Here is a 113,232-nt window from a genome sequence, read left to right on the forward strand (position 1 = left end):
CTCTTCTGCGTCGGTCCAGAACGCGAGTTTTTTGAATGCGCTCATCGGCTTATTCCGCTGCAACTTGACGGGGCGCAAGCGCGCGCTCAAGCCAGGCTGCATACCAGTCGACAAACTGCGTCACGCCGCTTTCCTGCCCGGGCGAATAGGGGCCAGGGATATAGGCCGGCGATAAGATTCCCAGCTGGTTGTTTTCGACAATCTCGCGGTCTTCGTCATTGGTAGCGATCCAGACCTCGGTCAGGCGCTTGAGGTTGTAATCCACACCTTCGACCGCGTCCTTGTGCACAAGCCAGGTGGTGGTGACTTCGGTTTCAGTGGCGCTGATCGGCAACACCCGGAAGGTGAGGGAGTGGTCCGGCAGGAAGTGGTTCCAGGTAGAGGGATAATGGAACACGAGTAGCGAACCGGCGTCGGGCGGCGCAACCCGGCCAAGGTTCTTGGTGACGGCCGCCTTGCCGTCCATCGTATAGCTCATGGCCTTTTCCTGAAGCGGCATACGCGCCAGGCGGTACTGCCCGTCTCCGGCGAGTTGGAACTGCGCCGGCGCACCGGCGGCCGAGCAACGGTCGAAATGCGCCTGGAGCTTCGCCGATACCCTTCCATCAGCCTGAACGCCGGCGACTTCGGGATCGAGCGGGAAGGAGCGGCACAGCGCCGGATGATTGCTGCTGCAGTGATAACATTCGCGGTTGTTCTCCCACACCAGCTTCCAGTTGCCTTTTTCGATGATGGTCGACGTGTACGCGACCTTAGAATCCCTAAGGTCGTGGACTTCGAGATATGGCTGAGCCATCTGGGCGAAAGCCTCGAAATCAGGTGGAGTGGTGGACAGGCAGATGTAGATCAAGCCGTCGAGATTGCGAAGATTGACGGGCTTGAGACCATGTTTTGACGCATCGAATGCTGGGCCCATGTCATTCGCCCAGATCAACCTACCGTCAAGTTCGTACGTCCACTGGTGATAGGGGCAAACCAGCTTGGCCACCTGGCCTTCGCGTGCCTTGCAGATCAGCGACCCGCGATGACGGCACGAATTGTGAAAGGCGCGGATTTCGCCGTCGCGGTCTCGGACGACGATCACTTCATAGGTACCCACGCGCATCGTTACATAGCTCCCAGCTTTCGCAAGCTGGCACGCCGGGGCCGCGTAGAGCCATTCCTGGTAGAAGATGTGCTCGAGGTCGAGCTGGTAAATCGTCGGCGATGTGTAAAATGGCTGCTCAAGGGCATAGCCCGAGACGCGGCGCGCTAGCAATTCCTGGATCGAGGGGGAAGGGGTGTTCATGCGGAAATTCCATAGATGGCAGACCTATTTGGAATGAAATTCTCGGGCTTGAACGCCTTTTGCGCAACAGCAGTAATTTTCAGCACGAGTTAGTTCAGCTAATGTCTTCCACGCCGCGAGCTCCTATGAGCCAAGCGGTTACAAAGGGGTTTGATGCCAAGACCGTACGATCTCTCCTCGGTGACCGCACTTATCTGCTTCGAGGCGGCCGCCCGAAATGCAAGTTTCAAGAAGGCCGCTCAGGAATTGAACGTGACACCCGCGGCTATCAGCCACCAAATCAAGGCGCTTGAGGGTGACTTGGGATGTAGCCTGTTCCTGCGCAGGAGCCGCGGTGTTGAGTTGACCGAGAAAGGGGCGTTCTTGTTCCTTGCGGTGCAACGCGGGCTTGAGACGATTTCCGACGCCGTTAGTCACACGCGCGATCGGCCGGAAGCCGCAGACGTGACCATCCGGATAACGACGGCCGTCAGTTCGCTTTGGCTTACACCGAAGATTTCAACCTTCTGGAAAAGCCATCCCACCATCACTGTCTCACAGATCGTGAGCGACGTGCCTAGAGCAGCCATCCGTTGCGATCTAAGTATTCAATACGGAGATGCGCAGGAGAATCTCGAAGAGTGTCACAAACTCTTTCACGATCGCATCGTGGCGCTGGGAACGCCAAAATTCGCCGCTGAGCATGGCATTAGCCGAGTTGAGGATCTGCTCAAGGCACCTTTGATTCATACGAATAACGAGGAAACCGACTGGGAGAACTGGCCGGACTGGTTTCAAGCGCTTGGACACACCATCCCAAAGGGCCGCAGGTTTTCAGTCAACAACTACATGATTGCCCTCCAGGCCGCTCAGGATGATATCGGGGCGGTGTTGGGATGGGATGGATTGGTCAAAAGTCTGATGGATCAGGGACGGCTGGTCGCACTTGTGCCCGACAATATTCCATCGCCCAGGGCATTTTATCTGAAAATCCATCCCAGGGCAGGCCCGAAAGCCCGGCTCTTCGCGGAATGGCTCGTAAAGAGCACATAGCGGTTTACCAAAATGTTTCTGCGCGGGACCGAGACAGGCTAACGCGAAGGGGTGCCGTCCGCTCGTAATTGCTTTGACTGATAATACTCCCGAGGCTGCCGAGCCCACAAAGGGTTGGGCTCGCGCTGGTTGAGCTAAACGTCCGCGTGGCAGACTTGCATGTCGCATTCGGCATGTTCAGTTCCGTTTTGTGTAAGGCTCGGTCGCCAACGAGTGTCAGTGTGCTGCCATTCGGGGATTTGACATGAGCAACATCGCAACGTCAGGCAGAACAAGATCAGGAGGTCGTGCAGCGCGACAAATCCTTCGTACAACCCCCGACTTTCAAATGCTGCCCGGTTTGACCCGTGGCATCCCCGTCTGTGAGGTTATGGATGGATCCCAAGTCGAGAAGATCGACAATGCCTCCATGCACATCCTCGAAAACATCGGCGTGCTTTTTCGCGATCCGATCGCGCTGGAGGACTGGAAACGCGCCGGCGCCAAGGTCGAGGGGGAGATGGTCTACCTCGACCGTGGATTGGTGCGTGAACTCATTTCCACAATCCCGTCGGATTTCATCTACCACGCGAGAAATCCCGCCAACAATGTCCGTCTCGGCGGACGGCATTCGGTCTTTGTCCCGATGACGGGCGCTCCCTATCTGCGCGACCTGGATGATGTTCGGCGCAATCCTATGCTTGAAGACCTGGCGATGTTCCACAAGCTGAGCCACATGATGCCCGCACTGCATTCGTCGGCACATCACATCGTGGAACCTTATGATCATCCGATCAGCCAGCGGCATCTTCGCATTACCTATTCCTCGATGAAACATTCCGACAAGATGTTCATGGGGATGACGACGAGCGCCAAGAACGCCGAAGATGTGATGGATATGTGTGCGATCCTCTTCGGCGAAGATTTCATGGAAACGCATCCCGTCACTACCGGCAACTGCAACGGAAATTCCCCGCTGGTCTGGGATGAGGTCATGCTGGGTGCAATGCGGGCGTTCTGCCGGCGCAATCAGCCGGTGCTGTGCTCTCCGTTCGTGCTCGGCGGCGCCAACACGCCAGCCTCCGTGCCTGCGACCGTCGCACAGCTTAACGCCGAGGCACTCTCGGCGCTGGCGTACACCCAAGTCATCCGCAAGGGGACGCCGGCGATCTATGGCCACTACCTGTCGACCGTCAGCATGAAATCCGGCGCCCCGATGGCAGGCACGCCCGAGATTTCCCTAATGAACTTCATGATAGGGCAAATGGCGCGCCATTATAACCTGCCATGGCGCACATCGAGCCATCTCGGTGGGGCCAAGACCTTCGATGCGCAAGCCGGCTATGAAAGCGCAACGACGATGTCGGCGGTCTTGCATTCCGGCGCGAACTACATCTGGCATTCTGCGGGTTGGAATGAGGCCGGGATGCACTGCTCGGTCGCAAAATTCGTCGTAGACGCGGAGCAATGCGCCATGGCCTATCGAATGGCCGAGGGACCTAAATGGGACGATTTCGATCAGGCGCTAGCCGCGATTCCGGATGTCGGACCGGGTGGACACTATCTGGGCCATCCTCACACATTGGAGAATTTTCAAAAAGCGTACTTCATGCCCGAACTCTTTGACAACAACTCGGTCGAGCAATGGCAGGCGGAAGGCGCCCTCGACACCACGAAACGCGCCCTGAACCACGCCCGCAGGCTGCTGTCGGAGTACCAAGAACCCAAGCTCGATGAGGCCAAGGACGAGGCGCTGCGGGACTACATCGCTCGTCGTGAGGAGGAAATTCCGGCAGCCGATGAACTCAATCAAAGCTACTAGTTTTCTGATGGCTGGCGAGAGTCAGCGTTGAAACGACAATGGAAGAGCGGCTGAACTGTTGCTCATGAAGAAGGGGAAGGCTGTGATGAAGGGTAAAGTAGCGTTGGTGACCGGCGCGGCGGGCGGTATAGGGTCGGCGGTTGTGCGAGCCCTTCGTGCGCGGGGTGTGAAAGTCGCGGTCGCCGATCGAGACGTCTCGGCGGTCGAAGCCGACGCCCATTTTCCGGGCGACCTCTGCGACGCCGCCTATTCGGGCGCACTTCCAGAAGCGGTCGCCAAAGCCCTCGGTGGCCTTGATATCGTCGTCAACAACGCAGGTGTCATCACGCGCGGCAAAGTCACTGAAACGACTGACGCAGACTGGTTGCTGTCCCTAGGGGTCAATGTCGAGGCGCCGTTCCGCATCAGCCGAGCCGCGATACCGCTCATGGGCAAAGCCGGCGGAGGCGCGATCGTCAACATCTCTTCCTGCTGGGGCGTACGACCCGGCCCCAACCACGCGGTCTATTGCATGACGAAGGCGGCCATCGCATCGTTGACGCAATGCATGGCAATCGATCACGCGCCGCAGGGCATCCGGATCAACGCCGTTTGCCCCAATGAAGTGAACACGCCGATGTTGCGCACCGGCTTTTCGATACGCGGCCTTGACCCAGATACAGCAGTTGGAGAGCTAAACAAAACCGTACCGATTGGCCGCATCGCCGAACCGGAAGACATTGCCGATGTGGTGGTCTTCCTCGCATCCAACGAGTCGCGCTACGTCTGCGGCGCGCTTGTTGAAGTGAACGGAGCGAAGTTCTGATTATGGGCCGCTTCACCGGAAAGGTGGCGCTCGTCACCGGCGGGCGCAGCGGGATCGGTCGCGCCATTGCGCTTCGCCTGCGAGAGGACGGCGCGCGTGTGTTCACCGCACAGCGAGGCGATCATGCCGAGTTTGAAGCGATGACGGCCGACTTCGCCGACGGCGGAGCCCCTGAGGCAATTGTCGACGATGTCGTCGGTCGCGCCGGGCGCCTCGACGTGCTGGTCAACAATGCCGGCATTATGCAGGAAGCCCGCGTCGAAGACATGTCGCTCGCCGACTGGGAGCGAACCTTGCGCATCAATCTGACCGCGCCGTTTCTGCTGATCAAGGCAGCCCTGCCGCACCTTCGTGCCGTGAAGGGTAGCATCGTCAACGTTGGCTCGATCGAAGGTCTCGGCTCCAACCCGAAGCACGCCGCTTACTGCGCTTCGAAGGCTGGTCTGCATGGGCTGACCCGTGCCGTGGCGGTCGATCACGGCGGGGAAGGCATTCGTTGCAATGCAGTCGCGCCGGGCTGGATAGACACCGACCTCAATGTTGATTTCATCGACAGCATGCCCGACCCGGTCGCCTTTCGCCGCGACATCGCCCGAATTCATCCCGTCGGGCGCACCGGCAAGCCGGAAGAGGTTGCAGCCTTGGTTGCCTGGCTGGCCTCCGAAGAGGCGGCTTTTGTTACTGGACAAGTCTGGACCGTGGACGGCGGCCGGATGGCGAAGCTCAGTCTACCACAGTGACTAGCGGGCGCCGAGCGTTGCGCCGCCGTCGATGACGATGTTTTCCATGGTTATGTGGCGGCTACGGCTCGAAAGCAGGAAAAGGACGAGATCGCAAACGTCATCCACCTCGGCCATGCGGCCGAGCGGGATGCCAAGGCGGTAGCGTGTCGGGTCACCCTTCAAGACGCCTTCTCGACTGCCTGTTGTCGTCTGAAAATGTTGCTGCATTTCGGTGTTCGTCGAGCCCGGCGACACGATGTTGCAGCGAACGTCATACTCGGCCAGCTCCAATCCAAGACACTTCATCGCATGGATGATGCCGGCCTTCGAGGCCGGGTAGGAGCCGAGCCCCATGCGCGCCGAAGTGCCTGAATTCGACCCCAATGTTACGATGCTGCCCGCATGTCGCGATGCCATATGCCGCGCGACCGGAAGCGTGATTTCCAGTGTGGAGATCAGGTTGAGATCGATAACCCGACGCAGGCTTTCAGGGTCGCAATGCAGCAGACTGCCTGTCTCCAGCATACCGGCGGCATTCACCAGCCCGATGATATTGGGATCGGTATCGATCCAGGTCGCCAGTCGAGCGCCAAAGGCTCGCGCGTCGCGAAGATCAAGAGCTTCGGCAACCAACCCGGGTGCGGCGTCGCCCACACCCGCGGTGAGCGCCTCAAGTTTCTCTTGAGACCGTCCTACCGCGATCACTCTTTTGCCCTGGCGCAAGGCTGCCAGAGCGATCGCCTTGCCGATACCCTGGGTCGCGCCGGTGACAATGATCGTGCCTGTTCTCTGCATCGGATTGGTTTTATTCATCGCGCGCTTTCCATTCCTTCCAACGCAGCAAGAAGTTGGCGCCAATCTGGCGAAACGGTTGCGGTGGCAGTTTCCTAGGCCGCGCTTGGGCCGTAAAATAGTCCGTCACAATGCTGGTCTGTCCGCAGGCCAGTTCGGCTGCGCCAATGCCGGTCAAGGTCCCGCGCGTCGTTCCAAGACCGTTCTGGACGCAGCCGGAATAGACGCCGTCGTCGACCTGGCGCATCACGGCAACGCCGTTGAGCGTCAAGCATAGGTGTCCGGACCACGCATACTCCATGGTCATGCCCGCGAGGCTCGGGAAGCGCTGATCAAATTTGCGCTGCATGACTCTGGCGGCGCGCTGGAGGTCGGCTTGCGTCGCCTCGCAGTTCGGCCTCAGCACTGCGCAGGTGCGTGTCACGACTCGGTTTCCGCCCTGGCCGAGGTCGATGCGACGCACGGTGGTGCCCATGGGATCGGAAGGTGTAACCCCCCAGCGTGGCTGGCCGCCGAGGCTTTTGAGCGCTTCAGCATCCAGTTCGGGTGTCATCACGGCGAACAGAAATATCTGCATTAGCCGGTCTTGCTCGAAACCGAAGCTTTCCAGATGTCCGTTGACGGTCAGGATCACACGCGGGGTGCTCACCGAGCCGGTTGGCGCAATCACGCGCCAGCATCCGCTCTCGCGCACGAAGCCAGTGACCGGGCTGTCCTCGAAGATGGTGACGCCTTTGCTCACGAGACCAGCACCGAGACCGCGGACGTATCCGGCCGGCTGCAGCATCACCGTACCGGGCGTGTAAAGCCCGGAAACGTAATGCGACGAGCCGGTGACCTCACGCATGGCCCGTTCGCCGAGCAGTTCGCTCGGCTCGCCGAGCTTTGTCAGGTGGCTGGCGTAGCTCCTGTTGTGTTCATCTGCAGCGGCGCTCGCTGCACCGTTGATCTTGCCAGCTGGGTCAAAGAAGTTCCGGTCTATGCCGTATTCTTCGACGGCATCGCGTGCATAGGCGATGGCGTGGCGATTGAGCCCGATCATTGCGCGGTCGTCGCCGTCGCCGGAATAATTGTCAGACTGCACTTCGTGCGGCAGGTCGATCATGAATCCTGAATTACGCCCGGTGCCCCCTTCGGCCAGTCGCCCGGCTTCGAGAACAGTGATACGCGCTCCCGGCTGCAATTCTGTCAGCCGCCTTGCCGCTGACAGGCCGGCGAAACCACCGCCGATGATGACGAAATCGGCGGTGCTGTCGCCCTCAATTCGCGGGAGCGACACCTGTTGTCCAAGGATGGCGTTCCAGGCCGCCGGTCCTAGACGTACCGGCAAGCGCCGCGCGGAGTATGAGCTCAATCCACAGCCTCATCGGCGTCGTCGGCAAGGTCGACCCAGATGGTCTTGATGCGAGTGTACTGGTCGTGCGCGTGAATGCCATTGTCACGGCCACCGAAGCCAGACGACTTGAAGCCCCCGAAGGGTGTCGTGATGTCGCCTTCGCCGAATGAGTTGACAGTCACGGTGCCTGCTCGAATGGCGCGGGCGCCGCGCAACGCGCGCTTGACGTTGCTGGTGAAGATCGATGCAGCAAGGCCGTATTCCGTGTCGTTGGCCAGCGCGATCGCCTCCTCGAAGCTGCCAACCGTGAGTACCGAAAGTACCGGGCCGAACACCTCCTCGCGAACGATCTTGGAGTTCGTGTCTGTGACGTCGATGATTGTGGGTTCGACAAAGCCGTCCTTGGCCTTGCCGCCGAGAAGCACTTTTTGCCCCTTCTCAAAATAGGAACACACCTTATCGAAATGCGCCTTCGAGACTAACGCGCCGACGCGATTTTCCGGATTGAGCGGATCGCCCATCGGCCATTCCCGCGCGTGCGCCACCACCCGTTTCATCAACTCGTCTTTGATGCCGCGCTGGACGATAAGACGTGAGGCCGCGCTACAGTTTTCGCCCATGTTCCAGAACGCGCCGTTGACAATGTGGGCGGCGACACGGTCGAGATTCTCGGCATCGTCGAGAACCACGGCTGGATTTTTGCCACCCATCTCGAGGGTCACCTCCTTGAGATTGGAGTCGGCCGAATATTGAGGGAATCGCCGTCCTGTCGCGGTCGAGCCGGTGAAGGACACCATGTCTACATCCATATGGCGTCCGAGAGGTTCACCAACTTCGGCGCCGCCACCTGGCAGCACATTAAATACACCCGCGGGGACGCCCGCTTCCATCGCGAATTCGGCAATTCGCAGTGCGGTCAGCGTCGTTTCCTTGGCCGGCTTGACGATGACGGAATTGCCTGCCGCAAGTGCCGGACCGATCTTCCACGCCAGCATCAGCAGTGGGAAATTCCAGGGCAGGACGAGGCCCACGACGCCGATCGGCTCCCGAACGATCATTGCAATATGGTTGTCGGAGGTTGGAGACACCTGATCGTAGATCTTGTCGATAAGCTCCGCATGCCACTGCAAGCAGTGGATCGTCTCGGGCACGTCGACGTTCTCGCAGTCATAGATTGTCTTGCCGCTGTCGAGGCTTTCGAGAACCGCGAGTTCGCGGGCGTTGCGCTTTATAAGCTTGGCCATGCGGAGCAGAATCTGCTTGCGTGCTGTCGGATGCAGGCGCGACCAGCGACCGTCCTCAAAGGCGTCTCGTGCTTTCTGGACGGCGAAGTCCACGTCCTCGGCGGCGCATGCCGCGACCTTGCCAAGGACTTTTCCAGTCGCTGGATTGGTCGTATCGAAGGTTTTTCCGGAGATCGCGGGCCGAAAGCTGCCGTCTATGAAGGCCTGGGTCGGGAACTCGATCTTGGCGGCAAGCGCTGCATATTCTTCGTGTGTGAGAAGATTGCCCATTTTCATGCCTCCGCCTGGATTTTCGAGATCGTCCGCTTCAGTACCTGGACGACCTGTTCGAGCTCGCGCATATCATCCCTGTTCAGCGCCCGCAGGGGCGGCCTGGGGGGGCCGGCCTTGAAGCCGGCCATCTCGCAGCCATACTTGATGCACTGAATGAACTTGCCGCCTTGTTCAAGCACGCGCATCAGCGGCATCATGGCCGACATAATGCGTCGGCCCTTGGCAAAGTCACCATCGATTGCGCAAGCCTTGTAAAGCGCGATGTGTTCTTTCGGCAAAAAGTTAGAGCCGCCGCAGACCCAGCTGCGCGCGCCCCATGCGAAGAATTCAAGCGCCTGGTCGTCCATCCCGCACGACATCTGAATATGCGGATAGTCTCGCGCCAGAAGATGGACGCGGTTGATGTCGCCGGAACTTTCCTTGATGGCGCAGAAATTCCGGCTTCGCCCCACCCTGTCGAGAAACTCTTCGCCCATGTTGATGCCCATGCGGCCGGGATAGTTGTAGAGCATGATCGGAAGGTCGGCCGCGCGGTCGATGGCAAGCGCATTCAAGGCATTCTCGCGTTCCGTTGGGACCGAATAGGGAGGCGAGCCGATCAGGATGGCAGAGGCGCCGATGCTCGCTGCGGTGTCGGCCATCGTGATCGAATCGGGTAAGCGGATCGCGCCGGTGCCGATGATCAGTTCTACCCGATCTCCGATGACCTCCTTGGTAAGCTTGGCCATCTCGATCCGTTCATCCATGGTCTGGGCGTAGTATTCGCCTGTCGATCCGCCATTGATGATGCCTTGGACACCAGATTCGATCAGATGCTCGACCATCATGACAAAACTATCCCGATCAATCGAACCGTCGTCGTGATGCGGAGTGATGACAGGTGTGTAAATACCCTCGAACTTCATAATTCCCTCACTTTCACTCGGCGACGGGTGCGCGACCCAAAGGAATCTGGATGCTGGGCACGCGGACAAAACTCTCGATTTCTGTTCGAGACAATTCCCAGTGCGCAATCGCTAGGGCGGCGGAGCCGTCAGAATCGGCAGCCTCGATCAACTCGATGAATTCATCGTGCTGGTCGGCGGCTATGGCGCGCTGCGCTGCCAGTGCCGGATTGCGCGGATTGTAGAAGGTCATGCCAATGCGGGTGTGGTCGATCAGCAGCCGCCGCAGGCTTGGTATCAGAAAATCATTGTCAGCCATCTCGCCAATAACCGCATGGAAGCGTTCGTTCATAAGGGCTCTACCTGCGGTGTCTCCATCGCGGATGGCGGCACGAAAGAGCAACTGGATATCCTTCAGTCGCATCACTTGTGCCGGCTTGGCATTCTCCGCAGCCAGCCGCGAAACAGCCGAATAGATCATCGGTGCGGCAACGAAGAAGTTGCGCAACGTCTTGTGCGTCATCGGGGCAACTTGAGCTCCGCGATTTTCGTGCAAGACGAGATAACCTTCTCCGGCCAGCTGGCGCAGCACTTCGCGAAGCGGCGGACGCGAGATTGAATAGGCATCGGCCAGTTGCGTCTCGTCGACGTAAAGACCGGGTTCCAGGTCTTGGGTCAAAATTCGCCGCCGGAGCGCATCCAGGCAGATCGCTTTCCTACTCCGATTGTCCTCTTCCATAGCCCCCGCTCCCGATCGCCTCGACGCGAACCTTAGTGAAGGTTCTTTGTAGCGGTATAAAATACATATTGTCTACAGCTTCGTTTTGTGTTTTTTAGCGCAGGTAAGATCGCCAAGACGGGCGACTGGGAACTGGGGCCGATCATCCTGCTGCGATTCCAACTGGCGAGCGTTTGCCACGTTGTGATCATGAAATTGCAGCATTCTAACGCTCTATACAAGCAATCTGAAGTGCGCCAAAATATATATGAGAGCATGCTTATCGAATTGCTACATTCACATCACTACAGAGGAGAATAAAGTGAAGAATATACTTCCTTTAACGGTCGTCATCGCTGCAACATGTTTTGCTGGGTCAGCTTATGCAGATTGTGGCGATGTTTCATTGGGTGAGTTTAGCTGGCAGTCCAGCCAGGCCATGACGAATGTCGATCAGGCGATCTTGCAGACAGGCTATGGCTGCAACGCGACCGTCGTGGCCGGTGATACCGTCCCGACCATCACCGCTATGATTGAAAAGGGCCAACCGGATATAGCCTCTGAGGCGACACCGAGTCTGCTTGGAGCAGTCTACACGGATGGGGAGAAGGAAGGCCGGATCAGCCAGGTTGGCACGGCAATCAGCGACGGTCAGGTTTCGGGTTGGTACATTCCGGAATACTTCGCCAAGGCGCATGCGGACATTAAGACAGTCGAGGATGCCATGAAGCATCCAGAACTGTTTCCCTCAAGCGAGGACTCGTCGAAGGGCGCTGTCATCCAGGGCCCGCAAGGCTGGGGCGACACCGTTGTCACCGCTCAGCTCTTCAAGGCTCTGAATAACCCCAACTTCGTCATGGTGCCGACCGGATCGGCCGCTGCTCTCGATGGTGCCATTTCGAAGGCATATGAGCAGAAGCAGGGCTTTATCACCCAATACTGGGCGCCTACCTCCCTTCTCGTCAAATACCCAATGGTGCGCCTCGAGATGGCACACGATGAAGCTGAATGGGCACGCTGCACCTCCAAGCAGGACTGCCCAGACCCGAAGCCGAACTATTGGAAGCAGGCCGAGATGGTCACGTTGGCAAGCAAGTCGTTTTCGGATCGCGCCGATGCGGCTGTCAAAGACTACTTGGCCAAGCGCAGCTGGAACCAGGCAGAAGTTAGCAAGGTGATGGCTTGGATGACCGATAACCAGGCAAACGGTGCCGATGGTGCCAAGTGGTTCCTGAAGAACATGCCGGAAGTTTGGGAGAAGTGGGTTCCCGCCGAGGTCGCAGCGAAGGTCAAGGCCGCTCTCTAAAACCTGAGACTACCGGAAGGCCCCGGCGACTCCGGGGCCTCCCGGATCGCAGGCCGTCGTCCAATGGACCAAAATGCCCTTTGCCCGTGCGATGGACAAGGCGGAATTTAAATTCGCCGCCGCCGATCCGGCATGCACGGTTTCGGCGCAAGGTGGCGCAGAAGGGGGAATAGATATGGATTGGCTGTTCAAGTTCCCTCAGGTAAGTCCCGAGGCTCTTCTCGCTATCAAGCGCGGCATTGACGGTTCTCTCAAAGCGCTGACTCGCCTGTATGGCCAGTCTATCGAGAACTCTTTCTATCCACTGCAGCGTATGCTGACTTTCTTTGAGAACGTCATGACAGGTGCGCCGTGGCCGCTCATCATTCTGGTGCTCGCCGGCATCGCTTGGTTTGCGTCCCATAACAGGAGCGTGGTCGCGGGAGTGGTCGGCACGCTGATCGCTATCGGTCTCCTGGGCCTCTGGCACGATGCTATGCTGACGATCTCGCTTGTTTTCGCCGCGACGATCTTCTCCATCGGTATCGGCATTCCCCTGGGCATCATGATGAACCGCTTGGAGCGTTTCGGCGGTGTCCTTAAGACACTCCTCGACGTCATGCAGACCATGCCGCCCTTCGTTTACCTCATTCCCGTTGTCATGCTGCTCGGCATCGGCCGCGTGCCCGGTTTCATTGCCGTCGTTATCTATGCCATCCCGCCGATCATCCGCCTCACCGACCTTGGCATCCGGCTTGTCGATAAGGAAGTGCTCGAGGCGGCCGACGCCTATGGCTGCTCACGCTCCCAGAAGCTTTGGAAGGTTCAGTTTCCACTCGCGATGCCCACGATCATGGCCGGTATCAACCAGACCATCATGATGGCGCTGGGTATGGTGGTCATCGCCTCTATGATCGGCGTGCAAGGCCTTGGACTCAACGTGCTTCAGGCCATCGCCAACCAGTATTTCACACAGGGAATATTCAATGGCTTCGCTATTGTCGGCATCGCCATCATTTTCGACAGGATCAGCCAGGCATATGGTCAGCGGCTGCAGAAGCACCGAGGCGGCGCGGCATGAGCAGCAACGAAACTTCGATCGAGATTCGTGATCTCTATAAGATATTCGGGCCTTCGCCTCGGCAGTACGTCGATTCGATTAAGAACGGTCTGACGAAGACCGAACTGAGCAAAGTCCATGGGCATATTCTGGGCCTGAACAATATCAATATCTCGATGCCGGGAGGTAAGATCCAGGTTGTCATGGGCCTTTCGGGGTCCGGGAAGTCGACTCTGATCCGCCACGTCAACCGGTTGATCGAACCAACCTCCGGTTCCATACTTGTTAACGGGCGCAACGTCCTGGACATGCCGGAAACGGAGCTGCGTGAGTTTCGGCGCAACCATACTGCCATGGTTTTCCAGCGGTTTGGCCTGCTGCCGCACCGCAGCGTCATCGACAACGTGACGTTCGGGCTGGAAGTGCGCGGGATGGAAAAGGCCAAAAGCCGCGAGATCGGCATGCGCTGGATCGAACGGGTCGGTCTCAATGGGTTTGAAGCGCGCTATCCCAATGAGTTGTCGGGCGGTATGCAGCAGCGGGTCGGACTCGCTCGCGCCCTGAGCAACGACGCCTCCATTCTGCTGATGGATGAAGCCTACTCGGCTCTTGATCCGCTGATCCGAACCGACATGCAGAAGATGTTGCTGGAACTGCAAAAGGAATTGAAAAAGACCGTGGTGTTCATAACTCACGACCTCGACGAGGCACTTCGGCTTGGCGATTCGATCGCGATTCTACGTGACGGGGAGATCATCCAACAAGGTGACAGCCAGCGTATTCTAATCCACCCCGCCGACGACTACATCAAGCGTTTCATCAAGGATGTGAACCGCGCGCGTTACCTGAAGGTTGACGCGGTGATGGAGGCGCTCGGACAATCCGACACCGGTTCAATGCCAAAGTTGAAGTCCGGTACCACGCTCGAGGTCGCCGCCGGAGAACTGACGAGTTCATCCTTCGATACGGCTATCATCATTGATGACCGTGATCGCCCTATCGGAGCGGTTTCCCTACGCCTGATCACGGCGGCCATCTCATCGGAAGGCGAGGCGGAGGTGAAATGATCGGGATCCGCCATCCGATTGTCGGGGGCAATACGTCAAACAATAAGCTCGGGAAGCTATCCGACCACGCCTTTACCGGCAGGGAGACAAGAGCTTCAGCCGGCACAAAGCAGCACACTCGGCAAGCCAGGATCGAGCAGCCTGACTACAATCTTGTGCGTCAAAAGTCCCTCGAACCAGGCTTGGCACGATCGCAGACGCCCCAACGTTTTTTGTTCGCTTTGGTTGATGACTTCACGCATTTCGCGTTTTCATGCGCGAGCGAGCCGCTTCGTCTCGCCAATCTTGTGAGCGGAAAGCAACTCTACACATGGTCGCTTGCCTCGGCGGACGGAGCATCAGCTAGAAGCTCCAACGGTTTCGAGACCAAGGTGCATCACAGGTTCGATAGGCTTCCGGCATGTGACATGCTGTTCGTGCTCTCTGGAATAGACATGCAGCACAAAGATATCCGCCTGCTGGTCTCGGCAGTAAGACGGGAGCGCGCCCGCGGCGTGCAAATCGGGGCCTTGTGCTCGGGTGCACACATCCTGGCCCGGGCCGGCCTTCTGGACGGTGCGCGCGCCGCAATCCATTGGGAGTACCATGACAGTTTCCGCCAGGAATTTCCCCAAGTAGACTTGGTCCGCAGCGTATTCGTCGCGGACGAAAGGTGCATCACCGCGTCAGGCGGCACTGCTGCCACAGATTTGATGCTTCACCTGATTGAGAGGAAGCATGGTCGAGATCTCTCGATCGCCGTGGCCGAGCAGATGGTTTACAGCGGCGTTCGCACCGCCAACTCTGTACAGGGCTTCTCGCTACAGGCGCGCAGCGGCATCCGAAGCAGGCATTTAATCGAGGCAATTCAGATCATGCGCGAGCGAATCGAGGAACCGCCGTCTGCCGCTGAGATCGCCCGCCGCATCGGAATCACGCCTAGGCAAGTGCAGCGTCTCTTCGAGAGGTACCTCCAAACGACACCCAAGAAGTATTTCTTGGAAATCCGGCTCGAGCGCGCGCGACATTTGATCCTGCAGACGGAAACCGCTGTTACGGAAGTTGCCTTCGCTTGCGGGTTTGCGAGCCACGGTCATTTTTCCAGGCTGTACAAAGCCACCTATGGGGAATCGCCGTTTGCGCACAGGCAGGGAGGGCGGCTTGTCCGTCGTCAGGAATGGCCGACAACGCGCAGCCGGGAAGTATCTGAAGAGTCCAGTCGGCACGGCCTCCAAAGGCAGTTTTCCGGTATCTGATCAGCTTGCTCCACAGCAACCAAACTTGGCGTGGCTCGCTAGAAGATTCCGACGCTCGACATCTGTAGGCCAGAGAGGGAGATTTGCACGTGAGCATCGAAGCGCGCATAGGCATCATTGGCGGCAATGGCTGGCTCGGGAGCGCCATAGCGCAAGCAGCTGTTTCAAGCGGGTCGATTGATCCGACCCGCTTGACGTTATCTGGACGATCAGATCGCCGCGTGGACATTCCGGGTGCAAAGTGGACCCATGACAACAAAAATTTGGTCGAACGTTCAGACGTAGTAGTTCTTTCGGTCCGCCCAGATCAATTTCCAGGAGTGCTCATTGATGCCCGCGGCAAGCTGGTGGTGTCCGTAATGGCCGGTATTTCGGCGCAGACGATTGCTGACGGCACGAATACGCACGAGATCGTCCGGTCCATTCCCAATGCTGCCGCCGCGATCCGCCGGTCCTTTACCCCGTGGTTTGCAACGGCTTCGGTCTCGGCTGAAAACAAGCGCGTGGTCCACCAGCTGTTTGAGGCTTGCGGGGAGTCCGCCGAGGTACCGCTTGAATTCCACGTCGACTATTGTGCGGGTATGACAGGCACCGGTGCGGCTTTTCCAGCTCTGCTTGCCGAAGCGCTCGTAGCACATGCCGTCAGCCAAGGGCTTCCGCCCGATTTTGCCAAACGCGCCGCCAAGGGTTTGGTGGCCGGTGCCAGCCAGCTGTTTGCTAGCGGCGATGTCGACCCGGCAGACATCGTCAAAGAAATGATCGACTATCGCGGCCTCACCGCCGCGGCGTTGCAAGCCATGCTGGATGGAGGGTTCAACCATGTCGTGGCAAGCGGACTGGAGGCCGCCGCCGCTAAGGCTGCGACAATCATTCGTAATTGAAGCACGAGGAGAAATCAGGATTTGGAAAGCCGATCGACATTGCTGGAAACGTTTGTGGCGGCCCTCGATGAGGCGTTTGCAGTTGCCCCCATGGAGGCGGAAGCGGAAGCCTCAGTCGCCCGAATTTTTGAAGCACTTCGCGTAGCGGGCACAAGCGGCACCGTACAAGGCACGCGAATCCCGGTTTGCCGGCATCTTGGAAATGCCTATTCCTTTGGGCGGTCAGGATCAGCGCAGCTCGCTCGCGTCACGGATGCATTTGCTGCGTTAGAGCCAAATCTGAAATGGGCTGTGCGGCCAGCAAGTGGGCCTTTTGCCAGCGAGAACTGGTCGACTGGTCACGCAAACTCGATGATCATCGGGCAAGGAGGTCTCGAGCAACGCAAGGACGTCGCCGTCGGCGCTTCGCTGCTCGCCCCCGATGTTCGATACCCTGATCACAATCACGGGCCCGAAGAAGTGTACCTCATCTTGTCACCAGGCCGTTTCCAGCACGGCAATTCGGGTTGGTTCGAGCCGGGTGTCGGTGGGACACTCTACAACGAACCGAACATCCGGCACGCTATGGCCTCAGACAACGCTCCATTGCTGGCTTTCTGGTGCCTATGGGTCGGCAGCCAGCCCCCTGCTGACCTTGGCAGACCGGTTAAGTCGTCGGAATAGAGATACTTATCGCGTGACCAAGAGATTTGCATTTTTGCTGGTTCGGGATTTCACGCTTTCGCCCCTCTCGCTGTTCATCGACACACTGCGCCTGGCAGGCGATGAAGGGGACAGGAGCCGTCGGGTCGAATTCGACTGGCAGATCATCGGCGATCATGGCCTGCCGATCAGGGCGAGTTGCGGCGTCGAATTGCTCCCTGGCAAAACCTCGGGCAGACCCGAGGATTTCGACAACATTGTCGTGGTCGGGGGCCTTCTCGACAAAAGCCGCGGACTAAGCTCCGATGGTGAGCAGTTTCTTCTTCGCGCTGCCGAGAAGAAAATACCGTTGACCGCGCTCTGCACGGGAAGTTTCGTCCTTGCCCGATATGGCTTGCTGGATGGATACAAAGCAACCGTAAGCTGGTTCCATATCACAAATTTTCGGACGTCATTTCCCCAAGTCAACGCAAACGCCGACAGTCTTTATTCGGTCGATCGTGATCGCGCGACCTGCGCTGGAGGTACGGGCGCGGCCGATCTGGCAGGTTTCTTCGTTTCCCAATTGATCGGCCAGAAGGCCGCGGAGAAGGCGGCCAAGATCCTCGTCCTTGACCGTATCCGCAGCACCCGCGATGTCCAACCACTTGGCGATCTATTTCCAAATGCATCGAGCCGGGTGGTAAGACGAGCTTTGCTGTTGATGGAGAGCAATCTGGAAGAGAAAATGTCTGTCACAGACATAGCCGGTCGGGTCGGTTGCTCCCGGCGGCAATTGGAAAGGCTCTTTGCGGCTGAACTCGAGCTGAGCCCGATGGCGTCCTACCTGGCCCTGAGGGTGCACTGCTCTAAATCCTTGCTTGAAAATAGCGATCTGCAGATTGGCGAAATCGCGTCCAAGTGTGGCTTCACGAACGCCGGACATTTCAGTCGCGTTTTCCGCCAGCACACCGGCGTTAGGCCGACCACGATCAGGAGCGGCTGATTTGTTGCCTGCTTTGACAGAGGCCGTGAGTAACCGTGACGGGCCAAGCACAAGACCGCCCGTGCGGCTGGCTTAGGGCACCTCGTGAGGCGCCTGGAGAACGGCGGCGTGACTGTCTCGGTCGTGCCGACAAGCGGGATACCCATAGTCAATCCGCCATCAAGGGTTCGATCGTCGCCTGTCATGGGGTTGGTCGTCGAAGAGCAGGAGGGTGATGCTTCGGCCGCCAAACTCACCGACATCGAAACCAGACCTGGAGACAGCGGCTCAACTGATCAATGCAGCGTCGAAAGGACACCTCGTGAGCTTCTCGTACCCGTCCTCGGTTATCAGGACCTGCTCTTCGAGTTTTACGCCTTCACGGCCCCCGACGGCACCAATGTAAGCCTCTACGCACAATGTCATGCCTGGCTCGAGGATGTAGTCGAACGCTCCCGGAATGAAATCTTGAGGGTAATAGATCGCAGGATATTCGTCACACAGCCCGATACCATGCATCATGACCCCGTATCGTTGATCTACGAATTCTTCAGGTAGTTTGTGGCCGCGCTGGGTGAGCTCAGTGAAGGCGATGCCTGGCCGCAAAAGTTCCATGTTGGTCGTTATGTGCTCAAGAGCTATGGCGTGAAGTCTGCGTTGTTCATCGCTGGGGCGCCCATCACCGCAAAACCAGGTTCGCGAAAAGTCTGCGCACATACCATATGGTCCCACCATATCGGTATCGAAGGCAACCAGATCTCCTGCCGCTATCCTTCGGGGTCCTGCTTCCTGCATCCAGGGATTTGTCCTCGGGCCAGAAGTGAGTATTCGTGTCTCGATCCATTCGCCTCCGCGCGCGATGTTTTCTGCATGGAGAACTGACCACAATTCGGTTTCTGCAATACCTGGTCGCAAAAGCTGGCGCATTTTCGCAACCGCGATTTCGCACGTTGCCAGGGAGCAGCGCATGGCATTGATCTCGTCGATACCCTTTACAGCCCTTGCATGCTCCATGAGTTGCATACCGTTGCAGATCTCGATGCCGGCGGCGTCCAGTGCGCGCAAGCCGGGGATCTCGATCTTATCGACTGCAAGGCGGCGGTTCTTGCCCCCATGCGTTCGCAACAACTCATCAATTTGCCCTGCAAAACTTTTGGCAACGGCTTCCTCCTGATCGCCAGCCGCGAAATAGTAGAAGCCCGCACCGTCCATGCGAATCTCGTTCACCAATAGCAGATGCTCCGAAAGGTGCCCGCAGTGATGGAGGTCCCAAAGAACAACGTAGCCATCTGCTGAAACAAAAACGGCCCGTGACGGATTGTGCGTGATCCAAAGATGCATGTTCGAGGAGTCAGTTGCATATCGGATGTTCAATGGATCGAAGCATAGCACGCCGGCGTAGTCCCGCTTGCGTAGCTGGCTCACGATCCGTTGGAGGCGCGTGCTTCTCATCCGATCGAGGGTGGGAGCCGAGAGACCCAATGCAGCCCACTCGGCAAACGCGATGTCCGTCGGTCCTATTTCGACACGATCATTGTCGTCGATGCTCCCATCAGGCCTTCGCGCGATCTCTCCCCTAGTGGGATCGATTTTATGACTGATGATCGAAAACGAGGACATGTTGGCGAAGTCTCTTGGGTTCGGCAAAGAATGCCTGTGCCTCTGTTCTGCGGGTATCGGCAGTATGGGTACTCAGTTGCGGACGTTGTGCTTGCGCTTCATGAAATCCTTGGCCGTCTCGACCGCTACCGCCGCGTCGCGGCAATAGGCATCGGCGCCGACGGCCTTGCCGAATTCCTCGTTGAGCGGCGCGCCGCCAACCAGGACGACATAGTCGTCGCGAATGCCCTTTTCCTTCATCGTGTCGATGACGACCTTCATGTAGGGCATGGTCGTGGTCAGCAGCGCCGACATGCCGATGATGTCGGGCTGGTGCTCTTCAATCGCTGCCATGTATTTCTCGACCGCATTGTTGATGCCGAGGTCGATGACGTCGAAGCCGGCGCCCTCCATCATCATGCCGACGAGGTTCTTGCCGATGTCGTGGATGTCGCCCTTGACGGTGCCGATCACCATCTTGCCCTGCTTGGGCGCGCCGGTGGCGGCGAGCAGCGGCCGCAGGATGAACATGCCGGCTTTCATCGCGTTGGCGGAGAGCAGCACTTCGGGAACGAACAGGATGCCGTCGCGAAAATCCTCGCCGACGATGCGCATGCCTTCGACCAGCGCCTCGGTCAGCACCTTGTAGGGCACCCAGCCGCGCTCGAGCAGGATGTTGGTGCCTTCCTCGATCTCTTCCTTCAACCCGTCATAGAGGTCGTCGTGCATCTGCTGCACCAACTCGTCGTCGGAAAGCTCGGAAAGGATGATCTCGTCGTCGGCCATGTCGGGTCGCCTCACGCATAGTTCAAAGGAGGTCGGCACCCCATGCTCGATGGCGCACCGACCAGGCTTCCGGTTGGAGCCTTGGGAGTCTGCTAGGCTGCCAGCCAGACTTTCTGCAAATCCATCTGGAAAGTCTGATGGATTGCATAATTCTGAACTTTTTTGTTCATGTGACCAAAGAGGCTTTGCCAGAACGGCTGGATGATGACCCCAGAATCCTGCAGCACGTCTTCGATGTCCTGCATCAGTTCCTTCCGCTTGGCGGCGTCGCTGACCGAGAACGCCTTTTTGAGCTTGGCATCGAAGTCGGCGTTTGCGTACGCAGTCTCATTCCACGCCTCGCCAGTGCGATAAGCCAGCGCCAGGACCTGCACCCCGAGCGGTCGCATGTACCAAACGGTCAGCGAATAGGGATACTTCGCCCAGTCGTTCCAGAAAGTCGAACCCGGAAGCACCGTGCGCTTGACCTTGATGCCGGCCTCTCGAAGCTGCGCCGCAATGGCGTCACCGGTGTTTTTCTGCCAGTCTTCGTCGATCGAAATTAGTTCATGCTCGAAGTCGGCATGTCCGGATTCAGCAATGAGTTTCTTCGCGCCCTCGACGTCCCGGCTCTTCTTGGGCAAGGCATAATATTCCGGATGGATCGGCGCGACGTGATGGTTTTCGCCGACCGTTCCCCGTCCTGCATAGCCGAGTTGAAGGATGGTGTTGTTGTCGACCGCCATCTGCAGCGCATTACGGACCTTCTTGTCGTCGTAGGGTTTGTTGGCCGTGTTGGTGCGGCACACCAGCGTCGTTGCGGTGGCGACCTCCGATTTGACCACGTCCATCTTGTCCAGAATGTCGATGAAGTCAGCCGGTGTCTCCATATTCACATCGATCTCACCGGAGTCGAAGGCTGCCACCGTTGCCTGGAAGTCGGTGCCATAATCGATGAATTGCACTCCATCCAGCAGAGCTTCGCCGCCCCACCATTTGCCATTCTCCCGCCGCTTGACTTCAGCCTTGCTGCCGACCGCGTAGGATACCAGTTCGAAGGCGCCCGTTCCGATCGGCTTTGCGACCGGGTCGGCGCCGCCGGCATCGAAACTGCGATGGACGATCAGTCCAGGGTAGTCGGTGAAATTCGCGATGATGGCGATGTCCGGGTCGCTCAGCTTGAGCTTGACGGTATGGTCATCGACCTTGACGATCGCTCCATCTCTCGCCTTGCCGGTCTTGGTATCGATCAGTCCCCCGACGCGCGCGGCCATCGAATTGCCGGAGACGCCCTTCTCGCACCAGCGGGTGATGTTGAGGACTACGTCATCGGCGTCGAAAGCGTCGCCATTGTTCCAGGTCACGCCCTTCCGGACATGGAAGACATATTCGGTGGCATCCTCATTGACCTCCCAGCTTTCCAGCAGGACAGGTTCAAATGTGAATTCATGTGTGTAGCGAACCAGCGGTTCGAGCCAGCAGCGAGAAATGTTGGCAAGTTCAACCCAGTCATAGGTACGTGGGTCTTTCTGCGCCTTGACCGGCATGGACACGCGCAGAGTCCCGCCCTTCTTCGGCTCGGCCGCGCGTGCGGGCTGCGGCAATGCCACGCCGATCAAGCCGTAGGCCATCGCAGCCGAGGCGCCGAACGTGCTTGCAAGCGCGAGAAACTCGCGCCGGTCCATTTGTCCGGCTTTGACGTCGCTCGCCATCTTTTCGATGGCAGCCGGAACGTGATTCCCATTGCTTCTGAACAGTCCCATTTTCTTCTCCCTTGCTAGTGTTTCCCGGATATTGATCGCGTGGGTTCTTGGGCGGATGCCTAGGCGAGGCTTGGCGAGATTTCCTCCTGGCGATGCGCCACGAATGCATCGAGTTCCTCGCGCACGGCTGGATCCATCTGCGGCTGCTCGTAACTCGCGATGATCGATGTCGCTTTCTCACGGCAGCGCTGCGCCATATCCTTGGAGCCTTTGACCTTCCACTGCTCATAGCTGAGGTAATCGAGGATCTCAGGCGCGAAGAATGCGTCCTTAAAGCGCTTGAGCGTGAAGGAATCTCCGAGATAGTGGCCGCCGGGGCCGATGCGCCGCACTGCCTCGAGAGCGTCGTCGAAATGCTCGAACGAAATCCCCCGCGCGTATTTTTCGATCAGCAGGTTCTGTTCGGCATCGGCGACAAACTTCGCCATGCAGCATACGAGGCCGGCCTCATCCCAGCCGCCCGCGTGCATCATCAGGTTCGCGCCTGCGCTCGCCCCCGACATGTAAGCGATCGCCGACTCGTAGCCGGACTGAGCATCAAAGGTCTTGGCGGATGACTGGGATGCAGTCGTTCGCCACGGCAGACCATACCGCCTTGCCAGTTGGCCGATGACGGCGTTGATCAGAGTGACTTCGGGCATGCCGGACATCGGGGCGCCGCTGCGCATCGACACCGAGACTGAATATTGCCCATAGATCATTTTGGCGCCGGGCCTGACCAACTGGGTGTAGGCGAGGGCTGCCAGCGCCTCGGCGTTCAACTGGGCGATTGTGGCCGGGATGTCGGCGGGAGTGTTTGCGGCACCGAGCACAAAAGGCGACAGCAGGACGACCTGGTTCGCTTCGACGAAAGCGCGGAGCCCTTCCAGCATGGTCGAATCCCAAACCAGCGGTGAGTTTCCCGATACGTGCCCCATCATCACCGCGTTCTGGTCCATAAAAGCCGTGCCATGGACGATCTGCCCCATGGCGACCGAGTCCTCGGCTCGCTGTCTCCCGGTCGTCAGACCGAAGAAGGGCATGTTGGTTTCCACCAGGCTCGAATGGTTGATGTGCAAATGGCGCCATGGAACAGCGATGTCGGTCGGCTCACAGGTGAACCCGCCGGCGATATGGAACCCCGGCAGCATCTGGGTCAGCCGGTTCATGTTCCGCAGATCCTCGATCGTGGATGCGCGTCGCACACCCTGAAGGTCACGGACGTTTGGCGCGCCTTGCATGGCGCCGAAGGTCATTGTGTCCGGCGCGATCTCGAAACGCTGTGACGGATCGCGAGATGTCATCTCAAAACGGGATGGCGCCTTGGAGATCAGATGCATCAGCATCTCGCCATCGAGGCGCACACGCTGGCCTTGGACGTCGGCGCCAGCCTCCTTCCATTGCCGGATCGCCGTTTCATCGCGGAATTCGATTCCGATCTCGCGCAAGATCGCCAACGAAGCCTGGTGAATGCGCTCAAGCTGCTCAGCCGTGACGGCCTCCACAGGCCGAATGCCGTACTTGATGGTCGAGACGCGAGGCCTCTTCTCTGCTTCCCGGGCGGCTACGACCGACGCGCGTCCTCCGCGGCGCCGGATTGCGGGAGTATCAGTGTCCAACATCGCGTTTTCCCAGAGGGGCGCAAAAGGTCCCCGTCAAAAGAGCCTTCTTCGGTCCGCGTAAGGAACGCGGCCCTGCTCATTGACTTTGATGATAGGGTTCGGCGAACGCCCTGAGGACTCGCAAAAGGTTTCGCTGGCGTTAAACTCAGTTTATACCTGGGTCGACGGCGCAGGTGCCGGTTACCTGGTAAGGATAGCCGACGCGGCGGGGTCAGGAACCGGGGCGCGACGCCGGTAGCCGGTCTAAGGGCGCAATTCCTTCGACTGAGCGAGGAACCAGTCCACAAGAACCTTGCACTTCTTGTTTTTGCCGGCATCTTCATTTGACAAGAGGAAGAAGGCGCGGTCGGTCTTGATCTCGGTCGCGATGGGCCGAACCAGCTGGCGGTTGTTGAGCAGGTGTTGGGCGGTCAGGGACCATCCCAATGCGATTCCTTCGCCTGCAAGAGCTGCTTGAAGCGTCAGCTGATAGTCATTGAATACAATGTTAGGCTTTGTCTCGTTGGCATCTCCGCCTGCAAGCGCGACCCATTCCGGCCAGCTCATTCGCTTGCGAAAAGCATCGGACGAATGAATGAGCTGGTGTCGAACCAATTCATCGACGCTCTTTGGAGCGGCATGTGCCAGAAGATATGCGGGGGAGCAGACGGGAAAAATGATCTCGTCGCATACGAACCAACTATTCGTACTGTCAAAATCCCGTGGGCGCACCCATACGGTGACGTCCACTTCGTGATCGGGCTCGATATCCCGATCGGTGGCGACAACCTTGATCATAACGTCCGGATGTTCTTCCTGGAAATGATAGAGTTGAGGCGCAAGCCAATGTGCGGCTAGGGATGTCGACGCAGCAAAAGTGATGTATTTCTTTCCGCGATCGGAGATGGTCTCAAGCCTCTGTTCCAGACGGCGGAAACTGGTGCGCACCTCATCGTAGAGCTGCCGGCCAGCCTCCGTCAGCTGCACGCCTCGATTATCACGGGCAAAGAGCGCGGTCCCGCAATGCTTCTCGAACGACTTGATCGAGTGCGAGACGCTCGGTTGCGTCACGTTGAGCTCGCTGGCTGCGCTTTTGAAACTCAGGGTTCGGGCAGCCGCTTCGAAGACAAAAAGCGAATGCGTCGAAGGCACCAGGCTACGAAGCTTTGACATGAAGCAGTTCTATATCAGACGCCATCTTTTCCGTCTACGAGATGCCCGCCAACTGGTCTATTCGAACAGGGAAACAATGCGACCGCGGATTGTTGCCAAGCCTTCGTCATCGGTCGCCTGAACCCAGCGAGTTGGCAGTGAATTCGTTCAACCAAACGATGACGAAAGAGCGCAAAGTCGTTCAGCCACCCCATCCCGAACCGACTATGTCCGGTTGGTACACTACGTCAGGGCCGGAGTTGGCGCTGCTACCTCAAGAAGGCGACGTTGCATGTGACTGCCTGGTGATTGGCGGCGGCTGGATGGGGCTGCACGCGGCCCGTCGATTTGCCGAACTCAACCCGCAGTCTTCGGTTGTCTTGGTAGATGCCGGCCGCATTGGCAACAATGCATCCGGACGGTGCATGGGTTTCGTCATCGATCTCGCGCACAATCCCCGGAAGCGCGATTTCGTCGAAGACATCAAAGGGAACAAGGAAGAGTTGTTCGTTAACCTGGACGGGATCGCCTACATCCGAAGCGCTGTCGAAGAGCATGGGGTCGATTGCGACTGGGACGCGCAGGGAAAATACCACAGCGCGGCCACCGCTCACGGCGTGGAGGACCTGCACCGCTTTTCGGCGGCGCTGGATAAGCTTGGCCAGAACTACAGCTGGGTGGAGACCCCCGAAATTCAGGCGATCACCGGCAGCAAGCACTACATCAAAGCCTTGCATCATCCCGGCACCGTCTTGGTCCAGCCTGCGAAATATCTCCAGAATGCGACAAGAAGCCTGCCCGCGAACGTCACCGTTCACGAAAACACCCCCATCGTGGCGGTGCAGTTCGGGGCACCGAAGCACGTCTGCGAGACCCCCACCGGAACTATCAGGGCGTCGAAGGTCATCATTTGCGCGTCAGGCTATCTGACCAAGTTCGGTTTCTTCGACAACCGCGCCATACCGCTGTACACATTTGCGAGCATGACACGACAGCTCACCGAGAGCGAGCTTTCGCAGGTGGGGAACAAGAGAGCTTACGGACTTATCCCAGCCAACAGCTTCGGCACGACGGTTCGTCGCACGATCGACAACCGGCTTTTCCTTCGCAACGTCTATTCCTATGCGACGGACTTCAAGACCACCACGCAGGACGTGATGAAGGCTCGGGTGCAGCAGCAGATCGCATTCGATCGGCGGTGGCCGGAGCTCTCGTCGATGGGATTCGAGGCCAGTTGGGGTGGCCTTCTTACTCTCGCGCAAAATGGCGGAATGGTCTTCGGCGAGTTGGCGGAGAAGGTCTACGGCGCCGCATTCTGCAACGGTACAGGCGTCGCGCGAGGAGCTGCCTTCGGCAAGGCCATAGCCGACCTGGCGTCAGGGCGATCGTCGCCGGTAGTCGACATCCTCAAGACTCGCGCAAGTCCCAGCAAGCCGTATCCCAGGCCTGTCACAGCGATGGGCGTTCGAATCGTAACCGCGGTCCGTTTCCGACAGGCCGGAGCTGAAGTCTAGATACAACGAGAGAGATCATGGCGGACCTGAAGGGCATAAATCTGGCAATGCAGACACCGTTCGATGAGAATGGTGCGATCAACTATTCGATTTTCGAGGATCTGATCGACAAGTACGTCGCCGCAGGTGTTCACGGGCTGGTGCTTGGCTCAGGGACCGGGCAACATCCCTATCTTACCGAGGCCGAGTGCAACCGCCTCTACGAAGTAGGCGCAAAGCGAATAGCTGGTCGCTGCAACGTCATTTGCCAGACCTCCGCTTTGAATATGGACGAAGTCATCAGAAGGTCGCGTCACGCGGAGTCCGTCGGCGCCGACGCATTGATGGTGCTGCCACCCTACCTGGAGGGTCCGAGTGATGAGCAGGGAATCTTCGACTTCTACAAAGCGGTCGATGCCGAACTGGGTATCGACCTGGTCGGCTACAACATCCCACAGGCCACCGGCATTTCGGTTTCACCACAGCTGTTTGAGCGCCTGAGCCAGTTGAAGAACTTCAACTACATCAAGGACAGTGCAGGGGACTTTACTGTCCATCAGGAATACCTGCAGACAAGCGGCACGGTCCTCAATGGCTGCGACACCACCACACTCTACGCGTTGATGGCCGGGGCACGCGGCGTCATATGGGGCGGTGCGAATTACATGCCTTCTGAAGCGGTCGAGCTATATAGATTGGTGGACCGCAATGAGTACGAACAGGCGCTAGCGCTCTGGCAGCGCATGTTGCCCTCGTTGCTCTTTATCTGGAGGTCGCCCTATACGCCGTCGGTGCTTCGAGCGGCGCAACTGCGCGGCTACGGGACAGGAAATGTTCGCAGCCCATTAAGAAAGCTATCGGCAGATCAGGAAGCGCAGCTTCGCCGTTCGCTTGAACCGTTGGGCGTCTAGAGCGAAGAGAGGCGAGGGCTTCGTGAGAATCGTTCATGTTGGTGCGAGTGGCGTGATCGGCAAGGCCGTGTCGGCCGAACTCGGCAGACGGCATGATGTCATCGCTGTCGGCCGAAGCACCGGCGATTTCCGGGTCGATATCGACGATCCCTCGAGCATAAGTCGAATGTTCAGCCAGATCGGCGAGTTCGATGCCCTGGTATGCACAGCGGGCACGGTTCATTTCGCCCCGCTCGCGGAGTTCACCATTGAGCAGTATGCAATCGGCTTGCAAAGCAAACTTATGGGGCAGGTGAACCTTGTCAGACTTGGACTTAAATTCCTTCGCGAGGAAGGATCGTTCACGTTGACCTCCGGTCCAACGAACGACGATCCGATACCGCTTGGGACATCGTCCGCGATCGTCAACGGCGCGCTCGAGGGATTTGTCCGAAGTGCTGCAATTGAGCTTCGGCAAGATCGTCGGATCAATCTGGTGGGTCCGACTATGCTCGAGGAGTCCTCTGCACTCTACGGTCCTTACTTCCGGGGTTCGAAGGCCGTCGCGACGAACGACGTGGTGCTTGGTTACGTCAAATGTGTCGAAGGCAAGCAAACAGGATGCGTTTACAGGATTGGATGGTCACGAGATCGCTGACCCGAATGTGGCACAACGGGCAGATCTGCGAGCTGGCGCAGGGAAATACTCTGGATATGAAGACCTCGGCCCGCTTGTTGCATTGGGCACGTTTGAGCGGCGACACATCGATCACCACTCTAGAGCGCCCCCGTATTTTCACAGAGCCATTCAGCCAGATCGCTATGCTCGTCTACCCGGACTGTCACCTTGCCGACGATAACCGCAGAACAATGACCGGAACCATTACCGCGATTGGTGTACGTCTACGAAACGCAATCCGCTGCGTCGGGAGAGGCAATAGCGTTTCCGGATCGAACTGATTGAGATGCTTTCATGCCGGAATTCGTGCACCGCGTTGCAAGCCACACTGTGCATGAACGTCTGCTTCCGGACTGCAAACATCCCGAAAGCCGGAACGTCCGCCCTCAGCCCAGATCAGTCATTGCCAACGCAAGCGTTGCAAGATCGGTGCCCCAATCTTTCGGCTAGCCGCACTGGCCTTTGTCGCCGATTCATGCTACAGGCGTGCTACGATACGATGAAAATAGATAAACAGAATCAATGCTTAAGGCGATCGTGCGCTGCTTCTCTTCGGGCGCGCCATTTCCGCCGAAACTGTGATTTCCTGCGATCCGCTAGCCGGTCTTGGCCTCACATATGAAGAGCAGGTCGCGGAACACGTTGCCGAGCACCGCCTCATTCGAGTGCTGGAGAACTGGACGCCGCCTCCGGGCTTCTTCATTTATTACCCCAGTCGTCAGCCTGACTGCGCTATAAACTCGCTGCGATGTCTTGAAATGGCCGGTACGCGGGGACTGTTATCTGGGCGCGGCGACGCAGAACGCTCGCTCGCGCCGCTGCGCAGCAGGCTCACTTTTCTTCCGCTTTCCCGGTCAGGGCCCAATCGGCCTCGCCCCAGCCAGATACCGCTCATTGTCGAACGGCTCGGCGTGGGTGCTGTCCGGGCTCCACATGTGGCGGTGGGTCTCCGTCAGATTGCCGAGATAGACATGCAGTGCGCCTGAGCGGGCGATGCCGGTGTTGGCCACCGCATGCACGGTATCAGGGGTCATGTGCACCACCGCGGGCGCCGCGATGTCGTGGCGTTCCGGCGCATCGATCTCGCTGCCGTCGACGGGATAGATGAAGTTGGTCTCGCTACCCTTGTAGATGCCGATCAGCGCATCCATCAGATGGTTGTGCGGCGGGCACCGCAGGCCGGGCGACAGCGTGATGTGGTAGATGGTCAAGTCAGGGCTGGCATGCAGCAGCACCTCATCGTCGTCTTCCTCATGCGCGAGCACGCCTGATGCATGGAAGCGGTCGGTGTGTTCGCGCAGCACCGCCTTGACCCGTTCGATGGCATGAGCACCTTTGGCTGCGTTGACGATACCGGCGGTTACGGCGTAGAGAGGCGAGTTGGCGGCAAGAGACATTTGTCGTCATCTCCATTGGGAAGCTCAACCAATACAGCTGAGATGCTCAGGCTAGCGAATGCCGACAGACCCGTCAACCGGATGGTCGAAACGGGCAAGCAGACTACGCGGGCAGACCAAACGGGCAGACCAAACGGGCAGGCAGATATGGCTCTTCCGAAATCAGTGTCACCGTCCGCCGTCAAGGCGCCGTCGACCGCCGACATATTGCGCAGCGAGGAAGCTTATGAGCAGCTGAAGAGCGACATCGTCGCCTGCGTCCTGCAACCCGGCGAAAGCCTGACCGAAAAGCAGATCGGCGACCGCTACCAGATCAGGAAGGCGACGATCCGCTCGGCTTTGGCCCGCCTGACGCAGGAAGGGCTGATCAAGAGCGAGCCGCGCCGCGGTTATGTCATCGCACCGCTTAGCCTGCGCGACGTCAACGAGATCTTCGACCTCCGCAGCCTGATCGAACCGGAAGTGTTCCGGGTGGCCGCGGCAAACCTCACCGAACGCGGGCTCGACGACATCAGGCTGGCGGCGCAGAAGGTGCTGAAGCCGGAGACGCTGCGCAGCCATGTCGCCTTTCTGGCGGCCGACCGCGCCTTTCGCCTGGCCCTGGCTGAACTCTCCGGCAATCTGCGGCTGGTTCGCCTGCTCGACCAAACGCTCGACCAGTCGGAGCGTGTCCTCCATCTCGGCTTCAAATCGCGCGACTTCACGCAAGCGATCATCGGCCAGCAGAAGGAGTTGGTGCTTGCCTGCGAGCTGGCCGAGGTCTCGGCCATCGCAAAGCTTGCCCGCTCGCAGTGCCTGTCGCTCAAGAAGCAGGTGCTCGAGACCTTGCTCGCCGGCTCCAAGCTGCAGGACGCCAATTTGCAAAGCTTCGCCTGAGGCGCGAAGCCTGCGCTCTCTGGCCGATGCTTACCCGTCGATGAAGCGGATGTCCGCATCGGCAAGGCAATAGGGCGCGTAGCGGAAATCGCGGATATGGCTGACCTTTCCATCCTGCCAGTCGACCAGCATGAAGCCGCGCACGGCGTCATCTCCCGCTTGCGGGTTGCGGATCAGGATGGCCGGCCTGCCGTCGACGAAGCCGAGCGACAGCGCCCAATCCTGGACACGGTCGTAATTGCCGAAATAGTTGGAAACCTGCGCTTTGCCGCGCATGCGGGTGCGGTTGACGACTTCAAGCTGGATATCCTCGGCGATCAACGCGCGCACGGCGTCGAAGTCGCGCGCGTTGAACAGGTCGACATAGCGGCGCAGGCGCCGCTCGTCGTTGATGTCGAGTTTTGGGGCAGGCGCTTGCTCCTCCTGTGAGGCCAGCAGGCGCAGCTGCGACCGCCCGCGATGCAGCGCCGCCTTGGTCGCGGCCAGTGTCGCGCCGGACACTTCGCAGGTTTCGTGCAGGCTGAGGCCAAGCACGTCGACAAGGATCACGGCGCTGCGCTGCACTGTTGCCAGCTGCATGAAGCTTCGCAGGCTGGCGGCGGTGGCGAGCCTCGCATCGGCGCTGGCGGAGGGGTCTTCGATCGTCGTCATGTCGGTCTCGCTCATGCGCGCCTGCTCCCGCTGGCGCCGGCGCAGATGATCCTGCGCGGCATTGTGGGCTATGCGGAACAGCCATTGCTCCGGACGCTCGACGGCGGCGTCGCCGTCGATGGCCTGCAGTGCCTTGATCAGTGTCTCCTGGACGATGTCCTCGCCATCGATTACCGAGCCGGCCATGCGGGCGCAGTAGCGGTGCAGCTTCGGTCGCAAGGAGCCGAGCATCGCCTCCAGGGCAACGCGGTCGAGTTTTGCTGTGTTCATCCTGTCCGTTCCCAAAATGCCGGTCTTTGCATTCAAGCCGGCACGACCTCGCCGGCCAGCATACGATAATTGCCGACGATCTTTGCCGGCGATCTGGCAAGCGGCGTCGAGCGGCGTCCGGCATGATCGGCGCTGAAGGCCTTGAAGGCTGCGAGCCCGGTCAGGCCGTCGCCATCCTGGCTGACAAGATGGATGAACTCGCCATTCTCCAGTTCCAGGACGAGGTAGCGCACGGATTGCGGATTCGTGTCGTCGAGTGCCTCGAACACCTGTGCAACCAGCATACGGTTCTCGGCGATGCTTTCGTCCTTCACGCCGTAGCGGATGAGATTGTAGCCCATTGTCGTCTCCTGTTTTCAAGTCTGCATCGAGAAGACGTTTCGCGGCCTCGAAAAGATTCGTCGCCCGGCGAATCTTTTCGATCGTCCGGATCGTCTTTCCCGTGGACGGCTGCGCGGCAGCCATCGAGGAGCAGGAGAGACCCATCATGCACATCCAGTTTGCCGAATTGCCGGTGTTCGACCAGGACCGCGCCAAGGCCTTCTACACCGGACATCTTGCTTGCCAGGTGGCGGAGGACCAGCTGATGGGCGACAGCGGCTGGCGCTGGATCGAGCTGACATTTCCCGGCGCCGTCACCAATTTGCATTTCGTCAAACGCCCCGATGACACGCCGGGCACTGAGCCCGTGCTGGTGCTCGTTGATGGCGATGTCGAGGCAACGGTCGCGGGCCTGAAGGCGCGCGGCGTCGAAATCATCACCGAGCCGCAGGAAGCGCCTTGGCAGCGGGGCCGCACGGTCGCCGAATTCCGCGACAGCGAGGGCAACCGCATGGTTGTGACCGGCAAATGATCGGACCCGGCGCAAAGCCGAACTTTGACATGAGAACAACAGGAGAGATGGACATGACCCCCCAAACGTCGACGCTGAAAGTACCGGGCGCGGCCTCTATTATGAGATGCGCGGTTCCGGCCCCGTACTGTTGATAATCCCCGGCGGACCGCAGGACGCCGGCGTCTTCGCCGATGTCGCGGGCCACCTCGCCGACCGCTACACGGTGGTCGCCTATGATCCGCGCGGGAATTCGCGCAGCACCTTCGACGGAGAGCCGCAAGAGCAGGACCTCGATGTCCATGGCGACGATGCCGCGCGATTGATCGAGGCGCTTGGCGCCGGACCGGCCTATGTGTTCGGCACCAGCGGCGGCGCCCAGATCGGGCTCAACCTCGCCGCCCGCCATCCCGGCCGGGTTCGTGCGCTGGTGGCGCATGAGCCGCCCAGCATGATGCTGCTCGACGACCCGTCGCCGTCACTGGCCGGCATGCGCGACCTGCACGACACCTATCGCAGCCAGGGCGTCGAGGCGGCGATGCAGAAATTCTTCAGCGAGAACAGCCTGTCGGAAGGGCCGGGTCAGGATGAAGCCGGGCCGCAGGACGGACCGCCTTCGTTCGAACCGTCGCCCGAGGAGGCCGAGACCTTTGCCAGGGTCAGCGGCAATTTCGAATACTGGCTGGCGCATGGCGTCATGCCGCTGTCGCTCTACCGTCCCGATATCGAGGCGCTGCGCGGCCGCCCGGTCGTGGTCGGCATCGGCGAAGAGTCCATCGGCCAGCCGATCGACGGCATGGGCAAGGCGCTGGCCGACAGGCTCGGCAGCAAGCGCGCCGCCTTCCCCGGCGACCATATGGGCTTTGCGCCCTATCCCGACCGCTTCGCCGAGACCTTGCACCTGACGCTCAGAGGCGCGTGAGATCGTCAGTCCAATAGGAAAGGAGCGTCCGCATGCACAATGCGGACGCCCTTCTCCCATGAAATTACCGGCTAAGATTGCTGTATCAGACGGCCTCCCAGCCTTCCTTGCCACCGGCGCGGAAGATGGCGTCAATGACCTTCTGGTTGAGTACGGACTCCTCCAGCGTGAAGACACGCTCCTTGCCGCCCTGTGCCGCCCTGGCAAACGTCTCGACCTCGCGCCGGTACTGTTGCGTGCCGGGAAAGCGGAACACCTGCGCCTCCGTATGGTTCTGGTTGTGCAATTCGATGCGGTGATGGTCGTAGAGCCCGGCATTGAATGGCGAGAACACCTCGATGAAACCCTTCTCGCCGTGGAACACCATCACCTGCCGCGCCGCCATCTGCGTCGACAGATAGAAGGACAGTTCGAAATCGCCGAAATCGGCGCGGATCGAGGAATAGATGTCGGTGCCGAATTTCTTGTCGCGCTCGATCGTCGCCTGCACGCGCAGCGGCTCCTTGCCGCTCGAAAACCGCGTCGACACCGTCGGATAGACGCCGATATCAGGCAGCGCGCCGCCGCCGAGATCGAGCTGGTTGCGCATGTTGGTGGGATCGACATTGTAATAGGAGAAGGCGCCCTGCACATGGCGCAGCCGGCCGATGGCGCCATCGGCGATGAGATCGCGCACCTTGATCCATTGCGGGTGGTAGATGACCATGAAGGCCTCGCAGACCAGCACCTTCTTCTGGTCGCGCAGCTTGATCAGCGGCGCGATGTCCTTGGCGTCGAGCGCCAGCGGCTTCTCCACCAGCACATGTTTTCCCGCTTCGATGGCCTTGGCCGTCCATTCGACATGCTGCGAGGTCGGCAGCGGGATGTAGACGCCGTCGACGTCTTTCGAAGCGAGAAGCTCCTCATACGAACCAAAGGCATGCCTGGCGCCGAACCGCTCGCCCAGGGCCTCGGCCTTCGACAGGTCGCGGCTGGCGATCGCGGACAAAACGCCATTCTCGGCCTCGACGATTGCCGGCAACAATTGCTCGCGGCCGATCTTGGCCGTCGACAAAACACCCCATCGGAACATCAGGCTTCTCCTATCGATTTACAGGCGAGGAGGTTTGCCCGAAATTGCGGGAAAAGCCAATGCGGATCGCTGGTCCTGCTAGCCTCGCTTGCCCGTCAGCGTCATGTCGAAATTGACGATATTCGAATAGATCGGCGTGCCGACATCCATGCCGTACCGGGAGCGCAGCACCTTGCCGGTGACGTGGAATTTAATGACGCCGCCCTTCAGCCCGCCGAGCTCGGCAGTGAACTTTTCCGCAAACGTCTTGCCGCGCGCCGTCAGCCGGCCGCTGACCAGCGCCGTGGTGTCGCTGGTTCGGGTTACGCTGGTCGAGCGGAACTGGATTTCGGGGCTGTTGGCCACGTCGAACACCGCATCGGAGCGCAGGAAGGCGTCGATGCGGCCCTGGCCGGTGCCGACGCTTTCGGGATAGATGGTGAAGTTGACCGCGGAACGGCCGACATCGCTGTTGTCGATGCGGATGGAGCCCTTGAAGCGGCCAAAGGCGCCGTCGAGGCCGCCGCCACCGACCTTGCCGATGGAGAAGCGAATGCTGGAGCTGGCCGGGTTGACCGTGTAGCTGCCGGCGGCGTCGCCGAGGTCCACAGCGGCGGAGACAGGCATGGCAAGGCAAGCGGCAACAGCCGCCAATCCGAAGATGCGCGCATACATGGGTTTTGTCCTTCTGGGGCAGGCGAAGTGTTGCGCCCTCACTCCAATGAACGAATGCGCGGCGCGCCCTATTCCATGTCCTGATCTGACGAAGGCGTGATCATGCGCGTGAGCACGCTGTCGTGGAGCCAGAAATGATGCCGCAGTGCCGCCAGTGCATGCAGCGCGACCAAGGCAATGCCGGCATAGGCGAGATACCAGTGTGCTACCGCCCAGAAGTTTTCCGCCGCATCGGACACGCCGAGCGGCAGGTTCGGCATCACGAACAGGTTGAACGGCATGCTGGGTATCTCCAGCATCGACACCGAAACCAGTGCCCAGCCGGACAGCGGCACCGCGAGCTGGAAGCCATAAAGCGCCAGATGCGCCAGCGGCGCCGTCCGACGCTCCAGGCCTCCGACCGAGGCCGGCAAGGCCGGGGCCGTATTGCCGAGCCGCCAGGCAATGCGCAGGATGAGGAGGCCGAGCAGCAGGAAGCCGAAGGATTTGTGCAGCTGGATCAGCTCGAAGGCGGTGCGCTGGCTGGTCAACCGCACCATGATGAAGCCGAGCATGAACTGGCCGATGAACAGGATGCCGATCAGCCAGTGGAGGACGATCGCCGCCCAGCCGTAGCGGGTTGAGTTGTTGGTGATGAATGCCGGCATGGCTGGTGAACGAATGGCAGCTGGGCTTTCTTCCACCCTCCCCCTTGTGGGGAGGTGGCTAAGCACCGACCTTGAACAAATCAACAAACGCCCGCAGCGCCGGGCGCATCTGGCGGCGGCTGGGGTAGTAGACGAAGAAACCGTCGAAGGGCGGACACCAGTCTTCCAGCACGCGGATCAAGCGACCGTCGGCGAGCGGCGCGCGCACATAATCGTCGAAGACGAAGGCGAGCCCAGCGCCGTCGACCGCCGCCTGGGCGATCAGATGGTCTTCGTCGAGGATCAGCGGACCTTGCGCCGCGATCTCGATCTCTTCGCCATCCTTCTCGAATTCCCAGCGGTAAAGAATGCCGCTGGAAAAACGGAAGCGGATGCAGCGGTGGTCGGCAAGATCGCGCGGATGGCGGGGTCTTGGCATGGTCGCGAAATAGGATGGCGCGCCGACCACGGCGCCGCGAAGGTCCGGTCCGATGCGCACCGCGATCATGTCGCGCTGCAGGCTCTCACCGAGCCGCACGCCGGCATCGAAGCCGCCTTCGACGACGTCGGTGAAGCGATCCTCGATGACGATTTCCAGGACGATGTCGGGATAGGCCGCGGCAAAGCCGCCGAGCCTGGGCGTCAATGCCAGGTGGGCCGCGGTGCGCGGCACGGTCAGCCGCAGGTTGCCGGCCGGCCGGTCGCGCGCCTCGATCGCCGTTTCCAGCGCCAGATCGATCTCGGACAGCGCCGGCCGCAGCCGTTCGAGCAGCTGCGCGCCCTCCTCCGTTGGTGCCACGCTGCGGGTGCTGCGCGCCAAAAGCCGCACGCCCAGCCGCGCCTCCAGGCTGGACACGGCATGGCTAACTGCCGAGGGCGCGATGGCCAGTTCGCGCGCCGCGCCGCGAAAACTACCGCATTGGGCGACTGTTGCCAGTACAGCGAGTTGAGAAAGATGCGCTCGGTTCATTACTCTATTTTATAGAACAGCCCGTGCGAATGACAGCCAATTATCGAACGTAAAGCTAGGCGCTATCTCTGTTTCATCGCAACAAGGAGATGCGCCATGAAAACCCGCAAACTTGGTACTGAACTCGAAGTCTTCCCCGTCGGCCTCGGCTGCATGGGCATGAGCTTCGCATATGGCGGTCAGGCCGAGGCGGATGCAATCGCCACGCTGCGCCGCGCTGTCGAGATCGGCGTGACGTTTTTCGACACCGCCGAAGTCTATGGTCCCTTTGAGAACGAGATCCTTCTCGGCAAGGCGTTGAAGCCGGTGCGCGACAGGGTGACGATCGCCACCAAATTCGGCTTCAAGATTTCCGAGGAAGGCTCAGGCCTCGAACGCATGGTCGGCGTCGATAGCCGCCCGGAGCACGTCAAGGCGGTGGCCGAAGCCTCGCTGAAGCGGCTCGATACCGATGTTATCGACCTCTACTACCAGCACCGCGTCGATCCCGGCGTGCCGATAGAGGACACGGTCGGTGCCATGGCCGAGCTGGTGCGCGATGGCAAGGTGCGGGCGCTGGGCCTGTCGGAGGTCAGTGCCGCCACCATCCGCCGGGCGCACGCCGTGCATCCGATCGCTGCCGTGCAGAGTGAGTACTCGCTTTGGAGCCGCGACCCCGAAGACGAAGTGTTCGATGTCTGCCGCGAACTCGGCATTCGTCCCCTACAGCCCGCTCGGTCGCGGCCTGCTCACCGGCACCATCGCCAAGCCCGAGGCCCTCAGCGACGACGATTGGCGCCGCACCTTGCCGCGTTTCCAGGCCGACGCCATGGCGGCAAACGCCAAGGTCGTTGCGACGCTGGAAAAGCTGGCGGTGGAAAAAGGCGTCACATCGGCGCAGCTGGCGCTGGCTTGGGTGCTGCACCAGGGCGACTTCATCGTGCCGATCCCCGGCGCAAGAAAGATACGCCATCTCGAGCAGAACACGGCGGCGGTCGGGATCGAGCTGAGCGCGGCCGAGGTGGCGGCGATTGGCGACGCACTGTCGCCGGATAAGGTGGTTGGCAAGCGCTATACGGAGGAACTGTTGGCGCTGGTGAATGGGTGAACAAGCGGGGGAGCTTGGCGCCCTGAGAAGTCGGCGCGCGGCACCCCCCTCTGTCCTGCCGGACATCTCCCCCGCAAGGGGGGAGATCGGCTGTCGTCGCTGTTTTCGCCAATCACCAACGTTGCAGAAAGTGCGCCAACGATGAAGCTGCCAATCTCCCTCCTTGCGGGGGAGATGGCCGGCAGGCCAGAGGGGGGTGCCTCGCGCCGCCATTTCGTATTACCAAGGCACCACCGTAATCTCCGGCCAGCACGCCTTCGCCCTCGCCCCCTTGGCCTCATGCGTGCGCCTGTTATCCATCAGCCGGTTGGGCGTGATGCGAAACGCGAAGAGGTCATCCAGCCCGAACGGCGCCACGACCTCAAGCTGCCCATCGGCATCGTATCGCACCCCGACCGCATGCGTCTTCGAGGCGAAATAGCTCACCGACTCGCTGGAACTCGTATAGCGCGGGCAGGGCTGGCCGAATTTCTGCGGATACCACAGATGCACCCGTGCCTGGTTGCGCACCTCGGCCGGCAGAGCCAGCCCCTCGAAATGCTGCGCGGCTCGACGGATGACCGCGTCCTCGGCCTCGTAGGACAGGTCGCTGTCATCGAAGTAGAAGAGATCGACATCCTTGATGCCGTAGCCCGGCGGCTTGCCGGTCAGGTGGTTCCAGACGCTGTTGTAGAGCGCGCCGGACACCACCAGCCAGTCCGGCAACGCCAGCGTGCGGGCCCGCTCCAGCGCGTCGCTGACGAGCGCATCCGCCAACACCATGGCGAGAAACGCTTCGCGCTGGGCTTCGAACGGCAGACCGGAATAGCGCAGATGGTCCATCGCCCTTTGGAGAGCGATTCGCAACTGCCGGCAATCCTCAGAAGCAATTCCAGGAAAAGTGTGTAGCGGTTTTACTGGGAAGCGCGCCGCGCTTTCCCTAAGACGCGCTTTCCCTAAGAATTGCCTGAAGTCGAAATACGTAGGGCGGCGTTAGCCGCTCTACGTTCTCAGCATGCCGCCCGTTTGCTTGCCAACATTGTCGACGATGCGCTTGGCCAGCGCCTCGAAATCCTCGTCGGTGAGCGTCTTTTCAACCGGCTGGATAGATACTTCGATGGCAACCGACTTCTTGGCGGTCCCGAGAGATGCCCCCTCGAACACATCGAACACCGAAACGCCGGTGACCAGCTTCTTGTCGGCGGCGAGCGCCGCGCGCACCAGCGCGCCGGCCTCCACCGTCTTGTCGACGACGAAAGCAAAGTCGCGCTTCACCGCCTGGAAGGCGGACAGCTCCAGCTTTGGCTTGGTTTTCGTCGGCTTGGCCTTCGGCTCGGGCACGGCGTCGATATAGACCTCGAAACCGCAGATCGGTCCGGAAACGTCCAACCCCTCCAGCGTCTTCGGGTGGAACTCGCCGAAGGTGCCGAGCACTGTCTTCGGGCCGAGCTTGATCGTGCCGGAGCGGCCGGGATGATACCAGGCCGGACCGCCTGGCTCGATCTGCAGCCTGTCGACCGGCGCGCCGCAGGCTTCCAGCGCTGCAATCGCGTCGGCTTTGGCGTCGAACACGCCGACCGGACCGGAATTGCCGGCCCAACTGCGGCCGGAACCGTCGAGCTTGGCGGTGCCGCGGCGCACACCGGCGGCAACGCGCCGCTGCTGGTCGGGGCCGTCGCCCTCATAGGTACCGGAGACCTCGAACAGCGCGACATCGCCGATCCCCTTGTCGGCATTGCGCTGCGCGGCGACGATCAGGCCGGGCAACAACGAGGGCCGCATATCGGACATGTCGGCTGCAATCGGATTAGCGAGCTTCAGCGCCGTCTGGCCGCCGCCGAACAGTTCGGCGTGTTTGGCCGGGATGAACGACCAGGTGAGAACCTCCAGCATGCCCCGCACGGCGAGCGAGCGCTTGGCAATGCGGGTGCGCACCTGCAGCGTCGTCAGGATCTTGGAATTGACCGCGTCATGAGCGCCGAGCGGCTGCGGCGCGATGTTGTCGACGCCGTGAATGCGCATGACTTCCTCGACCAGGTCGGCTTTGCCATCGACATCGGGCCGCCAGGACGGCACCGCCACATCGACGATGTCGTCCGAGCCCTGCGGCTCGAAGCCGAGGCGCGAAAGGATGTCGAGGCTTTCCGCCTTCGGCACTTCGGTGCCGGTCAGCCGCTTTACTTCCGAGATCGGGAAGGAAACGATCTTAGGCTTGTAGCCGGCATAGCCAATGACCTCGGTTTCCGTCGGCTCGCCGCCGCAGAACTCCAGCACAAGCTTTGTCGCCAGCTCGACGCCGGGCACCATGAATTCTGGGTCGACGCCACGCTCGAAACGGTAACGGGCATCGGTGATGATGCCGAGCGTACGGCCAGTGCGGGCCGTGGTGATCGGATCCCAAAGAGCGGATTCGATCAGCACGTCCGTGGTGCTCTCGTCGCAGCCGGAATGCTCGCCGCCCATGACACCGGCGATCGATTCGACGCCATTATCATCGGCGATCACGCACATCTGCGGCGTCAGCGTGTATTCGCGCCCGTCGAGCGCCAGCACCTTCTCGCCGTCGCGTGCGCGGCGCACGACGAGATTGCCGGCGACCTTCTTGGCATCGAACACATGCAGCGGCCGGCCACGGTCGAAGGTGACGTAGTTGGTGATGTCGACCAGCGCGCTGATCGGGCGCAAGCCGATGGCGATCAGCCTTTGCTGCAGCCATTTCGGCGACGGCCCGTTCTTCACGCCTTTCACCAGGCGCAGCGCGAAACCGGGGCAGAGCTCCGGCGCCTCGATGGTCACCTTGACCGGCGTTTCACCTTTGCCAGGGACCGCTTCGACCGGCGCGGTCTTGAGCCGGCCAAGCCCGCTTGCCGCCAGGTCCCGGGCGACGCCGTAAATGCTGGTCGCATCCGGCCGGTTCGGCGTCAGATTGATCTCGATCACCGGATCGTCGAGATGCGCGTAAGCCGCGAAGCTGGTGCCGACAGGCGCATCGGCCGGCAGGTCGATAATGCCATTGTGCTCATCCGACAGCTCCAGCTCGCGCTCGGAACACATCATGCCATGGCTCTCGACGCCGCGGATCTTGCCGACGGTCAGCGTCACGTCGATACCGGGCACATAGGCGCCGGGCGCGGCGAAGGCGCCGATCAGGCCGGCGCGGGCATTCGGCGCACCGCACACCACCTGGACAGGGGCTGCGCCATTGCCGGTGTCGACGGTCAGCACCCGCAGCCGGTCGGCGTCGGGATGCTGCACCGCCGTCAGCACCTTGGCGATGACGAACGGCTTCAGGCCGGCCTTGTCGTCGACATGCTCGACTTCGAGGCCGATCGAGGTCAGCCTCTCGACGATCTCGTCGAGCGTGGCGTCGGTGTCGAGATGATCCTTGAGCCAGGAAAGGGTGAGTTTCATCACTATGTTCCGTTTTGTCTGTACCCGCCCGGACCTTGTCCATCGGGTCTGGGCACGCTTGTCTTCAAATGGCGCGGCAAGTCGTCGGGCATATGCACGAAGGGCAGCTGCTCGCGCACATAGGCATGGTGCGTCGGCCGGAAATAAGCCGGCATGTCCATGGCGCCCAGCATGAAATAGATGTGGTCTTCCAGCCGCTCGTCGACATAGGCGATAGGCGAGCCGCAAATGCCGCAGAACGAGCGTGTAACCGGGCCGTTCTCGTACATCTTCAGTGCCTTGCCGGTGAAAGCCACCTGCTCGGTAAGGAAGCCGACAAAGGCCGACACCGGCGCGCCGCTGGCGCGCCGGCAATCGCCGCAATGGCAATAGCTGACATGGTGCGGTTCGACCGAGGCCTCGAACCGTACCGCGCCGCAGCGGCAGCCACCGGCGTGCGGCGCCGTCATGCGGAAAGACCTCCGAACAGCGTCGGCATGTCGAGCGGCCGGAAACCGTAATGCGACAGCCAGCGGACATCGGCGTCGAAGAAGGCGCGCAGGTCCGGCATGCCGTATTTCAGCATGGCGATGCGGTCGATTCCCATGCCCCAGGCAAAGCCCTGATATTCGTCGGGATCGAGCCCGCCGGCGCGCAGCACATTGGGGTGGACCATGCCGCAGCCGAGGATCTCCATCCAGTCGGAGCCTTCGCCGAAGCGCACTTCGCCGGGCCGCGAGCGGTCGCATTGGATGTCGACCTCGAGGCTTGGCTCGGTGAACGGGAAGAACGACGGCCGGAAGCGCATCTTGACCTGCGGCACCTCGAAGAAAGCCTTGCAGAATTCTTCCAGCACCCACTTCATGTTGGCGACATTGGCCGATTTGTCGATCACCAGCCCCTCGACCTGATGGAACATCGGCGAGTGGGTAGCGTCGGAATCCTGCCGGTAGGTCTTGCCGGGAATGACGATGCGGATCGGCGGCTTCTGCTTCTCCATGGTGCGGATCTGTACCGGCGAGGTGTGCGTGCGCAACAGCTTGCGCTCGCCCTTTTCGTCCGGCTGGAAAAAGAAGGTATCGTGCATCTCGCGCGCCGGATGCCCTTCGGGGAAATTCAGCGCGGTGAAATTGTAATAGTCGCTCTCGACATCGGGACCTTCTGCGATGGCAAAGCCGAGATCGCCGAAGATCGCCGCGATCTCGTCGATGACCTGGCTGATCGGATGGATGCGGCCGCGCTCGGCCGGCGATTGCCGCACCGGCAGCGTCACGTCGACCGTCTCGGCGGCAAGGCGCGCCGTGACCGCCACATCCTTCAGCTCGGCCTTGCGTGTCGTCAGCGCTTCAGTGACGCGGTTCTTCAGGCCGTTGATCGCGGGGCCCTTGACCTGGCGCTCCTCGGCGCTCATCGCGCCCAGTGTCTTCAGCAATTCCGAGATCGACCCCTTTTTGCCGAGAGCCGCGACGCGCACGGCTTCGATAGCAGCCTCATCGGCGGCCGACGCGACGTCGGCCATCAGGGAGTTTTCGAGAGTATCCAAGCCGGTAGCTATGTCGTTCACGGTCAAACTCGCTGTGTTGGGAGTCAACTTTGAGGTGAAAGTCACTTTCAAGTTGAAAGTTCAGCCATAAGAAAAACCCGCGCCAGCCGTGCCAGCGCGGGTTCCCCAATCAGAATTGCGAATGCTGGGAAGCGCTGGGCTCGGAGCCCGATCCCGAAAAGTTGCAGACCTTTCGGAAAGATCGCGCTCCTCGCTAAATTTCCCTGAGCATGATGTTGTCCAAAAAGTCAGCAACTTTTTGGCATCATGCTCTAGGCGACAGCGCTTTCAAAAGCATTCGGGGTGGTGTTCTTCAGATATTCGAGCGCGACCTTGGCCTTGGCCACGAGTGCGGCGAACGCCTGCGGTTCATGGATGGCCATGTCGGACAGGATCTTGCGATCGATCTCGATACCGGACTTGTTGAGGCCGTCGATGAAGCGGCCATAGCTCAGGCCATGCTCGTGCGTCGCGGCGTTGATGCGCTGGATCCACAGCGCGCGGAACGAGCGCTTGCGGTTCTTGCGGTCGCGATACGCGTACTGCATCGACTTTTCGACCGCCTGCTTGGCGATGCGAATGGTGTTCTTGCGGCGGCCGTAGAAGCCTTTCGCGGCTTTCAGGACCTTCTTGTGCTTGGCGTGCGAGGTGACGCCTCTTTTTACGCGTGCCATGTCATGATCTCCTTAAACGCTGTTCCTGAAACCGAATGCTCAGAGGCCGTTCGGCAGAAAATTCTTGATGACCTTCTTGCCATCCGGTTCAGCCAGAACCATCGTGCCGCGGGCATTTCGAATGAACTTGTTGGAACGCTTGATCATGCCGTGACGCTTGCCGGCCGCAGCCGACAGGACTTTACCCGTACCTGTGATCTTGAACCGCTTCTTGGCGGCCGATTTGGTCTTCATCTTGGGCATTTTGCTACTCCGTATTGGTGGCGCACAATCGCGCTTCTTGTTCGCTTCGGGCGGACCAAAAGCCCGAAAAGCAAATGAAACCGCCACGGCATGCCCTGCCGGGCGGTTTTCTTGGAACGGCGGTCCTATACGTCAAAGCGGGCTGGCGCGCAACACCCGAGCGGCTGCGACGCTCTGTCCGCGATCAGGGCAGCCTGAACAGCACCGGCAGAATGCCCGATTGCTGGGCGCCATCGATGGTCTCGAACACCGGCAACGCCACCAGAAACACCAGCCCGTCGAGCAAGGTGGTCAGCAAGAGGCGCGGCTTGAAGCTGCCGGTGTCGCCTTCCTGGTAGAGCGACAGCTGGGGGAAGAAACGCGGCACCCGCGCCAGATAGGCTGTGTAGGGCGCGCCGAGAACCTCCTTGAGATACCTTTCCTCGCGCAGGATGACGATGTGGAAGGCGCCGGCGCACAAAAGCGCAAACAGGACGATGCCGGAGAACGAGCCGATCTGCGCCCCGACGCCGGCGGCGGCAACGGTCGAGAACACGTAGAGAGGATTGCGGGTGATCGAATAGGGGCCGCCGGTGACCACTTCGGAGGATTTGCGCCCCCCGATATAGAGTGTCGACCACAAGCGGCCGACGACGCCAAGGAAGATCAGCAGCACGCCGACCATCTCGATCGTTTCATGCACCGGGGTATCGGGCGGGAAGGTCGACTGGCCGAACAGCAGTGCCGCAAACAGCACCACCACCAGCACCGCAAGCACCATGCGACGCATGTGCTGGTAGCCGCCCAGCTCCTTGATGGGCGCAGGGTTGATTTCATTGGCCATGTCGGGAATCCGATTGTCGAGAAGCTTTGCCGGCGATCGCGGCGTCTGGACAGGAGAATCGGCGTCCCGCCGATCGCCGGGACGCCATGAGACAGGATTCAGGCGGATTTAGAGCGCAACGCCCGAACTGATCTAGCGCGGCGCCAGCACCATCATCATCTGGCGGCCTTCCAGCTTCGGCTCGGCTTCGACCTTGGCGATGGTAGCCGTCTCCTCGCGCACCTTGTTCAGGAGCTGCATGCCGAGTTCCATATGCGCCATCTCGCGGCCGCGGAAGCGCAGCGTCAGCTTGACCTTGTCACCTTCCTCGAAGAAGCGCCGCACGGCCTTCATCTTGGTTTCGTAGTCATGGCTGTCGATGTTCGGGCGCATCTTGATCTCCTTGATCTCGATGACCTTCTGGTTCTTGCGCGCCTCGGCCGCCTTCTTCTGGTTGGCGTATTTCAATTTGCCGAGATCGAGAATTTTGACGACAGGCGGCACTGCATTGGGCGAGATCTCGACCAGATCGAGCCCTGCCTCTTCGGCGAGCAGCAATGCGTCGTTGATGGAAATATCGCCGCGGTTCTGGCCATCGGCGTCGATCAGCTGGACCCGGGGAACCCGGATATCACGGTTTGAGCGCGGGCCATCCTTGGTGGGCGCCGCTGCTTTGAAAGGTCTGCGAATGGTCGTGGTCTCCTTGGCCGTTTCGTTCAGGGTTTCAATCTAGAATGTTCAGGACGCGCCAATGTGGTGAGCGCGCGGGCGGAGTCAATAGCACAGCGCTGACAGAAAATCACCCTGATCGCAGGCCTGCACCAAACAAAGGATGTCGCGAGCACTTTCCGCCTCGCCTGTGCCTGTGTCAAAAGACCAGCGAGTAAAATCAGGCTCCCACAATCAGGTCCCCAGAACCAGGATTGATCCACAGCCATGACCGCGACCACCCCAACCCTGCTGGATGTCGACGGCATCGATATCGCGGTTCGCCATTCCTCGGGCGCAACGCCCGGCGTCGTCTGGCTCGGCGGCTACAAATCCGACATGCTGGGCACGAAGGCGCAAACGCTGTCGGATTGGGCGGCCAGGGAAGGCCGCGCATATCTGCGCCACGACTATTCCGGCCATGGCGAATCCGGCGGCGCCTTTGCCGACGGTACTATCTCGAAATGGCTTGGCGAGAGCCTCGCCGCCTTCCGGCATTTCACCGAGGGCAAGCAAATCCTGGTCGGCTCGTCGATGGGCGCCTGGATCGCGCTGCGCATGGTGCAGGAGCTGCGCAAGGCGGGCGACAGCAATGTGGTTGGCCTGGTGCTGCTCGCGCCGGCGCCGGATTTCACCGCCGAGCTGGTCGAGCCGGCTCTGACGGAGGCACAGAGGCGCGAACTTCGGGAGAAAGGCTTTTTCGAAGAACCTTCGGACTATTCCGCCGAGCCTTACATCTACACAAGCGCGCTGATCGAGGACGGCAGAGCGAACCGGGTCATGATCGGGCCGATCGATACCCATTGCCCGGTCCACATCCTGCAGGGCTTGGCCGATGCCGACGTGCCGGCAAGCCATGCGCTGAAGCTGGTCTCGCTGCTGCCAGCCGACGACGTCACTTTGTCGCTCATTCCCGACGGCGACCACCGCCTGTCGCGGCCGCAGGATCTCGACATGCTGCTGAGGGCGGTGGCCGACATGGTTCGGCGGGCGGGGTAGGCAAGAATGCGCATTTCCATCCCGATATCCGCCTTTGTCGCGGCAATCGTCGGCTTCGGCGGCACGCTGGCCGTCGTCATTGCCGCCGCCAAGGCGGTTGGCGCCACGCAAGCCGAAACCGCGAGCTGGGTGACGGCAGTGTGCGTGGCGATGGCGATCGAATGCCTGTGGCTGTCCTGGCGCACGAAAATGCCCATCATCACCGCCTGGTCGACACCAGGCCTGGCGCTGATGGCGGCATCGAGCGGCTTTACCATGGCCGATGCGGTCGGCGCCTTCATCGTCACCGGCTTGATGTTGATCGCCACCGGCCTGTTCAAGCCGCTGACCCAGCTTATATCAAGGATACCGACGTCGGTCGCGTCCGGCATGCTGGCCGGCATCGTCGTCACCTTCGCGCTCAATGCCGTCAAGACCATTCCGGTCGACCCCTGGCTGATCCTGCCGCTGATCGCGGCCTTCTTCGTCATTCGCCTGTTCAACCCGGCGCTGTCGGTGCTGGCGGTGCTGATCGGCGGCGGCATCGCCGCCTTCCTGACAGGCCGCGTCGGCGGACTGCCGGCGCCGGAACTGTCGACGCTGACGCTGATTGCTCCGCATTTCAGCGCCGCAGCTGTCATCGGCCTGGCGCTGCCGCTCTACCTCGTCACCATGGCGTCGCAGAACCTGTCGGGTCTCGCCGTCTTGCGCGCCGCCGGCTATCACCCCGAACCCGGCCCGCTGATCGGCGTCACCGGCCTGTTCTCGCTGCTGTCGGCGCCGTTTGGCGGCTCGACCACCAATCTGGCCGCGATCTCTGCGGCGATCTGCACCGGGCCGGACGTCCATCCCGACCCGGCCGAGCGCTGGAAGACCGGACCCTTCTATGCACTTGCCTATTTGATTTTCGCGGTTTTCGGCGCCTCGCTGGTGGCGATCTTCGCAGTGCTGCCGCAGAGCCTGATCGTTCTGGTCGCCGGCCTGGCGCTGATGGGATCGCTCGCCAACGCGCTGTCGATCGCGCTCAAGGACGAGGACCAGCGCATGGCGGCTACTGTCACCTTCGTTGTCACCGCGTCGGGGCTGACTTTGTTCGGCGTTGGCGCCGCCTTCTGGGGCCTGGTCGCCGGCCTCCTTGTGCTTTTCCTCGAAGCGCTCAAAAAGCGATAATCATTTCAGGCTGTTGTCCGGTTTTGGCGGGCGTTGTCTTGAATCGCCGTTTTTCTCATCCCATTTCGAATCCACGCAGCCGCTCTTGGCTGTCTCCAACCGAAGGAATGGGAGAAAATGAACACATCCGCATTGATCCGCCCGGCCTGGACGCCGGCGACCATCGCGTTGATGGTGATCGGCTTCATGGTGTTCTGGCCGCTTGGCTTCGCCATGCTCGCCTACATCATCTGGGGCGACCGGCTTGACGGCTTCAAGCGCGACGTCAACCGCGCCACGGACGGCATCTTCGCCGGCTGCCGCCGCGGTTCCGACAAGGCCGCGCGCTGGGGCCACGGTTCGGCCCGCACCGGCAATGTCGCTTTCGACGACTGGCGCGAGAAGGAACTCGAACGCCTCGCCGAAGAGCGTCGCAAGCTCGACGAGATGCTGAGCGAGTTCGATGAGTACGCCCGCGAATTGCGCCGCGCCAAGGACCAGGACGAGTTCGACCGCTTCATGGCCAACCGCAACAAGTCGACGGCGCCTGCGAAAACAGGCTCGGCCGAAACGGCCAAGCCCGCGACCCCCAAGCGCAAGGGCCCGAACCTGCTTGACGACTGAGGCTGCGCGCATGACCCCGAAAATCGGAACCGATTTTCGGAAAGGTTCATGCGCCGAATTAGAGTGCTACAGCGTCCTGTGCGCGTCAGAGACGCGCGGCGCTGTAAGACAGGCCTTGGCATGATGGACGGCGTCGCGCGAGCGGCGCCGTTTCTTTTTTGTTCTGGTCGTTTTCCTCGAATCGCGTATCGTTCAGCCATGTCCTTCGGCTTTTTCCGCAACCTGACCAAACCAAAACCCTCGCCTGTCGAAGAGCGAGAGCACGTCGTTGCCGGCCGCACACTGCCGCTCAGGATCGTCGAGAGCGCCCGCGCACGGCGGCTGACGCTTCGCATCGATTCGGGCGGCCAGGGGCTGCGCATCACCGTGCCGCCGGGCCTGCGCCGCGGCGAGGTGGAGAAATTCCTTCACCGCCACCAGGGCTGGCTGGAGCAGCGTCTGGCCAAGGTCCCGACACGGCCGCAAGTGCGCCCCGGCATCAAGATCCCGATACGCGGCGTCGCGCATCGCATCGTCCACGAACCGTCGAAACGCGGCACCGTCACCGTGTCGCGCGACGAGCGCGGTCCGCTGCTGATCGTCCATGGCGAGCGCATACATTTGCCGCGCCGCATCGCCGATTTCCTCAAGCGCGAGGCCAAGAAGGACATCGAGAAGCTGGTGGTCAAGCATACCGAAGCCATCGGCAAGCGCGCCAAGGCGATCCGCTTCAAGGACACGTCGAGCCGCTGGGGCTCCTGCACTTCCGACGGCAATTTGTCCTTCTCATGGCGCATCATGATGGCGCCGACGCCGGTGATAAACTACCTGGTCGCGCATGAAGTGGCGCATCTCAAGGAGATGAACCACGGCCCGAAATTCTGGAAACTGTGCGAGCAGCTCTGCCCCGACACCGACCGCTGCAAGGACTGGCTGAAGAGGAATGGTGGGGCGTTGCAGGCGATTGTGTTCGATTAGCCTGCGCCAGCGCCGCGCTCAATCATCATTGGCCGCATTAAGCTCTTCAGGCCGCAGCCCTTCGTCGCCATGGCGCGGCCATGGCAGGAAATTCTGCTCGAACGCATCGCTGCCGAAATAATCCAGGACCCGGTGCGCTTCTGCCCCGTCGAAGGCGGCCTTTTGCATCAGATGCGCGATGACGTCGCGCGCTTGCGCGATCTTCTGCCTGAGTTCGGCTATGCTCTGGTCGGCCATTCGTCTGCTCCGCCTTGCTTCTCCCATCAATAGGTAGCGCCTTTGGCGTTGCCGGCAAACAGCATGCTTTTTCTCGACTCTTGGCCGGTTTCGTGCCAAGCCCCGCGCCATGGCGCTCGATATCAAGATCTGTGGATTGAAGACCGATGAGGCAATGGCCGCGGCATTGGCCGGCGGCGCCAGCCATGTCGGCTTCATCTTCTTTGCTAAAAGCCCGCGCTATGTCGAGCCTGCGGCAGCCGGCCGCCTGCGCGAGGCGGCAATCGGCAAGGCCAGGGCGGTCGCCGTGACCGTCGATGCCGATGACGCGTTCCTGGATGAGATCGTCGCCAAAATGCGCCCCGACATCCTGCAGTTGCACGGCACGGAGACGCCCGAGCGGGTGGCAGAGGTGAAAGCTCGCTACGGCCTGCCTGTCATGAAGGTGTTCTCCGTCAGTGAGGTAGCCGATCTCGAGCGGCTAAAGCCGTTCATCGGCGTTGCCGATCGCTTCATGTTCGATGCCAAGCCACCAAAGGGCTCGCAACTTCCGGGCGGCAATGGCGTCGCCTTTGACTGGCGCATCCTGGCCGGCCTTGACGCCGGGCTCGATTACATGCTTTCCGGTGGGCTCAACGCCGCCAATATCGGCGACGCCCTGATATCAGCCAATCCGCCCGCGATAGACATTTCGTCGGGGGTGGAAAGCGGCCCGGGCGTCAAGGATCCGGCGCTGATCGAGCAGTTTTTCCGGGCCGTCAGGGCCGCGCGCGACGACCGCGCTGCCTGAGGCACTTCTTTCGAACCCGAGCATGTTCCGGAGAAGTGGGAACCGGTTTTCCGATAAGACATGCTCAGAACCAAGACCAGGAGATCGGCGATGAACAAGCCGGCGACACCCAATTCCTTCCGCACGGGACCCGACGAACAGGGCATGTTCGGCATCTTCGGGGGCCGCTTCGTGGCCGAGACGCTGATGCCGCTGATCCTCGACCTCGAGCGGCACTGGAACGAGGTCAAGAACGATCCGGACTTCAAGGCCGAGTTGACCAATCTGTCGACCCACTATGCCGGGCGGCCGTCAAAGCTGTATTTCGCCGAAGGCCTGACCAAGCATCTTCGTGAGGTTTCCTCGGCGAAGGGCCTCGGGGGCGGCGCCAAAGTCTACTTCAAGCGCGAGGATTTGAACCACACCGGTTCGCACAAGATCAACAACTGCCTCGGCCAGATCCTGCTGGCCAAGCGCATGGGCAAGAAGCGCATCATCGCCGAGACGGGCGCTGGTCAACACGGCGTTGCCGCGGCCACGGTCGCGGCGCGCTTCGGCTTTCCCTGCGTCGTTTACATGGGCGCCACCGATGTCGCCCGCCAAAGCCCCAACGTCTTCCGCATGAAGCTGCTCGGCGCCGAAGTGCGGCCGGTGACCGCCGGTCACGGCACGCTGAAGGACGCCATGAACGAAGCGTTGCGCGACTGGGTCACCAATGTCGAGGACACTTATTATCTGATCGGCACCGCCGCAGGTCCGCATCCCTATCCGGAGCTGGTGCGCGACTTCCAGTCGGTGATCGGCATCGAGGCGCGCGCCCAGATCCTCGAACAGGAAGGCCGGCTACCCGACACCATCATCGCCGCTGTCGGCGGCGGCTCGAACGCCATCGGCCTGTTCCATCCGTTCCTGGATGACAAAGAAGTCCGCATCATCGGCATCGAAGCCGGCGGCCGCGGCCTTGACGGCATCGAGCATTGCGCCTCGATGAATGCCGGCGCGCCCGGCGTGCTGCACGGCAACCGCACCTATCTCCTGCAGAACGCCGACGGCCAGATCCTCGACGGCCATTCGATCTCAGCCGGCCTCGACTATCCCGGCGTCGGCCCCGAACATTCCTGGCTGCGCGATTCCGGCCGCGTCGAATATGTGCCGATCCTCGACGACGAGGCGCTGGAAGCCTTCAAGCTGACGACACGCGTCGAAGGCATCATCCCGGCGCTGGAATCCGCGCACGCCATCGCGCATGCGGTCAAGATCGTGCCGGATATGGACAAGGACCAGATCGTCATCGTCAACCTGTCGGGACGCGGCGACAAGGATGTGCACACAGTGGCCTCGATGCTGGGCATGGAGATCTGATCATGGTGACCCGCATCGACCGCCGCATGGCAAAACTGAAAGCCGAGGGCCGCCCGGCGCTCGTCACCTATTTCATGAGCGGCGACCCCGACTATGACACCGCTTTGTCGATCATGAAGGCGCTGCCCAAGGCCGGCGCCGACATCATTGAAATGGGCATGCCGTTTTCCGATCCGATGGCCGATGGACCGGCGATCCAGGCCGCTGGCCTGCGGGCGCTGAAAGGTGGCCAGACCCTGGTCAAGACGCTGAAGACGGCGGCTGATTTCCGCGCCACCGACAATGAAACGCCGATCGTGCTGATGGGCTACTACAACCCGATCTACATCTACGGTGTCGATCGCTTCCTCAAGGACGCCATCGCCAGCGGCATTGACGGGCTGATCGTCGTCGACCTGCCACCGGAGATGGACGAAGAACTCTGCATTCCGGCGCTGAAGGCCGGCATCAACTTCATCCGCTTGGCAACGCCGACCACCGACGACAAGCGCCTGCCCAAGGTGCTGCAGAATACGTCGGGCTTCGTCTATTACGTGTCGATGACCGGCATCACCGGCTCGGCTTTGGCCGACACCGGCAAGGTTGCCGCCGCGGTCAAGCGCATCAAGGGCCACACCAACTTGCCAGTCTGCGTCGGCTTCGGCGTCAAGACCGCCGAGCAGGCGCGCATTATCGGCGCCAATGCCGATGGCGTCGTCGTCGGCACCGCGATCGTCAACGCGGTCGCCAATGTGTTAGGACCGAAGGGCGAGAAGACCGCCGACCCGGCCGAGGCCGTCGCCACCCTGGTCAGCGGACTGTCTCAGGGCGTGCGTTCGGCCCGCCTTGCTGCTGCCGAATAGTTTCCCTACTTAGGTCTTGTGCAAGTCGTTATCCCAAAACCGGTTCCCACTTTTGGGCGACATGCACGAGCCAACTCTTCGTCAGGACAGGAGCCGAAGCGATGAACTGGATCACCAATTACGTTCGCCCGAGGATCAATTCGATGCTCGGCCGGCGCACCGACATGCCCGAGAATCTCTGGATCAAGGATCCCGAGACCGGCGAGATGGTGTTTCACAAGGACCTGGAATCCAACCAGTTCGTCATCCCGTCATCGGGCCATCACATGAAGATTTCGGCCAAGGAACGGCTGAAATTCTTCCTCGACGACGGCAAATACGAGCAGCTTGAAAACCCCAAGGTCATGCAGGACCCGCTCAAGTTCCGCGACGAGAAGCGCTACACGGACCGGCTGAAGGACGCCAAGGCCAAGACCGGCCTGGAAGACGCCATCATCAACGCGCTGGGCACGGTCAAAGGCCTGCCGGTTGTGGTGACGGTGCAGGATTTCGCCTTCATGGGCGGCTCGCTCGGCATGGCCGCGGGTGACGCCATTGTGCACGGTTTCGAGGTCGCCTTGCAGCGCAAGCGGCCGCTGATCCTGTTTGCCGCCTCCGGTGGCGCGCGCATGCAGGAAGGCATTCTGTCCCTGATGCAGTTACCGCGCACCACGATCGGCGTCGACCGGCTGAAGGAAGCCGGCCTGCCATACATCGTCGTCTTGACCAACCCGACCACCGGCGGCGTTACCGCCTCCTACGCCATGCTGGGAGACGTCCACATTGCCGAGCCCGGCGCGCTGATCGGCTTTGCCGGCCCGCGCGTCATCGAGCAGACCATCCGGGAGAAACTGCCGGACGGTTTCCAGCGCTCCGAATATCTGATGGAGCACGGCATGGTCGATATGGTGGTGTCGCGGCTGGAACTGCGCGAGACGATTTCACGGCTGTTGAAAATCCTGCTCAAACTGCCGCAGGAGCAAAAGCCGCTGGAGCCGGAAATCCTGCCGCCGTCGGTCATCCCGACGGAAGCCCGCCCGCAGGCCTGACGCGACATTTCTGGCCGCAAACCGCGATTGCGTGCACCTGCGCGCATGCGTAGGATTCGCTCATGACAACGCTTGCCGCAGATCGTGAAATCGAAGCCCTGATGGCGCTGCATCCGAAAGGCTTCGACCTTTCGCTCGACCGCATCACAAGGCTGCTCGAACGCCTCGGCAATCCGCAGGAGCGGCTGCCGCCGGTCGTCCATATCGCCGGCACCAACGGCAAGGGCTCGTGCGCGGCCTTTTCGCGCGCGCTGCTCGAAGCCGGCGGCCACCTTGTCCATGTCCACACTTCGCCGCATCTGGTGAACTGGGCCGAGCGCTACCGACTGGCGGCCGAGGGCGGCGGCCGGCTGGTCGACGACGAGACCTTCGCCGAGGCCATCGCCCGCGTCGCCCGGGCCAATCAAGGCCAGAAGATCACCGTCTTCGAAATCCTAACCGCCGTCACCTTCATCCTGTTTTCCGAACATCCGGCTGCCGCCGCCATCATCGAGGTCGGCCTTGGCGGCCGCTTCGACGCCACCAATGTCGTTGCCCGGCCGGCGGTGTCGGTGATCATGCCGGTGTCGATGGATCACGAAGCCTATCTCGGCGACCGGGTCGAACTGATCGCCGCCGAAAAGGCCGGCATCATGAAGCGCGGCTGCCCGGTGGTCATCGGCGCGCAGGAGAGCGAGACGGCGCTGCAAGTGCTGATCGAAACCGCCGAGCGGCTGGATTGCCCGACCTTCGTCTACGGCCAGGATTTTCTCGCCTTCGAGGAGAACGGCCGCATGGTCTATCAGGACGAGGACGGCCTGATGGACCTGCCGCCGCCGCGCCTGCCCGGGCGCCACCAGTTCGCCAATGCGGCGGCGGCGATTGCCGCGGTCAAGGCCGCCGGCTTCGAGATCAGCCATCGCGCCGCTGAAAAGGCGATGGCAAAAGTCGCATGGCCGGGCCGCATGCAGAAATTGGCACAGGGCCGGCTGGCGGACCTCGCTCCCAAGGGCGCCGACATCTGGCTCGATGGCGGTCACAATCCGGGCGCCGGCGTGGTGGTGGCGGAAGCCTTGGCCGAGCAGGAGGAAAAGAACCCGCGGCCGCTGTTTTTGATTGCCGGCATGATCAACACCAAGGACCAGAGCGGCTATTTCCGCGCCTTCAAGGGCCTGGTCCGCCATGTCTACACCGTGCCGGTGAGCATGAGCGACGCCGGTGTGCCGAATGACGAACTGGCGATCCGGGCGACCGAGGCCGGCCTCACCGCCGAGCCGGTCAGCTCCGTCGCCAGCGCGCTGATGCTGCTGCGCGACACCTGGGACGGCCCGGCGCCGCGCATCCTGATCGGTGGTTCGCTGTATCTCGCCGGTGCGGTGCTGGCCGAAAACGGCACGCCACCGACCTGAATCCACACTTTCGCGAGGGAGCCGGTGATGATCAAGGTGAAGCAACTCGCCCATGTCTGCATCTTCGCGCATGATCTGGAAGCGACGCGGGCCTTCTACCGCGACGTGCTCGGCCTCGACACGCAGTTCAACTTCCTGCGCGACGGAAAGGTGTTCGGCTTCTACCTCAATTGCGGCGATCGCAGCCATGTCGAGGTGTTCCAGAAGGACGGCACCAGCTATAGCGAGCTCAACCAGATCAACCATTTCTGCCTTGAGGTGGAAAACATCGATGCGGCGATCGCCCACATCAAGTCGAAAGGCATTGATATCACGGCCAAGAAGCATGCCTGCGACGACACGTTTCAGGCCTGGATCCGCGACCCCAACGGCGTGAAGATCGAGCTGTTCGAATACACCGCAAAAAGCGCGCAATTCACCGGCGGGGATCGCATCGCCGACTGGTAGTATTTTGGCCCGGGGAATCTATCGGGCGGTTGCCCCTCGGGCAGAAGCCCCGATATGCTTGGCGAAGCATGGAGGCAAGCTCGAATGGTTGTGAAGTGTCTTGTTACCGTCGACAACGACCCGCCGGAGGAGCTGATATTTGAATATGCTCCGCGGGTCGGCGATCATGTGATATTACCGGGAGCCATCGAGCCACCGCACCCAATTGTTCGAGTGGCCCACAGACCGACGCGCCCCAATGATGCATCCGGCCAGCCCAGTGTCGCGTATTTCGTAAGCCGAGAGACGTTTCTCTATCGTGTGTATACGGGTGCTATAGAGGGATATGGGCAGGTCCTGAAGCCCGCGACCGGACGGAAGCCCGGCAAGCCTAGGCAGGCCAAAAAAACCGTGGCTCAAACTAAATAGACATCGGCGGCCGCGGCACCAGTCTGAGGCCTATTTCAGCTCGATCTCGATGAAGGCGTATTCGCCGTCATTGGCGCTGATGACGTCGTGCTCGACGCCTTCCTTGCGGAAGTAGGGCGCGCCCTTCTTCATTTCAGCAAAACTCTCGCCGTCCTTGGTCACCAGCTTCACCTTGCCGTCCATCAGCGGCACCACGACGTAGTCATGGCGATGCCGGTGCCAGCCGGTGTTGTCGCCGGGCTGGAAGCGGTATTCGGTGACGATGACGCGCTCATTGTCGATGAAGACGGTGGCCTTGGCGGATCCGGTCATTCTGTTTCTCCCTGTCCTGCCTCAAGCAGATGACATGGAGTGCGCCGATGCGAGGGCCAGAGGCGGCCGGGCGATGACGCCAAAGAAAAAGCCCGGCGCGAGGGCCGGGCTTCGATCTCGGGAACTAATGCAGGTCGCCCAAAAGTGGTCCCGGTTTTGGGAGGACGACATGCATCAAAACAAAGCCAGATCAGGCGAGGCTGCCATTGATCCAGTGCGACAGCGCGGTCTTCGGCGCGGCGCCGACCTTCATGTCGGCGACTTCGCCGCCCTTGAAGATCATCAGCGTCGGGATCGAGCGCACGCCGAACTGGGCGGCAAGCTCGGGGTTCTCGTCGATGTTCAGCTTGGCGATCTTGATCTTGTCGCCGAGTTCGTTGGCGATCTCTTCCAGCGACGGACCGATCATCTTGCAGGGGCCGCACCATTCGGCCCAGAAATCCACGACGACGGGCTGCGAGGCGTTGAGCACATCGGCCTGGAAATTGCTCTTGTCGACCTTGACGGTGGCCATGCGAAATCCTTTCGAAATTCATCTCGCACCAAATGTGGTGGTTGAGCAGCCCTTCTTCAAGCAGAACTTGTGTCACGCTCCCGTGAGTCGGGCAAGGGCGTCATCCATCGCCTGCGCCGGCAGTTCGATCAGCCTCGGCGCCTCGGTAAACAGCAGCGCCGCCGTCACTGCGCGGCCGGGGTAAAGCGGCTTGAGCAGCGCGCGGTAGAGCGCCAGCTGCAGTATATAGGCCGGCGGCACCTGGGCCAGACTCGCAGGCGCCGGCCGGTTGGTCTTGTAGTCGACGATCGATACGCGCTCGGGCGTCACCGCCAGCCGGTCGATCTTGCCCGAGATCGAGCGCAGTCTGCCTTTGACTTCGAGGCTGCCCATGACCGCGACTTCAGCGCGTGACGAGGACGAAAACAGCCCGGCAAAACGCGAATCTCTGAGGATCGCCATCACCGAAGCCAGCGCCTTGTTGCGCTCGGCCTCCGGCCAGTCGGCGCCGGCTCGAATGAGATACTGCGCCGCCGCGCCTTGCCGTTCGTCTTCGGCAAAACCGGGCAGCATCTGCAGCAGCTTGTGCAGCGCCAGCCCGCGCATCACCGCAAAGCCCGGCTCCGCCTCGCTGTCCAGCACCGGCGAGCGGGTATCGACGACCGCCTCCTTGCCCTCGTCGATCAGCGCCGAAGCGCCAGAGGGCGATAGCGGGCGCGGCAGTTCTTCATAAGGCGGCAAAGGGCGAAACAGGTTTGCCGGCAAGAACGGCAAAAGCGGTTGCGGCAGCCGCGCCTCGTCGGCGGCTGCCAGCGCCACCGGCGGCAGCTTGGTCATGACGAAACGATGCACCGGCTCGCTGCTGGCGGGATGATGGCGCTCGGTGCTTTCGGGTGCACCTGTCAGCGCGCGGCTGACGATCGAATGCCAGGTGCCGGTGCTGGGCTGACGCTTGCCGTGATAGCCGCAGACGATCAGCCGGTCCTCGGCGCGTGTCATGCCGACATAGAGCAGCCGGCGGTATTCGTCGTCGGCAAGCTCCCGCGCCCTGGCCGAGGCTGCCTTTGAGAAGCCGTTGGCGACATCGGCGGCTGAGCGCCAGAGATAGCCCTTGCCGTCGAAATTGCGGCCCGAAGCGTCGAACGGCATGAGCCGCGGCAGATGCTGGTCGCTGAACGGCGCCGAACCGCCATCGACCAGGAAGACAACAGGCGCTTCCAGGCCCTTGGCGGCATGCACGGTCATGACGCGGACCTCGTCGCGCAACTGGTCCATCTCGCGCTTGATCTCCGGACCGGTGTTCTCCAGCGTCGCCAGAAAGGCTTCCAGCCCCGGCAGTCCGGTGCGTTCCTCGGCCAGGCAGAAACTCAGGAATTCGTCGAGGATGTCGCCGGCTTCCGGTCCAAGCCGGGCGATCATCTTCTTGCGCAGGCCGTCGCGCGCCAGCACCCCGGCGTAGAATTCGAACACCGGCCGGAACGCCGCCTCGTTGGCCCAGCCGTCGAGCCGGGCAACGACATCGGTCAGCGCGGTATTGTCGCCAGCATGCTGGCGTAGTGAGGCGATCAGCGATGTTCCGGCTGGCCGTCCGGCGCCAAGCGTAAAAAGCGTCTCCTCCGACACGTCGAAAACCGGGCTGCGCAGCACGGCGGCGAGCGACAGGTCATCCTGCGGCTGGATGAGGAAATGGCCGAGTGCGATCAGGTCCTTGACCGCGATGTGGCCGGGCAGGCTCAGCCGGTCGGCGCCGGCGACGGGAATATCGCGGTCCTTCAGCGCGCGCGACAGCGCATGGACGAAGCGGTCGCGCTTGCGCACCAGCACAAGAATGTCGCCGGCCCTCAGCCTGCGTCCCTTGCCCTCGATGATCTCGCGGTCCTTGAGCCAGGTCTGGATGGTCGCAGCCACGTGCTCGGCCACCCGCACCGCCGGCGCGCTGGCATGATTGACCGGCAACGTCCAGTCGTCGGGCTCCTCGACGGCGTCAGCGCCGAGCGACGGCCAGACCTCGACATAGCCAGGCGCGTCGTTGCGGATCGCCTTATGGTCGAGCGGATCGGGGTCATGGCTGATGCCGCGCCGCACGCCCGGATCGGCAAAGACGCGGTCGACGGCGGCAAGCACGTCGTCGGTCGACCGGAACGACCAGGTCAGTTTCAGGTCGGCAAACGAAGCATTGGCGGCGTTCACGCGTCCGGAAAACAAGAGCCGGCTGTCGGCGAAGGAATCCGGCGCGGCACCCTGAAAGGAATAGATCGACTGCTTTTCGTCGCCGACGGCGAACACCGTGCGATTGGTCGTGCCGCGCTGGCCGTGGCCGGCAAAGAACTCCTCCGCCAGCCGCTTCACCACCTCCCATTGGTCGGGGCTGGTGTCCTGCGCCTCGTCCAGCAGGATGTGGTCGATACCCTGGTCGAGCTTGTACTGCACCCAGGGTCCGGCATCCGGCCGCGCCAGAAGGTTGACCGTGCGGGTGATGAGGTCGTTGAAGTCGAGAAAGCCGCGGCTGCGCTTCAGGCGCTCGTACCGCACGATCAGCCAGTCGGCTATGGTCAACGCCGCGACCGTGCCTTCCAGCATCCGGAACAGCGCCAGCCGGTCGGAGACCTCTGTTATCGCCTTGACGGCCGCCAGATAGCGCTCGGGAAGGTCGGGCAGCCGGCCGAGCAGCGCCTTCTTGAACAACTTTGAGGGATCATAGGGGTCGCCATCGGCCTTGAGAAAGGCTTTGCCGAGCATCTGCAGCCGGCGGGTCGGGTCCGTCTCGGCAAAGGCCAAGCGGGCATAGGGCAAGAGATTGTTGAGCACAGTGCGGGCGTCGGCGGCCTCGGCGGCACTGGCGAACACTGCAAAGAAGTCCAGCAGGAAACCCGGCAGCGGCCATACCGATGCCGCTATGTCTTCGGCGTTCTGCCCGGGGCGAAAATGGAATTCGTCGAACAGGGCCCGAAAGCCGGCGCCGTCGCGCCGGACCGCATCGATGAAGCCGCGTAAGCCGTCGCGCTTGCGCACGATTTCGGCGAGCAGCGCGTCGAGCCCGTGTTCGCCGCCGCGCTCCAGCACGGTGGCAAAGGCCTCGGCCAGTCCGGTGTCTCCGGCTGACGTGCCCGAAATCATGTCGCGTCGCGCCGCGGCGAACAGCGAGGCCTCCATCTGCGGATCGAGCATTTCGAAATGCGCCGGGATGTTTGCCTCCAGCGGGAACTGGTGCAACACCGATTCGCAAAAGGCGTGGATGGTCTGGATTTTCAGCCCGCCCGGCGTTTCCAGCCCTTCGGCAAACAGCCGGCGCGCCCGCCGCATCGTGTCGCGGTCGGGCCGGCGGCCGTCCACCGCCTCAATCTTTGTGGCAAGCTCGGCATCGCCGAGCGCTGTCCATTCCGACAGGGTCGAGAACACGCGGTTCGACATGTTGGCGGCGGCCGCCCGCGTATAGGTCAGGCACAGGATCTTCGACGGATCGGTGCCGTTGAGCAGCAGCCGGACGACGCGCTGGGCCAGCACATGCGTCTTGCCCGAGCCGGCATTGGCGGACACCCAGGCCGAGTTCTTCGGGTCGGAGGCGCGCGCTTGGCTGGCGGCGGTTTCGCTAGGGACGGGATAGGCTTTTTTCATGCCTCCCCCGCCTCGTCATCGCTGTCGCCGCCTGCCGACCATTCGAGCACGCGTGCCAGATGGTCGTAATCGCCATCGCTCTCGCCCTCGCGAAACGGCAGCGCCCGCGACAGGTAGCCGGTCGTTGGATCGGCATAATGGACCAGCAGTTTTTCCAGCCGCGCCCAGGCCTCCTCGGCGAGGTCTTCGGCGGTCCGGGGCTGGCGGTTGTAGTCGAGGATGGATTCCTCGAACACTTCGCCATTCGGCTTCAGCCGCACGAATGCAAGCTGCGAGGGTTCGCGCGCGCCAAGCCCCTTGAAGGCGCCGCGCCGGAGCAGCGCCCCTTCGAGCGCCAGCTGTGGCGCCAGCAGCGTGTGCGCCTGCGCCTTGGATGGCGAGGAGCCGGTCTTGTAATCGAGAATGTCGGCCATGCCACCGGCCAAAAGGTCGACGCGGTCGGCATAGCCGGACAGCGTCACACCGGTACGGCCGACAGCCGTCTTTTCGGCGCGCTCCTCGGCATGCCGCCGGGCGACGGCAGGGGCGCGGCCGCGCTCCCATTCGATGATGTTGGCGGCGAGCTTTTCGAAGCGCGGCCACCACACCGCCTCGACATCGGCGGGTAGGGCAATGTCGGCAAAGCACCTGCGGCCAGCCGAGATGAGTCTCTCCAGAGCTTCCGGCGCGCGCGGGTCGGCAACCTCTGTCGAGAACAGATGCAGGATGTCATGAAACAGCGTGCCGCGCTCGGCCGCACCGGGATCGCGGATCACCGGTTCGAGCGGCAGAAGGCTCAGAATACGCTTGGCATAGACCGCATAGGGGTCGCGTCGCAACGTCTCGATCGCGGTCACCGAGAAGTGGGTGGGCCGCATGCTCAGCGGCGGTTTCGGCTGCGGTCGCGGCGCGAAATGTTGCCGCTCGCCGGCATCGAGCGCGCGCGCCCAGGCAACCAATTCGTCGCCGCGCCCGCGCAATGCGGCCGCCGGATCTTTGCCGATGAAGGTGAGGATGCGCTGCAACCAGCGCGACGGCACCGCCGGTGCGTCGCCGGCTCGGGCGGAGCGCGTCAGCACCACCTTTTTCGCCCCCATCGCCATCTGGAAGTCGTGGGCGGCAAGGCCGATACGGCGCTCCGGCGGCTCGAGATCGATGCCGGTCTTCATCAACCGCGACATGAAGCGATCGCTTTCCGGCTTGCGTGGCCACACGCCCTCGTTCAGCCCGCTAATGACCAGCGTGTCGACATTCTGCAGCCGCGCTTCCAGCGCCCCCCAAATGGCGATGTTGCGGTCGGTGCCTTGCCCGGGCTTGACCATTTCCGGTGCTATCAGCGCGTCCATCACACCAGGCCATTCGTCGGCCGGGAAGTCGAACGACGCCGAGGCGGCGACCACACCGCGCAGCAGCTCGGCGAGTTTCTCGCCGGCGTCGCCGGCATAAAATTCAGCCAGGCTGCCCTCCGCCGTGCGGCCGAGATTTTCCAGCGCGGCGACGCTCGCTCTGGTCAACGCGACGAGATCGGCGTTCTCTTCACCGCGAAAGGCGGTCAGCGGCGCCAGTGCCGTCACAAGCCGGCTCAGCATATCGCGGGCATCGTCGATGCCGCGCCCGCTCAGGCGCGAAAACCAGAAGGGCTGGCGCTTGTCCCCGCTCAGCCCGGCGAGACGCTCCTCGAACAGTGCTGGCAAAGAGGCGATGTCGGGGCGTCCGGTGCCGCCGCGCAGCGCCACGAGTTCGATGAGCTCGGCGGCATGGCGCACGCCGGTGCGCTCAAGTCCGAGCCCGAGCAGCGGATGCTTGAGCAGCGACAAAAGGCCGACGGGATCGCCGGGCCGGAATACCGCTTGAAGTGTGAGCCGCAGCAGGCTGGCGGCAGGCGTGTTGGCGAGCGGCGTGCCGCCGGAATCGTCGGCGATCACGCCGAAGCGCAACAGCTCGGCCGAGACGCGCCGCGCCAGCCCGCGGTCGCCGGTAACGAGCGCTGCCCTTAGTCCCGGCTGTTCCACGGCGGTTTTCAGCGCGATGGCGATCGCCGCCGCCTCGTCGCGTTCGCTGGCGGCTTCGACCAGCGTCACGTCGGCGAAGGCCTCGGCGATGTCTACGGCGTTGAAGCGTATGCGGGTCTCGGCCCATAATTCCGTGGTCTCGGCCGGCCGCAGCGCCTCGCCGACAAGGGCCGCGCGGAGCGCCAGTGCGGGCTCGGCGGAGACCACTTCCTCGACATCGCCACGCAGCACGCCAATCTTGCCGATCAGCTTGGCCATGCCGTATTGCGGGTGGCCAAGCAGTGCCGGCCGCGCACCGGGCGCCCCAATCGCGGCAAAAGACGGTTCGTCCAGCGTCCCATCGAGCCCGGGCAGCACCACGGCGCCGTTGGGCAGGCTGGCGACCGTGGCAAGCAGTTCGGCCGTGGCGGGAATAGAGCCCGTCGAGCCGGCGGCGATCACCGGGCCTTTGGGCGGGTTGCGTTCCAGCCGCTTCGCCTCGCGCCGGATCAGCGCATTGCGGTGCGCGGCCGGGTTGGAGCGGTCGCGCTCCTCCAGCAATTTCGGCCAGGCCTCGGTGACGATACGGAGGAAATCGAGCGTCACAAGCCACCATCCGGCAAGATTGCCGGTGACCAGATCGGCAAGCCTGGTCCAGTCCGTGCCTTCGGTTTCGATCTCGTCCATCAGCCGGGCGAGGTCACGCGCTAGCCAGATCGCATCGGCGGCGGAGGCCGGCACGACGATCTCTTCGTTGAACATATCAAGGACATGCGCCGGCAAGGTGCGCTTCCAGGCCCGCACCAGCGGCGCCAGCAGCAGCAGGCGTTCGATGGCTGCGATCGGCGGCGCCATTTCAAGCTCGGTCGGCGTGCCGGCGTCGAAGGCGGCTTCGTCCTCGTCGAACTCTCCGAGCGGGCGGATGACCGGCAGGATCGCCGAACGGCGGCTCCCTCCCGGTCCCGAAAGCGCGTCGACAAAAGCGCCGCGCAGCGCACGGGCCGCGCGCCGTGTCGGCACATAGATGGTGACATCAGCCAGCGCCAGCGGATCGCCGTCGAACCGGAAGCCGGGCACCAGCCGTCCGGCCAGCAAGGCCTCGGCCAGAGTCGGCAGGAATGGCGCTCCGGGCGGGATCGAAAGAACGCGGCGCGCGCCGCTCATACCACCTTCGCGAGAGCGTCGGCGACCGCCGCTTCCGCCTGCGGAATGGCGTCGGGCGTCCCGACGGTGATCCAGCTTCCGCGCATCTGCATGCCGAACAGACGGCCAGAGGCTATTGCCTTGTCGAAATAGGTGTTGAGCGAATGCGCCCCGGCCGGCGCATCCCTGAAGATGGCGGGATTGACGATTGCCGCTCCGGCATAGATCAACCCGGCCGGATCGCCTTTCGAGCGCCGCAGGCCGCCATCCGGCGCCATCAGGAAATCCGTGCCGACACCGTGTCCGGTGGCCGAGTCGAGATCGGTAAGCATCAGCAGAATATCCATTTTCGCGCCGTCCCATGCAAGGGCAAGGCGCTCGAGGCTGGGCTGGCCGCTGTCGATCCAGAACGTATCGGCGTTGATGATGTAGAAGGGGTCGCTGCCCAGCAGCGGCAATGCCTTGACGATGCCACCCGCCGAATTCAGCAGTGCGTCGCGCTCGTCGGAAATGACGATCTTTGGCGCCCGCCTGTGGGCGATATGGGCGACGATCTGGTCCGGCAGATAGTGCACGTTGACGATGGCTTTCTCGACGCCGGCCGCTTCGAGACTGTCCAGCCCCCAGTCGAGCAAGGTCCTGCCGGCGATCCGCACCAGCGGCTTCGGCATGGTGTCGGTGATCGGCCGCATGCGCTTGCCAAGACCAGCCGCCAGCACCATCGCTGTGGTCAAGGTCACGGGAGCCGTTCCTCCAGCAGGCCATGTGCCATGTAAAACTCCTTCAGCTGAGCCAGCGCCGGGTGCGCCAGCGCCCGCCTGAGATAACCGCGGATGCGCGGCAGGTGTCGGAGATAATAGGGCTTGCCGTCGCGCTTTTCGAGCCGCACGAAAATGCCGAGGATCTTTGAATTGCGCTGCGCCGCCATGATCGCATAGGCCTCACGGAAAGCGAGCTCGTCGAAGCCGATGGCGGCGTGGCGCGCAGCGACATAGGCGTCCACGGTCCGCTGCTCGATATCGGGCGAAACGGTGACGCGGGCATCCATGGCCAGCGACGCAACGTCATAGGCCGCAGGACCCATCAGCGCGTCCTGGACGTCGACGATGCCGAGGCGGTCGTGGCCTTTGCGGTCACCGCGCCAGATGATGTTGGGCGAATGGAAGTCGCGCAGCATCAGCGTGTATTCCTGTGTGTCCAGCCGATCGAGAACCGCGTTCCATTCCCTGTGATAGCCGGCGCGTAAAGCCTCGCTTGCCGGGCTGCCGGTCACCATCGGCACATACCAATCGACCAAGAGATCGGCTTCGATCAGCATGGCGTCGCGATCGAACGGCGGCACCTCGTGGAAGACGCCCGGCACGGCCTCCATGCGCTGCGGCCAGGTCTTCCCATGCATCATGGCCAGCAATTCGGCCGCTGCCGCGTAGCGCTCGGCCACCGGCTCATCATTGCCGTCGAGAAAACCTTCCGAGCCCAGATGCTCCAGCAGCAGAAAGCCCCGTTCGAGATCCTCGGCATGGATTTTTGGGACACTGACACCTTGCGCCAGCAGCGCCTTGTCGATGGCGACGAAAGCGGTGACCGACTGCGCCGTGTGGGCGATCACGGCATAGGGCTTGCCGTCGCGCACCGGCGGCCCCAGCACCAGCCGCGGCGAATTCATCAGCACGCGCGGCGCAAGGCCGGCGAGCGAAACAATCTCGTAAGAGCGCGCCGAGGCGTCGCCGACGAAATGGCGCCGCGCGGCGTCGCCCCAACCGGCCGTTTTGAGGAAATCGCGCATCGCCAGCGATCGCGCCACGCGTTCGAAGGCAACGCCTTGGCCCGATAGTTTCGCCAATCGTCCTTCGTCCTGATGGACGAGTTCGATCCAGATCGACGTTCTCGGAAGAGCGGCCTCCGCCCGTTCCGGCCACTCGACAAGGGCAGCGCCCTGCAGCAGCGCCTCGTCGAAACCCAGCTCGTCCATCTCGCCGGCCGAGGACAGGCGATAGAGATCGAAATGGTGCACGGGGATGCGCGTGTCGTAGCTTTGCACCAAGGTGAAGGTAGGGCTCGGCACATCGAGGCCGGCATCATCGGCCAGCGCCCTGATCAGGGCCCGCGCCAGCGTCGACTTGCCGGCGCCGAGATCGCCCTTGAGCGCCAGCACGTCGCCCGGCCGCAGCGCCATGGCCAGGTCTTCGCCGAGCCTTGCGGTCGCAGCCTCGTCGGCGAGAAAACGCTCCAGCACAACAACAGTCATCGAGCGCGCTACTCGGCCGCGGCGCGGATGCCCGACGGTGCATCGGGGAAGGTGCAGATGACGGTGGTGCCCTTGTCCTTGCCGGTCTCGATGCGCACGCTGCCGCCGTGCAGCTCGACAAAGCTCTTGACGATCGACAGGCCTAAGCCCGCACCGCGCCGGCGCCCGCCATTGGTGCGCGGCTCGAAGCGGCGGAACACCGAATCGAGCAGGTCCGGCGGCATGCCGGGGCCGTTGTCATGGACGGAGAATTCCACACCTTGCTCCAAATGCCGGCAGGCAAGCGTGATAGTGCTCGCCTCCGGCGCGTAATTGGCGGCGTTGCTGAGCAGATTGTAGAGGATCTGGCGAACCCGGGTCTCGTCGCCGTGAAAACTCTTCGGCGCCGCAGCGGCGTCGATCCGGAGCTTGATCGAATGCTCTTGCAGCCGGTCGGCGACCAGTTCGGCCGCGGCCTCGATGGTGCGCTCGACGCTTACTTCCGAAATGTCGAGCTGCATGATGCCGGCGTCGACGGTGGCGAGGTCGAGTATATCGTTGACGATGGTGAGCAGCACCGAGGATGACGAGCCGACATGCTCGACATATTCGCGCTGCTTTGGGCTGAGCGGCCCGGTCGCCGGCAGCGACAGAAGCTCGGTGAAGCCGATGATGTTGGTCAGCGGCGAGCGCAGCTCGTAGGAGACGTGCTGCACGAACTCGTTCTTCAGCTGGTCGGATTTCTGCAGCGCTTCGTTCTTGTCCTTCAGCGCGCGCTCGACATTGACGCTGTCGGTGACGTCCACAAAGGTCATCATCACCTGGCCGTTGGGCAGCGGGATGACGGCGTAGCTGAGCACGGTGCCGTTCTTCAGTTCGGTCTGGCCATGGCGGTCGCGGCGCTCGTCGTCGAAACCGGTGATGGCGGCGACGAACCCGCCCCACGGGCTGTCGACGGCGCGCTGGTCGCTGAGATCGCGGATCGCCGAGACATGGACGTTGGGCTTGATCACATCCTGGCTAAGTCCCCACAGCGCGACAAAGGCCGGGTTCGACAGGCGCAGCCGCCCATCGGGACCGAACACCGCGACGCCTTCGGCCAGATTGTCGAGCGTTTCGCCCTGGACCCGCACCGCCGTCTGGTAGCGGCTTTCCAGGTCCATCTTCTCGGTCAGGTTCTCAAACACCCAGGTCACGCCGCCCTTCGGCTGGGGGTTGGCGACCACGCGGATGGTCTTGCCGTCGGGCAAATGCCACCAATGCTCTTGCGATTCCACCGCGCGGTAGGCGCCAAGCAGGCCTTCTTTCCAACGCCGCCATTCCGGCTGCTCGGCGATCTTGCCTTCGCTGCGCAGCCGGTCGAGCAGCAGCGCATTGTCGGGCGCGCTGTGCAGGAAGCCCGGGTCCAGCCCCCACAGTTTCTGGAACGCCTGGTTGAAGAAGCGCAACTTCTCGTTGGCATCGAAGATCGCCACCGCCGTGTTGAGCTGGTCGAGCGTGTCGGCATGGCTGCGCACCGTGCGCTCATATTCGCCGCGAATGGTTTCGGTGGCGCTGGTGTCGCAGGCAAGGCCGGCCGAGCCGTCCGCACCGGCGAAGTCGGTGACGGCGAACACGCGGCGGTCGCCCTCGATCACTGTCGACAGCGTTTGTTCGAAGATTGGGCGCGATTTGTGCTGCGCGGCGATCTGTTCGCGCGCTTGGGCGCCGAGGAATTCCTTGGCTTCGCGCACGGCGGTCTCGGCGTTCGGTGCCTCGACCGCTCCGGCATAGGCACGGTTGACCCATTTCAGCCGCCCGTCGGTGGCGCGCAGCCAGGCCGGCATCGGCAAGGCGTCGAGCAGGCCGATCATGGTCTCGTAGTCGGCGGCCAGACGCTGGTTCTCGATCTTCAGCCTGGCTTGGCTCCTCTGAGTTTCCGACAGCGAGACGAAGCGCACCAGCACATGCGCGGCGCTCTTGCGGCCATGCACTTCAAGCGGCGCCCCGGCCTGCGATTCGATCACGAGATCAAAGGGTTTCGCTTTCTCGCGCAGACCAGCGACGGCATTTTCGAGCGCCGCCGCCGAGCGCGGCATCAGCCAGCGGCCGAAGGCGAGGAAGGCTGCACGGTCGTCCGGCGCACCGCTTTCCAGCGGCAGCGTGCCGATGAGCTCCGGCTTCTTGTTCTCCGACGCCCAGACGATGACGCGCTGGTCACGCAGATTGAGCAGCGCCTCGGAGCGCTGCAGCGCCGCATTGATGTCGGCAATGCGGGCTCTGAGTTCGACATTCTGCGCCGAGGTGCGGGCTCTTTCGCGGATCAGGAAGATGGCCGAGACCAGTGCCGCGCCCATGACGCCGACGAACATGGCGAGCTGGATGACTTCGACCGCGCTGACCGACAGTCCGGCCTTCTGCGCAATGGCCGGCTCGGCATGGGCGGCAAACGAGGTGAGCGGGCCGGCAAGAGCTGAGGTGGCAAGAAAGCCGGCGGTGCGGGCGCCGACGCGCCTCTTCAGGCCACCGCCTGTCGTGACGGAGCCAGTGCTATCGGAATCGTCATGGCCGCCGGAAACGGCCGATCCCGCGCGAGGCGGGTTTTCCCCCGGCATGTCTTGGTCCTCTTCGCCGCCTGAATGCAAGACCGCCCAGATCAGGATCACGTTTGGTAGAAACGCCCTTCTGACCTAACTCTCTCTTGAAGAGCATGATCTTTTCCGAAAACCGCTTCCCACTTTTCGCTGACGCGGTCCTTCGGTTCGAATCATGCTCTCGATGCGTACGCCGGCCCTCGTCCCCGGCCCACGAATCAGCACAATAGCGCGTGCTGGAATCGGCGTGAAGAATCATCCGCGCAAAAAAGAAGCCGGGCGAAAAGTCAATCGCCCGGCTTCAATATCTAGTGATAAATGCCGCTTCTGTTAATAGCGGTAGTGTTCCGGCTTGAACGGACCCTGCGGGGTCACGCCGATATAGGCGGCCTGTTCGCCGGACAGTTCGGTCAGGCGGGCTCCGAGCTTGTCGAGATGCAGACGCGCCACCTTCTCGTCGAGGTGCTTGGGCAGCACATAGACCTGGTTCTGGTACTGGCCGGGCTTGGTGTAGAGTTCGATCTGCGCCAGCACCTGATTGGTGAACGAGGCCGACATCACGAAGCTCGGATGACCGGTCGCGTTGCCGAGGTTGAGCAGGCGCCCCTCGGACAGCAGGATCATCCGCTTGCCGTCCGGGAAGGTTATCATGTCGACCTGCGGCTTGACGTTGGTCCATTGCAGGTTGCGCAGCGACGCGACCTGGATCTCATTGTCGAAGTGGCCGATATTGCCGACGATCACCATGTCCTTCATCGAGCGCATGTGGTCGAGGGTGACGACATCCTTGTTGCCGGTGGTGGTGATGACGATGTCGGCGGTTGGTGCGGCATCTTCCAGCGTGACGACTTCAAAGCCGTCCATCGCCGCCTGCAGCGCGCAGATCGGATCGACTTCCGTGACCTTGACGCGGGCGCCGGCGCCCTTGAGCGAAGCCGACGAGCCCTTGCCGACGTCGCCATAGCCGCAGACGACCGCAACCTTGCCGGCCATCATGGTGTCGGTGCCGCGGCGGATGCCGTCGACCAGCGATTCCTTGCAGCCATATTTGTTGTCGAACTTCGACTTGGTGACCGAGTCGTTGACGTTGATCGCCGGGAACGGCAGCAGACCCTTCTTCTGCAGCTGGTATAGCCGGTTGACACCCGTGGTCGTCTCTTCGGTGACGCCGCGAATGGCTTCCTTCTGCTTGGTGAAGAAGCCGGGCGAGGCCTTCAGGCGCTTCTTGACCTGGGCGTAGAAGTATTCCTCTTCCTCGCTCTGCGGGTTGGACAGCACGTCCTCGCCGGCTTCGGCGCGGGCGCCGATCAGTATGTACATGGTGGCGTCGCCGCCATCATCGAGGATCATGTTGGAGAGGCCGCCATCGGCCCACTGGAAGATCCTGTCGGTATAGTCCCAGTACTCCTCGAGCGACTCGCCCTTGACGGCGAACACCGGGATACCGGCCTCGGCGATGGCCGCGGCCGCATGGTCCTGGGTCGAGAAGATGTTGCACGAGGCCCAGCGGATATCGGCGCCAAGCGCCTTCAGCGTCTCGATCAGCACCGCCGTCTGGATGGTCATGTGCAGCGAGCCGGTGATGCGCGCACCTTTCAACGGCTTCTTGTCGCCGAATTCTTCGCGGCAGGCCATCAGGCCCGGCATTTCGGTTTCGGCGATATCGAGTTCCTTGCGGCCCCAGCCGGCAAGCGAGATGTCGGCAACCACATAGTCCTTGCTACCTGTCATGGCAGTGCTCCGGTGCGATTTGTCTTCAGAATGCGCCTGCGCCACACGGCGCGTCGAAGGGCGCGGAATGCCGGCCTGACTAGCAGATCGCCGCCAAGACGACAATGGGATATAAAGAAATCTTTATGCGCGCATGTGTTTGCGGAGCATGATCCCGAAAAGTGGAAGCCGGTTTCGGACAAGATCATGCTCAAACAAAAAAGAGCTTCAGCACTCTTCGCCGAAGCGCGAGGCGACCAGCTGCTCCAGCGCGTCCATCGCCGCTGCGGCTTCAGCGCCGCTGGCTGTGACGCGGATCGAATAACCGGGGCTCGCCGCCAGCATCATCAGCCCCATGATCGAGGTGCCGCCGACCTTGAGACCATCCTTCTCGACATGGACGGTGGCGTCGAAGCCGCTGGCGACCTGGACGAACTTCGCCGAGGCGCGCGCATGCAGGCCGCGCTGGTTGACGATCGGGAACTCGCGCACGATCTCACCGGGCGACAGCGCGTTCATTTGCTGCTCAGCAGCTGACTTGCGACGTTGATGTATTTGCGCCCCGCGGCCTGCGCCTCGTCGAGCGCGGTCGCCATGTTGTCGCCCTTGCGGATCGACGACAGCTTGATCAGCATCGGCAGGTTCATGCCGGCGATGACCTCGGTGCGACCGGATTCCATCACCGAAATGGCGAGATTGGAAGGCGTGCCGCCGAACATATCGGTCAGAACGATGACCCCGGTCCCGGTGTCGACGCGGCCCACGGCGTCGACGATATCGCGCCTACGCTGCTCCATATCGTCATCGGCGCCGATTGCCACGGTTTCGAAATTGTCTTGTGGCCCCACGACATGTTCCACGGCATGGCGGAACTCGGCGGCCAGTTGACCGTGCGTTACAAGCACGAGTCCGATCATTCTATGGTGGCTCCCGTCATCGCCGCTTCACAGGCGCTTTTTATGCTCGCCGGCCATCCCAGGCGGCGGGAGCGCTATCTTGTCGACGCGCGGCGCGTTGACAAGCCCAAAATTGCGTCGGCCATGGCCAATTTGACGCATTGCAGCAAAAAACCGGCGGCGGATCATACGAAAGGCGCAATCTCCAGCCGCGCCATTACCGCCGGCAAAGCCGCAGTGACGTTGCGCTGAACGAGGTCGATGCGCGGCACCACACAGCCGGCAATGGTCGCGCTCGACTCTTCCTGGAAACGCTCCACAGCGTTTGCGGCAACCAGCTGGATCGTAAGGTCGATGACCCCCGCAGGTTGGAACAAAAGCGGCTTCGGACCAAGTCCGGGCACCTCTGTGAGGCCGGCGATGCTGGCGGGCGCATGGCAGACCAGCCGCCCGAAACGCGCCGCGACAAACAGCTGGTCGTCGCCGATCAGCCGCGCAAACAGCCCGAGCCGGCTGAAATGGTCGATGAGCGCCAGCGCCAGCGTTGTCTTGCCCGAGCCGGACGGCCCGGTGATCAGGACGCCCCGCTCGCCAATCAGGATTGCGGTGGCATGGATGTTCTCGGGTTCCGCGGTGGGATCGGGCATGCGCAGCCGCGATCAGCCTTCGGCCGGCAGCGTAACGACGAAGCGCGCGCCCTTGATGTCGCCGGGCTTGGTGCCGGGGATGTTCTCGGCGGTCAGCGTGCCGCCATGGGCTTCGACGATCTGCCTGGATATCGACAGGCCAAGCCCTGAATTCTGGCCGAACGCCTCGCCGGCCGGGCGGTCGGTGTAGAAGCGCTCGAAGATGCGGTCGATGGCGTCGGCGCGGATTCCGGGGCCGTTGTCGTCGACGGTGACGATGTTGACCTTGCCCGCGCGTGCCAGGGAAATGGCGATGTGACCGTGGTCCTCCGGCACGAAGGAGCGGGCATTCTCGATCAGATTGGTGATGACCTGGCCGATCCTGAGATCATGGCCGGTGACGAAATAGCCTTTGACGCCTTGCGGCAGCTTGGCGGCCTTGAATTCGATCTCGACAGCCTTTTTGTTGCGCGTCGCTTCGCGCGACACGGCGACGAGATCGGTGATGAATTTCTTCAAATCGACCGTGGCGGCATCCTCACGCGCCAGTTCGGCGTCTAGGCGCGAGGCATCGGAAATGTCGGTGATCAGCCGGTCGAGACGCCGGACATCGTGCTGGATGATCTCCATCAGCCTGCCGCGTGAATTGTCGTTCTTGGCAAGCGGCAAGGTCTCCACCGCGCTGCGCAGCGAGGTCAGCGGGTTCTTCAGCTCGTGCGAGACATCGGCGGCGAAGCTTTCGATCGCCTCGATGCGGGCATAGAGCGCATTGGTCATGTCGCGCACCGCGACCGACAAATTGCCGATCTCGTCCTGGCGGTCGGAAAAGTCGGGGATCTCCTCGCGGCTCTTGACGCCGCGCCGCACCCGCACTGCCGCCGCCGATAGGCGGCGCAGCGGATTGGCGATGGTGGATGCGAGCAGCATCGACAGGATGGCGGTGACCAGGGCGGCGATGCCGAACACGCGCAAAATAGCCTTGCGTTCGGCGGCGACGATCTTGTCGATGTCGCCGCCTTCCGTCGACAGCATCAGCACGCCGAGGACGGCACGGAAGCGCTGGATCGGCACCGCCACCGAAACGATCTGCTCGCCCTGTTCGCTCACCCGCACGATCGTCGATGGACTGCCGGTCAGCGCCTTGACCACTTCCGGGAAGGCCGCACCGTTGCCGCCGGGCTGCTCATGGTAGACGGGCAGGTCCTTGTTGCGGAAGAAGTCGAAGACGAATTTCTGCACGCGCTCCAGCATATCCGGCTGCTCGTCCTCGACCGGCGGCAGGTCGTAGCGCAGGATTTGGCCGCGCGAATAGAGATGGCGCGAATCGAGCAGCAGATTGGCGTCGCGGTCATAGATGCGGGCCCGGGTGCGCGTCGGCGAAATCAGCCGCCGCAGCACCGGCGCCACGCGCTCGGGATTGATCGGGAAATCCAGATTGTCGAGCTGGTCGGAGCCCGGCCCCAGGCTTTCGCCGGCCTGCAGTTCAAGCAGTTTTTCTGGATCGATGCTGATCGAATCGGTCTCGACCGTCGCCGACGCGGCAATGGCGCCGGCGATGATCTCGCCCTGCGTCATCAGGCTTTCGACGCGGGCGTCGATCAGCCCGTCGCGGAAGGTGTTGAGATAGAGGATGCCGGTGACCAGCACGGCTAGGCCGGCCAGGTTGAGGAACAGGATGCGCCGGGTCAGGCTGGAAAAGATGTGGTGGCCGAGGAAGCGGCGCATCGGCACCGTCAACCTCGACAGGAATGCGGGCAGAATCCGCGACCGCCTGACAGCGCTCGTTCGTCTGCTCCGCTGTACATCCACTGCCATCGAATAGCAGCTCCCGCCTAGTCTTTGGTTTTATGCATGTCGTCGTCCCAAAAACCGCGACCACTTTTGGGCGACATGCATCAACTCAAGCTTCGCGGAACCGGTATCCGACTCCGTAAAGGGTTTCGATCATTTCGAAGTCGTCATCGACGGCCTTGAACTTCTTGCGCAGCCGCTTGATGTGGCTATCGATGGTGCGGTCGTCGACATAGACCTGCTCATCATAGGCGGAATCCATCAGCGCATCACGGCTTTTTACCACGCCGGGGCGCTGCGCCAACGAGTGCAGGATGAGAAATTCGGTGACCGTCAGCGTCACCGGCTCGCCCTTCCAGGTGCAGGTATGGCGTTCCTGGTCCATGACGAGCTGGCCGCGTTCCAGCGAACGGGCCTGCTGGCTGGGCGCCTTTGCCGCAGCTTCGCGGGCGCTGGCGCGGCGCAGCACGGCGCGCACCCGCTCGACCAGCAGGCGCTGCGAGAACGGTTTGCGGATGAAATCGTCGGCGCCCATCTTGAGGCCGAAAAGCTCATCGATCTCATCGTCCTTCGAGGTCAGGAAGATCACCGGCAGGTCGGACTTCTGCCGCATCCGGCGCAACAGCTCCATGCCGTCCATGCGCGGCATCTTGATGTCGAGGATGGCGAGATTCGGCGGCCGCGCCGCCAGGCCTTCCAGCGCCGACGCACCATCCGTGTAGGTCTCGACGCGATACCCCTCGGACTCGAGGGCGATCGACACCGATGTCAGAATGTTGCGGTCGTCATCGACAAGCGCGATTGTTGCCATTTCAAGCGGCTCCCTCATGAGCTGTCCCTTCTGTCTTAGAGAAGGGGCTTTTGCAGGACAAATTAGGTACAAAATGTGGCACAGGCTCCACCCGCTGTCGCGGACGGCTTGCCGGCGGCCCCATCGGAACCTCTACACGGGGTTGGACGAACACTGTGTGCCAATCCTTTGGGCAACCACCGTGATTTTTTGCACATATAAACGATTTAAACAACTTTCAAAATTTTTAAATCGATTAATGATTTGATATCATTCGAGTTTTCTGGTTCTCACCGTCTCAGCCCCTAACGCGGGCTCGCCGGAAACGCGCCGGCAAAGTGCGGCGAATCCAGAAGAAGGGACCCTTGATGTCGGAAGTCGGCAAACGCAATTCTGCTTGCGCGATCGATCGTATCGGCCTGAAAACCACCGGCACGGTGCATTATAATTTTGGTGCGGCCGCCCTTTATGAGGCAGCGATCCGTCGTGGCGAGGCCCGGTTGACCGCCGGCGGCGCGCTGCTTGCCGAGACCGGCCAGCACACTGGCCGCTCGCCCAAGGACAAGTTTGTCGTCCGCGATGGCGCCACCGAGCCCCATGTCTGGTGGGACAACAACAAGGCGATTTCGGCGGGCCAGTTCGAAATGCTGCTCGCCGATTTCCTTGTCCACGCCGCGAATAGCGATCTCTATGTGCAGGACCTCGTCGGCGGCGCCGATGCCGAGCTGAAGCTGCCGACGCGGGTCATCACCGAATTCGCCTGGCACTCGCTGTTCATCCGCAATCTTTTGATCCGCCCGCAGGCCGCCGAGCTCGAGGATTTCGTGCCGGAGATGACGATCATCGACCTGCCGTCCTTCCGCGCCGATCCGGCCCGCCACGGCAGCCGCACCGAAACGGTGATTGCGGTCGATCTCACCCGCAAGATCGTGCTCATCGGCGGCACTTCCTATGCCGGCGAGATGAAGAAATCGGTGTTCACCATGCTCAACTATCTGCTGCCGGAAAAGGGCGTCATGCCGATGCACTGCTCGGCCAATGAGGGTCCGGGCGGCGACGCAGCGATCTTCTTCGGGCTTTCCGGGACGGGCAAGACGACGCTGTCGGCCGATCCGTCACGTACGCTCATCGGCGACGACGAGCACGGCTGGGGACCGCACGGCATCTTCAACTTCGAAGGCGGCTGCTACGCCAAGACGATCCGGCTGTCGGCCGAGGCCGAGCCGGAGATTTTCGCCACCACGCAGCGTTTCGGCACGGTGCTGGAAAATGTCGTGCTCGACGCCGACCGCGTGCCGGACTTCAACGACGGCCGGCTCACCGAAAACACGCGCTGCGCCTATCCGCTGGATTTCATCCCCAATGCCTCGAAGAGCGGACGGGCCAGCCACCCGAAAAACATCATCATGCTGACCGCCGATGCCTTCGGCATCATGCCGCCGATCGCACGGCTGACCCCGGCGCAGGCGATGTACCACTTCCTCTCCGGCTACACCGCCAAGGTGGCCGGCACCGAGAAGGGCGTTACCGAGCCGGAAGCGACGTTCTCGACCTGCTTCGGCGCCCCGTTCATGCCGCGCCACCCCAAGGAATACGGCAATCTGCTGCGCGAGCTGATCGCCCGCCACGGCGCCGATTGCTGGCTGGTCAACACCGGCTGGACCGGCGGCGCCTACGGCACCGGCAAGCGCATGCCGATCAAGGCGACGCGCGCCTTGCTGGCCGCAGCGCTTGACGGTTCGCTGAAGGCGTCCGGTTTCCGCACTGACGCCAATTTCGGCTTCGAGGTGCCGGTTGCTGTGCCTGGCGTCGAGAGCGCCATTCTCGACCCGCGTTCGACCTGGGCCGACAAGGCAGCCTATGACCGGCAGGCAGCGCGATTGGTCGGCATGTTCGCCGTCAACTTCGAGAAATTCGAGAGCCATGTCGATGCCGTCGTGCTCGGCGCAGCACCCCGCCTGCAGGAAGCTGCGGAATAGTCCAGGCATCTTCACCGAAGCATCCTTGAAAGGCGCGGTCTCGATCGGGCCTTTTCTTTTTTGGTCCGCCGCGCCATGACTGCGGCATGCCTATCGACGACATCATCATATCAGACGAAGCCGTAATCCATCCGGGCGACCTGCACGAGGATTTCATCCGCTCGTCGGGTCCCGGCGGCCAGAACGTCAACAAGGTGGCGACCGCCGTCCAATTGCGCTTCGACGCCGCCAATGCAGCTGGCCTGTCCGAACGCGTGCGCGCGCGCACGATCAAGCTCGCCGGCCAGCGCGCCACCAAGGACGGCGTCATCGTCATCGAGGCCGGCCGCTTCCGCACCCAGGAGCAGAACCGGGCCGATGCCCGGGCAAGGCTGACGGCGCTGGTCGCCAAGGCCGCGGAACCGCCGCCGCCGCCGCGCAAGAAGACCAGGCCGTCGAAAGGCTCGGTGGAGCGGCGGCTGCAAAGCAAGGCAGGGCGCGGCACGATCAAAAAGCTGCGCGGCCGGGTAGAGAACGACTAAGGACCGCGCCGACTGCGCATAAAGCGGCCTCCCCTGCCGCAGCCGCAAGGTTTCGCCATTGCCACAGAAAGGGAGGCCGACAACGGTGGCTTTCGGGTCGCCGTTCTGATTGGCGGTGGCATGGTTTCAGTATCAACCGGAGGCGAAGTCATGCTCGTTCTGCCCAAAGGCGTCCGCCACTTGCCTGGTTATCTGTCCCGCGCGGCGCAGGAAGCGCTGGTCGAAGAGGTGAGGACAATTGTACAGCGGGCGCCGCTGTACGTGCCGGCGATGCCGCGGACCGGCAAGGAGATGAGCGTGCGCATGACCAATTGCGGCACGCTCGGCTGGGTCACCGACAAGGAGCTGGGCTATCGCTACCAGCCAACGCACCCACTCACCGGAGAGCCATGGCCGCCGATCCCGGACGCGCTGCTGCAATTGTGGCGGGAGGTCGCCGCCTATCCGAATCCGCCGGAGGCCTGCCTGGTCAATTTCTATACGCAGGACGCCAAAATGGGTCTGCACCAGGATCGCGACGAAGCCGATTTCTCGGCCCCAGTGGTCTCGGTGTCACTTGGCGACGATTGCCTGTTCCGGGTCGGCCAAGTGACGGGCAGGGGGGCCACACGCGACGGCGGTACCAAATCGTTCCGCCTGAAAAGCGGCGACGTCGTCGTGCTCGGCGGCGAAGGCCGGCTCTGCTTCCACGGCGTCGACCGCATCTATCCGTCGACCTCGGCGCTGCTGAAAAAAGGCGGCCGGATCAATCTGACGCTGCGGCGGGTGACCTTGCCTTGAAGAGGTGAGAGTGCATTCTTGCACTTACTGAACCACTGACCTTGCGAATAAAAGTCCCTAACGGAATTTAAGGTTTCGGCCGCTAGTCTGCGCCAAAACGTCATCATTCCCGGTGTGGATACCATGCTCGAAATCGAATCCGAAGTGATTTGGCGCTACATTCGAAATGCCGCATGGCGCACGGTTTCGATCGCCCGCTCGGATGCATCGCTCTACCTGTTCATTGGCATCTACACTGCAACGGGGCTGGGGTTTCTGGCTTGGGTCGGCGCGCTCCATCGCACCGCATACCAGACCTACGTGCCGATATGGCTTATGGTTTTCGGTTTCGTGCTGCCGGCGGTATCGCTTCTCCTGGAAACCGGCTGGCTTTTGCATCGATTTGAGCGTCGGCGGAAATTTGCTGCGGGCAAGATGTTCTCAGCCGAGCGGATGGCGGTTCTCTTTTCCGGCATATGTCTGTTGATGGGCATCATGATTTTCCAAAGCACCTTCACCTCGGTCAAGAACGGCATGTCCGTCCTGTGGAAAGGTTTCCCCTATGATCGCGCCTTGGCAGATATCGATGCCTATCTGCATTTCGGCACTGATCCGTGGCGATGGCTCTACGTTATCGGCAAGCATGACTGGGTACGGGAATCCGTCGGATGGAACTACGACATGCTGTGGTTCATCATTTGCTACAGCATGCTGTTTTTCATGGTCACGTCACCACGCACCACGCATCTGAAGAGACGCTATGTGCTGTCCTTCATGGTGGTGTGGGTAGTCGTCGGAAACATCCTGGCCGGGCTGTTCATGTCGGCCGGACCGGCGTTCTACGGCTATGTCACCGGCGATGTGCCACGCTTCGGTGAACAGCTTTCGTTTCTTGCGCAAAGCCCGTCGGCGAGTTCCGCCGCCGTGTACCAGCAGTATCTGTGGACGCTCCAGACCGAGGGTGTGACTGGACTCGCGTCGGGAATATCGGCATTTCCAAGCGTTCATGTCGCCTTGATCACCCTGAATGCGGTGTATACCTGGGAGTACGACCAGCGGTTGGGCGCCATCGCATTTCTGTATGTCGCCTTCATAGTCGCGAGTTCGGTCTATCTTGGTTGGCACTATGCGATCGATGGTTATGCGGCGGTCGCGCTCACGATCGCCCTATGTGCGGCCGTCCGCAAGCTGGTACCCGACGGCGAAATCCTGATGCCAGGCCCGGCCCGGCAATCGGCGGCTGGCGGCAGCCGCCCGGAGGCGGCCGTCACAGTTTCCTGAGCGCCACTTCCTCGACCAGATGATTGGCGCCCTTGCGCAGGATGAGGTCGGCGCGCGCTCGTGTCGGCACGATGTTCTCGCGCAGGTTTTTCAGGTTGATGTTGGCCCACAAGCCTTCCGCAATGGCACGCGCGGCGTCTTCCGAAAGCTGCGAATAGCGGTGGAAGAAGGAGTCCGGATTGCGGAAGGCCGTCTCGCGCAGGCGCATGAAGCGGGCGATGTACCATTGGTGGATCAGCTTTTCGTCGGCGTCGATATAAATGGCGAAATCGAAGAAATCCGACAGGAACGGCACTATCTTGCCGTCCTTCGGCAATTTGCCGGGTTGCAGAACGTTGATGCCTTCGAAGATCAGAATGTCGGGCCGGTCGATGGTGACGAACTCGCCGGGGATGACGTCATAGGTCAAATGCGAATAGACGGGCGCGCGGACATTGCGCTGGGCCGACTTGATGCCCGAGAGGAAACGCAGCAGCGCACCGACATCGTAGCTGTCGGGAAAGCCCTTGCGCTCCATCAGATTGTCGCGTCGCAACACCTTGTTGGGCAGCAGGAACCCGTCGGTAGTGATGAGATCGACCTTGGGGCTCGACGGCCAGCGCGCCAGAAGCTCCTTCAGCACGCGCGCCGTGGTCGATTTGCCGACCGCAACCGAACCGGCAATGCCGATGATGAACGGTGTCTTGACCACATCCAGCGCGTTGAAGAAGGCCTGGCGCTGGCGAAACAGCAGCTGGCTGGCCTCGACATGCGCCGAAAGCAGCCGCGAGAGCGACAGATAGATGCGCTTGACTTCTTCCAGGTCGACCGGATCGTTCAACGAGCGCAGACGGTTGATCTCGTCTTCGCCCAGCGTCATCGGCGTGTCGGCGCGGAAGTTCGACCATTGCTCGGCCGAGAAGAAACGATAGGGGGAATATTTCTCGGTCGGAGCGAGCTGGTCCATCGAGTTTCCTGCCCTCTAGAGCATGAGGCCGAAAAGTGTGAAGCGGTTTTCGGGCGACATCATGCTCCCTCTATCAATTGAGAGACGGATTCAGATTTAAGGCCTCGGCCCGAAATCATCCGGCTCTAGCGGTCAGCCTTTAGGCCGGGATGCCTTTTCAGTGACGCCCGAACGGCCGGTGCGGCCCTCAAGCTCCTTCAGCACCTCGCCCAGCGAAACGCCGGCCATGCCAAGCACGACGAGCCAATGATATATGAGATCGGCACTTTCGGAAACGAGGGCTTTCTCGTCGCCCTTGACGGCGGCAATGACGGTCTCGACTGCCTCTTCACCAAGCTTCTGCGCCGCCTTGTCGATGCCTTTGGCGAACAGTTTTGCCGTCCACGAGTCCGGGTCGCCGGAACGGGCGCGTTCGCCAATGATTGTTTCCAGATCGGACAGCGAAAATTCAGCCATGGCGCAGCCTACTGCCTTTGTGGAGTGGATTGAACCGGGTAGTCCAGCCGCATCGGTAGCCCGGCCGCGGCCATATGCGCCTTGGCTTCCGCAATCGTGTAAGTGCCGAAATGGAAGATCGAGGCGGCGAGCACGGCGCCGGCATGGCCGTCGCGAATGCCCTCGACCAGATGATCGAGCGTGCCGACGCCGCCCGACGCGATCACCGGCGCGCGCACCGCATCCGCTATCGCGCGGGTCAGCGCAATGTCGTAACCGGCCTTGGTGCCGTCGCGGTCCATTGAGGTCAGCAGGATCTCGCCAGCGCCGCGATCGACCATTTTTCGCGCGAACTCGACCGCATCGATGCCGGTCTTTTCGCGGCCACCGTGGGTGAAGATCTCCCAGCGGCCGGGCTCTTTCGGCGCCGACACCTTCTTAGCGTCGATGGCCACGACAATACACTGGTTGCCGAACTTGTCGGCGGCTTCGGCGACGAAATCGGGGTTCTTCACCGCCGCAGTGTTGATCGACACCTTGTCGGCGCCGGCCAGCAACAGTTTACGGATATCGGCGACCTGGCGCACGCCGCCGCCGACGGTCAGCGGCATGAAGCATTGTTCGGCGGTGCGGGCGACGACGTCGAAGATGGTTTCACGGTTGTCGGACGACGCGGTGATATCGAGAAAGCAAAGCTCGTCTGCGCCGGCCGCGTCATAGGCTTTGGCCGCCTCGACCGGATCACCGGCATCGATGAGGTCGACGAAATTGACGCCCTTGACGACACGGCCGTTCTTGACGTCGAGGCAAGGGATGATTCGGGCCTTCAGCATCAGCCCTTCTCCATCGTCGCCAGCAACTCGCTTAGCAGTTCGCCGACCAGCGGCGGAACCTCGGCCTGCGCATCGAACGCCGGATCGTAGGCGGAAATGGTGATGCCGGAAATCGGCAGCAGGCCGGCCATGCCGCAGACAGCCTGGCGCAGCTGTTTCGGCTCCGGGCCGCCGGGCGTGGTGTAGCGGTTGACCTGCAGCGCCCCGGGGTCGTGCACGTCGAGATCGAGATGCAGGTGCACCCGCTTCGCATCCGGCGCCTTCAGCCTGCCGCTCGCCGTCGCCCAGTCCGGGCATTCGGTGCGGATGACCGGCAACGTCTTCAACAGCTCCGTTTCGGCCGGATCGAGATCGCGCGCGTTGACCAGCACGCAGCGCGCCGGATCGATCGGCCTGAAGCCGGGGATGGCCGAGGCCATCGGCTTCCAGCACAGGCCGAGAACCGTGGCCAGCGCCATGCCGTCGAGAAAGCCGAAGATGGACGTCTCCGGCGTGTTGAGATCGCCATGCTGGTCGGCCCAGATGATCGCATCGGCATCCTCGCCGGCAACCGCACCGGCCGATGTCAGGCAATTGCCGGCCAGCACGATGGGAAACCGGCCGCGGTCTATGGCGATGCGGACCTCGCCGGAGACGGCACCGCACACGGCAAAGCCGGTGGCGATCTCGCGCTGCTGTTCGTCGCCAACCCTGCCGATATCGGTGACGACGACGTCATGCCCGGAGAGCGTCAGCGCGTCGACAAGCCCGCCGGCGATGAGTGCATCCGGGCCTCGGCCCATGCCGCCGTGATAGTGGCCGCTGTCATAGGAGGCCAGGATGATGGAGATTTTCACGGCCGGGTCTCCATCGCCTTGCCCTGCAGCACCGCCAGCGCCTCGGCCGGATCGATGCGCCCGTCATAGAGCGCGCGACCGGAGATGGCGCCTTCCAGTTTCTTCGCGTCGGGCATGGTCATGCGCACGATGTCGGCGATCGAAGCCAGCCCGCCCGAGGCGATGACCGGGATCGAGACCGCGTCGGCGAGATCTATCGTGGCATCCCAGTTGATGCCGGTCAGAACGCCGTCGCGGTCGATATCGGTGTAGATGATGGCGGCAACGCCGGCGCCTTCGAATTTCCGCGCCAGTTCGATGACGCCGAGGCTGGAGGCCTCGGCCCAGCCTTCGACCGCCACCTTGCCGCCCTTGGCGTCGATGCCCACGGCGATCTTTCCAGGAAATTCCTTGCAGGCTTCCCGGACCAGGTCGGGATCGCGCACCGCCACCGTGCCGAGGATGACGCGGGCCAGCCCGCGGTCGAGCCAGTCCTCGATCTGCGCCAGCGTGCGGATGCCGCCGCCGAGCTGCACCGGGTTTTTCGTCGCCTTGAGGATGGCGCCGACCGCCGCGCTGTTGACGCTCTGGCCCTTGAAGGCGCCGTTGAGGTCGACGACATGCAGCCATTCAAACCCTTGCTCTTCGAAGGCCTTGGCCTGGGCCGCAGGGTCGTCATTGTAGATGGTCGCGGTCGCCATATCGCCGTGCTTCAGCCGCACGCACTTGCCGTCCTTGAGGTCGATGGCCGGAAACAGGATCACCGTTCAGACCCCTTCCACAATGACGAAATGCGAGGTCGAATAAGCGCGCCGGAATTTCAGCGCTGCCTGGTATTCGGGGGAATGGAAGCAAGCCAGCGCGACCTCGTAGCTTTCGAACTCGACGATCACATGGCGATTGCCGGACGGCCCTTCCGGGCTTGACGACTGACCGCCTCGCGTCAGGAATTTCGCGCCGTATTTGTCGAACGCCGCTTTGTTGGCGGCGATGTATTTCGGATAGTTTTCCGGATCGGTCACATCGACCATCGCCATCCAGTAGCCCTTCTTGCTCATCTCAAGGCCTCCAGCGCAGGAAGTTGGTGATCAGTGCCAGGCCGAGCGCCTGGCTCTTTTCCGGATGGAATTGCGTGCCGGCAAGGTTACCGCGCGCGACCGCCGCCGTTACCGGGCCGCCATAATCGGCGACGGCCAGCACTTCGTCCGGCCTTGTCGCGTCGAGATGGTAGGAATGAACGAAATAGGCGTGCAGACCCTTAGGCCCGGTCGCAATACCCGAAAACAGCGGGTGCTTGCGCTCCAGATCGATGGTGTTCCAGCCGATTTGCGGGATCTTCAGCGCCGGATCGGCGGGCGTGATCTCCTTGACGTCGCCGGCAATCCAGCCGAAGCCCTTGGTCACGGTCTTTTCCAGGCCGCGCTGCGACATCAGCTGCATGCCGACGCAGATGCCGAGGAACGGCCGCGCCTTGGCGATCGCTACCTCTTCCACCGCTTCCCACATGCCGGCGACGCCGCGCAGGCCCGCCGCGCAATCGGCATAGGCGCCGACGCCGGGCAAAACGATTCGGTCGGCGCTGCGCACCCGCTCGGCGTCGGCGGTCAGCTCAATGGCAGCGGCAATGCCGGCTTCATGCGCGGCGCGCTCGAAGGCCTTGGTGGCCGAGCGCAGATTGCCCGACCCGTAATCGATGATGGCAACCCGCATCTCAGGCTTTTCCCGGCGTATGGCTCAGGCCCAGCGTCAGCCCGGTCTGCGTCGGCCGGGCCAGGCTGGCGTCCGGCACGATGCGCGGCAGCGGCGCCGGCTCGTCGGCAAGCGCCTCGGCGTCCAGTGTCTGGCGGATGTCGGCATCGTCAGGATTGTCGGCTTCGACGACGCCCCATTCATGCCAGCCGCGGCGGCGCAGCGCTGTGATCCGCAGCCCTTGGCCTTCCAGCCCTATATAGAGCGAGACCAGTAAAGACAGTGCGGAGCCGGCCCAGTCCAGTCCCAGCCATTGGCCGAGCACCGAGATGAGCCCCATGGCGACGAAGGCGAGCGCCGCCTCGATCCACAGCCTGTGCCAGGCGAGCCACAGCGGCGCCACCAGGAAAGCCAGCCAGGAAAAACCGTCGCGGACAAAAATGGGTGCGTCGGCCGCCTCGGTGCGGCCTGGCGGTTCCATCACGACATAGATGGCCATCAGCCTACCCTTTCAGAGATCCCTTGGTGGAGGGAACTGCATCGGGCTGGCGCGGGTCGCGCTCCAGTGCGAAACGCAGCGCGCGCGCCACCGCCTTGAAGCAGGTCTCAGCAATATGGTGATTGTTGGCGCCATAATGGTTGGTGACATGCAGCGTGATACCGGCATTCTGCGCCAGCGCCTGGAAGAATTCACGCACCAGTTCGGTGTCGAACGTGCCGATCTTCGGCGAAGAGAAGGCGACATTCCAGACCAGGAACGGACGGCCCGACACGTCGATCGCGGCCCGCGTCAGCGTCTCGTCCATGGCAAGGTCGACAGAGGCATAGCGCATGATGCCGCGCCGCTCGCCCAGCGCCTTGGCCAGCGCCTGGCCGATCGCAATGCCGGTGTCCTCGACCGTGTGGTGGTCGTCAATGTGCAGGTCGCCCTTGGCCTTCACCGTGATGTCGATCAGCGAGTGGCGCGAGAGCTGGTCCAGCATATGGTCGAAGAAGCCGACGCCGCTCGACATCTCGGATTTTCCGGTGCCGTCGACGTGGACCGAGACGCTGATCTCGGTTTCCTTGGTCTTGCGGCTGACTTCGGCGGTACGGGACGCCATGACCTTGTCCTTGTCTTTGGGCATACGACACTTTTGGCAACTGACCGGGGCGAAACGAAAAGACAATGCCTCCAGGCGCTCATTTGCTTGAAAACGAAAGCCTTCTAGCAGCATGATCCTGCGATGGCCAGTTGCGATGCGGACCGCTATCGGCCCATGGCGGAGGCGGTTTGCAATCGTTAGCCCCATGCATACATATGGCCGATCGAAATCCCGCGCCAATCGCCTTATCGGGATCGCGCGAATCGGAGCAGCAGATGTCCAATGAACTGAGCATGCACGCCACGACCATCGTGACGGTGCGTAAGGGTAACAAGGTGGTGATCGCCGGCGACGGCCAGGTCAGCCTTGGCCAGACCATCATGAAAGGCAACGCCAAAAAGGTGCGCCGCATCGGCAAGGGCGGCAATGTCATTGCCGGTTTCGCCGGCGCCACAGCGGACGCTTTCACCCTTCTGGAGCGGCTGGAAGCCAAGCTCGAACAATATCCGGACCAGTTGACGCGCGCCTGCGTCGAGCTCGCCAAGGACTGGCGCACCGACCGTTATCTGCGCCGGCTGGAAGCGATGATGCTGGTGGCCGACAAGTCGGTTTCGCTGGCGCTCACCGGCACCGGCGACGTGCTAGAGCCCGAATTCGGCGTCATGGCCATCGGTTCCGGCGGCAACTATGCGCTGGCCGCTGCCCGCGCGCTGATGGACAGCGACAAGGATGCCGAGGAGATCGCCCGCAAGGCGATGCAGATCGCCTCCGACATTTGCGTCTATACCAACAACAACTTTGTTGTCGAAACGCTCGATGCCGGCTAACCCGCCGGTGCTCTATGATTTTCGACCGGTTACCGAAAAAGACCTGCCGATGATCGCCGGCTGGCTGGCCGAGCCGCATGTCGCCGGATGGTGGGACGATCCTGAGACGGAAATCGCCGAAATCCGGGAGCACATTGACTCAATTTCTGTAGAGCCGCTGATCGTCGAGTTCGACGGCAGGCCGATCGCCTATCTGCAGAGCTACGATCCGCATCTGGAAGATGGCCATCCCTATGCCGACCAGCCGTTGGGCACGCTCGGCATCGACCTGTCGATCGGCGTGCCGGACCTGGTTGGCAAAGGTCATGGCTCGGCGATCGTCAGGCAATTCGTCGAGCAACTGTTCGATGAAGGCGCGCCGCGCATCATCATCGATCCGCATCCCGACAATGGCCGCGCCATCCGCGCCTATGAAAAAGCGGGCTTCAGGGCTATCGATCGCAGGCACTCTAGATATGGGGACGTCGTGCTGATGGCTGCCGATGCCGAAGACGGCGACGCGGAAGAAGGGGAATGAGTTGATGGCGACACCGGGAACTGCCAAAAATTACTCGGCCTACGAAGACAGCTGGCGGATGGGGCTTCTGCTCGTGCTCGCTCTGCTCATCTTCCAGGCCGGCGCGCTTTACGGCATGGGCCGCACGCCGATCTGCACCTGCGGTTACGTCAAACTCTGGCACGGTGTGGTGAACAGTTCGGAGAATTCCCAGCATATTTCCGACTGGTACACGTTCTCGCACATCATCCACGGCTTCCTGTTCTACGCCTTGGCCTGGTTCCTGTTCCCGCGCTCGCCAATCGGTCTGCGCCTGGCTTTCGCCGTCGTCATCGAGGGCGGCTGGGAACTCCTGGAAAACAGCCCGTTCATCATCGAGCGCTACCGCGCCGGTACCATTTCGCTGGATTACTATGGCGACTCGATCATCAATTCGGTGTCCGACACACTGGCCATGGTGCTGGGATTTGTGATGGCGCGAAAGCTACCTATATGGAGCATCGTCGGCCTCGCCCTCATCTTCGAACTGGGTGTCGGCTACCTCATCCGGGACAATCTGACGCTCAACGTGATCATGCTGCTGCATCCGTTCGAGTCCATCAAGCAGTGGCAAAGTGGAATCTAGTGATATGACCACCTTCTCTCCCCGTGAAATCGTTTCGGAACTCGACCGCTTCATCATCGGCCAGAAGGACGCCAAGCGCGCCGTGGCCATTGCCTTGCGCAACCGCTGGCGCCGCCAGCAGTTGGAAGGCCAGATGCGCGAAGAGGTGATGCCGAAGAACATCCTGATGATCGGCCCGACCGGCGTCGGCAAGACCGAGATCTCGCGCCGCCTGGCGCGACTCGCCGGTGCGCCTTTCGTCAAGGTCGAGGCCACCAAGTTCACCGAAGTCGGCTATGTCGGCCGCGATGTCGAGCAGATCATCCGCGATCTGGTCGAGATCGCCATCGGCCTGGTGCGCGAGAAGATGCGCGAGGACGTGAAGGCGCGCGCGCACCTCAATGCCGAGGAGCGCGTGCTGGAAGCCCTGGTCGGCAAGACGGCGAGCCCGGCGACCCGCGATAGCTTCCGCAAGAAGCTGCGCGACGGCGAGCTCGATGACAAGGAGATCGAGATCGAGGTTGCCGACGCCGGCACCGGCGGCATGCCCGGCTTCGAGATCCCCGGCATGCCGGGCGCCAATATCGGCGTGCTCAACATCAACGACATGCTGTCGAAGGCGATGGGTGGCAAGAAGACCAAGGCGCGCAAGACGACGGTCAAGGAATCCTACGCGCTGCTGGTCAACGACGAGTCCGACAAGCTGCTCGACCAGGACGAAGTCGTGCGCCGGGCGCTGGATGCGACCGAAAATGACGGCATCGTCTTCCTCGACGAGATCGACAAGATCGCCTCGCGCGAAGGTGGCATGGGCGCCGGCGTCTCGCGCGAAGGCGTGCAGCGCGACCTGCTGCCGCTGATCGAAGGCACGACGGTTGCGACCAAATACGGACCGTTGAAGACCGACCACATACTGTTCATCGCCTCGGGCGCCTTCCATGTCTCCAAGCCGTCCGACCTGTTGCCGGAATTGCAGGGCCGCCTGCCGATCCGTGTCGAGTTGCGGGCGCTGGAGAAGGACGATTTCATTCGCATCCTCACCGAGACCGAGGCCAGCCTCATCAAGCAGTATATCGCGCTGATGAAGACCGAAGGCGTCGACCTCACCTTCACCGACGATGCCATCGATTCGCTGGCCGGCATCGCTGTCGACCTCAACGCTAGCGTCGAAAACATCGGAGCGAGACGCCTGCAGACGGTGATGGAGCGCGTGCTGGACGAGATCTCCTACGACGCGCCCGACCGCAACGGCACCAGCGTCGCCATCGATGCCGCCTATGTGGAAAAGCATGTCGGCGACCTCTCGCGAAACACAGATTTGTCGCGATTCATCCTTTAAACGAGGGCGCCGGTTCATCCGGCGCCGGTATTAGAGCGCCGCGCGTCCTTTGGACGCGCAAAGGTCGCTCTAACAGTATTGAATCGACGCATCGGACTTTCCAAAAATCGGTTTCGATTTTTGGGCCGATGCTTAGGCAACAGTTTCCGGCAAACATCATCGTGTGTGGCCGGATGGTATCATGCGGCCACCTTTCGTCTTGCTGGCTGCAAGGGCGCTCTCGACTCGACCGGGAGCTTTACCTAATTTGCGCGGCAATTCTCTAGGCGGCGGCGCATGAAAAAACTGATCCTGCTCATTCTCGGCTTGACGCTGGCGGCGACGCTGTTCGCGGCTGACGCGGCGACATTGGTGCCGGCGGGCAACCGCAATGTCGTGCAGCCTGACATACCGGGCGCCTCCAGCCGCCGCACCCAGGCCACCAACACCACCTTCCAGGCCAAATACCGCAAGATCTACGCTCTGTTGCAGAACGACGCCGAATTGCGCGCCAAGATCAGGAAGGCGGCTGCCGCTTACGGCATCAACCCCTTGCACATCGTCGGCGCCATCGTCGGCGAGCACACCTACAATGTCGATGCCTACGACCGGCTGCAGACCTACTACGTCAAGGCGATCTCCTACCTCTCCAGCAAGCTGTCCTTCGCCTATGACGGCGAGGACATCACCGATTTCGTGCAGCGGCCGGAATTCAAGAAGTGCACGATGTCGGACAGCTACGACCTGTGGGAATGCCGCGAGCAGGTGTGGAACCGCTCCTTCCGCGGCAAGACCGTCGGCGGCACCAGCTTTCCCAACGACCGTTTCGGCGCCACCTTCTTCCAGCCCTATTATGCCGGCCAGACCTTTGGCCTCGGCCAGCTCAACCCGCTGACCGCGCTGCAGATGAGCGATCTCGTGCACAAGGTGTCGGGGCTGCCCGAGCTCGATGTCGCCGATCCCAATGGGGTCTACAAGACCATCATGGATCCGGATCTGACATTGCCCTACGTCGCAGCGACGATCAGGAAGTCGATCGACGCCTACAAAAACATTGCCGGCTTCGACATCTCAGGCAATCCGGGGCTGACCGCCACGCTCTACAATGTCGGCAATCCCGAGCAGCGCGCCTATGCGCTGAAGGCCGAGAACGACAAGCGCCGCGCGGCGGGTGAGGCGGTCAAACTGCCCGAGGAGAATTATTACGGCTGGCTGGTCAACGACAAGCTGGACGAGCTGAAGGCGCTGTTTTAGGTGGTTTGAAGCTCAAGGCCCCTACCTCCCCCTTGTGGGGAGGTCGGACCGAAGGTCCGGGTGGGGGTCTGCGCCGCCCCCACCTCGCTGCTTCGCAGCGACTTGCCGAGGCGAGCCACGGGTCTCGCCCGTCCTTCGGACCCCCACAAGGGGAGGGTGGGTTCACGCCGCCAGCAGCGACTTCAATTTGACCGCCTGCGATCCCAGCGCCTCCGGCGCCGGCTGTGCCCGTTTCGCGATCAGCATCTCGGCCAGCCTGATGTCGCGCGCCACGGCATTGCCCGTACCGATGCCGCTCGCCGCCACCAGCGTGCCATCCTCGGCCAGATGAAACAGAATAAAAGCACCGTCGCCGAGATCGCGGCGGACCGTGCTTTTGCCCTCGTCGGGAAGGCCGGCGATCTGCAGCGACAAACCATGCTGATCCGACCAGAACCATGGCACCGCGGCATGCGCCTCGCGGGCGCCCAGCATGTTCTTCGCGGCCAGCGCACCCTGTTCCTGCGCATTGCGCCAGGCTTCCAGCCTTACCCGCCGGCCAGCATAGACAGCGAGCGGAAACGAGCAGCAATCGCCGGCGGCGAAGATGTCGGGATCGATTGTTTGGAGTTCGCCATTGACGGCGATGCCGTTATCGACGGTCAGGCCCGCTTCCGCGGCAAGCCCGGTCACCGGCACGGCGCCGATGCCGATGACGGCGAGATCGGCGACGATGTCCTGCCCATCGGCGAGCATGATGTGCACCTCAGCGCCGTCGTCGGCGATATCAGCGATGCCCTGACCGGTGAGCACGGTCACGCCTTCGGCCTCATGCGCCTGATGGATGATTTCAGCGATCTCCGCCGGCACCCCGCGCATGAGGATGCGCGGCTGCGCCTCAATGACCGTGACGCTGGCCCCGAGCTTGCGCGCCGAAGCGGCGAGCTCCAGGCCGATAAAGCCACCACCAATGATGGCGATGCGGTTTGCCGGGCTGAGGTGGGCGCGAATGGCCAGCGCGTCGGCAAAGGTGCGGAGGTAGACGCAGCGCGACCCCAATCCCGGCATCGGCAGCTTGCGCGGTGTCGAGCCGGTCGCCAGCAACAGCTTGTCGTAGGGCAGGGCCGAACCGTCCGACAGCCGCACCATATGCGCCGGGCGGTCGATCGCCACCGCTTGAACGGAATGGATATGCCGGATCGATTTCTCGGCCAGAATTTCGTCGCTGGCGATCGTCTTGATCTCGGCCGCGTCGCTCGTCATTGCGTCCTTGGATAGGGGCGGCCGCTCATAGGGCAGATGGGGTTCGTCACCCACCAGCGTCACCGGCCCGTCATAGCCCAGCTCGCGCAGAGCAAGGGCTGCCCGCCCGCCGCACTCGCCGGCGCCAATGATGACCATTCCCGCCTGCATGGTCCTACCCGATCTGGATCAGCACTTTGCCGGCCTCGACCTTTACCGGATACGTGGCGAGATTGACGCAAACCGGCGCGCCGCGTGCCGCCCCCGTCTTGTAATTGAAGCGGCCATTGTGCTTGGGGCACTCGATGATGTCATCCATCACCAGCCCGTCGGCCAGATGCACCTTTTCGTGCGTGCACAGGCCATCGGTGGCGAAGTAGTCGTCATCGGGGCTGCGATAGATGGCGAAGGTGCGGCCGCCATGATCGAAGCGCATCACATCTTCTTCGTCGATGTCGCCGGCGGCGCAGGCTTCGATCCAGTCGCTCATGTGTTCCTCCCAAAAGCAATTCCAGGAAAAGTGCGTTGCGGTTTTCCGTTCGGAGTTGCGTCAAAACAAAAGCTTAATCGCGCGATCATTCCGCCGCGGCGGCGACGGCGTCGTTGTGGAATTCCTCGCGGTACGGCCGCGCCGTCGGCGGCAATTCGCGCTTGAGGAAATAGTCCTCGTTGCGCAGCTGGCGCAAAAAGGCCGGGATCATCTCGCGGTAGCCGGCCAGGATCGACGGCGTCGGCGCCGGCAGATCGTGCTTGATCAGCGCATGCAGTTTGGGCAGCGCATGATAGGGCACCATCGGGAACATGTGGTGTTCGACGTGATAGTTCATGTTCCAGTAGATGAAGCGGCTGACCGGGTTCATGTAGACGGTGCGGCTGTTCAGCCGGTGGTCGACGACATTTTCGGCGAGCCCGCCATGCTGCAGCAGGCCGACCATGACATGATGCCAGGCGCCGTAGAGCCGGGGCAGCCCGACCAGCATCAGCGGCAGCCATGAGCCGAAATACAGTGCGATCGCGATGGTGACGGCATAGATGGCCGTCCAGATTCGGGCGATGCGAATGGCTTTAGGCTGCTCCTGTTCGGGGATAAAAGTCTTTTCCGCCGCGCTGATATTGCCGGCGGCGTTGCGCAGCATGTCCGACATCGCCTTCCAGGCGTCGATCACGCCGACGAAAGCAAGCGCGACGCGCAACAGGTCCGGCGGGCGCATCACCGAGATTTCCGGGTCGCGGCCGACGATGATGGTGTCGGTGTGGTGGCGGGTGTGGCTCCAGCGCCAGGTCACCGGATTGCGCATGATCATGAAGCAGGCGATCTGGTAAACCGCGTCGTTCATCCACTGGGTGCGGAAGGCGGTGCCGTGGCCGCATTCGTGCCAGCGTGAGTCGGTGGAGGAGCCGTAGAGCACGCCATAGACGAAGAAGAACGGCACGCACCACCAGCTGCCCCAGAACCAGGCGCCGCCGGCGGCACTCAGGATCAGCGCGGCGAGCCAGATCGTGGTGTCGCGGATCGCCGGCCCATCGGAGCGCTGCATCAGCTCCTTCATCTGCTTGCGCGGAATATCGGTGTGATACCACTCGGCCGCCGACAGGCCGGTCTCGACGGCGAGCTTGGCGTCGCGGCCGATCAGGCTGTAGTCGCGCCGGGACGGTGGTGTGGATAGTGTCGCTTCCATAGGGGCTGCCTCCGTCGGCCACAGCATCCGTCAGGACGGATATGTCCATTACAGGCGCCTGTGTCCGAGCGCAAAATAGCGCCATGCGGTGATAGTCTCAATATCACAAAGATAGTTTCTATCATTTTCCATCAGAACGATGTAAGCAGTTGCAGGCACTCATGCGGGACAGTCATGGCAAAACGGCCAACCATCACCGATCTGGCGCGCATCTCCGGCGTTAGCGTCGCCACTGTCGACAGGGTGCTGAACAACCGGCTGCCGGTGCGCGAGGAAACCGCGCGCCGCGTCTATGAGGCGGCGACCGGCATCGGCTACCACGCCGCCGGGCTGATCAAGCGGCGCATGCGCCAGGAATTGCCGGAATACCGCCTCGGCTTTCTGCTGCTGCGGGGCAATGATGTTTTTTACGGCGATTTCGCGAGGGAGCTAGAAATGGCGGTCTCGCAATCGCAGCGCTTCCGCGGCGTCGCCACCATCGATTTCGCCAGCTCGCTAGCCGCCGACGAGATCGCCGCCCAGATGCGCAAGCTGGCAGCGAAATCCAGAGCAATCGCCGTTGTCGGTCCGGACCATCCGACGCTGACGGCGGTCGTGGAGTCGCTGAAAGCGAGGGGGCAACCTGTCTTCTCGCTGCTGTCCGACTTTGCCGCTGGCATCCGTGAGGGATATGTCGGCCTCGACAATCGCAAGGTCGGTCGCACCGCGGCCTGGATGATCGCCAGGGCGGCAAAGAACCCCGGCAAGGTCGCCCTTTTCGTCGGCAGTCATCGCTTCCACGGCCATGAACTGCGCGAGATCGGATTTCGCTCCTTCTTCCGCGAACATGCGCCGGACTTCACGGTGATGGAAACGCTGGTCAATCTGGAAGCCAACCAGGTCACCCACGATGCGATGATCGATCTCCTGGTGCGGTATCCGGATCTTGCCGGCTGCTATGTCGCCGGCGGCGGCATGGAAGGCGCGGTCTCGGCGCTGCGCGCAGCGAAGCCCGCAAACATGCCGGTGGTCGTCTGCAACGAGATCAACGCCGAATCGCGCGCGGCACTCGCCGACAACATCCTGACAATGGTGATCTCGACGCCGCTCGCCGCCTTGTGCCGCGAGCTTGTCGACCTGATGGCGCATTCCATCGAGGCCGGCGCCGCCAACGCGCCGGGCCAGACCTTTCTGCCCTTCGACATCTATCTGCCGGAAAATATCTAACGCGTTGCCGCGCCGACCCGTTAGGCGCGCGCTCTCCGGCGATGATAGAATCTATCAGAGTCTGCCTTCAGACTCGGCCTGTGCCGCTGTCGGCCTTGATTCGACGTGAAATTGCGGCGCGGCGACCGAAAATCCGCTTTCCGACTTAGGAATCGCTCTTGACGTCTCGCGAAAAAATGGAATAAATATTTCATCAGATTGGTATTTTGGTTCTTTCGTTCCGGAACATCTGTTTCAAACTGGGAGCCTGGCGTTCCATCCCTTGGGAACCGCCATCCGGAATAGAAGCCATTCGGGAGAGATTCCTCGGGCGATCGAGGATTCCGGGGAGATCGGTGCAGCCGGACACCAATGTGGAGGAGAAACACAATGAAGAAACTAATTTTGGGCGTCGCCTTTGCGGCGCTGATGAGTTCGTCCGCTTTTGCCGCCAAGGTCGGCGTGTCGATGGCCAAGTTCGACGACAACTTCCTCACCGTGCTGCGCAACGGCATGATCGAGCAGGCCAAGGGCATGAGCGGCGTGGAATTGCAGGTCGAGGACGCGCAGAACGACGTCGCCAAGCAGCTCGACCAGATCAAGAACTTCGCCGCCTCGGGCGTCGACGCCATCATCGTCAACCCGGTCGACACCTCGGCCACGCAGGCGATGTCGGACGCCGCCGCAGCCGCCAAGATCCCGTTGGTCTATGTCAACCGCCAGCCGGTCAATGTCGACACGCTGCCGGACAACCAGGCCTTCGTCGCGTCGAACGAGGCCGATTCCGGCACGCTCGAGACCAAGGAAGTCTGCCGCCTGTTCACCGAGGCCGGCAAGAAGGAAGCCAATGTCTATGTCATCATGGGCGAGCTTTCCAACCAGGCCGCCGTGCAGCGCACCAAGGACATCGAAGAGGTGATCGCCACGCCGGAGTGCAGCTTCATCAAGATCATCGACAAGCAGACTTCGAACTGGAACCGCGACGAAGCGCAGAACCTGATGACCAACTGGCTGTCAACCGGCAAGCCGTTCGACGGCGTCATCGCCAACAATGACGAAAGCGCCATCGGCGCCATCCAGGCGATGAAGGCCGCCAACATCGACATGAAGACGGTCGTCGTCGGCGGTGTCGACGCCACGCAGGACGCGCTTGCCGCCATGCAGGCCGGCGACCTCGATGCCACCGTGTTCCAGGATGCGGCCGGCCAGGGCGCCGGCGCGCTCGACGCGGCACTGAAGCTCGCCAAGGGCGAGAAGGTCGAGCACAAGGTCTACGTGCCCTTCCAGCTGGTTACGCCGGCCAACATCGACAAGTTCCTGAAGAAGAACTGAGCCGGCAACTCACGCGTAAGCAATTCCAGGAAAAAGTGTGAAGCGGTTTTCCGTCCGGAATTGCGACAAACAAACAAGAGAGCGGCGCAACCGCGCCGCTCCCGTTTTCCCCACCGCCCTGAGGGGCGGAAGGGCAAATGCGGCCTCACGGAGGACAAGGCATGTCACAGACATCTCATGGCGTCGGCGGGGTCAGCTATGACGCGAAGAGGCGGACATGGCCGGCCGAATTCAACGTCTTCCTGGCGCTGGTCATTCTGGTCGTCATCTTCGAAATGATCGGCCGCATCTTTCTTGGCGACAGCTTCCTGTTCAACACGCGCGACAACGTCGCCGGGATCTTCAATGAGGCCCGCCTGCAGATCATCATCCTGCAGGTGTCGATCGTCGGCATCATCGCCATCGGCGTCACGCAGGTGATCATTTGCGGCGGCATCGACTTGTCCTCGGGCTCGATCGTCGGCGCCACCGCCATGATCGCCATGAGTTTTGCCCAGGTGGCGACGGTCAACGGTAACCCCAACCCCAAGGCGATGTTCCTGGCGCAAGGCTGGACCGACCTGCCGGTCATCGTGCCGGTACTAGTCGCCATCGGCTGCGGTCTGCTCGCCGGTCTCGTCAACGGCTCCTTGATTGCATACACGCGCATTCCGCCGTTCATTGCCACGCTCGGCATGATGGTGACCGCGCGCGGCATTGCCAAATGGTGGTCCAAGGGTCAGCCGATCTCGTTTCCGACCGAAAGTTTCGCTGGTATCGGCAAGGGCCTGATGCCGGTCATCATCTTCCTGTCGCTGGCGGTGCTGTTCCAGCTGATCATGACCTACACACGCTACGGCAAGCATTGCTATGCCATCGGCTCCAACGAGGATGCCGCGCGCATGTCGGGCATCAAGATCGCCAACCACAAGATCCTCGTCTACGTCATTGCCGGCATCCTAGCCGCGCTGGCCGCCGTCGTGCTCTCCTCCAAGAACCTGACGGCACAGTCCGGCATGGGCGTCATGTACGAGCTAGACGCCATCGCAATGGCGGTCATCGGCGGCGTCTCTTTGTCGGGCGGTCGCGGCTCGATCGTCGGCACCGTGATCGGCTCGCTGATCTTCGGCGTCATCATTTCCGGCTTCACCTTCCTGCGCCTCGACGCCTACTATCAGGAGATGGTCAAGGGCGTGATCATCGTCGGCGCGGTCGTTCTCGACCAATGGCGCCAGCGCATGCGGGCATTGAGGGCTTGACCATGCCAGATATCTCCACGACAGACATCGTCCTGAAGACCGAAAACCTGACCAAGCGTTATGGCGGCGTGCACGCGCTGGAAGGCGCGAATTTCGAGCTGCGCAAGGGCGAGCATGTCGCCATCATGGGCGACAATGGCGCCGGCAAATCGACCTTCGTGCGCCAGATCACCGCCGTCGAGCAACGCACCAGTGGCCAGATCTGGTTCGACGGCAGGGAAGTGAATTTTGCCGGGCCGATCGAAGCGCGCACGGCGGGCATCGAGACCGTGTTCCAGAACCTGGCGCTGGCCGACGATCTCGACGTGCCGTCGAACCTGTTCCTCGGCCGCGAAAAGGTGCTTTTCAATCTCGGGCCGTTCTCGATCCTCGACCGCAAATACATGCGCAAGGCGACCGAGGCGGCGCTGATCCGCACGGCAGTGAAAATCCCCAATTTGTCCAACACCATTCGCCACATGTCGGGCGGCCAGCGCCAGTGCGTTGCGATCGCCCGGACCGCGACCTTCGCCTCCAAGCTGATCATCATGGACGAGCCGACGGCAGCCCTTGGCGTGCAGGAGACGGCGCAGGTCGAGAACATCATCCGCACGCTGAAGGACAATGGCGAGCCGCTGATCCTGATCAGCCACAACATGCGCCAGGTGTTCGACCTGTGCGACCGCATCGTCGTCTTCCGGCGCGGCCGCATCGTCGCCAACCTGCGCAAGGAAAACACCGACGGCAACGACATCGTCTCCTACATCACCGGCGCCAAGACCGGGGAGGCGGAACTCGCGGCCTGAACAGGATGGTCATCCTGTTTTCTGGCGTGCTCGAAAAATTATCTTGCCACCTTTCTCAAAAGGAAGGTGGAGACACAACTCTCTCGAACCCATCCCCCTAGAGGAAATACCCCATGACTGTTCGTTTCGCCCTCCTCGGTGCCGGCCGCATCGGCAAGGTCCATGCCCGCGCCGTCGGCTCCAACCCGCAGGCCAGACTGGTGGCCGTTGCCGATGCCTTTGAGAGGGCGGCGACCGAGTTGGCAACCGCCTATGGCGCCGAAGTGCGCACCATCGACGCGATCGAGAAGGCCAAGGACATCGACGCCGTGGTCATCTGCACGCCGACCGACACCCATGCCGATCTGATCGAGCGTTTCGCCAAGGCCGGCAAGGCGATCTTCTGCGAGAAGCCTATCGATCTCAACGTCAAGCGTGTCGAGAAATGCCTGGCCGTGGTCGACAAGGCCAAGGCGACGCTGATGGTCGGTTTCAACCGCCGCTTCGATCCGCACTTCGCCGCCGTACGCAAGGCGATCGACGACGGCGCCATCGGCAAGGTGGAGATGGTCACCATCACTTCGCGCGATCCAGGTGCGCCGCCGGTCGACTACATCAAGCGCTCGGGCGGCATCTTTCGCGACATGACCATCCACGATTTCGACATGGCGCGCTTCCTGCTCGGCGAAGAGGTGGTCGCGGTCAGCGCCCATGCCTCGGTTCTGGTCGACAAGAAGATCGGTGAGGCCGGCGATTTCGATTCGGTCAGCGTCATCCTCGAAACCGCGTCCGGCAAGCAGGCCGTCATCTCCAATTCGCGCCGCGCCACCTATGGCTACGACCAGCGCATCGAGGTGCATGGCTCCAAGGGCATGGTCGCCGCCGAGAACCAGCGGCCGGTGTCGATCGAGGTCGCCAATGAGAAGGGCTATACGCGCCCGCCGCTGCACGACTTCTTCATGACCCGCTATCTCGACGCCTACGCCATCGAGATTGCCGCTTTCATCACTGCTGCAACCTCGGGCAAGAAGGCATCGCCGAGCGGCGCCGACGGCCTCGTGGCGCTGAAGCTGGCCGATGCCGCGCTGAAGTCGGCGACATCAGGCAAGACCGTCCGTCTCGACAAGTAAGAACCGGAACCAAGGCACAGGAGCAGAGCGATGAGCACATCCGCCGATCGCAATTCGAACACGCGCGCTATCGTCACCGGCGGCGCGCAAGGCATCGGCTTTGCCGTCGCCGAAGCGCTGGCCGACGAGGGCTGCAAGGCGCTGGCGCTCATCGGCCGTTCGCAGGAGAAGGGCGACAAGGCTGTCGCCCACTTCAAGAAGGCAGGCGTCGATGCGATCTTCATCAGCGCCGACGTCTCGAAAGTGGCGGACTGCAAGCGCGCGGTGGCAACCGCGATCTCGCATTTCGACACCATCAACGCGCTGGTCAACGCCGCCGCCACGTCCGCGCGCGGTTCGCTGGTCGAAACCTCCGAAGAGACCTTCGACCAGATTTTCCAGACCAACGTGCGCGGCCCGTTCTTCCTGATGCAGGGCGTGGTGGCGCATCTGCTGGACAAGAAGGCGCCGGGCTCGATCGTCAACGTGCTCTCTATGTCGGCGCATTGCGGCCAGTCCTTCCTGGCGCCCTATTCATCGAGCAAGGGTGCACTGGCGACACTGACCAAGAACGTCGCCAACGCCTATCGCTCCAACCGCATCCGCTGCAACGCCGTTCTGCCGGGCTGGATGGACACCGAGGGCGAGGACATCGTGCAGAAGAAATGGCACGGTGCCTCCGACGATTGGCTGGCAAAGGCAGAGGCCGGCCAGCCCATGGGCCAACTGGTGAAGCCCGACCAACTGGCGCGGCTGATCAGCTACATGGCCAGCCCGCAATCCGGTGTCATGACCGGCTCGCTGGTCGACTATGACCAGAACGTCGCGGGGACCTCGCCGGAGTAGCTTCAAACCCTGTTGCAGCAACATCGCCATTCCCAGATAGTCATGATAGTCATGATAGTCACGAGGGATGCGATGCCAACGTCATCCAAAGGCACCAACTGGACGGTTGCCGGGGCAAAAGCCCGGCTCTCCGAGGTCATCGAGCGCGCGCAGTCCTCGCCGCAGACGATCACCAAGAACGGCAAACCAAGCGTGGTTGTCGTCTCGGCCGAGGAATGGCAGCGCAAGATCGCACGCAAGGGTACGCTTGCCGAGTTCCTGCTGGACTCGCCGCTGCGCGGCGCCGATCTCGACCTTGAACGTCAGCGCGACGAACCGCGTGACCTGCCGCGGTGAGACTGCTGCTCGACACGAATGTCCTGTCCGAGGTGACGAGGCCAGCGCCTGTCGCACGTGTCCTGGGCTGGCTGGACGAGCTTGATGAGGACCGCTCCTTCATCAGCGTAGTGTCGATCGCCGAGATCCGGCGCGGCGTCTCTCTGATGGATGAGGGCCGCAAACGCGAGGCGCTGGCCGAATGGCTCGCCCGGGACCTGCCCCAGCGCTTCGAACAGCGGGTTTTGCCGGTGGACGATGCGGTTGCCTTGCCTGGGGCGACCTGATGGGTCTTGCGAAGCGCCGCGGTCGTGGTCTGTCGTCGATGGACGGCCTGATCGCAGCCACTGCGATTGCGCACGAGCTCACCTTGGCAACGTGCAATACGAAAGATTTCGAAGGCTTTGGGCTTGAACTCTTCGATCCCTGGACCGCATGAGCCGCTCCGCGTTATACGTATTGGCGATTGGCGAACCGCCGGCACTTCGTCATCCACGGGCGGAGCAAGGAGCGTAGCGACGCAGCGCAGACCCGAGGATCCACGCCGCGACTTCAGAGCGCTGCTACGGTCCAGAATTCTGCTCCGCCGCACTCCACGGCCCAGGTCACGGAATGGATCCCAGGGTCTCCGCGACGGAGCTTCGCTCCTGCTCCGCCCAGGGATGACGAAATCGCGGGATTCGGCCCATCCCGAATTGTCTCCGCATACCCCACGTGACAAACACCCCCGCATCGACTATATGAGCCTCATGATCAACCTGACCGCCACCTATTGGTACTTTACGAGCTCGCTGGCGGCGGGAGGATTGCGCTCGATCTGAAGATTGCAGCAACAAGTCCGAACAGCCGCCAGACCTGGCGGCTTTTTTGTATCAGCCGGCAGGTCTCCCTAAAAACAGGAGCAGAAAGCCGTGTTGACCACCACAGACGATCTTCGGGTCAAGGAAATCCGAGAATTGAGCACGCCGGACCAGGTGATGCGGGAGATCCCGCGCACGCTGACGGCAACGCGCACCGTGAGCGCCTCACGCAACGCCACCCATGCCATCTTGAACGGCACCGACGACCGGCTGCTTGTCATCGTCGGCCCGTGTTCGATCCACGACCCGGTCGCGGCCGTTGACTATGCCAGCCGGCTGGTGGCGCTGCGCGAGACCCTGTGCGACCGGTTGGAGATCGTCATGCGGGTCTATTTCGAAAAGCCGCGCACGACCGTCGGCTGGAAGGGCCTGATCAACGACCCCGACCTCGACGGCAGCTTCAACATCGACAAGGGGCTGCGGATGGCGCGCAACGTGCTGTCGGCGGTCAACAATCTCGGCCTGCCCGCAGCGACCGAATTCCTCGACATGACGACGCCGCAATACATTGCCGACCTCGTCGCCTGGGGCGCCATCGGCGCGCGCACCACCGAGAGCCAGATCCACCGCGAACTGGCTTCCGGCCTGTCCTGCCCGGTCGGCTTCAAGAACGGCACCGACCGCAATCTCAGGATCGCCGCCGAGGCGGTGAAATCCGCCGCCCAGCCGCATCATTTCATGGCGGTGACCAAGGGCGGACGCAGCGGCATTGCGACTACTACCGGCAATGAGGACTGCCACGTCATCCCGCGCGGCGGCGTTCAGCCGAATTACGATGCGGCGAGCGTCGAGGCGGCCTCGGTCGAACTTGCCCGCATCGGCGTCGCCCCCCGTCTGATGATCGATGTCAGCCACGCCAACTCGAGCAAGAAGCCGGAGAACCAGCCGAAGGTGGCGGCCGATGTCGCCGGCCAGGTGGCAGCAGGGGACGAGCGTATCATCGGGGTCATGATCGAGAGCAATCTCGTCGCCGGCCGGCAGGACGTGGTATCAGGCAAGCCGCTCGTCTATGGCCAGAGCATCACAGATGGCTGCATCGACTGGGCGACCACAGAGACGGTGCTGCACGGCCTCGCCGGCGCCGTAGAATGGCGCCGCTCAGCCCGCCGCGCCATGATGGAGAACCGGCCGGGCGCCGCCTGATACGAGGCGATGCGCGGGAAGGACGCTGCGGCTCCCCTTGCACCCCGGCAACCGGTCTGCTAAATACTGAACCGTATGGTTCAGTATACCGACTTGGATTCCTCGTTCGCCGCGCTCTCGGACGCCACCCGGCGTGGCGTTCTGGAGCAGCTCGGACGCGCAGACGCTTCGATCACCGAGCTTGCCGGAAAGTTCCACATGACCCTCACGGGCATGAAGAAGCACGTCGGCGTCCTGGAGCAGGCGGGGCTCGTCACCACGCAGAAGGTTGGCCGCGTGCGGACCTGCAAGCTCGGCCTGCGCGGACTGGAGGAAGAGGCGGCCTGGATCGAGCGGCACCGCCTGCTCTGGGACGCACGCTTCAACGAGTTGGACAAGGTTGTCGAGGAATTGAAACGGAAGGAGAAAGCCGATGCGCCAAAGAACCGAGAGTGAGCCCACGAACAGCCGCACCACGGTCGAACGGAAGTCCGAACGGGAGCTGGTCGTCACGCGAACAGTCAACGGTCCGGCGCGCATCGTGTTCGAGGCGTGGACCAAGCCCGAGCTGTTCAAGCAGTGGTGGGTGCCGAAGTCGATGGGCATGTTCCTGCGTTCATGCGAGATGGATGCTCGTACCGGAGGCACGTACCGCCTGGTGTTCGGCCACGACGCCTCGGACCTTCACGAATTCTTCGGCAGGTATATCGAAGTGACACCCCACTCACGCCTCGTCTGGACCAATGAGGAAGGTGGTGACGGTGGACCCGTCACCACGCTGACCTTCGAGGAAAAGGGTGGCAAGACGCTGCTGGTCATGCACGAACTCTATCCCTCGAAGGAGGCTCTCGACGCGGCCGGTACCGGGGCGGCGAATGCGATGGGCGAGACGTTCGAGCAATTGGACGAGCTTCTCGTCGTCTTGGGCGAGGGCGTGAGGCGGTCATGACGTCATCGGTCTCGCGGACGGGGTAGCTGCCGCCCTCGACGACGAAAAGACCGGGACAGTAATCCGCAAGCGCCGCGCCGAGGCGAAGAAACGCGGCGTCATCGCTTGATCGGGATCACGCCGCCCTCAACCCCTCCCATGCCGTAAACACCGAGACCGCAAACAGCAGCAGTCCGGCCGCCCGGCCCGCAAACGCGGTCGTCCGCGGATTGGCCACCAGCAGATTGCGGCTGCGGCCGGCGGTGATGGCGAGCCCGCCATAGATGGCGGCCTGCGTCAGCATCGTCAGCGAGCCCATGACCGTCGCCTGCATCCAGATCGGGCCGTAATCCGGCTTCAGGAACTGCGGATAGACGGCAAATATGAAGAGATAGGCCTTCGGGTTGATCAGGCAGGTCACCAGTCCCTGGCGAAAGGCCATCCAGGCCGTACGGCTGCCGGCGGGCCCGTCGTGGCCGACGCTGATGGAACTGCGCACCAGCGAGATGCCGATGAAGGCCATGTAGGTGGCGCCGGCTATCAGCAGCGGCTTGTACAGGATCGGCACGAAATGCATCAGCAGGCCGACGCCGATGGCGCCGTTCAGCGTGTGCACGATGCCGCCGACCATGATGCCACCGGTGGCGGCGAGGCCCCGGTCGCGGCCGCCGGTGAGCGCATTGGCAAGCACGAACAGCATGTCCATGCCGGGCACGATGATGATGCCGGACAGCAGGATAAAGAACAGCCAGAGATTTTCCGCGTAACTCATGTCAGTTGCCTGTCGCTTCCTGCTGGGGTGCCGTTGAGGAATTTGTTGATTTTCAACCCGGTAGGCAGTCCAATAAATCATCCCAACTGACGGGGATGTGTCAGTAGCGTTTCATCAGGGAGAGGAAATGCGCAAGGCGTCGCGGCTGTTCGAGATCATCCAGATCCTGCGGCTGGCGCGGCAGCCGGTGACGGCGGCCATGATCGCCGGGCAGCTGGAAGTCACGATGCGTTCGATCTATCGCGATATCGCCGCACTGCAGGCGATGCGCGTGCCGATCGAAGGCGGGCGCGGTATCGGCTATATATTGCGGCCCGGCTTCGACCTGCCGCCGCTGATGTTTTCGATCGAGGAGATGGAAGCGATCGTCCTGTCGCTCGCCCTGCTGGAGCGCACGGGAGACAGCGAACTCAAGCAGGCGGCCAAGCGCGTCAGCGCCAAGATCGCCGGCGCCGTGCCGCCACCGTTGCGCCAGGCGTTCGACGCCAACGCACTGCATGTCTGGGGGTTCGCAGCACCGGCAATCGGCACCATCGATCTGGCGGTTGTGCGCCGCGCCATCCGCGACGAGGAAAAGCTCGACCTGTCCTATCGCGACGAAATCGGCCGCGCCTCCGAGCGGCTGATCCGTCCGATCGCGCTGATCTACTATTCAGAAACCGCCAACATCGTCGCCTGGTGTGAACTGCGCCAGGCGATCCGCAATTTCCGCAGCGACCGCATCGCCGATTGCCGAGCGACCGGGCTGCGCTTCAAAGGCGAAGGCGATCGCCTGCGCCAGGTCTGGGTCAGTGGCTGGGAGGCGAACGCTGTCGCTGGCGGCTGAAGCGAGCGGGTTTACCGCACATCCACCCAGCGCTTTTCCTCGAACGACCTCGCCATCGCGTGCACGGTGCGCTCGATCTCCAGCCCTTCGGCAAATTCGATGACCCGTGCCGGCTTGCCGGCAAGCCGCGTCAGCAATTCGTGGCACTCGATGATCTTGAGGTCGTTGAAACCGAGCCCATGGCCCGGCGCCGGGAGGAAGGCGTCGTAAGGCTTGTGGTGCGGCGCCACCAATATGGTGCGGTAGCCCTGTTCGGTCGGGCGATCGGCGGTGACGTAGAGCTGGATTTCGTTCATCCGCTCCTGGTCGAACAGGATCGATCCCTTGGAGCCGAAAATCTGTATGGCGATGCGGCCCTTGCGGCCCCAGGCCGAGCGGTTGACCAGCAGCGTGCCGGCAATGCCGTTTTCCAGATGCATCAAAACGCTGGCGATGTCGTAGGTCTCCACCGCACGGCGGCCGCCGCCGGCCAGCTTGCGGTCGGCATAGGGCTTGGCCATGTCGCAGATGACTTTTGCGACGCGGCCGAACAGTGTCGAGACCAGCGACAGCGGATGCACGGCGAAATCGTCGAGCGCGCCATAGCCGGATGCGGCCTCATGCTTCCAGAAGAACAGCGCTTCGGGGTCGGCCATGAAGTCCTCGTCCATCTCGATGCGCAGATGGTTGACCTCGCCGATGATCTTTTCCTCGAGCAGCGCGCCGATGTGGCGGATGGCCGGGCTCTGTATGTAGTTGTAGCCAAGCGCTGCGACCTTGCCGGACTTCTTCGCCGCGGCCGCCATCGCCGCTGCTTCGGCAAAGCTCGGCGCCATCGGCTTCTCGCACCACAGATGCTTGCCGGCTTCGAGAATGGCGATGGCCATTTCCGGATGGAACTGGTTGGGCGTGGTCAAGGAGACGATGTCGACCTCGGGGTCGTTGACGACCGCGCGCCAGTCGCCGGACGCCTTGGCGAAGCCGAACTCGCCGGCCTTGCGCTTGGCCAGCTCCTCGTTGACCTCGCCGAGATGGACCAGCTTCGGCTTGGCGACATAGGGAAAGACGGCCCCGACGGCGCTCCACGCAATGGCGTGGCATTTGCCCATGAAACCCGTGCCGATAAGACCAACGCCGACCATTTCTTTCTCCCAATACCTGAAGCGATCGATGGATGAATTAGTCCATTTCTTCTCCGAATGGAATGTCTGCCTCATTTTTTATGGCCTTCTTGCGCAGGCTCGCTATGATGGGGCAGAGAGGACGTCACTTGAGTTAAAGAGAGCATGATGTCGTCCGAAAACCGCTGCACACTTTTCGGCATCATGCTCTAATGCATGTCGCCCAGAAGTGTGCCGCGGTTCTGGGACAACGGCATGCATCAAAACAAAGACTTAAAGCGCATCGCACGAATCCGTTTCACCGCGACGCGCTTTAAGTGAGCTTGGACGGGGCGACGATGGACGAACGGGTACCTCGCGACTTCGAGACGCTGCGCGCCACGATCCTCGATCGCCGTGAAACCTTGCCCAAGCGCATCGCCCAGATCGCCGCCTATGCGCTCGACAATCCCGATGACATCGCCTTCGGCACCGCCGCCAGCATCGCCGCTTCGGCGGGCGTGCAGCCGTCCACCTTGATCCGCTTTGCCCAGCAACTAGGCTTCGACGGCTTCACCAGCCTGCAGCAGGTGTTTCGCGAGCGGCTGCGCGAGCGCAATTCCTCTTATGACGAACGCCTGCAGGCGCTGCGCGCCAAGGCCGATGCGGGTGCTGGACACCGCGCCATCTTCGACGGCTTCGTCGCCGCCGCCAGCACTTCGCTCAACGACATCTCACGCTCGCTGGACGAGGCCCATCTGGAAGACGCAATTGCGCTGCTGGCCAAGGCCGAGACCATCTATGTCCTGGCCAAGCGCCGCTCCTATCCGGTGGCGAGCTACATCGCCTATGCGCTGGGCAAACTGAAGATCCGCAACCAGCTGATCGAATCCGCCGCCGGCCTCAATGCCGAAATGGTCGCCTTCGCCACCCCGGCGGACGCCGTCATCGCCATCAGCTTCTCGCCCTACGCACCGGCCACCATCGAGGAGGCCCGCACCATTTCCGAACAGGGCGTGCCGATCGTCGCCATCACCGACAGTTCGTTTTCGCCACTCGCCCAGTTCGCCAAGGTCTGGTTCGAGGTCGCCGAGGCCGATTTCGCCGGCTTCCGCTCGCTGTCGGCCACCATGGCGCTGGCCATGGCGCTCACCGTCGGCGTCGGCGAGAAGCGGCGCAGCACCGGAAAGAAGCGTAAGGCCTAGGCCGGCGCCCGGCGCTCGAATTCGCGGAGGAATGCTCATTCCATATTGACTATGGATTGGAATTATTATTTCATATTCCCGGCGCCACGCTGCCGCTCGCGCGTGTCCCCCAACTACGTTGCTCAAGACAACAAGACCGACGGGAGGTTCCAATGAGCGAAGCCATGGACGCCAAACAGGCGACGCTCGATGTCATCACCATCGGTCGCGCTTCCGTCGACCTTTACGGCCAGCAGATCGGCTCGCGGCTGGAGGACATCGGCTCCTTCGCCAAATCGGTCGGCGGCTGCCCGGCCAACATCTCGGTTGGCACGGCGAGACTAGGCCTGCGCTCGGCGCTGCTCACCCGCGTCGGCGACGAGCAGATGGGCCGCTTCATCCGCGAGCAGCTCAGGCGCGAAGGCGTCAATGTCGATGGGCTCAAGACCGACCAGGAACGGCTGACGGCCCTGGTGCTGCTTTCGGTCGAGAGCGAAGGCGTCTCGCCAATGATCTTTTATCGCAGCGACTGCGCCGACATGGCGCTCGCCGAAGAAGACATCGATGAAGCCTTCATCGCCTCGGCCCGTTCCATCGTCGTCACCGGCACGCATTTTTCCCGGCCCAACAGCGACGCCGCCCAGCGCAAGGCGATCCGCATCATCAAGGCCAGGGGCGGCAAGGTGGTGTTCGACATCGACTACCGCCCCAACCTCTGGGGCCTCGCCGGCCATGCCGAAGGTTTTGAGCGCTATGTCAAATCCGACCGCGTCTCGGCCCAGCTGAAGACGGTGCTGCCCGATTGCGACCTCATCGTCGGCACCGAGGAAGAGATCATGATCGCCTCGGGCGCCGACGATTGCCTGAGCGCGCTGAAGACGATCCGCGCGCTGTCCAAGGCAACCATCGTACTGAAGCGCGGCGCCATGGGCTGCATCGTCTATGACGGGCCGGTCAGCGACGATCTGGAAGACGGTATCGTCGGCAAGGGCTTTCCGATCGAGATCTATAATGTGCTCGGCGCGGGCGATGCCTTCATGTCCGGTTTTCTGCGCGGCTGGCTCGGTGGCGAAAACCTGGCAACGGCGGCGACCTGGGCCAATGCCTGCGGCGCTTTCGCCGTGTCGCGGCTGCTCTGCGCGCCGGAATATCCGACCTTCGAGGAATTGCAGTTCTTCCTCAGGAACGGCAGCAAGCACCTCGCTCTGCGCAAGGACGAGGCGATCAACCACATCCATTGGGCGACGACCCGCCGCCGCGATATCCCCTCGATGATGGCGCTCGCCTGCGACCACCGTGTGCAGCTCGAGGACGTCGCGGCAAAGACCGGCGCCGATCCGGCGCGCATCCGCGATTTCAAGGTGCTGGCGGTCAAGGCTGCGGCGAAAGTCGCCGCCGGCCGCGACGGCTATGGCATGCTGATCGACGAGAAGCATGGCCGCGAAGCGATGTTCGAATTCGCCCGCCACCCCTTTGCCTGGCTCGGCCGTCCCGTCGAACTGCCGGGCTCGCGGCCGCTGCGCTTCGAGTTCTCGCAGGACATCGGCTCGCAACTGGTGGAATGGCCGGTCGACCACTGCATCAAATGCCTGTGCTTCTATCACCCCGACGATCCGGCAGCGCTCAAGGATGAGCAGCAGCAGAAGCTGCGCTCGCTGTTCGAAGCCGCGCGGAAGGTCGGCCGGGAGCTTCTGGTCGAGATCATCGCCGGCAAGCACGGCAAGCTCGACGAAACGACCATCCCGCGCGCCCTGGAAGAACTCTATGCGCTTGGCATCAAGCCGGACTGGTGGAAGCTCGAACCGCAGGCGTCGGCCGGCGCCTGGGCCAAGATCGAAGCGGTGATCCTGAAGCACGATCCCTGGTGTCGTGGCGTCGTGCTGCTGGGTCTCGAAGCGCCGCAGGACGAACTGGAAGCGGCCTTTGCCGCCACCGCCAAGGCACCGATCGTCAAGGGCTTTGCCGTCGGCCGCACCATCTTCGTCCACGCCGCCGAACGATGGCTGGCGGGCAAGATGACGGATGACGAGGCTATCGCCGACATGGCCGCGCGCTTCGAACAGTTGACCGAAGCGTGGCTTGCCGCGCGTGGCCGTAAAGCAGCATAAAGGCGCGGCAAGAGGACTGCGGAGGAAAACACCATGAGCAAGACAATCCGCCTGACGATGGCGCAGGCGCTGACCCGCTTTCTGAGCAAGCAGATGACCGAGATCGACGGCAGACGAGTGCCCATCTTCGGCGGCGTCTGGGCGATCTTCGGCCATGGCAATGTCGCCGGCATCGGCGAGGCGCTCTACCAGCTCCGCGACGAATTGCCGACCTTCCGCGCCCACAATGAGCAGGCGATGGCGCATGCGGCGATCGCCTATGGCAAGGCCAATTTCCGCCGCCGCTTCATGGCCGCGACCTCTTCGATCGGCCCCGGTGCGCTCAACATGGTGACGGCGGCAGCCCTCGCCCATGTAAACAGGTTGCCCGTCCTGTTTTTGCCGGGCGATGTCTTTGCCAACCGCATTCCCGACCCGGTGCTGCAGCAGGCCGAGGACTTTTCCGACGGCACCGCGACGGTCAATGACTGCTTCCGTCCGGTGTCGCGCTATTTCGACCGCATCACCCGTCCCGAGCAGATCATCCCGGCATTGGCGCGGACCATGCAGGTGCTGACCGATCCGGCGGAATGCGGCCCGGTGACGCTGTCGCTCTGCCAGGACGTGCAGGCGGAGGCCTATGACTATCCCGAGAGCTTTTTCGCCGAACGTGTCTGGCACCAGCGCCGTCCGCGCCCGGACCGCCATGAATTGGCGGCGGCGGTCACCGCGCTGAAGGGTGCGAAAAAACCGCTGATCATCGCCGGCGGCGGCGTGCTGTATGCGCAGGCTTCGGACGAACTGGCGAAATTCGCCGAGAGCGCCGGCATTCCGGTCTGCGAGACGCAAGGCGGCAAGTCCTCGCTGCCCGACACACATCCGCTCAACATGGCGGCGGTCGGCGTCACCGGCACGTCCGCGGCCAACCGGCTGGCGGAAGAAGCCGATGTCGTGCTCGCCATCGGCACCCGCCTGCAGGATTTCACCACCGGCTCATGGGCGCTGTTCAAGAATTCCGGCAAGACCATCATCGGACTCAACGTGCAGCCTTTCGATGCCGGCAAGCATCGTGCGCTGCCGCTGGTCGCCGACGCGGCCGAAGGGCTTGTCGAACTTGGTGCGGCGCTGGGGGGCTGGAAAGCACCGGCGACATGGACCGACAATGCGACCGGGGGCAAGAAGGCCTGGCAGGCCGAAGTCTCCAAGGTGACGGCGTCGACCAACGCCGCCTTCCCCTCGGATGCGCAGGTGATCGGCGCCGTGCAGCGCGCGCTGGGATCCGGCGTGACCTTGCTGAACGCGTCGGGCGGCCTGCCGGGCGAGTTGCACAAGCTGTGGCAGGCAGGCGCGCCCGGCTCGTACCATGGCGAATATGGCTTCTCGACCATGGGCTACGAGATTGCCGGCGGGCTCGGCGCCAAGATGGCCAAGCCCGACCAGGAGGTCGTCGTCATGGTCGGGGACGGCTCCTACCTCATGATGAATTCCGAAATCGCCACGTCGGTGATGCTTGGCCTGAAGCTGACCATCGTGGTGCTCGACAACAGGGGTTATGGCTGCATCAACCGGCTGCAGATGGCCACCGGCGGCGCCAACTTCAACAACCTCCTGAAGGACGCGCGCCACGAGATCCTGCCCGACATCGACTTCGCCGCGCATGCGGCCAGCATGGGCGCTATTGCCGAGAAAGTGCCGTCGATCACCGGCCTGGAGACTGCGCTGCAAAAGTCGAAAACCAACGACCGCACCACCGTGCTGGTCATCGACACCGACCCGCTGATTTCCACCGATGCCGGCGGCCATTGGTGGGATGTCGCGGTGCCGGAAGTCTCCGCACGGCCGCAGGTCAACGCAGCCCGCAAGGCCTATGACGAAAAGCGGCAGATGCAGACAGTCGGCGATTGATGTACATGCACCCGCCCCCTACCTCCCCCTTGTGGGGAGGTCGGACCGAAGGTCCGGGTGGGGGGCTCGCGCCGCACCCCACCCCGCTGCTTCGCAGCGACCCTCCCCACAAGGGGGAGGGTGAACAAGAAACCGGAGCTAAAACTTGAAAGCCAAACTGGGCATGTCCCCCATTGCGTGGTGGAACGATGATCTTGCCGAACTCAGCGACGACGTCTCGCTGGAAGAGTGCCTGCGCCAGTCGCGCTCTGCCGGCTTCACCGGCATGGAAATGGGCCGGCGTTTCCCAAACGACCCCGAAATCATGCTGCCGATCCTGAAAAAGGCCGACGTGACGCTGTGCGGCGGCTGGTTCTCCGGCACGCTGGTCGATGAGGATATGGGCAAGAACAGGGATCGCATCCAGCCGATGATCGACCTGTTCAAGGCGGTGAATGCGCCTTGCATCGTCTATGGCGAGGTCGGCCGCTCGATCCAGGGTGATCGCTCCAAGCCTCTCGCCACCAAGCCGAAATTGTCGAACGACGAAATGAAGGCCTATGCCAGGCGCCTCACCGAGTTCGGCGAATGGTGCGCAGAGCAAGGCATGCCGCTGTCCTATCACCATCACATGGCGGCGGTGGTCGAGACCGAGCCGGAGCTCGATGCCTTCATGCGCCATTCCGGCGAAGGCATTCCGTTGCTGCTCGATGCAGGGCATCTCGCCTTTGCCGGTGGCGATGTGCTGCGCGCCATCGACAACCACCACAAGCGCATCAGCCATGTCCATGTGAAGGATGTGCGCATGGGCGTGATCGACGGGCTCGACCGCACGAAGCAGTCCTTTCTCGACGCCGTGGCGCTCGGTGCCTTCACGGTGCCTGGCGACGGTTCGCTCGATTTCGGCGCCATCGTGCAGCGCTTCGCCGACCATGGCTATGAAGGCTGGTTCGTCGTCGAGGCCGAGCAGGACCCGAAAAAGAACCCGCCGCTGAAGATGGCGCAGGTCGGCCACAAGGAATTGATGCGCGTGATGACGGCGGCCGGCTACACGGTGGAAACGCAAGGCTTTCCCAATGCCTGAGGCGATCCGATGAAGGATTACGAGCACCCGTTCTTCCGGCCGCTGTGGCGGCGCGTTGCCGTCGTCGCCGTCTGCGTGATCTGGGCCGGAATAGAATTCGCCTCCGGCACCCCATTCTGGGGCATCATTGCGCTCGGCTTTGCCGCCTACGCCGTCTGGCAGTTCTTCTATCTTTACAAGCCGGTGGAGGAGAGCAAGGCTACGCCTGATCGACCGAAGACCGGCGAAGCGAAGGCGGACGCCGAACCGAAGGAATGAACGGCCGTGGCTCGGAAGGGCTTGCGGGTCGGACACTCGACACCTGGCGTATCGCCTACGTCGGTGATTGGCCGGAATGTCCCTCGCTTCGTCATCCTAGGGTCTTCGCGACGGAGCTTCGCTCCTGCTTCGCCCTAGGATGACGAAGTTGAGAGGCCGACCTCGAAGACATGCGATAGGAGAGACAAAACATGTCGAAACTGCTCGTCAAAGCCGACAAGGGCCATGGCCGCGTCGCGCATGTCACGCCCAACAGCGCCGGCTGGACCTATGTCGGCTTCGACCTGCACCGTTTGAAGCCCGGCGAAAACGCCTCGGGTAAGACGGGCGGTCGCGAAGTCTGCCTGGTGTTCGTCACCGGCAAGGGCACGGCCAAGGCCGGCGGCCGGGAACTTGGCCTGCTCGGCGAGCGCATGTCGCCCTTCGAGGGCAAGCCGTGGTCGGTCTATATTCCTGAGGGGTCGGATTGGTCGGTCACCGCCGACACCGATCTCGAGCTCGCGGTCTGCTCGGCGCCGGGCCTGGGCGGCGGCTTGCCCGTTCGCGTCATCGCACCCCACGACCTCGGCCAGGAGACTCGGGGCAAAGGCACCAACACGCGCTACGTCACCAACATATTGCCCGAGGGTAAGCCGGCCGACTCGCTGCTGGTGGTCGAGGTCATCACGCCCGGCGGCCACACATCGAGCTACCCGCCGCACAAGCACGACCAGGACAATCTGCCCGCCGAATCCTATCTTGAGGAAACCTACTACCACCGCCTCAACCCGCCACAGGGTTTTGCCTTCCAGCGCGTCTACACCGACGCCGACAAGACCGGCGCCCGCGAGCTGGACGAAGCCATGGCGATCGAGGACGGCGATGTTGTGCTGGTGCCCAAGGGCTATCACCCCTGCGCCGCCTGCCACGGCTACGACCTCTATTACCTCAACGTCATGGCCGGGCCGAAGCGGACGTGGAAGTTCCACAACGCGCCCGAGCACGAATGGCTGATGAAGGCCTGATCGGCCTTCACTTGCGGCGGAAGCTGTTGGTCAAGCAGGAAAAAATCGTCGGCTAACGATCCATGGGGTCGATTTGCCTTCGAAAACCCGCATAAGCTTCGTCAATCCGTCATGGAAATCACCTATGGCAGCGGGCCAGTGCATGTCGCCCAAAAGTGCGCAGCTTTTTTGGGATGACGACATGCAGCAAATTAAAGACTTAAAGCGCGTCGCGCCATCGGTTCGGTTTCGGCGCGCTTTAAGGAGGATTTTCGATGCGCTACGCCATCTATTTCACCCCAAGGCAGGACGAGCCGTTGGCGCGGATCGCCGCCAACTGGCTGGGCCGCGACCCCTTTGGCGCCGCCACCAGGCCGGTCGAGGCGGTGGGCGAGCTGTCGGCGGCCGAAGTCGCCTTTCACACCGCATCGGCGCGGCGCTACGGTTTTCATGCGACGCTGAAAGCGCCCTTCCGGTTGGCCGCCAACGAAACCGAAAGCTCGTTGCGCGCGGCGCTGGACGCCTTTGCCGAAGCAACGCCGACGGTCACCATCCCGCGCCTGGTCGTCAGCCAGATCGATGGTTTCTTCGCTTTGGTGCCGGAAGGCCCGCTGCCGCCGCTCAACCGTTTCGCCGATTATGTCGTGCTTAGCTTCGACCGTTTTCGCGCGCCGCTCACCGAGGCCGAGATCGAGCGGCGCAGCCTGGATTCGCTGAAGCCGGCCGAGTTCCGCAATCTCTGCCAGTGGGGCTATCCCTATGTGTTTGAGACCTTTCGCTTCCACATGACACTGTCCGGCCGGGCCGGGCCGCAGGAAAGCCAACGTCTGCGCGCGGCAATTGACAGCCTGTTCGCCGATGTGCTGCAGCAGCCGGTGCTGGTGGATGCGCTGACGCTGTTCGTCGAAACCGAACCGGGCGCTCCGTTCATGGTGCTTTCGCATCATGCGCTCGGCCGCCGCGCTGCCCGAAAAACCGCCTGACCGCAATTCGTCCGAGTAAGCAAGGACTGCCTGAATGACCGCCGAAACTGTTCTCCACAACGCCCGCATCGTGCTTGCCGACGAGATCGTCGAAGGGTCGCTCGTGCTGCGCGACGGTTTTATCTCCGGCGTCGACGCCGGCACCGGCCACACCGGCGGGAGCATGGGCGGCGAGGACATGGGCGGCGACTACATCATTCCCGGCCTGGTCGAGCTGCACACTGACCATCTCGAAGGCCACTATGCGCCGCGCCCGAAAGTGCGCTGGAACCCGATCGCCGCCGTCCTTGCCCATGACGCGCAGGTGGCCACCGCCGGCATCACCACCGTGCTCGACGCTTTGCGTGTCGGCATGGACGAGGACGCCGACCTTACCTCCGACGACATCCGCAAGTTGGCCGACGCGATCGAGGACAGCGTCGCGAAGGACCGGTTGCGGGCGGACCATTTCCTGCATCTGCGCTGCGAGGTCTCGGCGCCGGATTGTTTGCGGGCTTTCGCCAATTTCGATGGCGACGAGCGGGTCAAACTGGCGTCGCTGATGGACCATGCGCCGGGACAGCGCCAGTTCGTCAATCTCGAGACCTACGCCTATTACTATCAGCGCAAGCTGAAGTTGACCGATCGCGACTTCCAATTGTTCTGCGAAAAGCGGATGTCGGAATCAGCGAAGAATTCGGGACCGAACCGGGTGGCGATATCAGCCGCCTGCAACGAGCGGGGCTGGCGAGCCATGACGACGCCACATCAGGCCATGTCGACGAGGCGATCGAGCAGGGCGTGCGCGTCGCGGAATTCCCGACCACGCTGGAAGCCGCCAAGGCCTCGAAGGATGCCGGGCTCGGCGTGCTGATGGGCGCGCCCAACGTCATGCGCGGCTCCTCGCATTCGGGCAATGTCTCGGCCCGCACGCTGGCCGGCGACGGCCTGCTCGACATATTGTCGTCCGACTATATCCCTTTCAGCCTGATCCAGTCGGCCTTCTTCCTCGGCGACGTCGTCGAGGGCATCTCCTTGCCGCAGGCGGTCGCGATGGTGTCGAAGAATCCGGCCGAGGCGATCGGCCTAAACGACCGCGGCGTCATCGAACAGGGCCGCCGCGCCGACCTCGTGCGGGTGCGCCTCGACGATCATGTGCCGGTCGTGCGCACCGTCTGGCGCCAAGGGCGGCGGGTCGCCTGATGGTCTCGGCGTCGATCGAGCGCGAACTCAGCAGCGAGGCCTTTCCGGTCCGCAACGGCGTCTTCGTCGCCGTCGTCGGCCCGAGTGGCGCCGGCAAGGATACGGTAATCGGTTATGCCCGCACCTTGTTTGCCGACGAGACGAGGCTGGAGTTCGTCCGCCGGGTCATCACCAGGCCGAGCGACGCCGCAAGCGAGGATCACGACACGCTGGCCGACGCGGCCTTTGTCGAAGCCGAGGCCGACGGCGCCTTCGCCATTTCCTGGGAGGCGCACGGGCTGCGCTACGGCATTCCGGCCGATGTCGACTGGTCCATCGCCAATGGCCATGTCGCGGTCGCCAATGTCTCGCGCGCAGTCATCCCGGTGCTGCGGGAGCGCTATGCCAATCTGGCTGTCGTCGAGATCACCGCCTCGCCGGAAATCCTCGCCGAGCGTCTCGCCCAGCGCGGCCGCGAATCGCGCGGCGAAGTGCTGGCTCGGCTCGCCCGCAGCGCCAATATCGCTTTG

110 protein-coding genes and 4 pseudogenes (2 of these 114 running past the window's edge) are annotated in these 113,232 nt (G+C 62.2%); 59 read left to right on the forward strand and 55 right to left on the reverse strand.

Translation table 11 applies throughout. The features are described 5' to 3' along the window. Positions 1-45: the start of an FAD-binding oxidoreductase gene (locus NKI15_RS01400; RefSeq protein WP_352885649.1), read on the reverse strand. Its footprint begins 1,017 nt before the window's first position; only the first 45 of its 1,062 coding nucleotides appear in the window; the start codon lies at positions 43-45; the stop codon falls past the left edge of the window. A 4-nt stretch (positions 46-49) separates the two neighbouring features. After that, positions 50-1,288 (reverse strand): aromatic ring-hydroxylating oxygenase subunit alpha, encoded by a 1,239-nt coding sequence (locus NKI15_RS01405; protein ID WP_352514386.1) that lies wholly within the window; start codon positions 1,286-1,288, stop codon positions 50-52. A 153-nt stretch (positions 1,289-1,441) separates the two neighbouring features. Between NKI15_RS01405 and NKI15_RS01410 the strand changes: the two genes are divergently transcribed. The 4 genes from NKI15_RS01410 (at position 1,442) to NKI15_RS01425 (ending at position 5,666) form a co-directional block, all read left to right on the forward strand. Further along, positions 1,442-2,320 carry a LysR substrate-binding domain-containing protein gene (locus tag NKI15_RS01410; protein ID WP_352514387.1) on the forward strand — a complete coding sequence of 293 codons (879 nt, stop codon included), beginning with the start codon at positions 1,442-1,444 and terminating at the stop codon, positions 2,318-2,320. Positions 2,321-2,564: 244 nt separating this feature from the next. Further along, a complete protein-coding gene (locus NKI15_RS01415; protein WP_352514388.1) occupies positions 2,565-4,121 on the forward strand; it encodes a trimethylamine methyltransferase family protein in 1,557 nt (518 codons plus the stop codon). Positions 4,122-4,185: 64 nt separating this feature from the next. Beyond that, complete coding sequence (locus NKI15_RS01420) at positions 4,186-4,926, forward strand: SDR family NAD(P)-dependent oxidoreductase (RefSeq protein WP_352514389.1); 741 nt, start codon at positions 4,186-4,188, stop codon at positions 4,924-4,926. A gap of 2 nt (positions 4,927-4,928) precedes the next feature. Next, positions 4,929-5,666 (forward strand): SDR family NAD(P)-dependent oxidoreductase, encoded by a 738-nt coding sequence (locus tag NKI15_RS01425; RefSeq protein ID WP_352514390.1) that lies wholly within the window; start codon positions 4,929-4,931, stop codon positions 5,664-5,666. Here the strand turns inward: NKI15_RS01425 and NKI15_RS01430 are convergent, their stop codons facing one another. The 5 genes from NKI15_RS01430 to NKI15_RS01450 are packed head-to-tail and all read right to left on the reverse strand — an operon-like array spanning position 5,667 to position 10,916. Then, on the reverse strand, positions 5,667-6,461 hold the full coding sequence (locus NKI15_RS01430; RefSeq protein ID WP_352514391.1) for an SDR family NAD(P)-dependent oxidoreductase: 795 nt from the start codon (positions 6,459-6,461) through the stop codon (positions 5,667-5,669). It lies immediately after the preceding gene. Beyond that, positions 6,454-7,794 (reverse strand): NAD(P)/FAD-dependent oxidoreductase, encoded by a 1,341-nt coding sequence (locus NKI15_RS01435; protein WP_352514392.1) that lies wholly within the window; start codon positions 7,792-7,794, stop codon positions 6,454-6,456. The genes NKI15_RS01430 and NKI15_RS01435 overlap by 8 nt, the downstream gene beginning before the upstream one ends. After that, positions 7,791-9,290 carry an aldehyde dehydrogenase gene (locus NKI15_RS01440; RefSeq protein ID WP_352514393.1) on the reverse strand — a complete coding sequence of 500 codons (1,500 nt, stop codon included), beginning with the start codon at positions 9,288-9,290 and terminating at the stop codon, positions 7,791-7,793. Before NKI15_RS01440 ends, NKI15_RS01435 begins: the two co-directional genes overlap by 4 nt. 2 nt (positions 9,291-9,292) lie before the next feature. After that, the gene (locus NKI15_RS01445) at positions 9,293-10,198 is read right to left on the reverse strand and encodes a dihydrodipicolinate synthase family protein (protein WP_352514394.1); all 906 of its coding nucleotides are present in this window, start codon (positions 10,196-10,198) and stop codon (positions 9,293-9,295) included. A gap of 13 nt (positions 10,199-10,211) precedes the next feature. Next, a complete protein-coding gene (locus NKI15_RS01450; protein WP_352514395.1) occupies positions 10,212-10,916 on the reverse strand; it encodes a GntR family transcriptional regulator in 705 nt (234 codons plus the stop codon). A gap of 301 nt (positions 10,917-11,217) precedes the next feature. Here NKI15_RS01450 and NKI15_RS01455 point away from each other — a divergent pair, with 301 nt between their 5' ends. The 7 genes from NKI15_RS01455 to NKI15_RS01485 all read left to right on the forward strand — a co-directional run bounded on the left by NKI15_RS01455 (position 11,218) and on the right by NKI15_RS01485 (position 18,050). Beyond that, entirely contained in the window at positions 11,218-12,201 is a 984-nt protein-coding gene (locus NKI15_RS01455; RefSeq protein ID WP_352537369.1) for a glycine betaine ABC transporter substrate-binding protein, read from the forward strand. Positions 12,202-12,376: 175 nt separating this feature from the next. Further along, positions 12,377-13,261: an ABC transporter permease gene (locus NKI15_RS01460; RefSeq protein WP_352514453.1), complete on the forward strand. Its 885-nt coding sequence runs from the start codon at positions 12,377-12,379 to the stop codon at positions 13,259-13,261. Beyond that, on the forward strand, positions 13,258-14,307 hold the full coding sequence (locus NKI15_RS01465) for a quaternary amine ABC transporter ATP-binding protein (protein ID WP_352514397.1): 1,050 nt from the start codon (positions 13,258-13,260) through the stop codon (positions 14,305-14,307). Before NKI15_RS01460 ends, NKI15_RS01465 begins: the two co-directional genes overlap by 4 nt. After that, entirely contained in the window at positions 14,304-15,542 is a 1,239-nt protein-coding gene (locus tag NKI15_RS01470) for a GlxA family transcriptional regulator (RefSeq protein ID WP_352885635.1), read from the forward strand. The genes NKI15_RS01465 and NKI15_RS01470 overlap by 4 nt, the downstream gene beginning before the upstream one ends. Before the next feature lie 89 nt (positions 15,543-15,631). Continuing rightward, positions 15,632-16,423 (forward strand): pyrroline-5-carboxylate reductase family protein, encoded by a 792-nt coding sequence (locus NKI15_RS01475; RefSeq protein WP_352514399.1) that lies wholly within the window; start codon positions 15,632-15,634, stop codon positions 16,421-16,423. A 21-nt stretch (positions 16,424-16,444) separates the two neighbouring features. Continuing rightward, positions 16,445-17,086 carry a dimethylsulfonioproprionate lyase family protein gene (locus tag NKI15_RS01480; RefSeq protein ID WP_352885636.1) on the forward strand — a complete coding sequence of 214 codons (642 nt, stop codon included), beginning with the start codon at positions 16,445-16,447 and terminating at the stop codon, positions 17,084-17,086. Positions 17,087-17,099: 13 nt separating this feature from the next. Beyond that, positions 17,100-18,050, forward strand: a complete 951-nt coding sequence (locus NKI15_RS01485) for a GlxA family transcriptional regulator (protein ID WP_352514401.1) — start codon at positions 17,100-17,102, stop codon at positions 18,048-18,050. Positions 18,051-18,317: 267 nt separating this feature from the next. On the opposite strand, the gene dddP is transcribed toward NKI15_RS01485, so the two are convergent. From dddP to NKI15_RS01510, 5 genes are all read right to left on the reverse strand, one after another. Beyond that, on the reverse strand, positions 18,318-19,649 hold the full coding sequence (gene dddP, locus NKI15_RS01490; protein WP_352514402.1) for a dimethylsulfonioproprionate lyase DddP: 1,332 nt from the start codon (positions 19,647-19,649) through the stop codon (positions 18,318-18,320). 72 nt (positions 19,650-19,721) lie between these two features. Then, positions 19,722-20,414 carry a cobalamin B12-binding domain-containing protein gene (locus NKI15_RS01495; RefSeq protein ID WP_352514403.1) on the reverse strand — a complete coding sequence of 231 codons (693 nt, stop codon included), beginning with the start codon at positions 20,412-20,414 and terminating at the stop codon, positions 19,722-19,724. A gap of 92 nt (positions 20,415-20,506) precedes the next feature. Then, positions 20,507-22,156, reverse strand: a complete 1,650-nt coding sequence (locus NKI15_RS01500; RefSeq protein ID WP_352514404.1) for an ABC transporter substrate-binding protein — start codon at positions 22,154-22,156, stop codon at positions 20,507-20,509. Between the two features lie 59 nt (positions 22,157-22,215). Continuing rightward, positions 22,216-23,757 carry a trimethylamine methyltransferase family protein gene (locus NKI15_RS01505; protein WP_352514405.1) on the reverse strand — a complete coding sequence of 514 codons (1,542 nt, stop codon included), beginning with the start codon at positions 23,755-23,757 and terminating at the stop codon, positions 22,216-22,218. Between the two features lie 243 nt (positions 23,758-24,000). Further along, positions 24,001-24,909 carry a LysR substrate-binding domain-containing protein gene (locus NKI15_RS01510; RefSeq protein WP_352514406.1) on the reverse strand — a complete coding sequence of 303 codons (909 nt, stop codon included), beginning with the start codon at positions 24,907-24,909 and terminating at the stop codon, positions 24,001-24,003. Positions 24,910-25,046: 137 nt separating this feature from the next. Here NKI15_RS01510 and NKI15_RS01515 point away from each other — a divergent pair, with 137 nt between their 5' ends. The 4 genes and pseudogenes from NKI15_RS01515 to NKI15_RS01530 all read left to right on the forward strand — a co-directional run. Then, a complete protein-coding gene (locus NKI15_RS01515) occupies positions 25,047-26,402 on the forward strand; it encodes an NAD(P)/FAD-dependent oxidoreductase (protein WP_352514407.1) in 1,356 nt (451 codons plus the stop codon). A 17-nt stretch (positions 26,403-26,419) separates the two neighbouring features. Further along, positions 26,420-27,292: a dihydrodipicolinate synthase family protein gene (locus NKI15_RS01520; protein ID WP_352514408.1), complete on the forward strand. Its 873-nt coding sequence runs from the start codon at positions 26,420-26,422 to the stop codon at positions 27,290-27,292. A 22-nt stretch (positions 27,293-27,314) separates the two neighbouring features. Next, entirely contained in the window at positions 27,315-27,929 is a 615-nt protein-coding gene (locus NKI15_RS01525; RefSeq protein ID WP_352514409.1) for a short chain dehydrogenase, read from the forward strand. A 617-nt stretch (positions 27,930-28,546) separates the two neighbouring features. Beyond that, positions 28,547-28,672 (forward strand): annotated as a pseudogene (locus tag NKI15_RS01530) (LysR family transcriptional regulator); the annotation flags it as partial. A gap of 132 nt (positions 28,673-28,804) precedes the next feature. Here NKI15_RS01530 and NKI15_RS01535 read toward each other — a convergent pair. Further along, positions 28,805-29,347: an autotransporter gene (locus NKI15_RS01535; protein ID WP_352885637.1), complete on the reverse strand. Its 543-nt coding sequence runs from the start codon at positions 29,345-29,347 to the stop codon at positions 28,805-28,807. Positions 29,348-29,494: 147 nt separating this feature from the next. Between NKI15_RS01535 and NKI15_RS01540 the strand changes: the two genes are divergently transcribed. Then, complete coding sequence (locus NKI15_RS01540) at positions 29,495-30,223, forward strand: GntR family transcriptional regulator (RefSeq protein ID WP_023728829.1); 729 nt, start codon at positions 29,495-29,497, stop codon at positions 30,221-30,223. Positions 30,224-30,253: 30 nt separating this feature from the next. Here NKI15_RS01540 and NKI15_RS01545 read toward each other — a convergent pair whose 3' ends face one another. Together NKI15_RS01545 and NKI15_RS01550 are read right to left on the reverse strand one after the other, a co-directional pair. After that, the gene (locus NKI15_RS01545; protein WP_352518989.1) at positions 30,254-31,144 is read right to left on the reverse strand and encodes a sigma-70 family RNA polymerase sigma factor; all 891 of its coding nucleotides are present in this window, start codon (positions 31,142-31,144) and stop codon (positions 30,254-30,256) included. 32 nt (positions 31,145-31,176) lie between these two features. Then, positions 31,177-31,485 carry a hypothetical protein gene (locus tag NKI15_RS01550; protein WP_352518988.1) on the reverse strand — a complete coding sequence of 103 codons (309 nt, stop codon included), beginning with the start codon at positions 31,483-31,485 and terminating at the stop codon, positions 31,177-31,179. 146 nt (positions 31,486-31,631) lie between these two features. Between NKI15_RS01550 and NKI15_RS01555 the strand changes: the two genes are divergently transcribed. Beyond that, positions 31,632-31,997: a VOC family protein gene (locus tag NKI15_RS01555; protein WP_023693054.1), complete on the forward strand. Its 366-nt coding sequence runs from the start codon at positions 31,632-31,634 to the stop codon at positions 31,995-31,997. 106 nt (positions 31,998-32,103) lie between these two features. After that, complete coding sequence (locus tag NKI15_RS01560) at positions 32,104-32,898, forward strand: alpha/beta fold hydrolase (RefSeq protein ID WP_352885638.1); 795 nt, start codon at positions 32,104-32,106, stop codon at positions 32,896-32,898. Positions 32,899-32,983: 85 nt separating this feature from the next. Here the strand turns inward: NKI15_RS01560 and NKI15_RS01565 are convergent, their stop codons facing one another. The 4 genes from NKI15_RS01565 to NKI15_RS01580 form a co-directional block, all read right to left on the reverse strand. Next, positions 32,984-33,970 (reverse strand): Gfo/Idh/MocA family protein, encoded by a 987-nt coding sequence (locus tag NKI15_RS01565; protein ID WP_023714484.1) that lies wholly within the window; start codon positions 33,968-33,970, stop codon positions 32,984-32,986. Between the two features lie 78 nt (positions 33,971-34,048). Next, positions 34,049-34,624 carry a YceI family protein gene (locus tag NKI15_RS01570; RefSeq protein ID WP_023681381.1) on the reverse strand — a complete coding sequence of 192 codons (576 nt, stop codon included), beginning with the start codon at positions 34,622-34,624 and terminating at the stop codon, positions 34,049-34,051. A gap of 68 nt (positions 34,625-34,692) precedes the next feature. Continuing rightward, positions 34,693-35,271 carry a cytochrome b gene (locus NKI15_RS01575; RefSeq protein ID WP_352885639.1) on the reverse strand — a complete coding sequence of 193 codons (579 nt, stop codon included), beginning with the start codon at positions 35,269-35,271 and terminating at the stop codon, positions 34,693-34,695. Positions 35,272-35,329: 58 nt separating this feature from the next. Next, positions 35,330-36,220 carry a LysR family transcriptional regulator gene (locus NKI15_RS01580; RefSeq protein ID WP_352885640.1) on the reverse strand — a complete coding sequence of 297 codons (891 nt, stop codon included), beginning with the start codon at positions 36,218-36,220 and terminating at the stop codon, positions 35,330-35,332. A gap of 96 nt (positions 36,221-36,316) precedes the next feature. Between NKI15_RS01580 and NKI15_RS01585 the strand changes: the two are divergent. Next, positions 36,317-37,307, forward strand: a pseudogene (locus tag NKI15_RS01585) (aldo/keto reductase). Between the two features lie 219 nt (positions 37,308-37,526). On the opposite strand, the gene NKI15_RS01590 reads toward NKI15_RS01585, so the two are convergent. From NKI15_RS01590 to infC, 8 genes are all read right to left on the reverse strand, one after another. After that, the gene (locus NKI15_RS01590) at positions 37,527-38,129 is read right to left on the reverse strand and encodes a nucleotidyltransferase family protein (protein ID WP_023725578.1); all 603 of its coding nucleotides are present in this window, start codon (positions 38,127-38,129) and stop codon (positions 37,527-37,529) included. Positions 38,130-38,288: 159 nt separating this feature from the next. Then, complete coding sequence (gene pheT / locus NKI15_RS01595; protein WP_031195816.1) at positions 38,289-40,697, reverse strand: phenylalanine--tRNA ligase subunit beta; 2,409 nt, start codon at positions 40,695-40,697, stop codon at positions 38,289-38,291. 2 nt (positions 40,698-40,699) lie between these two features. Next, positions 40,700-41,146 carry a GFA family protein gene (locus NKI15_RS01600; protein WP_023681387.1) on the reverse strand — a complete coding sequence of 149 codons (447 nt, stop codon included), beginning with the start codon at positions 41,144-41,146 and terminating at the stop codon, positions 40,700-40,702. Further along, positions 41,143-42,195 (reverse strand): phenylalanine--tRNA ligase subunit alpha, encoded by a 1,053-nt coding sequence (gene pheS, locus NKI15_RS01605; RefSeq protein WP_032891898.1) that lies wholly within the window; start codon positions 42,193-42,195, stop codon positions 41,143-41,145. The genes NKI15_RS01600 and pheS overlap by 4 nt, the downstream gene beginning before the upstream one ends. 296 nt (positions 42,196-42,491) lie before the next feature. Then, the gene (gene rplT / locus NKI15_RS01610) at positions 42,492-42,893 is read right to left on the reverse strand and encodes a 50S ribosomal protein L20 (RefSeq protein WP_027049077.1); all 402 of its coding nucleotides are present in this window, start codon (positions 42,891-42,893) and stop codon (positions 42,492-42,494) included. A 39-nt stretch (positions 42,894-42,932) separates the two neighbouring features. Further along, positions 42,933-43,136, reverse strand: coding sequence for a 50S ribosomal protein L35 (rpmI, locus tag NKI15_RS01615; protein ID WP_006201248.1), 204 nt, complete (start codon positions 43,134-43,136; stop codon positions 42,933-42,935). 184 nt (positions 43,137-43,320) lie between these two features. Then, on the reverse strand, positions 43,321-43,959 hold the full coding sequence (locus NKI15_RS01620; RefSeq protein WP_023681388.1) for a methyltransferase family protein: 639 nt from the start codon (positions 43,957-43,959) through the stop codon (positions 43,321-43,323). Between the two features lie 132 nt (positions 43,960-44,091). Next, a complete protein-coding gene (gene infC / locus NKI15_RS01625; RefSeq protein WP_023744911.1) occupies positions 44,092-44,628 on the reverse strand; it encodes a translation initiation factor IF-3 in 537 nt (178 codons plus the stop codon). A 246-nt stretch (positions 44,629-44,874) separates the two neighbouring features. Between infC and NKI15_RS01630 the strand changes: the two genes are divergently transcribed. The 4 genes from NKI15_RS01630 (at position 44,875) to NKI15_RS01645 (ending at position 48,354) form a co-directional block, all read left to right on the forward strand. Further along, positions 44,875-45,645, forward strand: coding sequence for an alpha/beta hydrolase (locus NKI15_RS01630; RefSeq protein ID WP_023672284.1), 771 nt, complete (start codon positions 44,875-44,877; stop codon positions 45,643-45,645). 6 nt (positions 45,646-45,651) lie between these two features. After that, positions 45,652-46,794: a benzoate/H(+) symporter BenE family transporter gene (locus tag NKI15_RS01635; RefSeq protein WP_352514414.1), complete on the forward strand. Its 1,143-nt coding sequence runs from the start codon at positions 45,652-45,654 to the stop codon at positions 46,792-46,794. 117 nt (positions 46,795-46,911) lie between these two features. Further along, positions 46,912-47,397 carry a DUF2852 domain-containing protein gene (locus NKI15_RS01640; RefSeq protein WP_023672286.1) on the forward strand — a complete coding sequence of 162 codons (486 nt, stop codon included), beginning with the start codon at positions 46,912-46,914 and terminating at the stop codon, positions 47,395-47,397. A gap of 198 nt (positions 47,398-47,595) precedes the next feature. Continuing rightward, a complete protein-coding gene (locus NKI15_RS01645; protein WP_023693065.1) occupies positions 47,596-48,354 on the forward strand; it encodes a M48 family metallopeptidase in 759 nt (252 codons plus the stop codon). Between the two features lie 18 nt (positions 48,355-48,372). Here the strand turns inward: NKI15_RS01645 and NKI15_RS01650 are convergent, their stop codons facing one another. Continuing rightward, positions 48,373-48,591 (reverse strand): hypothetical protein, encoded by a 219-nt coding sequence (locus NKI15_RS01650; protein WP_023672288.1) that lies wholly within the window; start codon positions 48,589-48,591, stop codon positions 48,373-48,375. A 109-nt stretch (positions 48,592-48,700) separates the two neighbouring features. Between NKI15_RS01650 and NKI15_RS01655 the strand changes: the two genes are divergently transcribed. From NKI15_RS01655 to NKI15_RS01680, 6 genes are all read left to right on the forward strand, one after another. Next, positions 48,701-49,360, forward strand: coding sequence for a phosphoribosylanthranilate isomerase (locus NKI15_RS01655; RefSeq protein WP_023693066.1), 660 nt, complete (start codon positions 48,701-48,703; stop codon positions 49,358-49,360). A 90-nt stretch (positions 49,361-49,450) separates the two neighbouring features. Further along, positions 49,451-50,701, forward strand: a complete 1,251-nt coding sequence (gene trpB, locus NKI15_RS01660; RefSeq protein ID WP_023672290.1) for a tryptophan synthase subunit beta — start codon at positions 49,451-49,453, stop codon at positions 50,699-50,701. Positions 50,702-50,703: 2 nt separating this feature from the next. Next, positions 50,704-51,543: a tryptophan synthase subunit alpha gene (trpA, locus tag NKI15_RS01665; protein WP_023693067.1), complete on the forward strand. Its 840-nt coding sequence runs from the start codon at positions 50,704-50,706 to the stop codon at positions 51,541-51,543. Between the two features lie 101 nt (positions 51,544-51,644). After that, positions 51,645-52,571, forward strand: coding sequence for an acetyl-CoA carboxylase, carboxyltransferase subunit beta (gene accD / locus NKI15_RS01670; protein ID WP_023672292.1), 927 nt, complete (start codon positions 51,645-51,647; stop codon positions 52,569-52,571). 62 nt (positions 52,572-52,633) lie between these two features. Continuing rightward, positions 52,634-53,959: a bifunctional folylpolyglutamate synthase/dihydrofolate synthase gene (locus tag NKI15_RS01675; RefSeq protein WP_352514415.1), complete on the forward strand. Its 1,326-nt coding sequence runs from the start codon at positions 52,634-52,636 to the stop codon at positions 53,957-53,959. Positions 53,960-53,986: 27 nt separating this feature from the next. Next, entirely contained in the window at positions 53,987-54,406 is a 420-nt protein-coding gene (locus NKI15_RS01680; protein WP_352514416.1) for a VOC family protein, read from the forward strand. 438 nt (positions 54,407-54,844) lie between these two features. Here NKI15_RS01680 and NKI15_RS01685 read toward each other — a convergent pair whose 3' ends face one another. From NKI15_RS01685 to NKI15_RS01745, 13 genes are all read right to left on the reverse strand, one after another. Continuing rightward, positions 54,845-55,126, reverse strand: a complete 282-nt coding sequence (locus tag NKI15_RS01685) for a cupin domain-containing protein (RefSeq protein WP_023672296.1) — start codon at positions 55,124-55,126, stop codon at positions 54,845-54,847. 190 nt (positions 55,127-55,316) lie between these two features. Beyond that, positions 55,317-55,640, reverse strand: a complete 324-nt coding sequence (trxA, locus tag NKI15_RS01690; protein WP_023672297.1) for a thioredoxin — start codon at positions 55,638-55,640, stop codon at positions 55,317-55,319. Between the two features lie 72 nt (positions 55,641-55,712). Continuing rightward, positions 55,713-59,234, reverse strand: a complete 3,522-nt coding sequence (gene addA / locus NKI15_RS01695; RefSeq protein ID WP_352514417.1) for a double-strand break repair helicase AddA — start codon at positions 59,232-59,234, stop codon at positions 55,713-55,715. Next, on the reverse strand, positions 59,231-62,368 hold the full coding sequence (addB, locus tag NKI15_RS01700; protein WP_352514418.1) for a double-strand break repair protein AddB: 3,138 nt from the start codon (positions 62,366-62,368) through the stop codon (positions 59,231-59,233). Before addB ends, addA begins: the two co-directional genes overlap by 4 nt. Further along, positions 62,365-63,069, reverse strand: coding sequence for a nucleotidyltransferase family protein (locus NKI15_RS01705; RefSeq protein WP_352514454.1), 705 nt, complete (start codon positions 63,067-63,069; stop codon positions 62,365-62,367). Before NKI15_RS01705 ends, addB begins: the two co-directional genes overlap by 4 nt. A 14-nt stretch (positions 63,070-63,083) precedes the next feature. After that, complete coding sequence (gene tsaE, locus NKI15_RS01710; protein ID WP_352514419.1) at positions 63,084-64,595, reverse strand: tRNA (adenosine(37)-N6)-threonylcarbamoyltransferase complex ATPase subunit type 1 TsaE; 1,512 nt, start codon at positions 64,593-64,595, stop codon at positions 63,084-63,086. 8 nt (positions 64,596-64,603) lie between these two features. Then, complete coding sequence (locus tag NKI15_RS01715) at positions 64,604-67,168, reverse strand: sensor histidine kinase (RefSeq protein WP_023687430.1); 2,565 nt, start codon at positions 67,166-67,168, stop codon at positions 64,604-64,606. 309 nt (positions 67,169-67,477) lie between these two features. Beyond that, the gene (ahcY, locus tag NKI15_RS01720) at positions 67,478-68,878 is read right to left on the reverse strand and encodes an adenosylhomocysteinase (RefSeq protein WP_023681401.1); all 1,401 of its coding nucleotides are present in this window, start codon (positions 68,876-68,878) and stop codon (positions 67,478-67,480) included. A gap of 207 nt (positions 68,879-69,085) precedes the next feature. After that, positions 69,086-69,376 (reverse strand): HPr family phosphocarrier protein, encoded by a 291-nt coding sequence (locus tag NKI15_RS01725; RefSeq protein WP_023672303.1) that lies wholly within the window; start codon positions 69,374-69,376, stop codon positions 69,086-69,088. After that, positions 69,373-69,774, reverse strand: a complete 402-nt coding sequence (locus NKI15_RS01730) for a PTS sugar transporter subunit IIA (protein ID WP_023672304.1) — start codon at positions 69,772-69,774, stop codon at positions 69,373-69,375. Before NKI15_RS01730 ends, NKI15_RS01725 begins: the two co-directional genes overlap by 4 nt. Before the next feature lie 164 nt (positions 69,775-69,938). After that, positions 69,939-70,400 (reverse strand): HPr kinase/phosphorylase, encoded by a 462-nt coding sequence (locus tag NKI15_RS01735; RefSeq protein ID WP_352497037.1) that lies wholly within the window; start codon positions 70,398-70,400, stop codon positions 69,939-69,941. 12 nt (positions 70,401-70,412) lie between these two features. Then, positions 70,413-72,194 carry a sensor histidine kinase gene (locus NKI15_RS01740; protein ID WP_023750805.1) on the reverse strand — a complete coding sequence of 594 codons (1,782 nt, stop codon included), beginning with the start codon at positions 72,192-72,194 and terminating at the stop codon, positions 70,413-70,415. 85 nt (positions 72,195-72,279) lie between these two features. Next, complete coding sequence (locus NKI15_RS01745; protein WP_010912942.1) at positions 72,280-72,981, reverse strand: response regulator transcription factor; 702 nt, start codon at positions 72,979-72,981, stop codon at positions 72,280-72,282. Between the two features lie 347 nt (positions 72,982-73,328). Here NKI15_RS01745 and NKI15_RS01750 point away from each other — a divergent pair, with 347 nt between their 5' ends. The 4 genes from NKI15_RS01750 (at position 73,329) to NKI15_RS01765 (ending at position 77,500) form a co-directional block, all read left to right on the forward strand. Beyond that, entirely contained in the window at positions 73,329-74,939 is a 1,611-nt protein-coding gene (locus tag NKI15_RS01750) for a phosphoenolpyruvate carboxykinase (protein WP_023703766.1), read from the forward strand. 86 nt (positions 74,940-75,025) lie between these two features. Continuing rightward, positions 75,026-75,460 (forward strand): alternative ribosome rescue aminoacyl-tRNA hydrolase ArfB, encoded by a 435-nt coding sequence (gene arfB / locus NKI15_RS01755; RefSeq protein ID WP_023672309.1) that lies wholly within the window; start codon positions 75,026-75,028, stop codon positions 75,458-75,460. A 150-nt stretch (positions 75,461-75,610) separates the two neighbouring features. Further along, a complete protein-coding gene (locus NKI15_RS01760) occupies positions 75,611-76,240 on the forward strand; it encodes an alpha-ketoglutarate-dependent dioxygenase AlkB family protein (RefSeq protein ID WP_023703765.1) in 630 nt (209 codons plus the stop codon). 123 nt (positions 76,241-76,363) lie between these two features. After that, positions 76,364-77,500: a phosphatase PAP2 family protein gene (locus NKI15_RS01765; protein ID WP_023681407.1), complete on the forward strand. Its 1,137-nt coding sequence runs from the start codon at positions 76,364-76,366 to the stop codon at positions 77,498-77,500. On the opposite strand, the gene coaA is transcribed toward NKI15_RS01765, so the two are convergent. The 9 genes from coaA to hisB form a co-directional block, all read right to left on the reverse strand. After that, positions 77,487-78,446 carry a type I pantothenate kinase gene (gene coaA / locus NKI15_RS01770; protein ID WP_023672313.1) on the reverse strand — a complete coding sequence of 320 codons (960 nt, stop codon included), beginning with the start codon at positions 78,444-78,446 and terminating at the stop codon, positions 77,487-77,489. The genes NKI15_RS01765 and coaA overlap by 14 nt on opposite strands. A gap of 132 nt (positions 78,447-78,578) precedes the next feature. Then, positions 78,579-78,902, reverse strand: a complete 324-nt coding sequence (locus NKI15_RS01775; RefSeq protein ID WP_023681408.1) for a phosphoribosyl-ATP diphosphatase — start codon at positions 78,900-78,902, stop codon at positions 78,579-78,581. 8 nt (positions 78,903-78,910) lie between these two features. Further along, positions 78,911-79,717: an imidazole glycerol phosphate synthase subunit HisF gene (hisF, locus tag NKI15_RS01780; RefSeq protein ID WP_023703763.1), complete on the reverse strand. Its 807-nt coding sequence runs from the start codon at positions 79,715-79,717 to the stop codon at positions 78,911-78,913. After that, positions 79,714-80,550 (reverse strand): arginase family protein, encoded by an 837-nt coding sequence (locus NKI15_RS01785; protein ID WP_352838798.1) that lies wholly within the window; start codon positions 80,548-80,550, stop codon positions 79,714-79,716. The genes hisF and NKI15_RS01785 overlap by 4 nt, the downstream gene beginning before the upstream one ends. Beyond that, positions 80,547-81,293: a 1-(5-phosphoribosyl)-5-[(5-phosphoribosylamino)methylideneamino]imidazole-4-carboxamide isomerase gene (gene hisA, locus NKI15_RS01790; protein ID WP_023694622.1), complete on the reverse strand. Its 747-nt coding sequence runs from the start codon at positions 81,291-81,293 to the stop codon at positions 80,547-80,549. Before hisA ends, NKI15_RS01785 begins: the two co-directional genes overlap by 4 nt. Positions 81,294-81,296: 3 nt before the next feature. Further along, entirely contained in the window at positions 81,297-81,587 is a 291-nt protein-coding gene (locus NKI15_RS01795) for a DUF1330 domain-containing protein (RefSeq protein ID WP_352885641.1), read from the reverse strand. Position 81,588: 1 nt separating this feature from the next. Then, complete coding sequence (hisH, locus tag NKI15_RS01800; RefSeq protein WP_023672319.1) at positions 81,589-82,239, reverse strand: imidazole glycerol phosphate synthase subunit HisH; 651 nt, start codon at positions 82,237-82,239, stop codon at positions 81,589-81,591. 1 nt (position 82,240) lies between these two features. After that, positions 82,241-82,717, reverse strand: coding sequence for a DUF2628 domain-containing protein (locus NKI15_RS01805; RefSeq protein WP_352885642.1), 477 nt, complete (start codon positions 82,715-82,717; stop codon positions 82,241-82,243). A gap of 4 nt (positions 82,718-82,721) precedes the next feature. Beyond that, a complete protein-coding gene (hisB, locus tag NKI15_RS01810; RefSeq protein WP_023741281.1) occupies positions 82,722-83,321 on the reverse strand; it encodes an imidazoleglycerol-phosphate dehydratase HisB in 600 nt (199 codons plus the stop codon). Between the two features lie 257 nt (positions 83,322-83,578). Between hisB and hslV the strand changes: the two genes are divergently transcribed. The 5 genes from hslV to NKI15_RS01835 all read left to right on the forward strand — a co-directional run bounded on the left by hslV (position 83,579) and on the right by NKI15_RS01835 (position 87,802). Next, positions 83,579-84,130, forward strand: coding sequence for an ATP-dependent protease subunit HslV (gene hslV, locus NKI15_RS01815; RefSeq protein WP_023672322.1), 552 nt, complete (start codon positions 83,579-83,581; stop codon positions 84,128-84,130). After that, positions 84,120-84,647, forward strand: coding sequence for a GNAT family N-acetyltransferase (locus tag NKI15_RS01820; RefSeq protein ID WP_023741280.1), 528 nt, complete (start codon positions 84,120-84,122; stop codon positions 84,645-84,647). The genes hslV and NKI15_RS01820 overlap by 11 nt, the downstream gene beginning before the upstream one ends. Positions 84,648-84,651: 4 nt before the next feature. Further along, positions 84,652-85,251: a DUF2585 domain-containing protein gene (locus NKI15_RS01825; RefSeq protein WP_023695986.1), complete on the forward strand. Its 600-nt coding sequence runs from the start codon at positions 84,652-84,654 to the stop codon at positions 85,249-85,251. A gap of 4 nt (positions 85,252-85,255) precedes the next feature. Next, positions 85,256-86,569, forward strand: a complete 1,314-nt coding sequence (hslU, locus tag NKI15_RS01830) for an ATP-dependent protease ATPase subunit HslU (protein ID WP_023741279.1) — start codon at positions 85,256-85,258, stop codon at positions 86,567-86,569. A 276-nt stretch (positions 86,570-86,845) separates the two neighbouring features. Next, positions 86,846-87,802, forward strand: a complete 957-nt coding sequence (locus tag NKI15_RS01835; RefSeq protein ID WP_352885643.1) for a DUF1402 family protein — start codon at positions 86,846-86,848, stop codon at positions 87,800-87,802. A gap of 162 nt (positions 87,803-87,964) precedes the next feature. On the opposite strand, the gene NKI15_RS01840 is transcribed toward NKI15_RS01835, so the two are convergent. The 3 genes from NKI15_RS01840 to NKI15_RS01850 form a co-directional block, all read right to left on the reverse strand. Further along, on the reverse strand, positions 87,965-89,182 hold the full coding sequence (locus tag NKI15_RS01840; protein ID WP_352653236.1) for an NAD(P)/FAD-dependent oxidoreductase: 1,218 nt from the start codon (positions 89,180-89,182) through the stop codon (positions 87,965-87,967). 16 nt (positions 89,183-89,198) lie between these two features. After that, positions 89,199-89,513, reverse strand: a complete 315-nt coding sequence (locus NKI15_RS01845) for a MocE family 2Fe-2S type ferredoxin (RefSeq protein ID WP_023672328.1) — start codon at positions 89,511-89,513, stop codon at positions 89,199-89,201. Positions 89,514-89,598: 85 nt separating this feature from the next. After that, positions 89,599-90,702 (reverse strand): fatty acid desaturase family protein, encoded by a 1,104-nt coding sequence (locus NKI15_RS01850; RefSeq protein ID WP_023732723.1) that lies wholly within the window; start codon positions 90,700-90,702, stop codon positions 89,599-89,601. Between the two features lie 174 nt (positions 90,703-90,876). On the opposite strand from NKI15_RS01850, the gene NKI15_RS01855 reads away from it, so the two are divergent. From NKI15_RS01855 to NKI15_RS01905, 11 genes and pseudogenes are all read left to right on the forward strand, one after another. Then, complete coding sequence (locus tag NKI15_RS01855; protein ID WP_023684066.1) at positions 90,877-91,908, forward strand: LacI family DNA-binding transcriptional regulator; 1,032 nt, start codon at positions 90,877-90,879, stop codon at positions 91,906-91,908. A gap of 369 nt (positions 91,909-92,277) precedes the next feature. Next, positions 92,278-93,219: a sugar ABC transporter substrate-binding protein gene (locus NKI15_RS01860; protein ID WP_023684065.1), complete on the forward strand. Its 942-nt coding sequence runs from the start codon at positions 92,278-92,280 to the stop codon at positions 93,217-93,219. A gap of 161 nt (positions 93,220-93,380) precedes the next feature. Continuing rightward, positions 93,381-94,457, forward strand: coding sequence for an ABC transporter permease (locus NKI15_RS01865; RefSeq protein WP_023687413.1), 1,077 nt, complete (start codon positions 93,381-93,383; stop codon positions 94,455-94,457). 2 nt (positions 94,458-94,459) lie between these two features. Further along, on the forward strand, positions 94,460-95,242 hold the full coding sequence (locus NKI15_RS01870) for an ATP-binding cassette domain-containing protein (protein WP_027049093.1): 783 nt from the start codon (positions 94,460-94,462) through the stop codon (positions 95,240-95,242). A 113-nt stretch (positions 95,243-95,355) separates the two neighbouring features. Continuing rightward, positions 95,356-96,351, forward strand: coding sequence for an inositol 2-dehydrogenase (gene iolG, locus NKI15_RS01875; RefSeq protein ID WP_352514426.1), 996 nt, complete (start codon positions 95,356-95,358; stop codon positions 96,349-96,351). A 30-nt stretch (positions 96,352-96,381) separates the two neighbouring features. Continuing rightward, entirely contained in the window at positions 96,382-97,176 is a 795-nt protein-coding gene (locus NKI15_RS01880) for an SDR family oxidoreductase (protein ID WP_352514427.1), read from the forward strand. A 72-nt stretch (positions 97,177-97,248) separates the two neighbouring features. Continuing rightward, positions 97,249-97,512: a type II toxin-antitoxin system Phd/YefM family antitoxin gene (locus NKI15_RS01885; RefSeq protein ID WP_352514428.1), complete on the forward strand. Its 264-nt coding sequence runs from the start codon at positions 97,249-97,251 to the stop codon at positions 97,510-97,512. Further along, positions 97,509-97,930: pseudogene (locus NKI15_RS01890) on the forward strand (type II toxin-antitoxin system VapC family toxin). Before NKI15_RS01885 ends, NKI15_RS01890 begins: the two are co-directional and overlap by 4 nt. A gap of 472 nt (positions 97,931-98,402) precedes the next feature. After that, positions 98,403-99,494: a 3-deoxy-7-phosphoheptulonate synthase gene (locus tag NKI15_RS01895; protein WP_352885644.1), complete on the forward strand. Its 1,092-nt coding sequence runs from the start codon at positions 98,403-98,405 to the stop codon at positions 99,492-99,494. Between the two features lie 75 nt (positions 99,495-99,569). Beyond that, positions 99,570-99,929, forward strand: a complete 360-nt coding sequence (locus NKI15_RS01900; RefSeq protein WP_023672338.1) for an ArsR/SmtB family transcription factor — start codon at positions 99,570-99,572, stop codon at positions 99,927-99,929. Further along, the gene (locus NKI15_RS01905) at positions 99,907-100,422 is read left to right on the forward strand and encodes an SRPBCC family protein (protein ID WP_023752319.1); all 516 of its coding nucleotides are present in this window, start codon (positions 99,907-99,909) and stop codon (positions 100,420-100,422) included. The genes NKI15_RS01900 and NKI15_RS01905 overlap by 23 nt, the downstream gene beginning before the upstream one ends. 115 nt (positions 100,423-100,537) lie before the next feature. Here NKI15_RS01905 and NKI15_RS01910 read toward each other — a convergent pair whose 3' ends face one another. Continuing rightward, positions 100,538-101,173, reverse strand: a complete 636-nt coding sequence (locus NKI15_RS01910) for a LysE family translocator (protein ID WP_023752318.1) — start codon at positions 101,171-101,173, stop codon at positions 100,538-100,540. Positions 101,174-101,300: 127 nt separating this feature from the next. Here NKI15_RS01910 and NKI15_RS01915 point away from each other — a divergent pair, with 127 nt between their 5' ends. Beyond that, complete coding sequence (locus tag NKI15_RS01915; RefSeq protein ID WP_352885645.1) at positions 101,301-101,999, forward strand: helix-turn-helix transcriptional regulator; 699 nt, start codon at positions 101,301-101,303, stop codon at positions 101,997-101,999. An 11-nt stretch (positions 102,000-102,010) separates the two neighbouring features. Here NKI15_RS01915 and NKI15_RS01920 read toward each other — a convergent pair whose 3' ends face one another. After that, positions 102,011-103,120: a Gfo/Idh/MocA family protein gene (locus tag NKI15_RS01920; RefSeq protein ID WP_352514431.1), complete on the reverse strand. Its 1,110-nt coding sequence runs from the start codon at positions 103,118-103,120 to the stop codon at positions 102,011-102,013. 317 nt (positions 103,121-103,437) lie between these two features. On the opposite strand from NKI15_RS01920, the gene NKI15_RS01925 reads away from it, so the two are divergent. The 9 genes and pseudogenes from NKI15_RS01925 to phnN form a co-directional block, all read left to right on the forward strand. Further along, positions 103,438-104,283: a MurR/RpiR family transcriptional regulator gene (locus tag NKI15_RS01925; RefSeq protein ID WP_023672343.1), complete on the forward strand. Its 846-nt coding sequence runs from the start codon at positions 103,438-103,440 to the stop codon at positions 104,281-104,283. Positions 104,284-104,435: 152 nt separating this feature from the next. Further along, positions 104,436-106,370, forward strand: coding sequence for a bifunctional 5-dehydro-2-deoxygluconokinase/5-dehydro-2-deoxyphosphogluconate aldolase (locus NKI15_RS01930; RefSeq protein WP_352514432.1), 1,935 nt, complete (start codon positions 104,436-104,438; stop codon positions 106,368-106,370). Positions 106,371-106,403: 33 nt separating this feature from the next. Next, entirely contained in the window at positions 106,404-108,254 is a 1,851-nt protein-coding gene (gene iolD / locus NKI15_RS01935) for a 3D-(3,5/4)-trihydroxycyclohexane-1,2-dione acylhydrolase (decyclizing) (RefSeq protein ID WP_352514433.1), read from the forward strand. 145 nt (positions 108,255-108,399) lie between these two features. After that, positions 108,400-109,317 carry a myo-inosose-2 dehydratase gene (iolE, locus tag NKI15_RS01940; protein ID WP_352514434.1) on the forward strand — a complete coding sequence of 306 codons (918 nt, stop codon included), beginning with the start codon at positions 108,400-108,402 and terminating at the stop codon, positions 109,315-109,317. A 9-nt stretch (positions 109,318-109,326) separates the two neighbouring features. Further along, positions 109,327-109,575, forward strand: a complete 249-nt coding sequence (locus NKI15_RS01945) for a hypothetical protein (RefSeq protein WP_023694642.1) — start codon at positions 109,327-109,329, stop codon at positions 109,573-109,575. Between the two features lie 191 nt (positions 109,576-109,766). Further along, on the forward strand, positions 109,767-110,579 hold the full coding sequence (iolB, locus tag NKI15_RS01950) for a 5-deoxy-glucuronate isomerase (RefSeq protein ID WP_023694643.1): 813 nt from the start codon (positions 109,767-109,769) through the stop codon (positions 110,577-110,579). 254 nt (positions 110,580-110,833) lie between these two features. Then, positions 110,834-111,541 carry a DUF1045 domain-containing protein gene (locus NKI15_RS01955; protein WP_023694644.1) on the forward strand — a complete coding sequence of 236 codons (708 nt, stop codon included), beginning with the start codon at positions 110,834-110,836 and terminating at the stop codon, positions 111,539-111,541. Positions 111,542-111,575: 34 nt separating this feature from the next. Further along, a pseudogene (locus NKI15_RS01960) lies at positions 111,576-112,723 on the forward strand (alpha-D-ribose 1-methylphosphonate 5-triphosphate diphosphatase). Continuing rightward, positions 112,720-113,232: the 5' portion of a phosphonate metabolism protein/1,5-bisphosphokinase (PRPP-forming) PhnN gene (gene phnN / locus NKI15_RS01965; protein ID WP_023684051.1), read on the forward strand. It continues 117 nt past the right edge of the window; 513 of the gene's 630 nt are visible here — the first part of the coding sequence; it begins with the start codon at positions 112,720-112,722; its stop codon lies off the right edge, out of view. Before NKI15_RS01960 ends, phnN begins: the two are co-directional and overlap by 4 nt.

The sequence above is a fragment of the Mesorhizobium sp. M0862 genome, assembly GCF_040319795.1.
Lineage (GTDB): Bacteria > Pseudomonadota > Alphaproteobacteria > Rhizobiales > Rhizobiaceae > Mesorhizobium.

Excerpts from the sequence above, each read along its gene's own strand:
- NKI15_RS01630 (WP_023672284.1), top strand. The coding sequence starts at position 44,875 with ATGACCGCGACCACCCCAACCCTGCTGGATGTCGACGGCATCGATATC.
- NKI15_RS01495 (WP_352514403.1), bottom strand. The coding sequence starts at position 20,414 with ATGGCCGACGACGAGATCATCCTTTCCGAGCTTTCCGACGACGAGTTG.
- rpmI (WP_006201248.1), bottom strand. The coding sequence starts at position 43,136 with ATGCCCAAGATGAAGACCAAATCGGCCGCCAAGAAGCGGTTCAAGATC.
- hisB (WP_023741281.1), bottom strand. The coding sequence starts at position 83,321 with ATGGCGTCCCGTACCGCCGAAGTCAGCCGCAAGACCAAGGAAACCGAG.
- NKI15_RS01765 (WP_023681407.1), top strand. The coding sequence starts at position 76,364 with ATGCTCGAAATCGAATCCGAAGTGATTTGGCGCTACATTCGAAATGCC.
- NKI15_RS01570 (WP_023681381.1), bottom strand. The coding sequence starts at position 34,624 with ATGTATGCGCGCATCTTCGGATTGGCGGCTGTTGCCGCTTGCCTTGCC.
- NKI15_RS01600 (WP_023681387.1), bottom strand. The coding sequence starts at position 41,146 with ATGACGGCGCCGCACGCCGGTGGCTGCCGCTGCGGCGCGGTACGGTTC.
- NKI15_RS01835 (WP_352885643.1), top strand. The coding sequence starts at position 86,846 with ATGAAAAAACTGATCCTGCTCATTCTCGGCTTGACGCTGGCGGCGACG.
- NKI15_RS01535 (WP_352885637.1), bottom strand. The coding sequence starts at position 29,347 with ATGTCTCTTGCCGCCAACTCGCCTCTCTACGCCGTAACCGCCGGTATC.
- NKI15_RS01420 (WP_352514389.1), top strand. The coding sequence starts at position 4,186 with ATGAAGAAGGGGAAGGCTGTGATGAAGGGTAAAGTAGCGTTGGTGACC.
- NKI15_RS01675 (WP_352514415.1), top strand. The coding sequence starts at position 52,634 with ATGACAACGCTTGCCGCAGATCGTGAAATCGAAGCCCTGATGGCGCTG.
- NKI15_RS01460 (WP_352514453.1), top strand. The coding sequence starts at position 12,377 with ATGGATTGGCTGTTCAAGTTCCCTCAGGTAAGTCCCGAGGCTCTTCTC.
- NKI15_RS01865 (WP_023687413.1), top strand. The coding sequence starts at position 93,381 with ATGTCACAGACATCTCATGGCGTCGGCGGGGTCAGCTATGACGCGAAG.
- NKI15_RS01440 (WP_352514393.1), bottom strand. The coding sequence starts at position 9,290 with ATGGGCAATCTTCTCACACACGAAGAATATGCAGCGCTTGCCGCCAAG.
- rplT (WP_027049077.1), bottom strand. The coding sequence starts at position 42,893 with ATGGCACGCGTAAAAAGAGGCGTCACCTCGCACGCCAAGCACAAGAAG.
- NKI15_RS01745 (WP_010912942.1), bottom strand. The coding sequence starts at position 72,981 with ATGGCAACAATCGCGCTTGTCGATGACGACCGCAACATTCTGACATCG.
- NKI15_RS01840 (WP_352653236.1), bottom strand. The coding sequence starts at position 89,182 with ATGGTCATCATTGGCGCCGGCGAGTGCGGCGGGCGGGCAGCCCTTGCT.
- NKI15_RS01900 (WP_023672338.1), top strand. The coding sequence starts at position 99,570 with ATGGTTCAGTATACCGACTTGGATTCCTCGTTCGCCGCGCTCTCGGAC.
- NKI15_RS01760 (WP_023703765.1), top strand. The coding sequence starts at position 75,611 with ATGCTCGTTCTGCCCAAAGGCGTCCGCCACTTGCCTGGTTATCTGTCC.
- accD (WP_023672292.1), top strand. The coding sequence starts at position 51,645 with ATGAACTGGATCACCAATTACGTTCGCCCGAGGATCAATTCGATGCTC.
- NKI15_RS01655 (WP_023693066.1), top strand. The coding sequence starts at position 48,701 with ATGGCGCTCGATATCAAGATCTGTGGATTGAAGACCGATGAGGCAATG.
- NKI15_RS01635 (WP_352514414.1), top strand. The coding sequence starts at position 45,652 with ATGCGCATTTCCATCCCGATATCCGCCTTTGTCGCGGCAATCGTCGGC.
- NKI15_RS01730 (WP_023672304.1), bottom strand. The coding sequence starts at position 69,774 with ATGATCGGACTCGTGCTTGTAACGCACGGTCAACTGGCCGCCGAGTTC.
- hisH (WP_023672319.1), bottom strand. The coding sequence starts at position 82,239 with ATGCGGGTTGCCATCATCGATTACGGGTCGGGCAATCTGCGCTCGGCC.
- NKI15_RS01920 (WP_352514431.1), bottom strand. The coding sequence starts at position 103,120 with ATGGTCGGCGTTGGTCTTATCGGCACGGGTTTCATGGGCAAATGCCAC.
- NKI15_RS01640 (WP_023672286.1), top strand. The coding sequence starts at position 46,912 with ATGAACACATCCGCATTGATCCGCCCGGCCTGGACGCCGGCGACCATC.
- NKI15_RS01560 (WP_352885638.1), top strand. The coding sequence starts at position 32,104 with ATGCGCGGTTCCGGCCCCGTACTGTTGATAATCCCCGGCGGACCGCAG.
- NKI15_RS01540 (WP_023728829.1), top strand. The coding sequence starts at position 29,495 with ATGGCTCTTCCGAAATCAGTGTCACCGTCCGCCGTCAAGGCGCCGTCG.
- coaA (WP_023672313.1), bottom strand. The coding sequence starts at position 78,446 with ATGGACCAGCTCGCTCCGACCGAGAAATATTCCCCCTATCGTTTCTTC.
- NKI15_RS01930 (WP_352514432.1), top strand. The coding sequence starts at position 104,436 with ATGAGCGAAGCCATGGACGCCAAACAGGCGACGCTCGATGTCATCACC.
- NKI15_RS01870 (WP_027049093.1), top strand. The coding sequence starts at position 94,460 with ATGCCAGATATCTCCACGACAGACATCGTCCTGAAGACCGAAAACCTG.
- NKI15_RS01450 (WP_352514395.1), bottom strand. The coding sequence starts at position 10,916 with ATGGAAGAGGACAATCGGAGTAGGAAAGCGATCTGCCTGGATGCGCTC.
- NKI15_RS01415 (WP_352514388.1), top strand. The coding sequence starts at position 2,565 with ATGAGCAACATCGCAACGTCAGGCAGAACAAGATCAGGAGGTCGTGCA.
- NKI15_RS01885 (WP_352514428.1), top strand. The coding sequence starts at position 97,249 with ATGCCAACGTCATCCAAAGGCACCAACTGGACGGTTGCCGGGGCAAAA.
- NKI15_RS01850 (WP_023732723.1), bottom strand. The coding sequence starts at position 90,702 with ATGGAAGCGACACTATCCACACCACCGTCCCGGCGCGACTACAGCCTG.
- NKI15_RS01575 (WP_352885639.1), bottom strand. The coding sequence starts at position 35,271 with ATGCCGGCATTCATCACCAACAACTCAACCCGCTACGGCTGGGCGGCG.
- NKI15_RS01465 (WP_352514397.1), top strand. The coding sequence starts at position 13,258 with ATGAGCAGCAACGAAACTTCGATCGAGATTCGTGATCTCTATAAGATA.
- ahcY (WP_023681401.1), bottom strand. The coding sequence starts at position 68,878 with ATGACAGGTAGCAAGGACTATGTGGTTGCCGACATCTCGCTTGCCGGC.
- NKI15_RS01855 (WP_023684066.1), top strand. The coding sequence starts at position 90,877 with ATGGCAAAACGGCCAACCATCACCGATCTGGCGCGCATCTCCGGCGTT.
- trxA (WP_023672297.1), bottom strand. The coding sequence starts at position 55,640 with ATGGCCACCGTCAAGGTCGACAAGAGCAATTTCCAGGCCGATGTGCTC.
- NKI15_RS01740 (WP_023750805.1), bottom strand. The coding sequence starts at position 72,194 with ATGGCAGTGGATGTACAGCGGAGCAGACGAACGAGCGCTGTCAGGCGG.
- NKI15_RS01725 (WP_023672303.1), bottom strand. The coding sequence starts at position 69,376 with ATGAACGCGCTGTCGCCCGGTGAGATCGTGCGCGAGTTCCCGATCGTC.
- NKI15_RS01445 (WP_352514394.1), bottom strand. The coding sequence starts at position 10,198 with ATGAAGTTCGAGGGTATTTACACACCTGTCATCACTCCGCATCACGAC.
- NKI15_RS01880 (WP_352514427.1), top strand. The coding sequence starts at position 96,382 with ATGAGCACATCCGCCGATCGCAATTCGAACACGCGCGCTATCGTCACC.
- NKI15_RS01820 (WP_023741280.1), top strand. The coding sequence starts at position 84,120 with ATGCCGGCTAACCCGCCGGTGCTCTATGATTTTCGACCGGTTACCGAA.
- NKI15_RS01545 (WP_352518989.1), bottom strand. The coding sequence starts at position 31,144 with ATGAACACAGCAAAACTCGACCGCGTTGCCCTGGAGGCGATGCTCGGC.
- NKI15_RS01825 (WP_023695986.1), top strand. The coding sequence starts at position 84,652 with ATGGCGACACCGGGAACTGCCAAAAATTACTCGGCCTACGAAGACAGC.
- dddP (WP_352514402.1), bottom strand. The coding sequence starts at position 19,649 with ATGTCCTCGTTTTCGATCATCAGTCATAAAATCGATCCCACTAGGGGA.
- NKI15_RS01735 (WP_352497037.1), bottom strand. The coding sequence starts at position 70,400 with ATGCCCGATCCCACCGCGGAACCCGAGAACATCCATGCCACCGCAATC.
- NKI15_RS01590 (WP_023725578.1), bottom strand. The coding sequence starts at position 38,129 with ATGGACCATCTGCGCTATTCCGGTCTGCCGTTCGAAGCCCAGCGCGAA.
- NKI15_RS01470 (WP_352885635.1), top strand. The coding sequence starts at position 14,304 with ATGATCGGGATCCGCCATCCGATTGTCGGGGGCAATACGTCAAACAAT.
- NKI15_RS01430 (WP_352514391.1), bottom strand. The coding sequence starts at position 6,461 with ATGAATAAAACCAATCCGATGCAGAGAACAGGCACGATCATTGTCACC.
- trpB (WP_023672290.1), top strand. The coding sequence starts at position 49,451 with ATGAACAAGCCGGCGACACCCAATTCCTTCCGCACGGGACCCGACGAA.
- NKI15_RS01580 (WP_352885640.1), bottom strand. The coding sequence starts at position 36,220 with ATGAACCGAGCGCATCTTTCTCAACTCGCTGTACTGGCAACAGTCGCC.
- NKI15_RS01910 (WP_023752318.1), bottom strand. The coding sequence starts at position 101,173 with ATGAGTTACGCGGAAAATCTCTGGCTGTTCTTTATCCTGCTGTCCGGC.
- NKI15_RS01775 (WP_023681408.1), bottom strand. The coding sequence starts at position 78,902 with ATGGCTGAATTTTCGCTGTCCGATCTGGAAACAATCATTGGCGAACGC.
- NKI15_RS01715 (WP_023687430.1), bottom strand. The coding sequence starts at position 67,168 with ATGCCGGGGGAAAACCCGCCTCGCGCGGGATCGGCCGTTTCCGGCGGC.
- NKI15_RS01425 (WP_352514390.1), top strand. The coding sequence starts at position 4,929 with ATGGGCCGCTTCACCGGAAAGGTGGCGCTCGTCACCGGCGGGCGCAGC.
- pheT (WP_031195816.1), bottom strand. The coding sequence starts at position 40,697 with ATGAAACTCACCCTTTCCTGGCTCAAGGATCATCTCGACACCGACGCC.
- NKI15_RS01795 (WP_352885641.1), bottom strand. The coding sequence starts at position 81,587 with ATGAGCAAGAAGGGCTACTGGATGGCGATGGTCGATGTGACCGATCCG.
- NKI15_RS01555 (WP_023693054.1), top strand. The coding sequence starts at position 31,632 with ATGCACATCCAGTTTGCCGAATTGCCGGTGTTCGACCAGGACCGCGCC.
- NKI15_RS01945 (WP_023694642.1), top strand. The coding sequence starts at position 109,327 with ATGAAGGATTACGAGCACCCGTTCTTCCGGCCGCTGTGGCGGCGCGTT.
- iolG (WP_352514426.1), top strand. The coding sequence starts at position 95,356 with ATGACTGTTCGTTTCGCCCTCCTCGGTGCCGGCCGCATCGGCAAGGTC.
- NKI15_RS01500 (WP_352514404.1), bottom strand. The coding sequence starts at position 22,156 with ATGGGACTGTTCAGAAGCAATGGGAATCACGTTCCGGCTGCCATCGAA.
- NKI15_RS01925 (WP_023672343.1), top strand. The coding sequence starts at position 103,438 with ATGGACGAACGGGTACCTCGCGACTTCGAGACGCTGCGCGCCACGATC.
- NKI15_RS01750 (WP_023703766.1), top strand. The coding sequence starts at position 73,329 with ATGTCGGAAGTCGGCAAACGCAATTCTGCTTGCGCGATCGATCGTATC.
- iolD (WP_352514433.1), top strand. The coding sequence starts at position 106,404 with ATGAGCAAGACAATCCGCCTGACGATGGCGCAGGCGCTGACCCGCTTT.
- NKI15_RS01915 (WP_352885645.1), top strand. The coding sequence starts at position 101,301 with ATGCGCAAGGCGTCGCGGCTGTTCGAGATCATCCAGATCCTGCGGCTG.
- NKI15_RS01845 (WP_023672328.1), bottom strand. The coding sequence starts at position 89,513 with ATGAGCGACTGGATCGAAGCCTGCGCCGCCGGCGACATCGACGAAGAA.
- arfB (WP_023672309.1), top strand. The coding sequence starts at position 75,026 with ATGCCTATCGACGACATCATCATATCAGACGAAGCCGTAATCCATCCG.
- NKI15_RS01645 (WP_023693065.1), top strand. The coding sequence starts at position 47,596 with ATGTCCTTCGGCTTTTTCCGCAACCTGACCAAACCAAAACCCTCGCCT.
- hslU (WP_023741279.1), top strand. The coding sequence starts at position 85,256 with ATGACCACCTTCTCTCCCCGTGAAATCGTTTCGGAACTCGACCGCTTC.
- NKI15_RS01510 (WP_352514406.1), bottom strand. The coding sequence starts at position 24,909 with ATGTCAAAGCTTCGTAGCCTGGTGCCTTCGACGCATTCGCTTTTTGTC.
- tsaE (WP_352514419.1), bottom strand. The coding sequence starts at position 64,595 with ATGACTGTTGTTGTGCTGGAGCGTTTTCTCGCCGACGAGGCTGCGACC.
- NKI15_RS01860 (WP_023684065.1), top strand. The coding sequence starts at position 92,278 with ATGAAGAAACTAATTTTGGGCGTCGCCTTTGCGGCGCTGATGAGTTCG.
- addA (WP_352514417.1), bottom strand. The coding sequence starts at position 59,234 with ATGAAAAAAGCCTATCCCGTCCCTAGCGAAACCGCCGCCAGCCAAGCG.
- iolB (WP_023694643.1), top strand. The coding sequence starts at position 109,767 with ATGTCGAAACTGCTCGTCAAAGCCGACAAGGGCCATGGCCGCGTCGCG.
- NKI15_RS01405 (WP_352514386.1), bottom strand. The coding sequence starts at position 1,288 with ATGAACACCCCTTCCCCCTCGATCCAGGAATTGCTAGCGCGCCGCGTC.
- NKI15_RS01520 (WP_352514408.1), top strand. The coding sequence starts at position 26,420 with ATGGCGGACCTGAAGGGCATAAATCTGGCAATGCAGACACCGTTCGAT.
- trpA (WP_023693067.1), top strand. The coding sequence starts at position 50,704 with ATGGTGACCCGCATCGACCGCCGCATGGCAAAACTGAAAGCCGAGGGC.
- NKI15_RS01650 (WP_023672288.1), bottom strand. The coding sequence starts at position 48,591 with ATGGCCGACCAGAGCATAGCCGAACTCAGGCAGAAGATCGCGCAAGCG.
- NKI15_RS01620 (WP_023681388.1), bottom strand. The coding sequence starts at position 43,959 with ATGGCCAATGAAATCAACCCTGCGCCCATCAAGGAGCTGGGCGGCTAC.
- pheS (WP_032891898.1), bottom strand. The coding sequence starts at position 42,195 with ATGGCCGACGTCGCGTCGGCCGCCGATGAGGCTGCTATCGAAGCCGTG.
- addB (WP_352514418.1), bottom strand. The coding sequence starts at position 62,368 with ATGAGCGGCGCGCGCCGCGTTCTTTCGATCCCGCCCGGAGCGCCATTC.
- NKI15_RS01955 (WP_023694644.1), top strand. The coding sequence starts at position 110,834 with ATGCGCTACGCCATCTATTTCACCCCAAGGCAGGACGAGCCGTTGGCG.
- NKI15_RS01565 (WP_023714484.1), bottom strand. The coding sequence starts at position 33,970 with ATGTTCCGATGGGGTGTTTTGTCGACGGCCAAGATCGGCCGCGAGCAA.
- NKI15_RS01705 (WP_352514454.1), bottom strand. The coding sequence starts at position 63,069 with ATGGTGCTGGCGGCTGGTCTTGGCAAGCGCATGCGGCCGATCACCGAC.
- hslV (WP_023672322.1), top strand. The coding sequence starts at position 83,579 with ATGTCCAATGAACTGAGCATGCACGCCACGACCATCGTGACGGTGCGT.
- NKI15_RS01410 (WP_352514387.1), top strand. The coding sequence starts at position 1,442 with ATGCCAAGACCGTACGATCTCTCCTCGGTGACCGCACTTATCTGCTTC.
- NKI15_RS01550 (WP_352518988.1), bottom strand. The coding sequence starts at position 31,485 with ATGGGCTACAATCTCATCCGCTACGGCGTGAAGGACGAAAGCATCGCC.
- NKI15_RS01905 (WP_023752319.1), top strand. The coding sequence starts at position 99,907 with ATGCGCCAAAGAACCGAGAGTGAGCCCACGAACAGCCGCACCACGGTC.
- NKI15_RS01680 (WP_352514416.1), top strand. The coding sequence starts at position 53,987 with ATGATCAAGGTGAAGCAACTCGCCCATGTCTGCATCTTCGCGCATGAT.
- NKI15_RS01805 (WP_352885642.1), bottom strand. The coding sequence starts at position 82,717 with ATGGCCATCTATGTCGTGATGGAACCGCCAGGCCGCACCGAGGCGGCC.
- NKI15_RS01685 (WP_023672296.1), bottom strand. The coding sequence starts at position 55,126 with ATGACCGGATCCGCCAAGGCCACCGTCTTCATCGACAATGAGCGCGTC.
- NKI15_RS01505 (WP_352514405.1), bottom strand. The coding sequence starts at position 23,757 with ATGTTGGACACTGATACTCCCGCAATCCGGCGCCGCGGAGGACGCGCG.